Origin of the sequence: Flavobacterium beibuense, assembly GCF_004151245.1 — a bacterium.
GTDB lineage: Bacteria > Bacteroidota > Bacteroidia > Flavobacteriales > Flavobacteriaceae > Flavobacterium > Flavobacterium beibuense_A.
In genome coordinates, this window is the sequence record NZ_JUIW01000006.1 from 115,344 (window position 1) to 230,215 (window position 114,872).

Here is a 114,872-nt window from a genome sequence, read left to right on the forward strand (position 1 = left end):
CTATCGTCCCAAGATGCTGGGCGGTGCCATGATCGGCCCGCAGAGCGCCTCGGTCAAGACGGACCTTGGCCCCCTTCTGAACGGTATTGTCAATTATGAGTATTGGGTTCCGGTGCCCAAAATGGAATTTACCGGTGTCAGGGAGCTTCTTGCGGAGTACCAGCGGCAGGCCATCAAAGAAAAAACGGATTTACTGGGCTATTACGTGGTACCCTTGGCCTATGCACAGCTGCAGGTGCTGGAGCAGGCCGTGAGAAACACCGGCAGTTTGGAGGATGAAAAATTATCCGAATACTGCAGGGGCAATGCCTTTGAGACTGTGATGGGCACCATCCGCTTTGCAAAGGGTGGTGAATGGGAACAGGCGCGTGTGGTTCAGGTTCAGTTTCAGAATATAACAAACAAAAGTATTGAAACCTTTAAAGACGACGCAACGCAGGTTATCGTAGCGCCCCGATCGTATGCTTCCGGAAGCTTTATATATCCTTATTCCCCGGATAATTAAGGGGAAACTAAATCAGTATCACAATTTTTTTAAATAAATCTTTACTCAAAATCATTACAATTATGAACAAAATGCCAAAAATCGGACTTGAGGGGCTATTGCGACCTGAAGACAGTATCGTAGTGCTGATCGATCATCAGCCTTACCAATTTACCAATCTGAACAGTCATGAACCCACGATGGTCATCAACAATGTTGTCGGGCTTGCCAAGGCGGCAAAAGTTTTCAATGTGCCGACCCTACTGACTACCGTTATTGAAGAGCGCGGGGGGTACATTATCAAAGGGCTTCAGGATGTATTTCCGGAGCAAAAACCCATCAACAGGACTTTTATCAATACATGGGAAGACCCGAAGATAACCGACATTGTCAAAGAAAGTGGCCGCAAGCAGCTTATAATTGCGGGCTTATGGACAGAGATATGTGTGGCCATGCCTGCCATTCAGGCAATAGGGGAAGGTTATGACGTATTTGTGGTTACCGACGCCAGCGGTTCAACCTCTGCCGAGGCGCATGATATGGCGGTACGCCGTATGGCCCAGGTAGGTATAGTGCCCATTAACTGGATTGCGGTGGTCTCAGAATGGCAACGTGACTGGGCGCGCACCGAAACAGCTGCGGCGCTTTCCCAGGTGGTCCTGGAACATATGGGGGCAAGCGGTATTGCCCTGGCCTGGGAGTTACAGCTTTTAGCAACTCCTGTGCCGAAAGAGAATCAATAATAGGTTTGCCGTTCCTGGCCAGGTTCAGGAACGGCTTTTTTAACTAAATAAAACAGTTATGGATAATACAACATTGGCTTCGGTCATGGAAAAGAATCTGGAACAGGTCTGGAACCAGCGTAACAGCGGGATCAGGCTAAAGGCAATTGAAAGCCTTTATGAGCAGGACTGTGATCTGTTTCATGTCAATCACCAGGTAAAAGGATACGATGCTATCAATGAGAGCGTAAGTGGTGTTCTGGCTCAGATGCCGGAGGATTTTACCTTTACCAGACTCAGCCCCGTTATCATTAATAATGATCTTGGCAGGCTGATCTGGGGTGTGGGCCCGAAGGGAAAAGCACCGGTGCAGACCGGAATGGACATTGTGGTTTTTGAGCAGGGAAGGATCAGGTCCCTGTATGTGTTCCTTGATTAATTTAAAGCTTTTTATATGAAAAAGAAAACAAGTTTTTCAACAAGGGGGCAAAGGGCAGATATCGGGGAACTGATCATCTACAGGCTTCTGGCCAACAGGTATAGTGATGCGGTAGGGCCTTTTGTGTTTTTGGACCATATCATCCCTAAGGTCCGGTCCTCAGCAGGTAACAGCGGGACCGGTGCGCATCCCCACAGGGGCATCGCTACCCTAAGCTATATCATGGAAGGTGAGGATGAGCATTTTGACAGCGCAGGAAATTATGCAAAAGTATATTCAGGAGGTATCCAGTGGATGAAGGCCGGCAATGGGATCATTCATGATGAGACCCTTAATACCGATTCGCAAAATGGTGGTGACCGTACCCATGCCTTCCAGTTCTGGATTAATCTCCCTGAGGCGAATAAGGCCGAAAAGCCGGAATACCTGGCCATCCAAAGCGGCGAGGTTCCCCAAAAAGCATTACCGGGAGGCCATGGCAGCATAAAGGTAATTGTCGGGAATTATGAAGAGCTGCACTCGAGAATACCGACGTACTTACAGGAGTTTCTGTATCATATAGAACTGGGTCCGACCGGTGATTTCACCCTTTCCTTTGATCAGGATATCGAGGTAGCCGCTGTGCTGCCTACCGGTACCATGCGTCTTAATGGTGTGGAATATAAGGCAGGTGAATTTGTGGAATTTGACCGAAATGCCGGTGAGATCATACTGGAGAACACCGCAGGGGAAAACGCCGATGTGCTGCTCTTTGGCGGAGAGCGCTACAGGGAGCCGATTGTGGCCGAGGGGCCCTTTGTGATGAACAGTGCTGCCGGGATAGCGGAAGCATACCGTGACTATTATGCCGGTAAGTATGGACGGATAAGGCGGCCTGAATCGGGAGATCCTGAAAAGCGTAGCCGTTAGCCCTTTCCTGAACAGGCTGTTGATCAACGACCATAACCGCAATTACTGATCGTAAAAAAATAAATTTTTAATCATTATAAAAATACAATGAACAATAAAGAAATCGTACTGAAAGCAATGAATGAATTGTTTCACCAAAAGGACAGCAGTGCCATAGAACGCTATTGGCAGGAATCCTACCTGCAGCACAATCCCTCAATGATAAACGGACACAAGGGGCTGAGAGACCTGCTGCCCTTTCTTGATAAGGATTTTAAGTGGCAGCCCGGTATCATAGTGGAGCAGGGTGATATCGTGATCACCCACAGTCTTGTCCGTGGCTGGGGGCCGACCCCGGTTATCGTAGTGGATATCTTCCGACTGGAAGACGGTAAGATCGCAGAACATTGGGATGTAGTACAGCAAGAGACCCCGGCCTCAGAATCGGCCAGCGGTAATGCCATGACATCATTTAATATCGCAGGCTATGGCAAATAAACTAACAGGCAAAAGGTACCTTATGGATGTAGGTGTCCTGAAAACGGAACTGCATTTCGAATCGGAAAGCAGTATGGTATTTACGGTCCTGGAGGGTGGAGGCCTTACTGAGAAAGGTCATTCGGAAAGAGTGGCTATCACCCTGGCGGAAATACGGCCCGATGTGTATATGATCGCATGGAAGGAAGCTTCCGGAGCGACAGTTACCCATGTGGAAGATCATCAAAACGGCGTGATCTACAGCAATGCCACCCTGCCCGACGGTAGTTTTTATACCATGAGGGGCACAGTAAAGCCCTTATAGGAACAGGTACGCTTTAGCAAATACAAATAGTTAAACCCATAAAAAGAAAGCAGGAATAATGGAAATCGGAATAGATAGTTTTGCCTCGGCACGATATGGCAGCAATACACTCAGCAGTGTAGCAGCTATGGAACAGTTACTGGATAGGATCGCCGCCGCCGACCGGGCGGGGCTGGATGTATTTGGCATAGGAGAACACCATAAGAAGGAATTTCTGGATTCCGCACCGGCAATAATCCTTGCTGCGGCCGCAGCAAGGACCACACGTATCCGTCTTACCAGCGCGGTAACGGTATTGAGTACTTCCGATCCGGTACGCGTATACCAGAATTTTGCGACGATCGACCTTATTTCCAAAGGGCGTGCCGAATTGGTGGTGGGGCGTGGTTCGGCAACGGAGGCGTATCCGCTGTTCGGCTTTGACCTTCGTGATTATGATGCGCTCTTTAAGGAAAAGCTGGACTTGCTCTTGCAGCTCCGCAATGAGGAGTTTGTCTCCTGGAAGGGACAGTTCCGCCCGGCGCTGGACAACCAGCCCGTTTACCCGAGGGCGCTACAGGAAAAATTACCGGTATGGCTGGGGGTAGGGGGTACACCGGAATCGTTTGTACGGGCAGGTATGCTCGGGCTTCCTCTGATGGTCGCGGTTATTGGGGGCGAAACGGAGCGTTTCCGTCCCCTTGTTGACCTTTACCGGGAGGCCGGGGCAAAAGCGGGATTCTCACCGCAGGACCTGCGCGTAGGACTGCATTCACCGGGCTATGTAGCCCGCAGTGATGAGAAGGCTATAGCAGATTACTATCCCGGTTACGCCGAGCAGTGGACCAAATTGGGTAGGGAACGGGGCTGGCCGGCTGTGACCAGGGCCGGCTTTGATGCCATGACCGCACCTCAGGGTGTCCTTGTGGTGGGTGGCCCCGAGCAGGTTGCCGAGAAGCTGATACGACACAGCAAGGCGCTCGGGGGCGTGGACCGGTTTACCTTTCAGATGGATAATGCCGGCTTATCGCACGGACAGTTGCTGGAATCCATCGGATTGATAGGTTCAGAGGTTATACCACTGATAAAAGGACAGCTGTAAAAGATATGAAATGCAAAACTAAAACAACCTCCGGAATCTTATCGGTTCAGTACTGTAGGGATAAGGTCTTACTGTACTGAACCCTTATAAACAAAAGTATGTAATGACCCGCCTTCTCTTTTTATTTTCCCTATGTGTCTGCTGTTGTGCAGCGGCACAGCAGTCCACGACGCTTGGGCGGCAACATAAGGATACCCTCACGCTTGGGGATTCAGCACCGGATGGGTACAAAAGCCTGAAACGGATTCCGATAGGTAAAGATGGGTATGCCGGTTTTGGTGGCAGCTGCAGGTTTCAGTACCTTCTCCTGGATCATGAGGGCTGGGATCCCGCCTCAAGGGACCCTGACGGCTACCTGCTAAGCAGATGGCTTTTTCACACCGAGCTGCAATTCGGTAACCGGTTTCGCCTGTTTGCGGAACTGCAGAGCGCCCTGGCCGGGAGCAGGATAGCTCCGGTGCCTGTGGAGGAAAACGCACTGCAGGCCCATCAGCTTTTTATGGAACTTCAGCCCCTTGAGAGTGTACCTCTATCTATCCGCCTTGGCAGGCAGGAGGTGAGTTTCGGGTCGCAGCGCCTGATCTCCCTCAGGGATGCCCCCAACAGCCGCAGATCTTTTGACGGGGTGCAGGGAATTTATGCCGGGGAGAAGTTCCAGGCCAGCATGTTTTACCTGCATGCGGTCCAGGATAAGCTTGGCATTTTTGACGACCGCTCTTCCCCTGATCTAAAAGTGTGGGGGGTGTTTTTGGACCGTACCACTTCCGGATCATTGCCGAACCTGAATTTCTATTATTTGGGATTTTACAACCGCTATGCCCTTTTTTATGACGGGCCGGGTATGGAAAAAAGACATACCCTTGCTGCGCGTGTATTCAGTAAGGACAGCAGATGGAACTATGACCTGGAAGGGGGGTACCAGTTCGGATCGATTGGCCCTCGCGGCATATCAGCCTGGAGTATCGCCTTTTCGACAACCTATGGTTTTCCTGATCTGAAATTCGCTCCCGAGCTGGGATGTAAAGCCGATATTATCAGTGGTGACGGCAATCCGCATGACCGCAATCAGCAGACTCTCAACACTATGTTCGGTCCCGGAGCCTACTTCGGCATGGCAGCTCCTATCGCGCCAAGCAACCTTATGGATATTCACCCCAGTGTAAAACTCCACCTTACCGGAAAGATAACTTTTTCCTGTGACTATGCATTTTTATGGCGTTACAGTAAAAAAGACGGTTTGTACAGGCCCAATATGCTTCCTTTTTTTGCCTCGAATACTGCAACTTCCAGTTACATAGGGAGTCAGATCTCCGGTGCCTTCACTTATCAGGCTACCCCGGATGTCCTGCTTCTTCTGGGAGGCAGCTGGTTCAATTCAGGGGACTACCTCGCCGATATGGGTAGGGGCAAGGATATAGTCCTTGGATTTGCCGGTGCTCAGGTAAGGCTTTAGGATACGGAACCCGTAATGCAGGGATAGAGTCAAGCCCCAACAAATAATGGGTAGGAGTACTACGGATTTCAGGATATTAATTTCTCAAATAATAGAAATTTACGATAATTCAGAAATTATTTTCGGCTTATTATTTGTTAACATGATGATTTTCAGTTATTTAATTCTATGGCATGCGATTCGCATTATATCAGGGAACGTCGGAGTAACGGGGAGGTACAAAAGGCAGGTGGTTAAATTATCGGTTAACCGGTTAGTACTGTCGGAAAGGGCAAATACCAAGTACACATAAAAGAGGAGGTCGCCGTGAATTGCCATGGCGGCTTTCAGAAGGAATAGCTTAATTCTAAACTAAATTCAATTAAATGAGCGAAAATACAAGAACACTATGGAACCTTGACCAGGCGCATTCGGAGATCAGCTTTAAAGTAAAGCACATGATGATCACAACGGTGACCGGTCATTTTGACGAGTATAGCGCAAGAGCTGAAGCCACAAATGAGGGTTTCATTGATGCGGATTTTACTTTTGTGGCCAAGACGGCCTCTGTCAATACAAGAAACAAAGACAGGGACGAACATCTTAAATCACCTGATTTTTTCCATGCGGAACACTATCCTGAGATACGCTTCACCTCCACCTCCTTTGACGGGGAAACGATGTTGGGCGTGCTTACAATAAAAGGCATTACCAGAGAAATCGCTATCGATATGGATTTCAATGGCATTGCTATCGATCCCTATGGACAGACCAAAGCGGGATTTGAGGGAAATGTAACGGTGAACCGAAAGGATTTTAACCTTACCTGGAGTGCCCTGACCGAACAGGGGAACATCGTGGTAAGCGACAGTGTCAGAATAGGCATCGTCCTTCAGTTTGTAAAATCGTCCTGAAAAGGGCAGCAAGGATAAAGTGCTGTTTTCGGCAGCTTTTTTAAAGGATCTGGAAAGGCACCGTGCCATTTCTATCCTGTGGCAATAAACGTTACGAATAATACTATAAAAACCAATAATTATGGAAATACTACTACAGCAAGGCGATTCCAAGGGTCATGCCCTGGCAAGGGAGAATGAAAAACGGGCGGGGATGATGACCTATTCGATAGCCGGACCGGAGCTGATCATTATCGACCATACGGAAGTTGAACCGGCCTATAACGGAAAGGGTGTAGGGAAGCAGATGCTCTATAAGATTGTGGAGATGGCCAGGGAAAAGGAAGTGAAGATCATTCCCCTGTGTCCCTTTGCGGCAATGATGTTTAAAAAGTCGGAAGACATTAAGGACGTATTAAAATCATAAATCAGACTATTATGGCAACTATAAAAGAGTACAGAAAAGACAATCTGACAATAACTTGGGAACCTAAAAAGTGCATCCATGCCGGTATCTGCGTGAAGACCCTTCCGAAGGTCTACAATCCCAAAGGTTCGCCATGGATTACACCCGAGCATGCCCCGGCGCAGGCTATAAAAGACCAGATTAATGCCTGCCCTTCCGGGGCATTGGGTTACAAAGAATCGTAAAAATCCTGTCATGCAACATCATATACTTATAAATATTTGTGCCATTTTCGGCGTGGCTACAGCTGTCATCATTATCTGCCGTTTCCTTAAGATAAGGTATATCATCGGTTATCTCATTACCGGAATCCTGCTCAGCCCTAACACGTCAGCCTATTTTGCCAATATGCAGGAGGTTGAGGTCTATGCGGAGATAGGAATCATACTGTTATTGTTTACCATTGGCCTTGAATTTTCCTTTACCAACCTTAAGAAGATCCAGAAGTACGTTCTGGGGGGCGGGAGCGCACAGGTTTTATTCACCATTGCCTTGACGGCCGGTCTTATCTGGCTTGCGATGCGGCCCAGCTGGCAGGAGAGCGTCTTTTGGGGTTTCTTATATGCCTTAAGCAGTACGGCCATTGTGATCAAGACCCTCCAGGATTCCAACAAGATAGCCACGGCTCACGGGAAGTTCATTCTAGCGGTATTACTGTTTCAGGATGTAATGATTGTTCCGCTGATGCTCTTCACACCCCTTCTTGCCGGCGAGGGAGGGGACTCTCTGACAGCACTGGGATGGTTACTGGGCAAACTGGTTTTGATGGGCGGCATTGCCTATCTCCTGACACGCTATGTGATCCCATACTTCCTGAAAACAGTAATGAAGATCCAGAGCCAGGAGGTCTTTCTCATCGCCACCGTATTTATTGTAACGGGTATTGCCCTGATGACCGAACAGTTGGGGCTTTCTCTGGCACTGGGCGCTTTTGTGGCCGGCCTGATTATAGCCGAGACAGACTACAACCATATGGCCATTTCGTGTTTTCTGCCGTTCCGGTATGTTTTTATGAGTTTCTTTTTCATTTCGATGGGTATGCTTCTCAATTACCAGGTATTCCTGACCGATTTGGGATGGATCATATTCTGGACCCTGTTTGCCTTTTTTGTAAAGGCTATGGCGGGCATTATTGCCGTAAAGGTCATGGGGCTGGAGTGGAAGACGGCTTTTGCTGTTGGTTTCTCCATCGCACAGATCGGGGAATTCTCCTTTGTACTGGCACAGAGCGGACTGAGCCATGGACTGATCAGTGATAACAATTACCAGATATTTCTGGCGGTATCGATACTGCTGATGTCCCTTACGCCTTTTGTGGTATCCAATGCCGAGAGGATTTATCCGATTTTCAACAAACTGATCAAAAGACATGAATAAGCAGAAATTACAGCTCTACGGGACCGACTGGTGTCCCAAGTCCTCCGCCCTTCGTAATTACATGCAGGGCCGGTGGATCGAATTTGATGATTTCAATGTGGAGACCGATGATGCGGCAAATACCAGGATACGAAACCTGTATGAGGGTAAACTGAAGTTTCCGACAGTTGTCTTTGCAGATGATTTCATAAAGAACCCGACCATACCGCAGCTTAACGAGTTCCTAAATAAACACGGTATCGATTAGCCTTACAAAAAGCGGTATATCAGACGAAAAATATAACAACTAATAACTTTCCACTATGACCGATCCAAGATTTCCTGTTCTGACCCAGAAGCAGATTGCTACCCTCAGGGGATTTGCAGACCTGATTACATTTGAAGAAGAGACCGCAGTTTTCCGTGTCGGGGACAGCGCGTATGATTTTTATGTTGTGTTGCAGGGCGCCATACACATTAAGGATCCCTTTAATGAAAATCAGGTGCTTGCCACCCACGGTATCAATGAGTTTACCGGTGACAACAGTATGCTGTCCGAGCGCAGCATCCCTTTTGATGCCTATGCCTCAAAGGGGAGTACGGTCCTTCGTATTACCCCGACACGGCTTAAGGAGGTCATCGCAAAGCACAGTGATATCTGTGATGTGCTGCTGAGCGCCTTTATACAGCGCCAGGAAACGATGCTGAGGGATTTTAACGGGGGGATTCAGGTCATCGGTTCAGAAAAATCCAGGGATACCTACGCCCTGCGTGATTTTATGGAAAAGAACCATATCTGGCATACCTTCCACAATACCGATGCATCAGGGCATGCGCGCCAATTGCTGGAGAGTTTCAGTCTCAGCGATGATGATCTGCCCATTCTTATAAACATTACCGGTGAGATAGTAAAAAAGCCCACGATTGCCGAACTGGCCAGAGAGACCGGTGTACTATCCGATTTTGGCGACGAGATATATGATGTACTGGTGGTGGGGGCGGGGCCCTCAGGCCTTGCTGCCAGTGTATATGCGGCATCGGAAGGCCTCAGTGTGGTAACAATAGACGGCAACGCACCGGGGGGACAGGCCGGTAAAAGTTCGAAAATCGAAAACTACCTGGGCTTTCCCACAGGAATATCGGGTAACGATCTTGCCAACAAAGCCTACATACAGGCGCAGAAGTTTGGCTGTATCCTTTCGATTCCCCAGAAGGCCGAAAAGGTAGAGTATAACGGCGACCATTTCAGCGTATGTGTCTCCAATGGTAAAAACATTAATGCCAGGGCGGTCATTGCGGCCACCGGTGCAGAGTACAGGCGTCTGCCGATAAACACCATTGACCACTTTGAAGGCAGCGGGGTTTTTTACTCGGCCACGGCCATGAATGCCTCCGCCTGCAAAAATGAGCTTGTCGGGGTTGTGGGTGGTGGCAATTCGGCGGGCCAGGCAGCGCTGTTTCTGGCAGATCATGCCCATGAGGTCCATATTATTATCCGTGCGGAGGACCTGGGGGCTAAAATGAGCGACTACCTGGTCCAGCGTATTTATACAACGCCCAATATTATCGTTCACACCAAGAGCTCGGTCACTGCCCTTAACGGGATGCATCATCTGGAATCAGTGGTTTTGGATACGGCTGGGGAAAAGCAAAGGATAGGGATTTCCAATCTCTTCACATTCATAGGGGCAAAACCCTGCACTGACTGGCTCAGTTCGCTGATTGCCATGGATGATAAAGGTTTCATTTATACCGGTCCGGACGTCACTGACAACTTACAGGGACAGTGCGCACTTTACAGGCACAGGAAACCACAGTCCCTGGAGACCAGCATATCCGGTTTTTTCGCCGTAGGAGATGTCAGGAAGGGCTCTGTTAAAAGGGTCGCTTCCGCCGTTGGGGAGGGTTCCATGGCAATAAGCCAGATCCATCAGTACCTGGCCGAACTGAAAATAGCGAAACGACAGGCACCTTTCAGCACCAATATAACGGAACTCTAAAATAGTAGTAACCCCTTAAAACTTTTCACATTATGAAACATTCACGATTATCACTAACAGTATTATTTTTTATTTCAATCTTAATAAATTCAACTAGTATGGCACAGACAATTCCCGGAGAAAAAGATCCGAACATCTCAAAAGAGACCCGTATATTCCTGACAGCGCTTAACAGCGGTGACGGGCCACCACTGGAATCCCTGCCCCCTAAGGAGGCACGACAGGTCCTTGTAAATGCACAGCAATCCGTATCCTATGATTATAGCGATATTGAAGAGTCCGAAAGGAAGATAACTACGCATGACGGGCAGACCCTTACCATCCACATTGTAAAACCCAGGGGAGCCAAGGACGGACTTCCTGTATTTATGTTCTTCCATGGCGGGGGATGGGTATTGGGTGATTACCCTACCCACAGACGCCTGGTGAGGGATCTGGTTGTCAGCAGTGGGGCGGTAGCGGTATTTCCCGACTACACGCCAACACCCGATGCACAGTTCCCTGTTGCGATCAATCAAGGTTATGCCGCTACCAAATGGGTTTCCGAGCACGGCAGTGAAATTGGTGTGGACGGTTCCCGATTAGCAGTGGCCGGAAACAGTGTGGGCGGTAATATGTCGACGGTTGTTTCCCTAATGGCCAAAGAGAAGAACGGTCCCAAAATTGCCTTTCAGCTCCTGTTATGGCCGCTAGTTGATTCGGATACCAGCCGTCCCTCTTACAAAAAATACGGACAGGGCAGGTTTCTGACCACCCCGATCATGGAATGGATGTGGGACATGTATATCCCCAACCCGGAAGAGCGAAAACAGAAGTATGTCTCACCGATCAATGCTTCCCTGGAGGAACTGAAGGGGTTGCCTCCCGCATTGATTCAGGTAGCCGAAAATGATATTCTCTTTGATGAGGGTGTGGCTTACGGCCGCAAACTGGATGAGGCAGGGGTGCCGGTCACCGTTACGGTATACAACGGAATGATACACGATTACGGGATGCTTAACCCGCTCTCTGATATTGCCGGTGTACAGGAAGCTCTGACCCAGGCTGGCGCCGTACTGCGTGAGGCACTCTTTGGCAAGAAGTAATCCAATACTATTAAAGGACAGTGCCGGTAAAAGCCGGCGCTGTCCTTACAATACGATAAAACAGCAGCCTGATATACGCCCAGAGTGCTATACCGTCAAATTGGTACAACCTCAGAGGGAAGGGCTCACCAACACTTTTGTCAATGATGGAAAAAGAATATGAAATTCCTGCCGGGACCAGGATTGGCCATGTCCACCTTAAGGTCGCCGATATGAATCGTTCCTTAGATTTTTACTGCGGTCTGCTGGGATTCGGTATCACCCTGCGGTATGGCGATCAGGCTGCTTTTCTGGCAGCCGGGGGGTATCACCACCATATCGGCCTGAATACCTGGTACAGTAAGGACAGCCCCCGTGCAGATCAGCACAGCGTGGGACTGTTCCATACCGCTATTGCCTATCCGCAGAAGAAGGACCTGGCAGCGGTATACAAAAGACTCAAGGAGGCGCAGTATCCCCTGACGGGGCTCTCCGACCACGGCGTATCCCTTGCCCTCTACCTTGATGACCCGGACGGAAACGGGGTGGAGCTCTACTGGGACAGGCCAATGGAACAGTGGCCCAAAAAACCGGACGGTTCTCTGGAGATGTATTCACGCCCCTTACATACAGGCGACCTCCTGGAGGATTAAAAATAAAAACGGACGATACTTGTTTGAAAGTAGCGACAATACATATACAATATGAAACCAATATTTGAAGATATCCAACTGGTAAAGAATGTGGATAGAAAACGCTTTGAGATAGCGATCGATGGCAGCTATGCCTTTATAAATTACGGTGAATTCGTGAACCAGATTGCTCTGGTACACACCGAAACCGAACCGGAACTGGCAGGTAAGGGGGCAGCGACTGCCGTAATTGAGAAAACCCTTCACTATCTGGAGGAGCACAAGATAAAATTGTTACCGTTTTGCCCTTTTGTATTTGCCTATATTAAGAGAAACCCAGAGTGGAAACGTATCGTAAGTAAAAAATTTAAGGGCTATGACCAATTTTAAAAGAAATCCTGAGGCGAGATCGTACGACAACCTGATTGAAGCTCTGAATGACCTGAAGCAATTGGGATATACAGAAGACTTAAGCCTGAAGGGAAACTGCATTGCGTGCAGTAATGGAATCTACAATATGCTCCCCGATGAATTTGAGATAGACGGCTATTTCAGGCTTGATGAGGAAGACTCCAGTGCAGAGAGTGCTTCTATAATATATGCGATAAGCTCCAAAAAATATTCAGTGAGAGGGACACTGATCAATTCCTTCAGTATCTATTCGGACGATATTACCGATGCGATGATCAGCAAACTTAAATTCAACAGCTAATGTCAAATACACAACTCATAATAGAGGAAAGAGCTGCCGATATCGGCAACTTTATGGTGGGGCGGCTGCTTCCGTTCCGTAAAAAGCGGATGGTAGGCCCTTTTATATTTATTGACCATATGGGACCTGTAGCGTTAGGCACGGATGAGAATATCGATATTGATATGCATCCGCATATCGGTCTTTCCACGCTAACTTTCTTATTTGAAGGAAACGTGTTTCACCTTGACAGCCTCGGTACGGCCAGGGAAGTAAAGCCTGGTGAGGTAAACTGGATGACAGCGGGCAGGGGTGTGGTACATACCGAGCGCACCCCCGATTACCTGAGAGGTAGGGAAAAAGGCCTTCACGGGCTGCAGATCTGGGTAGCCCTGCCCAAAGAGTGGGAGCAGTGCGATCCCTCCTTTGCCCATATTGGGGCGGATGAGATACCCGTTTGGGAGGAAGAAGGGATACATTTTAAGCTTATTGCGGGGGAAGTGGCCGGAAAGAGATCACCGGTTCCGGTCTACAGTCCGCTTTATTTTATGGAGATCAAATCGGGAGAGCGCAAAACGGTACGTCTGGGAGCGGACCTCTTTGGGGAAAGTGCATTGTACATCCTGGAAGGAACCGTAATCTCAGAAGGGCACAGCTACGGACCCAAACAGATTTTAGTTGCTAAAGACAGCAGTTTGTGCGACTTTGAGATCGAAGCGGGAACAACAGTATACATTTTTGGAGGAGCGCCCTTCCCGGAGGAACGCTTCATAGAATGGAATTTTGTGGCCACAAGCCGGGATCTTATTGAACAGGCAAAAGAGAACTGGAGACAGGGCCGGTTTGCCGGAGTACCCAATGAGACAGCCAAAGTACCCTTACCGGAACCTAAACTTAAAAAATAACGAACTATCAGAATATGAAAACTACTGTTGCCAGAATAGGAAAGCAAAAATATAAAACCGAAATACAGGCGAAAAACCATATTATTAGCGCCGACGAGCCTCTTGAGGTGGGCGGAGAGGACCTGGGTTTTACCCCCACCGAATTACTGGAGGCTTCACTGGCAGCCTGTTCAGTGATGACCATTAGGATGTATGCTGACCGTAAGGGTTGGGATCTCAAGGGTGTCGAGATTAAGGTGGGCTTCAAAAGGAACCTCACCACGCATCAGGTGACCTTTATAAAGGAAGTACGCCTTGAGGGTAACCTTGACAGCGAACAGCGACAGAAACTACTGGATATAGGAGGGAAATGTCCTATTGAAAAGATCATTTCGGGGCCTGTTTCGGTAGTCTCCGAGCTCCTGTAGAGGGCAGTTCAGGTTTTGTACTATTTAATAAAGCAAAACAAATGACAAAAGGAATGAATACGCTTATAAAGCTTGAGGAACTCGGACAGTTTTTGCTGTCCGTTGCCTTCTTTGCCTATCTAGACTACAGCTGGTGGGTCTTTCCTGCCTGTCTTCTCTTACCTGACCTTTCAATGATCGGTTACCTGGCGGGGACAAAGGCAGGTGCCCGGCTTTATAATGTTTTCCACCACAAGCTGGTGGCCGTCCTGGTTCTGCTTTTAGGTTGCAGTTTTGGCCTTCAGTGGGTTATGCTGACAGGGGTAATCCTTTTCGGCCACTCGGCAATGGACCGGTTCTTTGGTTTCGGGCTGAAGTTTGATGATAGTTTCCGTACTACCCACCTGGGTCGGATCGGAAAGAAAGACGGTAGGAGGGGGTAAAAAGATGACAGTACAAGAGGAAAGCGGAGTCTGCTATTGAGAAAGGTCCGCTGCTATCATGCATTCGGTGGACTGCAATCTTATAGTAGCGCATGTAACAGTATGGGATATTTCTATGTAAAGGGCATAATACGTACCGATAAGCAGCGCCGAAACGGCACATGTCCGCTCTATGTAAGAGTATCGGTAAAGGGGAAAATCATTAAAATACCTTTAGGTATCTGCGGCAGCGTAGCGAAGTGGGATCCGCTATCGGTGAAGACAGGTTCAGGCCATCGCTGTAGCTGTACGACCAGGTATTGTACAGACCACAAATCAGTCATTTAGTCAAGTAAAAAAATATCAAATGAATACCAACAGGCTGCTTATAAGTGTGTAAAGCCATGGATATGATAGACATAAATCTACAACGGTTACTTTAATTGATAGTATATATACTACAGGTAGAAGACACCATTATGTAATTTAGAGTAGGAAGAAGAATTATCCGCAGCTCTAGCCATCCAAATCGAAAATACTAGTAAAAAAAATAAGCTTATGACACCAAAAAATAGCAAGATTAGATTCATTCTTTTTGTACTTTTAACAATCTGCTCTTACGCACAAGAAGAACCTTTCATGGACTATGTACTCAGGTGGGATGGACAGTCATCAGTACTAAGAGTTGAACTCACGTATTCTGCACATCAGAAAGATAGTACTGTCTTTATATTTGGAGACCCAAATTGGGGAGGGCAGGCCGATATATTTAAAGTCATCAGAAATATCACGTCCTCAGAGCCGGAAGTAGTCAGGGTAGATGAAGTGAACAGACAGATCTCCGTATACCACAACGGAGCCAATAAACACACAATTAGTTATGAAATAGACGGTTCCCTTCCACCTGATCTACCCACTCGGGCATCTCAAACCGAACTGTTCAGACCTGTCATCAGTGAAGGAGTATTAACCCTTGTAAACAAGCAGTTTGCCTTGACAGTAACCGATAAAAGCAATCCACGGGTATCTTTCAGATGGCACAGTTACCCAAAAAACTTCAGCTATTTTAATTCCATAGATCCATCTCAGAAAAGTCCTTCAGAAAAGCTTTCGGTTTATTATGAGGACCTTTCCAATGCAGTGTGCTTTGTTATGGGAAATAATATTAGTGTTATGGAATACAGCGTTTTGGGTGTCCCATACTTTAGTGTAACTACAAAAGAAGATAGGTATGGTAATGATTTGCAGGGAAGTCTCATACCCTTTTTTAAAAGCTATTTCCCAAGCATTCACAGGTTCTGGAACGATACCGATTTTCCGTTTTATTTTCTGTCCGTAACGGCACTGCAAAACAACCAAACAGAAATTGGGGCAGGCGGTTTCGGGATAAACAACGGCTTTATAATGAAATTGGGAAGGAAATTTGGAACATGAGAAATTTACGTTACCGCACACGAAACTGCCCATACCTGGATAGGAATAAAAATCATGCTCGGTACAGACAGCTTTGACCACCAATGGTTTGGTGAAGGATTTAACGATTATACCGCACTCATTAATCTGGCAAATAGTAAACTTTATGATGAGGAAGAATTTCTGAATTACCTTAATGAAGATAATTTCAAACAGCATTACCAGAGTGAGATAAAAGGCGTACATAATGATTCAATCGCTGCAAAATACTGGACCGATTACGCTACTTATGGAAAACTTCCCTACAGACGAGGCTTGATTTACGCTTTTTACCTCGATAACCAAATCAGAGTAGTATCAAACGGAAAATTTACCCTCAGGAATATGTTACTGGACTTGTACGCGATAAGAAAAGAAAAAAATAATAATGAAATCCTATCCGTTGATGATTTTATTACCGTAGGAGCAGCCTATTTAGACAAACGAGAGCTTACTGATCAAATAGCACGTTATATGATAGAAGGACAGCCTATTGATTTTAAAACAGTAGAACTTATTCCCGAATTCAAAGTCGAAATCAAAAACAATATACCTAAGGTAAGCTTATCTGAGAATGCCAACCTTTTAGAAATATATAAGTGGTAACGATAACCCAGATAAAATGGCAAACTGTGAGAAATATCTTCGTTTCATTTTTTTGACTAATGTATTATTTGGATTACTTCGTAAGATAAAAGAATACTACTTTATGCACAAACAAACGGAACGCCATCGGCTTTAACCTTAGTAATGAATCCTGCTGGCTGAAACGCAGCTTGTTGACACTTTCAGTAGTAATACAGAGGTATCTAGGCGACTAAAGCCGTTTTTTGACAGTACGAAAGTATCAGAAAAGGCCGTATTTGTCGAAAAAGCATACCTTTTTTTTCGATATGGTGGTGTTTTTCTATCTGTCAGGGCCCGTAAATAGTGGGAATAGCGTATTTCACAAAAAAAAGATGTATTTATATTTGTAGGTAATTAGGTAATTTCCTAAATTTGTACTCATGGAATTATTAGAAATACTAAAGTCACTCTCCAACGAGACACGTTTAAATATTCTTACTTGGTTAAAGGATCCCTTAGCCCACTTCCCTGAAGAGGAACTGAGTGACGAAACGCCCCAATTGGGTGTGTGCGTATCCGATATTGCCAAAAAAGCTGGAATGTCGGTACCTACTGTATCCGACTATCTGAAAACCATGTCGGCAGCAAAGATCCTTCTTGCTACCCGGAAGGGCCAATGGACCTACTATAAAAGGAACGAGCAGTTACTTCAGGATCTGGCCAACCATATAAAATATAAACTTTAAATTTTTTAAATAACATTTAGGTTTTTACCTAATTTACTAATTCACTAATTAATATGAAAGCAGCAGTTATAAAAGAGTTTGGCTCTGTAGAGAATTTCGAAATTTTGGATATACCAACCCCAAAACCCGGCTTCAAGGAAGTCCTTGTAAGGGTACGAGCCACTTCCATAAATCCTCTGGATTACCAGGTGCGCAGGGGTGATTACCGAAACGAACTGGTATTGCCGGTTACAACAGGACATGACGTCTCCGGTGAGATTGTCGAACTGGGACCGGGAGTGGAGAATTTTAAAGTCGGGGACGAGGTCTATTATACCCCTGAAATTTTTAAAGGCCAGGGAAGTTATGCCCAATACCATTGTGCACATGAATCTATCATTGGTATAAAACCAAAAAACATCAGCCATTTGGAGGCTGCATCACTTCCCCTTGCTGCCGGTACAGCCTGGGAGATGCTCGTTACAAGGGCACAGCTGAAAATCAATCAGACCATTCTTATTCACGGCGGGGCAGGTGGTGTAGGTATACCTACCATTCAGATTGCAAAGGCAATGGGCGCCATCGTTTACACTACGGCACGCAAAGTCCATCATGAATTCCTAACCGGATTGGGAGCCGATTATGTGATTGATTATGAAAATGAGGATTATATTGCCGCCATTCAGCGCCTGACCGATAACAAAGGGGTTGATATCATTATCGATACCATCGGGGGCAATACCCTGTCTGATAGCGGAAAGATTCTAAGCCAGTTAGGCCAGGTAGTGACCTTGGTGGATATAGAGATCCCGCAGAACCTTATTCACGCATGGGGTAAAAATGCCACCTACCATTTTGTTTTTACCCGACAGAACAGGAACAAACTCGATGAGCTGACACGACTGGTCGAGACCGGAAAGCTAAAACCGATAGTCAACAAGGTGTTCTCGCTGACGGAGATAGGTAAAGCCCATAGCCTGCTGGAATACAAAAAGGGTGATGAGAACTTTTATGGTAAAATTGCCATAGATACCGAATGATTCCAGTCATGACTGTAAATCACGGAATACTCCTCTGGGGTATGTCTCAGGCGAATAAGAACGATACAAAAAGCCATTGGAACCCGATGGCTTTTTTGTATCTGATCAAGACTCCGCTTCCCCGGACTGTTTAAAAGTATAAATAGGCTGTTATGATTCTGTCGCATCTACACATATATTTTACCTTTGGTCTTTAAAATCTTTATTTCATGAATATCAAAGGTCATTGCTATCCGAAATCTATAATTCTTCAGGCAGTATATTTTAAGCTTAGGTTTACTTTGAGCTACCGCAATGTTGAAGAGATAATGAAGATTCACGGCGTTTAGGTTGACCATGCTGCAAACTGGCAGCATAAAGTTATAGTACTCGAATTTCTTGGATTTTAACAAACAGATGCGACAGAACCGCTTATCTTAATTATAAATATATTTTTAAAAAAAAATTTATAGACTCTCAATTTGATTGAGGTAACAATCAGCTTTCTCCAGTATAGCTGCTTTTTCTTTTGGAGCCATTTTATCCCATAACCGATATACCATAGCCAGCCTTGGATTGTTTCCCAACTGTGCACGGTTTCGGTCATGAAAATTCCAGTAAAGGCTATTGAACGGACACGCATTCTCGGATGTTTTTTCCTTGTAGTTATAAGAGCAACCATCACAATAGTTACTCATTTTATGGATATAATTGGCACTGGCTGTATAGGGTTTGGTAGCGATAGCACCCCCATCAGCATATTGGCTCATACCACGGGTATTTGTTATTTCAACCCATTGTATGGCATCAATATAAATGCCCAGGTACCAGGCGTCAACATCATTGGGGTGTACTCCGGCCAGTAAGGCAAAATTCCCTGTGATCATCAACCTCTGGATGTGGTGGGCATACGCATAATCCAACGATTGCTTTATGGATTGTTTCAGACAGTTCATTTTAGTTTCCCCTGTCCAATACCAACCGGGTAGGGGATTTTTATGACTGAAAAAGTTTACTTTTTCAAATTCCGGCATTTTAAGCCAGTAGACCCCCCTCATGTATTCCCTCCAGCCGATTATCTGCCTGATAAAGCCTTCGGTCTGGTTTAAGGATATCGTATCAGGATTGTCTCTCCAGGCCTTTATCACAGCCTGTGTTACTTCCTGAGGGGATATCATTTTCGAATTGAGCGAGAAAGAGAGCCTGGAGTGATAAAGGGACCACTGTGAGGATTGCATGGCATCCTGAAATGTACCAAAAAACATGAGGCAGTTATCGGTAAAATGCTTAAGCAGCTCCAGCGACTGCTCCCGGTTAACGGGCCATACCAGTTGTTCAGGGTTTATTCTGCCTATGGTCTTTATTTTCGCTTTTGTGATTCTGCTGTGTTGATCAGTAACGTCATTATGGAAAACATAAGGAGGTATTGCGTTGTGACTTTTAGGGATTTTTTTTCGGTTCTCACTATCAAAATTCCACTGACCTCCCTCGGGCTCACCTGCGCTGATGAGTACGTTGTGCTTTTTTCTCATTTCCCTGTAAAAGCTTTCCATGAGAAGTGTTTTTTTATCCTGAAAGAAATTTGCCAGTTCTTCCCGGGTAGTATAAAAGTGTTCGGTATCAAAGGATTTGTAACTAATGTCAAGTTTAGTGCAAAAATCAGAAAGCTCCTTATCCACACGGTATTCATCCGGATATTGGTATTCAAAGTTCCTGATGTTGTATTTTTTAATCAGAGCGCTGCAATTACCTGAAAAAGTATTTTGGTTATCAGTATCATCCAGCCTGATATAGACAATGTTATGGTTCTGTTTCTTAAGCTCGAGGTAAAAGTTTTCCATCGCAGCAAAAAAAGCAGTAACCTTTTGAATGTGATGCCATACATAATCGGTTTCGGAACGAACTTCCATTAGTACATACAAAACGGTATCATCAGTGGTTTTAAACCATGAGTGATTTATATTTAACTGATCGCCAAGTATAAGGCGTAAGGTATGATAGTTTTTTTTCATCATTTGTTTTTGCTGCACCTTTTACTGCAATACTTCACCTCGTCCCAGTTCTTTTCCCATTTTTTTCTCCAGGTAAAAGGACGGTTGCACACCGTACATGTTTTAACGGGCAGATTCTGTTTTTTTACTTTTTTCAACGCTTTGAAATTTTATTGCCGGTCAACCTTTGTGGGGTACATTTAAAACGGTTAATACCGCTGCTGCGTTTTGCCGCATGCTTGGTTTTGCAGTTTTCAACCCTTTTTCGCCATAGCCTGTAGCTGGAGAACTTCAGGTGGGTTTTCATAAAGCTTTTCACTTCATCTTCCCTCAGGCCGAACTGATGGTAAATCGCCTCAAAAGGCGTTCGGTCTTCCCAGGCCATCTCTATTATTCTGTCGGTATCCTCTTCTGAAAACTTGTTTTTCATCCTTAATAATCCGTTTACTTGTTTTATTTTATAATGGTTCCCATTCCTCCGTTAATCCCGAAAACCTGTCCGGTTATCCAGGTAGACTGTGTAAGGAGATGATTTGCAAACAGTGCGATTTCCTGTGGTGAGCCAATATTTTTTAACGGGTGCCTCTGTTTGTTAGCTTCAACTTTTGTTTCGTTGTTCAGTAATGCCTGTGCCATTGGAGTATCGGTAAGGGAAGGGGCTATGGCATTTACCCTGACATTTGGGGATAACTCCGCTGCCAGAGCGCGTGTCAGCCCTTCTATAGCCCCTTTAGCCATAGCGATACTGGCATGATAGGGTAGTCCTGTTTGTACGGCAACGCTGCTAAATAACAGTATTCCTGCATTTGGAGTGCTTCTTATATTTTTTATATAACTTTTTATAAAAGTAAATGCCCCTTTTGCATTAATAGCGAAATCACCATCTATATCGGCAGTAGAGATTCTTTCGATTGGTTTGAGGTTAATACTCCCGGGACAATATATTAAACCTCGGGCCCGCTCTCTTATTTCCGGTAATTCTTCATCTGATAAAAAATCCACGGGCAAGTGCCTGTAATTGGGATTATTTTTTAACTCTCCTTTTGTACGGTTCAATCCATATACTATATTGTCTTTTACTAACAGTTTGGCAAGCTCCAGGCCAATACCGCTACTGGCGCCCGCAATTATATAGGTGTTAAGCGAAGTATCCATGATAAAGTTTTTTTACTGTTTTAAGGTATTTTGAATAAGAGCCAAAGCTTTCCGTCACATCATCAGCTAACCATTCCCTTTGTTCTGTCACGGCATCTTTGTAATTGAATAACGGATGCTCTTTTGTGATAAATGTGTTGTTGTACTTTTCTTTCAGGTCATTATATTCACCAACATAGACCTGTATGTTTTTTATGTTACCGGAGAGCTGTAAAATAAAGTTCAGTACTTTTTCACTTACCGGGTATTTTTTAAAATGCGAAGGTTCCAGCAGTAGAATGCGGTTTACCTCTTTATCAGAATGCCAGGTCGGATCCAGGTTATAGGAATTGTAAATGAGTATCGGGGAATCACTAATATTTAAATCCTGATTTTCAGGGAGCAGGGTAGTAAAGCTTACATTGCTGCTTTCAGAGAGTGCTTTTATGCTGTTTACTTTTTCAAGCTCCTGATACGAGTAATCTAAAAAAGTATCTTTTTGCGATGTTCCGCAAAACCTGTTAATATTTTCCTGGTTAGCGATGTATTTTTTCCGGTTGCGCAAACCGTAAACCCATTGCCAGCTGTAATAATTACTTGCCACATCCCCGTCCAGCAGGTGATAGTACATCCACTGTGCCGGTGCGTAGTAGTAATAGCCCGCCATGTTGCAAACAGCAGCCGTATACATCCGTACATGATTGTGCATATAACCTGTTTTGTAAAGTTCTGCAATACTAAAATCTATTGCAATTATACCGGTTGATGCCTGCATTAGTGCGTTAGGCAGTACCTGCTCAGAGTTTGAGGGGAGGGACAGAGGGCTGAAAACGTCTTTATTATTTTGCAATAATCTTTGAAAGTACTCCCTCCATAAGAGCTCTTTTAAAAATGTTTCGGATTCCTTAGCACTATATTTATTCCGTATGACGGCATAAATAAATTTTGTGCTTACCACACCTCGCGAAATATAGGGCGAGAGTAGTGAAACAGCGCCATTAGTATAATTTCTCGTTTGGGAATATACTACAGGATTTATTGCAGCTATTCGATTTACTATTTCGTTATATTTTTGGGAGAATACCACCATAGTAGTAAAAAGAGTACCATACCTCTAGAAGTACGGTACTCAAGGTTCAGAATTAAAGTGTACTACCTTTTAACTATTATTTTTTGTTCACTGGTTGTGCTTCCGTTTGTTGACTTAACTATATAAATACCTTCAGAAAGCCCTGATACATCTATAGTGTTACCTGTTGTGTTTACTACCTGTCTTCCAAAAGCGTCGTATACGCGGTGAGTAAGGTTTGCAGTAAAGTCATATCCTGTTATGGTAATGTTATCTGCAGCGGGGTTTGGATATACACTGATTCTTTTTGTCTCAAACTCATTAGTATTTAAGGTTGTAAGTGGTAACTCAAGCATGGCTCCTCCTGCACTGGTGGCTGCCCATAAGCCAAAAGACGGACCATCACTGTTTGCCGAAGGGTCTAAAAAACCGCTTGCCAATACCGTCAGGGATTGTCCTTCTAAATCCAATGTGCTTAATGGCGCCTGATAGGAGGCCACAATTGTTTCACCGTCTGCTGTTGCTATGCTAATTATGTAATCGGCTGTAGGCAGCTCTAAATAATCATTAAAGTTGCTGTACTGTAAATCATCCACAATGGTACCTGCACCAACAGCCTGCACATCAACAGTAGGGGCATCGGTTGCTCCATGGAATACTAATATATCGGTGTTTGTTTCCATAGTTGCCGTCTCCCTTGCCATAGGGTAGACAAACAGGCCAAAAGGTTGAGAAGGGCTGTATCCTGAATCGCTTACAATTCCGTTTGCTACCACGATATATTTCTCATTTGCTTCCAGGGTAACATTTACGGAAAATATGTTGTCTTCAACCGAATTACTAGTTGAGGGTGCAATACTTAAAGTTATTTCTTCACCTGCCGGTGCATCAACAAAAGGAGATGCTGTCCTGAATGCAAAATCATCCAGCAGGAGAGTTTCGTTAAGGTAAACATCTACAGTTTGAGCGGCAAGGTCGGCAGCATTGTGAAGCACCTGAACACGCGCTGTCTGATTGGCAAGGGGAAGTTCAATCAGGTCCCCGCCTTCAGCAGTAGCTACCCATAGTCCAAAGGCCGGGCCCTCACTGTTCATAGAAGGATCAAGAAAACCACTGGCCAAGACAGTAAGTGCTGCACCTTCAAGATTTAGGCTTGCTAAAGGCACCTGGTAAGAGGCTACCACCGTCATCCCTGTCTGGTCGGTTACATCAAGAGTATAGTCAGCGGTAGCCAATTCAAGATAACCGGAACTGAATGAGGGGTAGGAAAGGTCGTTAACAACGGTGCCGGCCGGAACACTGGTTTCAACAGCATCCACAGCAGGAGCATCCGTAGCCCCGTGATTTACCAGTATATCGGTTCCGGCAGAGAGGGCCGTTTCACGGGCACCGCTGAAAACAGAAAGTTCAAAGGGCTGGTTTGGACTGTAACCGGTACTACTGACAATACCATTAGCCACCAAGATGTAGGTTTCGTTTTCGGTTAGTGTAGTGTTTAGTGTGTAAATACCATCAGCAGCAGAAGAACTGTCACCAGGCGCCACCACTATGGATATTGCCTCACTTGCAGGGGCATCAACAAAAGGTGTTGCGGTCCTGAAGGCAAAGTCATCAAGAAGTATAGTACCATTCAGGTATACATCAACGGTCTGTGCGGCAAGATCAGCACAATTATGAATTACCTGTACACGGGCTGTCTGTGCCGTCACACAATTGAGTACTAACAAAAGGAATGCTGTTAGAAAATGAGTAGTCTTTTTCATGACATATAGGTTTTTGTTTAATTATTTTCAAATTTAGTTAAACAAAATTTTTCTAAAATAGATGTTAACATTTAAAAGCTAATAATTAACTATTGTTTAATCAGCGGATTATGTCTTTTTAATAGGAGTGGATTGAAACATGATGTTCAGGCGCTTCCGATGTCTGCTCATCGCTATATGTTGTAATACCATTGCCGCTTTGAGGATCCATCACCAGCAAACTGATCCATTCATTCCTAATAAGGGTATTCAGTTTTTCATTTCTTTCCAGAACTTTCCGTATGGACGCGGCAGGGGCCTGAATCACTACGCAGAGGCGCAAGGGAGCATGATAGATTTCACTATCCGAGCTGTTTACCGACTGTAACGGCAGTCCGCCTTTAAGGTCACCTCCGTTACCCTGTACCACACCGAATTTTCCCGTAACATTGTGCGTAATTTTAGTGCCCCCTCCAAATTTTTCATTGTCTACCGTGGCAAAGTAGTAATGATTGTTAATCCATTGCGTTACCACCATCGGTCCCTGCATGATTGCTTCCAGAGCTGTAGCATCAGGGTCTGACTTCCAGTGGTAGGAGTGAAGGAAACACTGACTCTCAAGATTTATATTCCTTGTCAGCGCTCTTGGACCGATTATAAAACCGGCGTTTTTGGCCAGTCCCCATTCCGGCCTAGTTTGCGACCAGTCCCTGGCATTCAGCAATGCCATGTTACTGCTGTGTTTACCATGGCCCAGCCTTTCGGCAGTTGCCTGTAAACGGGCTCTTTTTAAATCGGCTTTTAGCTTAGCGAGATGTGTGCTTTGGCCGATAGTCAGCGGGGTGTCAAAGAGCGTAATTTCATCGGTGACGGTATTGTGCTCTCCCGCGATAAACACAGTGCTGTCGGGGATTGTGACATTATGGTCCTGCTGCAGAATTTTCCTTACCGTTGGCAGGTTAGCCAGCTGCGCAAGCATGCGGGCATTATGCCTGCCCGGGCTGGCTGCGCATGCTCCGCAATCAAGACTGGAAGCGAAGGGGTTATTGGAAGAGTGGCTCCCATGGCCTATAAACAGCACCAGAGGCGAAAACGTTGTCCACCCCATGAGATCAAAGGCTGTTTTTACCATTATGGATTGCTCTTCTAAGGAGATTTCCCCCGTGCCTGCGGGTTTAGCAGGCAGCAGTGCAGGGGTACAGCAATGTTCTACTGCGTCCTGCTTCCTTTTTGACCGGAGGCTTACCCCTTTGAATAAACTTCTCACAAGCAACAGTAGACCATAAGCTAACCCTGATGTCTCAACAAAACCGAAAGCTGAGGGGAGCAGGTTCTTCATTCTTTTAAGAAAATACTTTTTGAAAAGGTTCCTTTCTGCATTGTTTTGAAACGTGTGAAAGTCTGCTACGCTTTCATGGGCAGGCACTTCCGTTACGTTATAGGCTGAATTTAGTATTGGCGGACATGATTTGCTGACAATGCCGGTTGTCGGCTCTGTATAGTCCATTGCTATCCCGAAAAAACCAGCATATCCAAAGGTTTCATAATTGCCCGTGGCTTCAATATGCCGCCTTATTAATTCGGAGCGGGTATCAATGCAAAAAACCATTTGCGCATCGGGCAATGCCTGTTTTTCAGCCTCAGCAGGTTCCTGAAGTGATAATTTGCTGATTAGTCTGTCCTGCCATGATTTCTCCCAGGCCTGCAGCCAGAGGTATTGGATAGTGTAGGAGGATTTGATTGCAGCGATCTCATTTTCTGCAGGTTTTATTTTTGCTCCTGTATGTACCGCTGTCCATAACCGCACCGCAAGATACTCCCCGAGCGTTATGGGGTAGTGTTGCTGCCAAGGTGAATCGTTTTCTGTCCTGAACTTGATATATCCGGCCCAACCCGGTAAGGCATTAAGCTGATATTCGATAATTGCCTCATGTTCCTCTTCAGGGTAGGCAGCAAGCGCAATAGTTATTGCCTCTTCAGGGCTGTGCGGAATGGTCCCGTTTTTATGGCAGCCCGTTTCTTTATCATACACAGCGAGCTTGCGCCATGCGTTGTAAAACCCTTCCTTTTTAAAGGGCATTTCCCATTCCGCAAGACCTTCGTCCATAAAGGCCATCAGGTACTTACATACTACCCTGTCCAGGGTTGCATTTTCGTTAACGTGATATTTATCATGATCGCTAAATGATTCAAGTATTTCTCCGGCAGGCCAATCGATACCATGCTCAGCAAGTAACCCTGATATCTTGTCCTGATCTATTTCTCCCTGTTCAAAAGCCCTGCGAAGTATTGCGGGATTGGGCAGAAGATCGCCGCCCGATAGCATTTTAGACTTCATAACCGCATCAAAAAAATGCAGATCTTCATGTCCTGCCAGGGGATTGGAAGTTACAAAAGAGTACAATGGCCATGTAGTCCTGATACTTTTTGCGGCATTGCCAATTGACTGTGAAATAGTTTTGTTCTTCATGTTAGCTTTTTTTGTTGATTACGATTGTTTTTTTGTAGGGTTGGGTTGCGTTCAGTAGTTGTATGTACAGCCAGGGAACTTTACGATAAAGTTCCAGCTTCATTGCAAAATACCCTGCGATAAACAACAGTCCGAAAACCATATGGGCAGCCCCGAGAGGCTGCGGAACCGCGGCCATTGCCATCTCAGACATAACGGCCGTTACGCCGTTGTAAACCAATGCATAGAGTGAAATTCCCGAAACAAGCAGGAGCAGGGGTAAAGTAAACTGCAGCCACCTGGAAAGGCTGGCTTCTTTTACGATATTGTAAGAAGCCTGACTTACTGTAATTGCGACAATCATGGTAAGGAAAATACTACTGTCTGCAAGTGCGGTTTTATGGGTAAGTAAGCCGAATAAAAGAGCACCGGCAACTCCGGTAAGTATAATGTAGCATCCCTGCAAGGGGGAAATTCTTGCCGAAAGCTGCTTTTTAGGGATTCCTCTCTCTATTTCTTCTCCAGAGGAAAGGAACAGATAAGCCTTGTAAAACCCGTGCAGTATCAGGTGTGCTACTGCAGCGTTAAAGAACCCCAGGCCGCACTGCATGATCATGAAGCCCATCTGTGCTATAGTAGAACAGGCGAGTTTCTGTTTTATATTTACCTGGATCAGTTTTGCGAACTGTGCTGTTACCGCCGTGATACCTCCCAGAATAAAGAGGAGCGAAAGCATGTCAGCGGCTAAGAAAAGCGGGGCCAGTAGCGCTAGTAAAATTCCGGTGCCGTTGACAAAACCGGCATGCATCAGTGCGGAAGCCGGTGTAGGTGCTGTCATTGCGCTTAACAGCCAGCGGTGAAAAGGATAGACGGCAGACTGTATGCCGGCCGCTGCAAAAATCAACAGCCCTGATAACCACAAAGCATATTTGGGAATTGCCATAACCCGGCCCATCGCACCGCTGATGGTAGCTTCAAGGGTGTTAAGGTATATAATTAAAAGCCCCAGTCCCAGAAGTGCCGTTCCCAGCATAAAGAACCGCAAGGCATAGTGCCCGGCCTGTTGCGCTTCGCGCCATGTGCTGTCACTACCTATTAATCCTGCCATAAAGATGCCCATACACAGCCAGGAGAGAAGCAGGAGTAAGAAATGGTCCGATGCTACAAAAAACAGCACGGAAAACACAAAACCGAGGCTCATTGCCGAGAACCCCCCCTGGTTTTTAAATCCTTTGAGGTAGTTTTGCGCAAAGGAGCTGACTATAGCCCCGAACAGGGTTACTATGCACCATAACAAAAGCGTAAAGGCTGAAATATGAATGCCGACTGCCCAGTTCCATTCGGGCCGTTCTTTGAGATAGTAAACCAGCGCTGATGCACTAAAGAGAAACAGCAACCATAAAAGTGGGGATACTGTTTTTGAAATTAGCGGCACGCCTGAATTTTTTGCCCCATAGTTGTGAAGGCTTCTTTCAACTGTTTTTAAAACCATAATTAGCATATTTTAATTATGGTGCAAAGTTTTAAAAATTAAAACATATATTTTTATTTATGTTTGTAATGAAATGCATAAAATAATTTTATATATAAACTACCTTATCATTTAGTATTGTTCGTACCAACCAAACTTTTCTGTTATGATACGCTGTTTGTCTTCCTTTAAAAATTCAAGATAGGCTGAGGCAGCGGGAGAATGATTTTTACCCTTCATCCAAATCAGTGTCCACTGCGTAGTAATAGGCAACCCTTTTACGGGAATAATCTGAAGCTCATTATTTAGTAGTTCATTTCGGATACCTATCAGTGGCATAATTGAGTAGCCCATTCCAGAAAGTACAGCCTGTTTAACAGCTTCATTGGATTTCAGTTCCATTTTTTTCAGAAAGCGAATCTCATTCCGGTTAAGATAATTCATCATAGTTTGCAGAGTACCGGACCCTTCTTCCCGGAATATGAGCGGAAGTTCATTAAATATTTCAGTAGTATTATCCTTATGGAATGACCGTTCTGTATTACCAACCAGATAAAGTTTATTTTTAAGTAATTCCATCTTTTCTGTTTCAAGTTTAGGCGGCAGCACCGATACGAGCGAAAAATCGACTTCATTCCTGCTCAAGCTTTCCACCACCTCGCGTTTATTGGTTACATCCATAACCAGTTCCACTTCGGGATGAAGTTTAAGGAAATCGGAAAGAAAATAGGGCATAACATATTTACCGGTGGATACAACGGAAATTTTTATTCCTCCTGTCAGGAGCCCTTTATAAGCAGCTGTTTTATAGTTAATGGCATATACCTGTTCAATTATTCGTTCGGCTGACGCCGCTATTTCTTTTCCGAAATCAGTAATATAAATTTTTCTTCCCACCACTTCTGTCAGGGGCATGGCAAACTGCGCCTGGAAATTTTTCAGCTGAATGGAAACTGCCGGTTGGGTAAGGTGGAGCTCTTCAGCCGCTTTGGTAATACTCAGGGTTTGGGCAATTTTAAGGAAGATCTGTAATTGGTTAAGGGTATAGTTCATAAAATTATTTAATGATAACTATATCAAATATAAATAAAAACTTATGAATTACGCGAATTAGTTTTGTACCGTATAACAAGTAATTCATAAGCAATGATCAAGAAAAAAATCACTGTAGCCAAAGGCGATGGTATCGGTCCGGAGATTATGGAAGCCACATTACGTATTCTGGAGGCTGCCGGTGCGCAGATAGAGACCGAAGAAATTGAGGTGGGCGAACAGGTATACCTTTCCGGTAATACCTCGGGAATCAGCAGAGCATCCTGGGATGTGGTACGAAAGAACAAAATTTTCCTCAAGGGGCCCATCACCACTCCTCAGGGCGGAGGCTATAAAAGCCTTAACGTCTCTACAAGAAAATTCCTGGGTTTATTTGCTAATGTTCGGCCATGTAGGAGTTTTGCCCCTTTTGTCAGGACCAGGCATCCTAACCTTGACTTGGTAGTTATACGTGAAAATGAGGAAGACCTCTATGCGGGAATTGAGCATCAGCAGACCGATGAGGTAGTGCAATGTCTTAAACTCATAAGCAGGCCGGGATGTGAAAAAATAGTACGCTATGCCTTTGAATATGCCAGACAAAACGGTCGCAGGAAGGTAAGTTGTTTTACTAAAGACAATATTATGAAACAGACCGACGGGTTGTTCCGAACGGTCTTTAACGAAATTGCCGGTCAATATCCGGAAATTCAAAGTGAGCATATGATTGTTGATATCGGTACAGCTAAGGTAGCCGATACCCCGGAGGATTTTGATGTGATTGTTCTGCCGAACCTCTATGGGGACATCCTCTCTGATATTACAGCCCAGATTGCAGGCTCAGTGGGGCTTGGGGGCTCTTCCAATGTCGGTGAGGAATGTGCGATGTTTGAGGCTATACATGGGTCAGCGCCCGGGCTTGCCGGCAAGGATATCGCTAACCCTTCGGGGCTGCTTCACGGGGCTATTATGATGCTTACCCATATCGGCCAGCCCGATGTGGCACAAAAGATCTATAATGCATGGCTGCGTACCATCGAACAGGGCGTCCATACCTATGATCTTTATCACGAAGACACCAGCACACATTTGGCGGGTACTCAGGAATTTGCCCAGGCCATTATTGCCAATCTTGGCAAGGAACCCTTAACTGTACAACCCGTTCGGTTCCATGAAGCGGGGCCTATCGTTTTACCGCGTTATATTCGTGTTCCTGCCCGTCAAAAAGAGCTGATAGGGGTTGATGTTTTCCTTCACTGGCGGGGCAGGGATCCCGAAGAGCTGGCAAAGGAATTACAGGAAATCAGGCAGCAGGCCGTGTTTCTGTCGATGGTGACCAACCGGGGAATTAAAGTATGGCCGGATGGTTTTAAGGAAACATTCTGTACCGATCACTGGCGTTGCCGTTTTCAGGTAAGTGAAGGGGCTACGATGGTAAAACAACATATCGTTGATTTGCTTCGAGGCGCGGACGAACAGGGACTGGATGTAATAAAAACGGAAAACCTTTACAGTTTTGACGGTGTACCGGCCTATTCACTGGGTCAGGGACAGTAAAAAAATAGGAATGGAACATATACAGCCAATTATTTCGGATCACTACCTCGCTGCGATGATCCAAATGGCCACACCGGCTCTCCTGATTATTGGGCTGTGTATGGCCACAGCACGTATTCTTTTAAAAATCAACAATAAAAATAATTTAAAATGCAAAACGAAAAAACACCGCAAAAATTTGTACTGATTGACGGGACCTTTACTCCCGAGGAAGCAAAAGAGGTTATTACCAACCTGCTGGAATTCAAAGTGCAGTTTCATAACAGGGAAAATTTCAGCAGTGAAATCAGACAGGGTAAAGGGAATGAAAAATCGGTACAGCGCAGGGACCAGTTACTGAAAACAAAAGATAATTTTACTGATTTTATCGCCGGAATTCCGTCTGGCCAGCCCTTACATATCCAGTCTGTAATACATATCGAGTTGGATGTCTGCAGCGCTATTTGAGAACCGGAAGCTTCTCATTGTTACAAAGCATGGCAAAGAAGCCGTACTGGCTCCCAAGCTTGAGAAAGCCTTAGGGGTAAGGTGCATTGCCGCATCTTCTTTTGATACCGATACCCTGGGCACCTTTTCAGGGGAAACGGAACGCCCGGGTGATGCGCTAACAGTACTGAGGACGAAATGCAGGAGCGGAATGCAGCTGGAGGGATATGATCTTGCCCTTGCCAGTGAAGGATCCTTTGGCGCGCACCCCACCATCTTCTTTGCTACTGCCGATGAGGAACTGCTGATGCTGATCGACACCAAAAATAACCTAGAGATAACCAGCCGGGTTATTTCACTGGAAACTAATTTTAATGCTACTGTGATCCATAACCGTTCGGAGCTTGAGAAATTTCTGGAGCTGTGCAAGTTTCCTTCCCATGCGGTACTTCTTAAAAAATCGCCGTATGATTGTACGGATATGGTAAAAGGAATACACGACCACAGCACGCTTTATGAGGTGTACGAAAGGCTTAAAGATAAAGAAGGGGCCGTATATATTGAGACAGACATGAGGGCTATTCATAATCCCAGCCGGATGCACGTAATCGGGCAGGCTGCCGATAAGCTGATAGAAAAGATAGCGAGCTGCTGTCCCGAATGCGCCTGTCCGGGTTTCGGAATGACTTCAGCCACAGCCGGGTTGCCCTGCGCCGCCTGCGGCCATCCTACTAAGTCCACCCTGTATCACACCTATTGCTGCCAGAAGTGCTTGCACGCTGAAAAAAAATGGTATCCCAGAGGAATCATAAAAGAGGAACCCGAATATTGCGACCTCTGTAACCCCTAAATTTACTATATGCCTGAAATTATAACAGATACTGCCCTCGCCCGGGAAGCCCTTAATAAAGGACAGCTCGTAGCGATACCCACAGAAACCGTCTATGGCCTGGCAGGTAATGCCCTGAGTGAAAATGCTGTTAATTCTATTTTTGCAGCTAAGGGGCGACCGGCTTTCAACCCTCTTATTGTACATGTAAGCGGTATTGATGCTGTCGGGGAGATCGCACAAGGGATCCCCGCGACGGCCACCCTGCTTGCCAAAACGTTTTGGCCCGGTCCCCTGACCCTTGTACTGGATAAAAAGGCCGGGGTTCCGATGGCGACAACAGGAGGTCTAACCACAGTCGCGGTGCGGGTACCTGACCACAGGCTGACGCTCAGCCTGCTTGAAAAGCTGGATTACCCGCTTGCCGCTCCCAGCGCCAATCCTTCAGGGCGTACAAGCCCAACCTGCGCGGTACATGTCAAGGATTATTTTGACACGGAATTCCCTTATATCCTTGATGGGGGCCGATGCCGCAGCGGCGTAGAGTCTACTATAATAGGTTTTGATAAAGGACAGGCGGTACTCTACCGGCATGGTGCTATACCTGCTGAGGCTATCAGTAGCGTAACCGGAAGATTAATGGTTAACTATCCTGAAAAAAAGGAAAAAAATCCCTGTGCCCCGGGTATGCTTTCACGCCATTATGCCACAACAAAGCCTTTATTGCTATCGGGAGATCCGCTTGCGCTGGCCACTTACCTGGCTCCTAAAAAGGCAGGAATTCTTTTTTTTAGGGACAGTGTACAAAAGAACGTCTGTGCCGTCAGCAGGACCCTTTCTCCCTCGGGCAGTCTCTCAGAAGCCTGCCATAACCTTTATGCCTTCCTTCACGAACTGGACCGGCAACCCGTTGATCTGATCATTGCGGAGGAGATACCGTATCGAGGCCTTGGAACTACTATTAATGACCGGTTGCGCAGGGCAGCTAAAAAATAAAAAATGAAGCTATGAATACCGTTATCCGAAATATTACTGTAGTCAATGAGGGGAGGGAAGAAGTGAATGATGTTCTTATAGAGGGAGAGAGGATTGGAAAAATTGCTCCCGCAATTACTGTTCCTAACGATACAATCTGCAAAGAAATTAGGGGAGATGGCCTTTTTCTCCTGCCTGGTATGATAGATGCCCAGGTTCATTTCAGAGAACCGGGTCTTACCTGGAAAGGAACTATTTATTCGGAATCAAAAGCAGCCCTCGCCGGCGGGATCACTTCATTTATGGAGATGCCCAATACCCGTCCTGCTACGATGTCCCTTGAGCTTCTCGAAGAAAAATTTACTCTTGCATCCAACTATTCCTGGGGTAATTATTCTTTTTTTATGGGACTGACCAAGGAAAATGCAGATCAGGCGTTACGGATAAATAACGCCACGGTCTGTGGGGTCTCTGACGACGGACTGTATTTTGATTCCCTAAATAGCCTTATGGCCGATCATCCCGATTATCTGGAGCGCTTTCTCAGACGCAGCGGCTCCCTGGTAGCACTGCACAGTGAGAAGAGCGGTATTATACATAAAAATGCGGCCTACTACAAAAGTTTGCAGTCTTCAGGGGAAGATGCCAGCCTGCACAGCAGGATCCACAGTACGGAAGGCTGTGTCGCCGCAACAAAAGACATTCTTAACGTTGCCTACAGTACCCGGGCACGGGTACATTTGCTTCACATCTCTACAGGGCAGGAATCGGCATTATTTGATAATGACATACCGCTCCCGGAAAAAAGGATAACAGCGGAAGCCTGCCTGCCACATCTGTACTTTAGCCAGGACGATTATCCATCATTGGGGCACCGCATCAAATGGAATCCTTCGGTTAAAACCCCTGCCGATAGGCAGGCACTTTTCATGGGCCTGCATAGCAGCAGGCTGGATTTTATTGCAACAGACCATGCGCCGCACCTGTTAAGTGAGAAACAGGGTGACTGCTTTACCGCCCTTTCGGGAGGCCCACTGGTACAGCATGCCCTTCCAGCACTGGTGGATCTTATGCATCAGGGAAAAATTTCCATCAGGGATATTGCCAGGTTCACAGCCCATAATGTTGCCGAGGCGTACCGGGTCCAAGAGCGGGGTTATATCAGAGAGGGATATTATGCGGACCTAATCCTAGTGGATGCCCTACAACTGACAAAGGTCGGTAAGGACAACCTCTTGTATAAGTGCGGATGGTCACCTTTTGAAGGTAAATCATTACGAGGCGCTGTCGTCGGAACATTTGTAAACGGTAACCTGATGTTCTGTAAAGGGAAGCATAGTCAGTTCCGCGCCGGTCACCGGTTGGCGTTTTCTAAAATAAGACATTAAGAATATTTGACTACTAAGACAAAAGCTTTCTTTCTGGGATTTTGATATGAGGGAGGCCCCTGCCGAATTAAAGGATTCTTCCAGTGTAGTGGATCGGGTGACCAGTTCGATAAGCTTATTCCTTTTAGTGATACAGACAGGAATCCGGACTGTAGTACAGAAGCCAGGCCCTGATGTCATTAATGGTTTCAGCACTATCGACAGTAACAAAATATATTTGTATCACTTCGTTATTACTATTTTATAGCAAATCATCCATAGCGACCGGAACCGAATTGACAATTACACAATCTAATTATGATGAAGAAAAGGCTAAGCACTCTTCTGAAAGCTGGGCCGTTGTGATAGAGAGACTTAAGAAAATAGTAGAAGAAACTAAGTAGAGGAATAATTACACCAAATATAAAGAACAGCATAAAGAGTAATCTCGAAAAAAATACTTTAACTGTGAGCTTGAAATAGTCAAAACCATGAACTGGGGATGGAAATGTATGTAGTGTCTGATACCATAGAGGTTAAGGGAATACGTCCTAAAAGAAAAATATCAAACGTAGCCCTTTGGTCTCGTACTTTATACCATCCCCGCGGACCGCAATGGCATCGAAGAAGGTTAACGCATCGGCATTCCGCACGATTCTTCAGTCCTTATCCACCGTACGTAAAACGGCATTGTTGTCGCAGTGTCACGTATTGGTTGGGTGCGGCAAAATCAGGCCCTTCCGCACCAGTCTTAGAAAAAAGCGGTGCCTTTCCCACCTGGTAGTCCAGTCCCGCGAAAGCGATTGCCTCCCTTGAGATCGGGTAGCCCTTTATCACTTTGCCCGAGGCTGTGCTATACAGGCTGCCTACTGCTGAAAAAGGAATATTTTCCTGTGTTCTGGTTGTAATTGATATTATGTGCCATGATTCACTGTTTTAAATGAATGATTGATTAAAAAGGAAGGTCGTCGTGTTCGCTTTCCTGTCTGTTATTCTTCTCCTGAGGACTTACCACTACGGGCTGGTGCACCTCGATATCTTCAGTGTCCCGCCTGCTGCTAGCAGCTTTAGCATGGACCTTTATTCGTGAGGCAATATAACTTAAGCCTGCCTTCGGCTGTCCTTCCTTGTCCGTCCAAGCCCTTGCGCTTACCCTGCCCGTAAGTTCTACCAGTGTTCCTTTTGTCAACATTGTTGCTACCTTCGGGCTTATAAAGTAGCTGCAGTCAAAAAAGGTGGTCTGCTCGATGTATTCGCCCTGCCTGTTGCGGTAACCGTCGTTGGCAGCTACTGAGAAATTCACTACCTGCTTTTCATTGTTCAGGGCACGCACCTCGGCGTCCCTTGTCACTCTTCCGATAATGTTCATAATTCATACTTTTTAAATGATACCTGTCTTATCTTCTGCCCGTCGCTCCATCGGTAACAGTCCTGCCTCGCTTCGCTCCGCGTAACTTTTTCCAAAAGAAAAACCGGAAAAAAGAAAGCAGATAAACAAGCCGCGCAGGGAGGGAGAGCAAAAGGAAACGGAATAAGTCCCGCAGGGTGGGTCTGGTGAACGGTAGGGAGCAAGGCCATTATGCCGTAGTCTTTTGTTTTACCGTTAATCCCTGTGCGGCATATATTAGCTGCCTTTTTATCGGTTTCGTACTTGGAAAAGTTCTTTCATTGTCATCAGCAGACCGGGTTGGTATATCCGGTCGCGCAAGCATACAAATGTCAAATCCTTTTTTTGGGATTAATGAGCCGGTCTATCCCTGATTTAGATAGAAATTCAGAAAGATATGCGGTAAAAAACGAGCTTAATCACCGCATTTTTGCGGTAATTAACAATTTTTATCGCCGCATTTTTTTGCGGATGCGGCAAATAAAGTTTATTTTTACCGCAAAAATGCGTCGATATGTATATTCATCAGAAAAAGGACTGGCCCAAATTTATCTGGGATGCGGATGTAATTACTCCACTGATTGGTAAGGTCAGGCACGAACAGGGAAAGATCCTTGGGATGATGCAAGGGTTGGGGTTCCGCCTACAGGAGGAAACACTACTCAAGACACTGACTTTGGATGTGATCAAGTCCAGTGAGATTGAGGGAGAACAGCTTGATCACAATCAGGTGCGCTCTTCCATTGCAAGGCGTTTGGGGATTGAGATAGCTGGGGCAGTGCGTGCCGAACGTGATGTGGAAGGCGTGGTTGAGATGCTTCTGGATGCTACGCAGCATTACGAAAGGCCGTTGGATGAGGACCGCCTCTTTGGATGGCATGCAGCCCTCTTCCCGACGGGGCGAAGCGGAATGTATAAGATAAGGACTGCGGACTGGAGGGATGATGTCATGCAGGTAACTTCAGGGCCGATGGGGAGGGAAATAATACATTTTGAAGCACCGGATGCTGCAAAAGTCCCGGAAGAAATGAGATCTTTTCTGGAATGGTTCAATACAGAGGTGGATCTTGAGCCTGTACTGAAGGCTGCTGTTGCCCACCTCTGGTTTGTAACAATCCACCCTTTTGAGGATGGGAACGGACGTATTACCCGCGCGATAACCGACATGCAGCTCGCGCGTGCCGATCAAAGTAAAAAACGATTTTATTCTATGTCCGCACAAATTCAGACTGAGCGTAAAAAGTATTACGATATACTGGAAAGCACGCAAAGAGGAGACCTGAATATTACGGGATGGATACAATGGTTTCTTGAATGCTTACTGCGGTCCATGGAACAGACTGACGCAACGATTTCGTTAATACTGAAAAGGGTTCGCTTCTGGGAAAATCATAAGGATATTGATTTCAATGCACGCCAGCAGAAAATACTCCAATTACTGTTGGATGATTTTTTTGGAAAGCTTACGGCTTTAAAATATGCAAAGATCACAAAGGTTTCCACAGATACTGCCCTTAGGGATATTCAGGATCTGATCGGTAAAGGTATCATGGAGCAGCAGGGAAGCGGAAGGGGAACTTCATATAATCTGTTAGCAGACTGATAATATACTTATTTTTACCTGCTTCCCGATGCCATTCTTATGATACTATATTTCAAACGGAATCGTTCATGGCCAGTAATACGGTCAAATAATTCCATGAGATGACAAGAGCCGTTAAATTAGAACGCTCTCTGTAAACCACCATAACTTACTCTCATGTCAAATTAAATGAGAGGTTATGGATTTTGAAAAGGACTATAATGCATCCAAGCTTACGCCAAAGAGGGCTATGGCTATGTTAAGGGAGGAAGGGTTGGATGTCAGCCTGGAGCAGGCTTCTGAGATATTATATATACTTCGAAAATTAGCTACTATAGCTATGATTAATCACTTAAAGTAATTTAAATGAACAAGATTGCTGATTTATATGTTAGGGTAAGCACGGATGAGCAGGCGGAAAAGGGGTATTCCCAACGCAATCAGGAAGAGCTTCTAAGAAAGTATTGCGGTATACATAACATTCAGATCAGAAACGTAATCTATGAGGACCATTCCGCTAAGACCTTTAACAGGCCGCAATGGAAAAAACTCCTTCTGAATCTGAAGAAGAACAAAAATAAGACCGATCTGGTACTCTTTCTGAAATGGGACCGTTTTAGCCGTAATGCAGGTGATGCCTATCAAATGATTAATCTTCTGCGAAAGCTCGGTGTGGAGCCGCAGGCCATCGAGCAGCCACTTGATCTAAGTGTACCCGAGAATAAGATGATGCTTGCCTTTTACCTGGCTGCTCCCGAGGTTGAGAATGACCGGCGTGCCCTGAATACTTTTCATGGCATACGCAGGGCCAGGAAGGAGGGACGGTACATGGGAATGGCGCCTTATGGCTATACCAATAAGGTGGCAGAAGATGGCAAAAAATATATCGCTCCCGAACCGGACGCAGCTTCCCTTGTGGTTTGGATTTTCGAACAGGTAGCTAAAGATACCTTTAGTACCGAATCTATTTTCCAGATGGCCAGAGACCGTGGTTTCCGGGTTACCAAGAGTAATTATTGGGTCATGCTGCGTAATCCGCTGTATGCAGGTAAAATAGTGGTGCCTAAGTATAAGGACGAGGATGAGGTTTGGGTAGAAGGCCAACATGAGGCAATCATCAGTGAGGGGCTTTTTTATAGGGTACAGGACGTGCTGGAGGGAAAAAAGCGCACCTACAGGCCTAAAGCACAGACAACGGAAAACTTTCCACTGCGTGGTTTCTTTATGTGTCCCCAATGCGGAAATAAACTTACCGGCAGCAAATGCAAAGGCCGTCATAAGTATTATTACTATTACCACTGTGATAAGGTATGCAAGTACCGGATCAATTCGGAACTTGCCAATCGTTTATTCAAAGAACAGCTAAACAATTATAAACCCATTGCGGCAGTAAAAAAACTTTACACGGCTGTGCTCCTTGAGGCCTACCGTGAGCACACAGGTTATGTATCAGGAGAAAAAAGAAAGACCCTTGAGCAAATAGCCGAATATGAGAAAAAACTTTCTTCTGCGAGAAATTTATTGGTGAGTGAAAAGATTGATGTGGAGGATTACAATCTCATAAAAAAGGAATACGGTACAATTATCCAAAAACTCGAAAGGCAGCTTGCTGAGGTAAGTGACGACAGGGGGAGTATCGAACAGCTTATGAATAAAGGGATTGACAATCTTTTGAAGCTGGGAAATGCTATCGAAAACACCTCGCTTTCGGAAGCCCGTGAACTGATTGGTTTAATTTTTCCCGAAAATTTCACATTTCGCGGAAACGATTTCCAAACCGCAAGGATCAATGAAGTTGTGAGGTGTATCTATTTGGTAAACAGTAAATTACAGGCAAAAAAAAACGGGACAAAAGACGATTTTTTCGCTTTGTCCCGAGTAGTGACCTCGACAGGATTCAAACCTGTAACCTTCTGAGCCGTAATCAGATGCGCTATTCAGTTGCGCCACGAGGCCTTTTTTGCTTAAAGGCTGTCTGAAATCAGGTGATTGACTAACCTTGTTTGCGGGTGCAAATATAGGGAATATTGATTAACTTGCAAACTCAAACCAATATAAAATTGAAAAAAAATGGCATTGGAGAACTATATACGTGACATTCAGGATTTTCCGAAACCGGGAATAGGTTTTAAAGATATTACACCCCTTTTAGGTAGTGCCGAGGCGGTAAAAGAATGTATGGGTTTGTTACTTAGTAATTTAAAGGATAAAAATATAGATAAAGTGGTAGGAGTAGAGAGCAGGGGCTTCTTTTTTGCCACTTTATTGGCCTATGAGCTTAATGCAGGATTTGTTCCGGTAAGGAAGCCCAATAAGCTGCCTTATGAAACTATTTCTTCTTCTTACGAACTGGAATATGGAATAGATACTTTAGAGGTGCATATAGATGGTATACAAAAAGGTGACAGGGTTTTAATACACGATGATGTATTGGCTACCGGCGGAACGGCAGCAGCAGTATGTGAGCTGGTAGAAAAGTTGGGTGGTGTAATCGTTCAGTGTAATTTCCTTATGCAGCTGTCTTTTCTAAATGGTAAAGATAAGATAAGCAAATATGATATTTATTCGCCATTAATATATTAATCCAGTGCGTGGGTAGTAACATAATACTTCCAGGCAATTATGGCTTTTTGCAGCTTTGAGGCCTTACTTAGGTCAAGTTGTTGTTTAGTATAATTTGGCAACAGCCATTTATTGAGCTTGGCTAGTATTTTAAACATGGCATAACTGGTTTTGGTTGTATCAAAGATAAAAAAAGACTGTCTTGATTGACAGTCTTTTAAGTAAATTATAAGAGGTGTAGTCTTAAGGGGCAGAAGTTGCCCTTAATTTTCCGTTAAGTCTTCCTATATAAATATCCGATATAGGTTTGCCTTCATCAATATCATACCATGTGCCTGATACTTTATAACTTCCGTCAGCTTCTTTTAGGGTAATCGTAATATATGTAATCTCTCCGTCAGCATTTCTTTTTAAACCTTTCCAGGTCATTATTATTCCGGTTTTTTTAAGTTCTGCTGCATAGGCCTGTAAATCGTAATCATTATTCTCTTTATGTATTATGAATGAAGTATTGTTACTGTATTCATATTTTGTTTCGGTAGGTTTACCATCCTTAGAGTTTACCCATACATGCTCTTCAATAGTATTATCAGGTTTCGTTGTAACCAATATAACGCCTTTTCGCGCTTTTTCACCATACTTTGCTACGTTATCTTTCGTTACCTTGCTAACATCTATTTTCGCAATATTATCTTGGTTAAGACTTTTAATCATTGCCAGAGAAGCCTCCTTACCGTCAATAAGTATTAGGGCTTCATTAGCATTAACTTCGTTACTATTAATCCCGGTTTCTTTTACAATAGTATATTTTCTTATACGTCCTGTTGTATTATCGGTTACCCTTTGTGATATGGATTTATTTATATCATCTGTTGATTTGTAAAGCACGGTATCAACACTATTACTAAAGGTATAAAATTTCCTGTTGTTTGTGTCTGGCTTAGCGTTACTACCCTCTGTGGACGACGGTTTTTCGGCAACATTTTTAGTTTTAATGACCGCATTTTTTTCTCCTGTTACGGGGTCTTCATGCGTATCAAAAATAACTTCGGATGTGGCGGTATATTTAAACTTTTCGTCCTCTATAGAGATTTCACTTTTTCCTTCGGCGGTTTGCTCTATTATTATAAAAAATGATTCAATACCTGTTTTAGCATATTCTTCACGACTCCAGCTTTTCAGGTCAGTCGGTTTATCAGCTGTAATTTTTAGTTTATATATTTCTCCCTTATCGTTGCGTTCTATATTCTCAAATTTTAAATTGAAATCATATTGTTTGTTAATAAAATCAGCTTCTTTGTGTAAGGCCTCGTCACTAAAATTATTTTTAATTTCTATGGCAAGTATTTCACCTTTAAATTCAGGTGTTTCATTTTGAGGGACTGTATCCTTACGAGTTGTTTTTTCCTGAGCAACAGTCCTGATCTGGAAAAACATGATAAAAGCTGTTAGGGCAGGCAATATTAAGGTATACTTAATAAAGTTCCTCCTTTGGATTTAGGTGTGTTAAGCATAACGATTCGTTTTTTAATTAATGATTGATAAAAATGATTGGTGATTGCAATACAATCCTGTTGCACGGTAAATTTCAATAAGGTTTTTTGGTAGGCTTTGGTATCGCTTACCAGTTTAGATGTTTCACTGTCTGCAATAAACTCAAGATTTTGTGAAATTACTTTTTTGTATAACCATGCTAATGGATTAAACCAGAAGATAATACAAAACAGTTGGCCCAAAAGCATGTCTGCTGAATGTTTTTGCCTGCTGTGTACTTTTTCATGTTCCAGTATATTTTCCAGCTCTGCAGGCTTTAGAACAGATGTGTTAAGCACTATATAATTGAAAAACGAAAACGGAAGTTGTATGGAAGAGTTATCTATAACTTTATATTGCCCCTCTTTTAGCATAGGTCTCCCTTTAACGATACGCTTTATTTTATAAAGGTCCCAAAATAATTTTATTAGTAATAACAGGACTCCGCACAGATAAACGGTTAAGGCGACATAGTACCAGTTTATGGTAAAAGCCTGTTCCTGCTGAGGTATAATAATTGGTGTAACCTCAGATTGTGGTACAGAATTAGTTATTGCCTGATATACTATAGGTGTACGCTCTATAATAACTGTTTTTGTATAGAACGCCAGCGGTAGCAGTGCAGCAGTAAACAATCCGGAAAGTAAAAACCATCTGTTAGCAGTAAAAAAGGTTTCTTTTTTTAGGAGTAACAGGTATGCTATGTAAAACAGACCTGTTAGGGCAGATGCTTTTAATGCGTAGATGGTAATGTTTTCCATATGTTTATTTTATTTTTGAGAATGCGGTAATTACCGCATTCTCAACATTGTTATTAACTAACTAACTTTAACAATAACAACTTATTCTTTTTCGCTTCTTATTTTTTTAAGCTCTTTTTCTATCTCCTTACGACTTTCCATAATCTCTTTACGTGCTTCCTCCATTTCCTTTCTCATTTCCTCCATTTGTTTACGGGCCTCATCTCTTTCTTTAGCTCTGTCAGTATTTCTTTCCTGCCTTTCTTCAACCCTTCTTTCAAAACGTATTTTTCGTTCCTCCATTCTTTGTTGATCACGTTGAATCTGATCTTCACCACGCTTAATGTTTTCAAGACCTCTTTGTAAATCCTGTTGCATCCTGTCTTCCGATATCCATTGTAAATTTTCGGCATTACGCTGCATTTCTTCTGCAACTCTTGCATTGACTTCAGCAAAAACCTGTGGATCAATCATGTTTTCCATGTTGAATTCAAAATCTTTCATAGCATTCAAGTCAAAAATTATAGGTGAAGAAGTGAAAGTTAACTGTCCGCCTTCCTGGGTCGTAATTTCAAGAGCACCTTCTTTAGCTTCTTTACCATATTTCTTTTTGGCATCCTTACTGCTAAGAATATTTAAAGATACAATGGTTTGTCCGTTAGGTATGGTAACTGCAGCTCCTTTTTGCTGTTTTTTACCGTTAATAATAACAAGTATATCATTATTGGCGCTGTTAATTATATGTAGCCCGTTTTGCATGCCTGGTTGCATAAAACCTAATGTAGGAGGTGCCGGTGGAGCCGGTGGAGCTACTGATGATCTTGGAGCCATAGGAACTATTGGAGCCGGAGGAGCAATAGGATCTTCTCCGTCCTCAAAGTATTCCATGTTGTCAGCATACATTTTATATTCATTACTTACAGGTAATGCTGCAAAAGCTACAGTGCTGGCGTTGTTATCTGTTTTTTCCATTTCTATCCGGAAAGGATTAATAGCGTTAGTGCCTTTGGTTTGGAAAATCTTTGGTTCGCTGCCGTTATTTATTGTTACTTTAATACCTGTAATTTCGCTATCGCTATTGCGGGTAACATCGCTAAAGGTTACAGTAGCATTAAACTCCTTTTGACTAAGCTCTTTAATTTTTTCAAAGTCTTTTTCGTTTGAATTTTTGTTGATTTCAAAAGCCATTTTAAATTTTTCCTGACTTACCTCTTCTACAGCCTTAGAGTTATCCCTTTCCTGTGCAACCACTTTTATCTGGAAAAGATAAATAAAAGCAGTAAGGGCAGGTAATACAAGTGCATACTTCCAGGAATTAAGTTTTCCTGATTGTTTTTTGTTTAACATAACGATTCGTTTTTTGATTAGTGATTGATAAAAATGATTAGTGATTGTAATATATTCCGGCTGAAGAGTAATCTTCAACATAGTTTTCTGATAGGCTGTTGTATCGCTGATTTGTTTAGCAGCGTAAGCATCGGCAATAAACTCCAAATTCTGAGAGATTGATTTTTTATACAGCCAGGCAAACGGATTGAACCAGAAGAAAATAGTAAGCAGTTGGCTAAGCAGCATGTCTGCCGAATGTTTCTGGACGCTGTGCACCTTTTCATGACAAAGTATACTTTCCAGTTCATGAGGTAGTAAAATAGCCGAGTTGTATACTATATAATTAAAGAATGAAAAAGGAGCCTGTATCTTTTGGGTATCAATAAAGCTGAAACCATCCTGTTTTATGGCTTTTACATCTTTTAATATACGCCTTAGTGATATAAAAGTAATTATAAGTTTTAGGGTAAGGAACAGTACTCCGGCTATATAAATACCCAGCACAATATTGGGCCAGCTTAAAGCAACTGTAGCATCGGCTATACTGGTATCCTGCTGCATTAAAAGTAACTGGCTTACATCTATAACATGTACTTCCTGTATAGGTTGCGGATCTATCCATACAATCTTTGTAAATACGATGATGGGTAACAGTAACGAAGTAACAATACCAGCAAGTAAAAACCATCTGTTTGATACAAAAAATGTTTCCTTTTTAAGGAATACATAATAGGCAATAAAAAATACAGCTATTAGTCCGGATGCTTTTACCATATAGATGAAGAACTGTTCCATACTATTTCTTTTTTTCTATCATATCCAGTATTTCACGCAATTCATCGGCACTTATTTTTTCTTCCTTCGCAAAGAACGATATCATACTCTTATAAGAGTTATTAAAATAACTCTCTATAGCATTGCTCATAAAACCTTTTCGGTATTCTTCTTTAGTTACAACAGGGTAGTACTGGTGTGTGTTGCCATAAGCATTGTGGCCTACATATCCTTTCTCTTCCAGATTGCGAATCATTGTGGATACCGTATTGTAGTGAGGCTTATTTTCCTTAACCTCTTTCAGCACATCCTTTACAAAAGCTTTTTCCAGCTTCCATAAAATGTGCATTACTTCTTCCTCCTTGTTCGTTAATTTTTGCATGGCATCTTTAATTATTAATCCAAAGCTAAAACTAATTCTTTAGTTTACCAACTATTTTTATAGTTAAATAACTAAAAAGTTAGTTTTTTATTGTACAGAGGTGCAAAAAAAATGATTGAAATTTATGCAGTTTCGTTTTTTAAACGGTTTTTAACCCATAAAGTAGCCGCGGCTGCAAGCAATGCCGCACAGCCCATAAAAAACCAGTTAACATTATATCCGCCATGCTCATGAGAAATTATTGTCATACCGGTTTTGGCACTTAATATATGTGCCATGCTGAATGTCATGGTGTAAAGTGCCATGTATTTTCCTTCCTGGCCGCGGGGAGCACGGCTAAGGGCAAAGGAGTTGGCAAAAGGAAAACAAAACATTTCGCCAAACGTAAGGAATACCACACTTAACAAAAGTATACCTATCCATACATTGATTAATAACACAAAAAAGCTGGCAGCAAAAAGTAACGATCCCCAAATTATGATTTTTATTTTAGGGAAATTCTTTCTTTCAAAATAGCCTACAATAGGCATTTCCATAAAAAATACCATAAGCCCGTTAAAAGACATTATAAGCCCGGTATGGAGTTCGGTTAGCCCATAAGCTTCTCTATGATATAAAGGCAGAGTAGTAAACAACTGGAAGAAAACCATAGCTGTTGTAAAACTTGTAAAAAGGAAGATTATAAATGTTGCATCATTCCATACATATCTCTTTTTTAACGGTTCGTCCGAAAAAGTTTCCGGTTCTTTACTTTTCTTTTTCTCCTTTACAAGGATATAGAAAATAAGAATGGATATAATACATGATGCACCATCGGCCCAAAATAATCCTTTATAGCCGATACCAATAATAATTAGTCCGCCTAATGCTGGTCCTGCCGCAAACCCTAAATTTACTGCAAGTCTTACTAATGTAAGGGCACGTGTACGGTTTTCGGGTTTGGCATAAGCTCCAAGGGACACAAACATTGCGGGGCGAAACATATCGGCAATAACCATAATGCCAAACATGGCAAAACATAGCCCTTCAAATGAAGTAACAAACTGCAGCCCGAAAAATAATATTCCCGTTGAAAAAAGGCTAAAGACCATTACCTTATAAAATCCTATTTTATCGGACAGTTTTCCGCCAATCCATGAACCTGCCATGGAGCCAAATCCAAAGCTTACTAATATCCATCCTACCTGATCGTAGCTAAAGTGCAGGTCTTCCTTTAAGTATTTAGACAGGAAGGGTAGTACCATTGTGCCGGCACGGTTAATAAAGGTAATAAGGGTAAGTATCCATATCTCCCTGGAGAAGCCCCTGAAGTTATTGATATAGCGCGTGAATGCCTGAGAAAACATTTTAAAAGGATGGTTTACAGCAAAGATACGAAGGAAGAGGGGCTTAATATTAACTACCGGTAAAAAATATTTTAACGAATTGGTTACTTTTGCATGAACCTTAAAATAATTAAATGAAAAACATACTTACGGCAGGTATTTTACTATTGTCTATTATGGCAGGGGCACAGGAATGCTCTAAAGAAAGCAGCCTTGCCTATCAAAAGGAACTTAACAGCCAATATGCCAATCCGGAGGAATCGCCATTAAAGAAGGAAGATTTAAAAACGTTTAAGGCTCTCGATTTTTATCCGGTAGACCTGGAGTATTGCGTAACCGCCAAGCTGATAAGGACACCTGATGAGAAACCATTTTATATGGCTACCACAACGAGCAGAAAGCCACGTTACAGAAAATTTGGTGAGCTTGTTTTTACCCTTAAAGGAAAGGAATACAAACTGGATGTTTTTCAGAGTGTTGATATGATGAAGATAGAAGAGTATAAAAACAGTCTGTTTTTACCTTTTACCGATCTTACATCAGGCAACGGAAGTTACGGGGGAGGAAGATATATTGACCTTAAAATCCCTGCAGGTAATACCATACAAATAGATTTTAATACGGCTTATAATCCTTATTGTGCCTACAATCACGATTATTCATGCCCTATACCACCAGAGCAGAATGATATACTTGTAGAGATTAAAGCAGGGGTTAAAGAATATAAAAAGCATTAAAAAACAAAAGCCGCATCATAATAGATACGGCTTTCAACCTAAACATAATCAGACCAAACTAATTAAGCTAAAATTAAAGATTCATGTACAGCAGTTTCTTTTTCTTTTTCAATGTTTAATAGTATAAAAGACCTTTCGCCTTTGTTTTGGCTTTGCAGGGTCTTTAGGTTTTCCAGGGAAATGTTACCTGTTATATAACCAGACTCATTATTTACATACGATTCCTCTATTGTGTCAAAATATTCTTTAAGGCTTTCGGCCTCTTCTTTTGTGTGGCGCAGGAATACTTTTAGGGTTACCTGATTAGTAAGCACCAAATCTTCCTGCTGGTATATTTTTTTGTATTCATAACGGTAGTCATAACTTAAGGCGGATATATCCGATAGTACTGCCGAAGCTGTAGGATGCGCACCCGCACCCCGGCCTACAAAAAAGTGAGTATCGGCAAAGCTTGTTTTTGTAATAATTCCGTTAAATACGTCATCTACGGTAAAGAGGCGGTCTTCGTTACCCACAAACTTAGGGATAACAAAAGCGGATAGGTTTCCGTTAGCTCCTTTAAAGGCCTGTGCTACCAGTTTAATTTTTAGTCCTTTTTCACGGGCATACTTAAGCTCCAGTCCGCCTATGTTGTCAATTCCTATATTAAAGATATCTGTGGGATTGGCAATGTAACCAAAAGAGTGTGCTAATAATATTAGCAGCTTATATTTGGCATCAAAACCACCAGTGTCAAGAATAGGGTTACTTTCGGCAAAACCTTTATCCTGTGCCTGCTTTAGGGCTTCCTCATAAGAAAGGTTCTCGGCAAAGGTTTTGGTAAGTATATAATTGGTAGAGCCATTTACAATACCTTCTATAGATTCTAAAAGGTCGTTGTCATAATACTCTTCCAGATTACGGATTATGGGCATACTGGCACAACATGCTGCTTCATATAACAATGGTACATTATATTCACGCTGTAGTTCCAGCAATTCGGTAAAATGCTCGGCAACCATCTTTTTGTTGGCAGAAACTACTGCTTTCCCTTTTTTAAGGGCAGCCGATACAATTTCAAATGCAGCATCGGCATCATCAATAAGTTCTACAACAACATTTATATCATCGTCGTTAAGGATATCGTTTTTATCAAACGTAAAGTTTTCGGCACCTATTTCGCGTGCTTTATTTTTATCCTTAACACAAATGTTTTTAATGTTTGCCTTTAGTCCGGGAGTTTTATCAAGTACTTCATATAATCCGAAGCCTACACACCCAAAACCGAATAATCCTATATTTAATTTTTTTCTTGACATTTTTATACTCTTCTTTTTTCTGGTTTAATTAAGCCGTTACAGCAGTTTTATCAGCATTTGCCTTTACAGCAGCCTCAATGGCCTGTTTTAGGTCGGCAATAAGGTCATCAGCATCTTCAAGTCCAACAGACAGGCGAATTAAGCTATCGGTTACACCCGAACCGTATCTTTTTTCGGCAGGGATAGATTTGTGAGTCATTTCACAAGGCAGGCAGCAAAGGCTTTTTACTCCTCCAAGGCTTTCTGCCAGTTTGAAAAGTTTAGTGCCCGAAACAATTTGTGAAGCCAGTTCCTTATCGTCAATTACAAGATCAAAAGCTATAACTCCACCAAAGTATTTTTGCTGGCTTTTAGCAATCTCATGATTGTGGTGAGATGGTAGGCCAGGGTAATAAACATTTTTAACCAGTTTTTCTTCCAATAGGTATTCGGCAATTTTTTGAGCATTTTCAGCATGTTGTTTAACCCTAAGGTTTAATGTTTCTATACCACGGATAACCAACCAGCTGTCAAAAGGGCCTAATATAGCTCCAGAGGCATTTTGGATAAATTTGATTTTTTCGCTTAGTTCAGGAGTTGAGGTTACTACAAGGCCGGCAATAAGATCGCTGTGTCCTGCAATGTATTTTGTAGCACTGTGGACGATAATATCAGCTCCAAAATCTATAGGCTTTTGAGAAACCGGAGAAGCAAAAGTGTTGTCTACGCAAAGAATTATGTTATGTTGGCGGGCGGTTTTTGCAATAGTACGGATATCGGATACTTTAAGGGTCGGGTTAGTAGGCGATTCAATCCATATAAGTTTTGTCTTGTCGGTTACTGCATCTGCAACGTTTTGTGAGTTAGTAGAGTCTACATAGTTTATTTTAATACCAAACTTTTGGTAAACGTGTGTAAATAAACGGAAAGCACCACCGTAAATATCATCCACTGCAATAATCTCATCACCTGCTTCAAGTAGTTTAATTACGGCATCAATAGCTGCAAGTCCGCTGGCAAAAGCAAAACCTGCATGTCCGTTTTCAAGTTTGGCAATACAGTCTTCAAGTACTTTACGGGTTGGGTTGTTACTGCGGGAGTAATCAAAACCTTTGTGCACACCCGGTGCATCCTGTACAAAAGTTGATGTTTGGTAAATAGGGGTAGAGATAGAACCTGTTAGCGGATCAATTGGTAAGCTGTTAAGAATTAGAGTCTGCTCTTTCATTTTTTTTTGATGTTTAGAATATTTGACATTTTTTCAGATTCTGTAAAAAACATTCTAAACCAGTCTATCGGAAAGTGCATAAAACAAAAATGCCTTTCCGATAAGTCAGAAAGGCACATAATATATTTGAAGTATTATCTACGTATTTCTAAACTTATCTTTCCATGCCATGCATGGTTGAATGTGGCACCTTATTCAGTTTTACCTGAACAGGTTGCCAAGACGTCATAGGGTCAAATCCCTCGGTCTTTCTGGATAAGAATTATTTTCTAAAGAACTTGCAGCAAAGTTAATGGACAAACTTTCTAATTTCCAAATAAAATTTTATTTATTTTTTAAAGTGTTGTTTTTCAATGTTTTGAAGGTTATGTTCTATAACCTTTAAGACTGTTGCATTTGCGAAAGAGTGATAAAAACGATAGCACAAAGTGCCAAAAAAAGCCCAAGATAATTTAATCGGGTCATTTTTTCCTTAAAGACAAATATACCTGCAAGCGATCCTAAAACAATAACTCCCATGTTCATTCCTGCAAAAACGGTAGATGGGTTTTTGGCAAATTCTTTGTGTGCATAAAGGTAAAAAAGAATATTACAGAAGTTAAAAATACCCACCAATGCACCAAAGGCAAAATTGAAGAGACAGAACTTTTCTTTTTTAACAATCAGTTCATAAATAACATATAGCCATGCTATTACCAGTGCCCCGCAAAAAATTACAAAAAGAGAAGTGGTAAAAGGTAATGACGTTTGCAATGCAATATTTTTAAATAGTACATCTACGGTACCAAAGCCAAAAAGCACTATAGCAGGATATAGCCATTTGTTTTCGGTATTACTGTCCTTTTTTGAAAGGATTAATGCAATAGCAGGAAAGCCTATAACTAGGCCTATTATTTTATAAACAGAAAAAGATTCCTTAAACAGGAAATAGGCAGCAATAACCGGTATGAATAAAGACAGGCGCTGTGCCGCATCGGTCTTTACAATGCCCATATGCTTAATGGATAAAGCAAGAAATACAAACACCGAAGGTAAAAGGATGGACAATGGGATGTAAAGTTCCCAGGGCGCATCGTTGTTTATAGTTTGCAGGTCGGGCTTAAAAAACAGATAGCACAATACAATGGCAAAAATATAGTTCCAGGCTACTATCTGGCTTATGTTTGCAGTATACTTTTTAGATGTTTTAAAAATAACACCTACAGTAACACTGCATATAATACTTAAAATAAGGTATAACATTATAAAACCGGTTTGCGCAAAAGTAATATCTTTTAGTTACTTGCAGGCATCTTTTGTATATTTGATTCCTTCTAGGTAATGGAGGTGTAAATAAACCAAAAATGCCTATAAGGCGTATTTTTAGTTACAGGTCAATAAAAAAAATAAAATGAAAAAGCAGTTATTTATATTGTTCCTTATATTATCAGCAAACTGCTATGCACAGGAGGATGCCTGGGTTTACTTTAATGATAAACCCGATGCCGAGTATTATCTGGCAAATCCGCTTGAAATGCTGTCACAACGTGCTTTAGACAGAAGGAATAATCAGGGCATTGCACTTGATGAGCTTGATGTGCCTGTTCATGAGGATTATCTTTCTCAAACCGATGCTGCTACAGGTATTACCGTTATGGCAAAATCCAAATGGCTCAATGCGGTACATGTGCGCGGAACGATTGAGGATATTTCGGCACTGACTTCACTTAGCTTTGTACAAAATATTGAATTTGCAGATAAAACCATAAATACTCCCGGAAGGCCTGCTGTTTCGGCAAGCACAAGTACTGTAAATAACAAACTGGACGTTCAGGAGAATTATGATTATGGCATGAGTACTTCCCAAATAGACATGCTTAACGGACAGGTACTGCACCAGCAGGACTATACTGGGGAAGGAATGATAATAGCTGTTATGGACTCCGGATTCCCTGGGGTAGATACGGCACAACCATTTCAAAACCTTTTTGATAACAACCTTATTTTGGGCGGCTATAATTTTGTAGCAGGCAGTAACGATATTTATACAGCTGATAATCATGGTACTTATGTGCTATCCACTATGGGGGGCTATGTAGAGGGAGCTCTTGTAGGCACTGCGCCTAATGCTTCTTACTACCTGTTTATTACTGAGGATACCAGTAGTGAAAACCCTGTAGAGGAGTCATATTGGGTTGAGGCAGCCGAAGTAGCCGATAGCCTTGGGGTAGATGTAATAAATACATCCTTAGGCTACTATAACTATGATAATCCTAATTACAACTATCCGTATGAATCGGTAAACGGGCAAACCGCATTTATGACACGTGGTGCAGACATAGCCTTTAGCCGTGGTATGATAGTGGTGATTTCGGCAGGAAACAACGGTAACAATGCCGACCCGTATATAGAAATACCTGCCGATGCCTTTAATGTACTTACGGTAGGTTCTGTAAGCTATGATGAGGCACGTTCTTATTTCAGTAGTATAGGCCCAACAGGTGACGGGCGTATAAAACCCGATGTTATGGCACAGGGATCGGCGGCTATTTTTGCCAAGCCAGACGGTACTATAACCTTTGGTAACGGTACATCTTTTTCCAGCCCTATAACTGCCGGACTGGTAACATGCCTGTGGCAGGCATTTCCTGAAAAGACAAATACTGAAATTATGGCTTTGGTAAAGGGCTCGGCCGACAGGTTTACAAATCCTGATTTTGAATACGGTTATGGTATTCCGGACTTTGCCTTTGCTTTAAATGAGCTTACCGTTAAGGAGGTAGCCAAAACAGATTTTATTTTATACCCTAATCCTGCAAATGAGGTTATAAATATTGCTTTTCCGGATGATTTCGGGCAGGCATCAATAACTATTTATAACAGTTTAGGGCAGGTTGTTTTAAAACAGAAAGTGATCGCTAATCAGGCAATATCGCTAAGTAATTTATCGTTTGGAGTATATAACTACGTGTTATCATCTTCCGATAAATCGAGAAGCGGAAGGCTGATAAAACAATAAATATTTACTTATGCGACACACCTTACTATTCGTACTTGTACTTTTATTAGTTTCCTGTCAAAAAGAAAAGCCATTAACACCTCAGGAGATGATTTTGGGTAGTTGGAAGGCTGTTGATACTACAACAAGTGAAGATTATAGACACCGATATGGTGATTTAAGAGGATTTGATTTTTTAAATGATAGTGTTTGTGATTATAAATTAGGATATTTTTATTTTGATTTAAAAGAATATCATAATTATAAGGTTGATGAGAATTATAAACAACCTAATGATTTTGTAAAGTATTTAGGTACCCGAACGAGCTATTCCATCTCAAAAGATACTTTTAAAATATTTGATAAAGGGGAGGAGAAAAAAGAACTCATTTATCATGTATTAAAATTTACAAAAGACACCCTTATTCTTGAAGATTATGATAGTGAAGATAAAGACATATTAACTTTAGTGAAACAAAACTATGAGATTAATAAACAACATCAGTTTGATGGTGTAATAGTATCCGGCTCTCATTGTTTTGGTTCTTGTCCTATTAGTAATATCTTAATAGAGGCTACGGGTGATGTAAAGTATTTGGGAATTGATTATGTTGGTGCAAAAGGTTTTAAAACCTCAAAAATAACTAGGGAACAATTTAATGAAATTGCAACCCTATTTTATAAGGCAGATTATTTTAACATGAAAAATTATTACTATACAGAAGTGACAGATAATCAAACTGTTTCTATAGCTTTTCTGAAAGACGGGAAAATAATTAAATCTATCAGGGATTATGCTTCTTCTGCACCGACAGAATTGATATGGGCCTATAGACCTGTACAATTTTTAAATCAGCAGTTGAAGTTTACAGAATGGAAAGTGCCGGATTATATGACATTCAAATACTTTTTATACGCTACTTTAAGTGATAAGCGAAATAACCGCTTGTACCTTACAAGTGCCGAGTCTTTCTATTTAATAAGCACTTTAATTGAAGGGAAAGAGGTTGATAAGGTTTTTGAAGAAAAGTATAGGTTTGACTTTGGTAATAAGGATATTCAAAATATATTTACAGATGGACGCTTTTTTAAGTTTAAATTTAAAAATAAGGATACAAAGATCATAGATATTGGCTTTAATTTTTTAGAAAGCAGTAATCTGGTTGATACTTTTGAAAAAACAAAATAATGAACAGAATAACTCAATTATTTAATATACAATACCCTGTAATACAGGCGGGAATGATTTGGGCCAGCGGATATAAACTGGCAAGTGCAGTAAGTAATGCAGGTGGGCTTGGCCTTTTAGGGGCGGGGTCTATGTATCCGGAAGTGCTGCGCGAACACATACAAAAATGTAAAAAGGCAACCGATAAGCCTTTTGGTGTTAACGTACCAATGCTGTATCCAAACATTGAAGAAATAATGAACATTATTGTGGATGAAGGCGTGAAGATTGTTTTTACCTCTGCCGGGAATCCAAAAACATGGACAGCATGGCTTAAAGAAAGAGGAATAACCGTTGTGCATGTTGTGAGCAGTGTAAAGTTTGCCTTAAAGGCTCAGGAAGCAGGAGTTGATGCTGTTGTAGCCGAAGGTTTTGAAGCAGGAGGACATAACGGTAGGGAAGAGACCACTACCTTTACACTTATACCGATGGTAAAGGAAAAATTACAGATTCCGCTTATAGCAGCAGGGGGGATTGCTACAGGCAGGGGAATGCTTGCAGCCATGATACTTGGTGCCGATGCAGTACAGGTAGGAAGCCGATTTGCAGCTTCGGTAGAATCGTCTTCACATGATAACTTTAAACAGGCAATAGTAAACGCCCAGGATGGCGATACGCACCTTACCTTAAAAGAGCTTGCTCCTGTAAGGCTTATCAAAAACAAATTCTTTCATGATGTAGCCGATTTGTATACCAAATCGCCATCTGTAGACGATCTTAAGGCATTACTGGGCAGGGCACGTGCCAAAAAGGGTATGTTTGAAGGAGATCTTGACGAAGGAGAACTTGAAATAGGACAGATAGCAGGGCTTATACATGAAATTAAACCTGCTGCCGAAATACTAACAGAGATTATTACCGATTTTGAAAAAGCCAAACAGGAAGCTGTTACCCTTTAAGTATAAAATCATTTATGCAGGATTGTCATTTTGAGCGAAACGGAGTGGAGTCGAAAAATCTCCTTTTCTGCCAGAATAATATAGAAGCAAAAGCCCGGCTATTATAGTCGGGTTTTTACTTTTTTATGCTTTAATTTTATTTAGATGTTACTGTGTATAACAAATTGCTGTTAAACAATGCCGCCGGAGAAACTACCTTTTCCTCCATTGGAATATTATTACGGTAGCGTTCGTGTAACTTCTGTTTTACAGCATTGTTAGTAAGGTCAAAATCCTTTAACTGCTGAGTAGGGCAAAGTTCGGCCCCTGCTTTGTGATATAGTTTCCAAACCAGTTCAGAGCAGTATATTTTATCGTCTCCCCATCCAAAATACAGGTCATAATCCTTACCGGCCATTTCTTTTCCGGCTTCTTTCATTTCTCTTATCTGCCAGTCTTTTAAGCCGTCTTTGGCTGCTTTAAGTCTTTTGACTACATAATGAGCGTCCTTACCTCTGGCAATCCATTTTTCTAAAGGCGTTTTTGTAACAGGCTGTATGGCTTCAAAAACATAATATTTATCTGCTTCCTTGTAGATAACTCCACAATGGGAGTAAACCGATTTTGTAGCCATCTGTATAGCCTGACTTTGTGAGGATAGCGATGTTTGGAAAATGATATCACCATCGTGCAGAGCAGAAAATTCAGGATTCTCCTTTACATCGGGTTTTACTTCTTCAGTTTTCTTTTTGCAGCTTATAAAAAGCGATAAGGTTAGTAATAAGAGTATTCTTTTCATTTATAGCAGTTTTTTTACAACGCAATATATAAAAAAAGGTGCCATTGAGGCACCTTGATATAATAGGATTGTAAAGTTTTAGAACTTATTTTCAACCTCTGCGGCTTCCAGCATAAGGTAATGAAGATCTGTGTTTTTTACAAACGGTTTAAGCAGTTGACTACCCGGACCAAACATTGCCAGTTCCACATAGTCTGCAGAGTGGTTCATACTTATCCATCCCACTGAGTTGTTTTCTTTTTGCATTTCTGCAAATGCCTTAAAAGGGAGGTGCTTGTAATTATAAAGCCCTCCTTCTTTTTCAAGTCCGCTATAATAGCTTAATATGGTTTTTGCCTCATCTTGAGATATTGTCCTTCCGTTAGCATGAGCAATTATTTCCCTTACCTGTGCAGCAGTAGAATCACCTTTAATACTGTTTAGGATCCACTCGTTAGTTTGTGTATATTTTTGAATACTATCGAAGTTACTGTTGGCTTCCTGACCGTATATTACACCTGGGTTGGCATTACCGTGATCGGTAGTGATAACAACAAGGGTATTACCGTCTTTTTCGGCAAAATCAATAACCGTCTTAATAGCTTCGTCAAAAGCAGTCTGATCATAAAGCAGTGCTGCAATATCATTAGCATGTGCACCCCAGTCTACCTTACCGGCCTCAATTTGAAGTACAAAACCATTTTTATGTCCTTTCATACGGTCTATAGCCTTTTGAGCCATTTCTGCAAGGGTAGGAGTAGCCTCGGTAAGTTCTTTGCTGCTTCTGCGGTCTATAGTATATGGTAATCCGTCGTCAGCAAAAACACCCAGTATTGGTTTATCGTTACTTGCTGCCATCATTTCACTGCGGGTACGGGCAACCTGCCATCCTTTAGCCTTATAATCGGCATAAACGTCTTTTTTATCTTTTCTTTTATCTGCGCTAAAGTAGTTGTTACCTCCGCCCATCATTACGTCAAAACCTTGTTTAAGGTATTCTTCTGCAATTTCAGGCTGAGCGTTACGGCTGTCGCTGTTTACACAAAAACCGGCTGGAGTAGCGTGGGTAATAGGTACAGTAGTAACACATCCTGCCATTTTACCTGCTTTTTTAAACTTTTGCCATATAGGCATGTTCCTTTCTCCGTTAGGGCCTACGTTAAGCGAACCGTTGTTAACCCTTGCTCCACCACCCCATGAAGAACTGGCAGCAGCCGAGTCGGTAACAATAGAACTTGCAGAAGCCGTATCCATAAGTGCCCTGCTAATGCGTTGGTCTTTATAAAGCTGTAACCAGTTAGAACCTTTTCCGGTTTTACGGCTAAGGTATAAATCGGCCATGTTTAATGTTCCGGTACTCATACCGTCGCTAACCATAAATATAATGTTCTTAGCTTTTTTGTTTTTGTCTAAGTTGTTAAGGTCAAGTACCTGTGCAGTACCTTCAAAAGGATTAAGGACAGCTGCGCCTATGGTGAAAAGCGAACCGTTCCTGAAAAATTTTCTCCTGTTCATTTTTAAGTTTTGTTTGTAGTAAAAAGGAATCCGCCAAATTTACGCAACTGCGCCAACACAGGGTTTACGCGCAGTGTTATTTAAACTTTAAGGAAAACGGAATTTAACTTTAAATAATTGTAAAACAAGGCAAATGTAAGGAACTTTTAAACCTGCTGCCCGGGTTTAACATTTGCACTAATTGAGGTTAATAATCTTTTCTGTTTTTACTAAAGCACCATTTGCTATAAAGTTGCTGCCTTTACTTATTTCTAGGGTATATGTGATTTGCGGCTTTGTTATAGGTTTAATTTCAGTTATTTGCAAATATTCGCCGGATTCAGGAATATAGATATAATCGTTAAGTTCAATTTGTTTTACAGGAGCGTCCTGTATGTAATCAGTGTTTGATTTTGCAGGGTTTAATGAAGCCCAACCTTTGTTTTTTATAAAGAAAGGATGGTCGTTAGTAGTTATTATGCTTTGATTTCCAAATTGAATCTTTATAAGATTGTTATGGTAAACTTTTACTACTTGTGTAACTTCTGTTTCTTCAAGCGACTGGTTATTTTCATTATACGTTAATATACTTTCTCCTTTTATAATCTCTTCAATGTTTTTAGTTTTATTTTCCGGCAGAGATATTTTTGTTCCAGCCGCAAAACAATGTACATCCAGTCCGTCAAAATTTATTTCGCTAATGGCTACATCATCATATTTTGATCCTTTGTAAACTTCAATAATCTCAAATGTTATTATACTTTCCCTGTTTTCTACTTTAGAATTTAAAGGCTCAAATTTAAAGCTTTGTTCAGCAGTGGTATCCTGTAGTTCTAAAATAGCAATGGGTTTATTGTTTACATATAGTTTAAGCTTTTTAACCCTTGCATTCTTTTTCCATAAATCATGTTTTTTTATGTAACCATTATAGATTTTTATTTGTGTAACCCTGGGAGAGAAAGGTTTAAAATAGAAATTAATTTTGGCTCCTATAACCTCTTGTTTAGTATCGGGAACCCATGCGGTAAGTAAATTAAAGTCGTGTATATTATCGGATACATATAGGCTATCATTACTAGGTAGAATACTTGAAGCAGTGATTTCATAGGGCCCTCCACCACAATACCAACTGCAACCTACACCTTGTGTATAAGGCCCTTCAATCATTTCAAGTTTGTCAATCATTTCCTTTTCCTCGTTATTCAGGGACTCATAATCTTCATTGTAATATTTGTCAAATAACTTTTCCCATGTTTTATATTCTGAATCATTGTAAATATGTTTACCGCTTGATACAGTAGCTTTAATGGTTTTTATTTCCTGTGCATTAATAGTTGTAAGTGATGTAACGATACAAAAAAGAAGCTTGATAAATGATTTCATTAGGTGTGTTTATGCTTTATAGTATTTTTCTATAAAAATAGTGAGTTCCGGTAATTAATATCCAGATAATTAAACAATCTAGTACCTAAACATTAAAATATTCTTTATACCAGTCAATCTCGTGATGGTCTTTTACATCAGTTTTGATCTTATGGGCTGAGTCAATTTTAGAATATACTATCTCAAGGCTGGCATAATCCCTTTGGCTTATGACTTTAAATCCGTTTCGCACAAGCTGGGCAGCACAAACTCCCATACCTATCTGGTATATTTTATTTTCTGCAAAGCGATTACCGTCATAAATAACCTGGCTTCCACAGGCAGCACTTACATCCATTAATATAGCAAGTTCTATAGCTTCGGCTTTGGCTATTTCGAGCATTTTTTCTGAAGCTGCAATCATTCCTTCCGTCCAGTCTATTCCGCTATCGGTTAGTACTTTTGCTTTACCGTTAAGTACATCCATTCCGGTTCCGCCATGTATATCACACATTTCACGCGGAGAACCAAAAGAATATTCTTCAGGACAAAACGAAGTTACTTTTACGGTGTCATATTGCAGTACTTTTAATGCACTGGGATATTCGCCATTTGCAGTGCCGTCATACCCACATTTTATACCTTTAAGGCACGCACTCATAAGTATACGAAGCGGATTTTCTGTTGTAGGAACCCTAAGTGATTTTATATAGTTTAGATCTGTCATGGTAAAGCGGTTAATTAATTCAAATATAATGAATTAAGTGTTTTTGAAAAACATGTATTAGAATAAAAGAAAAGCCGAAGCATAGCTCCGGCTTAAACACAAAAAAAACAAATTAACCAAACAATTTAGTTGTGTGCGGGTTCATAAATAAGCCTTAAAAAAGTGCTGAATCTTTCGTTTTCACGGTTTATAGGAATGCCGGTTACAATACCTATAAGAATATTATCTGTAACACCTACACGCATTTGAGGCCTTACTGTCATGTCAAAATCATGTTTTTGGGCTTCCTTATTAAATTCAATACCAATAAAATTCCGCGTACCGGGTATCATATAATGCACGTTTGTATTGATTTGCCAAACGGTATGGGTATTGTTATCCTCAAAATGATGAAACACCTGCGGGCCTGTATAGAGTAGTGTATGGAAATTTTGACCCCAGCGTTTTGCCGCAATAAAAAACGGATTATAAACATTGCCTGTAAACAGCGGAGAGCTGCTATACTGATTAAAATCGGTAAGTTCAAATTCCTGTATGTAACCAATAGCCATAGATGTCTTTAGTTTTTCGGAAACGAAAAAAGAGTATTGGGCTGCCATTTTCAGACTGTTTAATTTACTGCCTGGGGCATTGGTGTTGCCGTTTACAGGATAGTAAAATGAAAAAGGAAGTTCCACTTCAAGCCCCAATCTGTTTACCGGGGCCCATTCATACTCTACAAGGGCGATATATTCATCATGGGTGTTTTTGTCGGTTAGCCCCATGCCTACATTCCATTCCCTTTCTCCTTTGCGGGCACCAAGATCCCTTATCAGGTCAATATACAAAGGCTCAGCATGCAATATTTTCACGGGTTGTGCATAATCCTGTACCTCTGCTATATAGAGGCTGTCGGCTATGTTATTGGGAATTTCATCATTGGTTTGGGCAAAGCCGTTAAGCGCTCCTAAACAGGTAAGTAAGGCAGCTGATCCTGCCTTTAATAAAGTATTCATTTTTAATTTATTAGCAATTAGACAAAAGCCTATGCCTCATGCCGTTTGACATAAGATAGGTTTAGATTGTTATATCTTGTAATAAACTAAACTTCCGGAGGGGGGGAGGTTATTTCAAAAAAGGGAGTTTGTATGTCCTGCTCTTTGGCAGTAAGATTTTCCCTTTTTATAAAAATGTGGTTTTGTTTTTTTGATACTGCACAAGGCTGACTCATAAAAAAATCAAGGCTTATCTTTTTTACCGAGTTGGAATCGGTATCGGTATCGTCATATTCTGCAACAGCATTATCAAAACCCAGTAGTTTTTCTATAATAAGTTCCAGTAAGCTCTCCTGTTTGTTTATGGTAAGGTCTTCGTGAGTATTAGCGGCACCGGGTACATCTATACAGCAGTTTAGTATGTATAAGGACATAAATCCCCATATATACTTAATAAAAATGCTGTTTTTAAATGTGCAGTGCATTTTGCAAATATATCATAATAGGTTAAACAGTCATGTTAAATAAACAGGAAAGCCGGAGCTATACAGCTCCGGCCCTGAAACAATAACAAGTATATATAACCTAACTAAACCGTAATAGGTTCGTCTTTAAAATCCATAACAACCTGGTTACGGATAATATCTTCAAAGGTTTCTCTTTGTCTTATTAAATGTCCTTTACCCTGGAACCAAAGTACTTCTGCCGGGCGTACCCTTGAGTTGTAGTTTGATGCCATAGAGAAACAGTAAGCTCCCGAGTTTCTGAAACACAGTATATCTCCCTCGTTTATTTCAGCAATTTTTCTGTTGCTGGCAAAAGTATCAGTCTCGCAAATGTATCCTACAACCGAGTAGAAACGGTCTTTTCCTTTAGGATTGCTGATGTTTTCTATATGATGGTGAGAGCCATAGAACATAGGGCGTATAAGGTGGTTAAAACCAGTGTCTATACCTGCAAATACGGTAGATGTGGTTTGTTTAACCACATTTACTTTTGCAAGAAAATAACCTGCCTCGCTTACAAGGAATTTACCCGGCTCAAAAGCAAGGGTAAGGTCGCGCCCATATTCTTCGCAAAAAGCATTAAATCTTTTGCTTAGTTTTTTACCCAGTTCCTCAACATTGGTCTGGATGTCATCTTTTTTATAAGGTACTTTAAATCCGCTTCCAAAGTCAACAAACTCCAGCTCTTTAAAATTTAGGGCGGCCTTAAATAATATCTCGGCAGCATAAAGGAACACTTCGATATCCAGTATGTCCGACCCAGTATGCATATGGATACCGTTGATGTGCATTCCGGTATTTTCCACTATTCGCAACAAATGTGGCATCTGATGGATAGAAATACCGAATTTGCTGTCTATATGCCCCACGGAAATATTACTATTGCCGCCCGCCATAACATGTGGATTTATGCGGATACATACAGGGGTAGTAGGATGCTTTGCACCAAACTGTTCCAGTATTGAAAGATTGTCTATATTAATTTGTACGCCAAGTGCCGCTACTTCTTCAATTTCTTCCATAGATACACCGTTTGGTGTATAGATGATGCTTTCGGGCGTAAAGCCGGCCAATATACCGAGTTGCACTTCCTGTATGGAAACGGTATCCAGGCCGGAGCCCATTTGTTTAAGCAGTTTTAGTATTGATATGTTTGACAGCGCCTTACAAGCGTAGTTTATTCTTAAATTTTTTACCTTTGAAAAAGCATTTTCAAGGCGGTAGTATTGTGATTGTATTTTAGCCGCATCATACACATATAAAGGGCTTCCAAACTCTTCGGCTAATCTTAATAATTCTTTTGCTTCCATTCTTTTTATAGATATACTTGTTTCGGGTACAAAATTATTTATGAATTATATACCAGACAATTAAATAAAGTATATTAACAAAATATAACAAAAAGTTATAAATGTAACTTATATTTACAGCTACATCGATTTAAATAACTCAGGAAAACAAAAAACCGGGCTATTCCTTTGGCTGCAGTGACGAAATAACGGCCTTAGGTTTTGCCCGGAACTGGGTAACAATTAAAATGTAATACGATTTATGTTAACCGCTCAAATTAATTCTTTTTAAATGTAAGTAAGAAACCATCGGCTTCAGCCATGGAAAGTGTCATGTCGTTGCCTGTTATGGCCATACACCCAAAATTAGATGTTGTTTCTGCATCACCCGGCCCCTGTGCTTCAAATGATTCTGCACAGATAGTAGTTATGTCATTAGGAACAAAATCGTAAGTGTATTCGCCTGTGCCAAGTCCGTCGTAAACATCGGCAGGGTTATTATTTACAACAACAATTGTTTCGTTTTGCGAATTAAATGTCCATGTAATAATACCTTCTTCAAAGTCGTGGTCAACTCCGCCAAATCCACCACTTACATTTATAAGTTTCCATGTCCCTTCAAACTCCTGATTTGAAGGCTGGTTGTTGTCGTCATCATTATTGCAGCTAAAGGCAACAGGGATGTACAGTAATAAAAGCATTAATTTTAAAGTTTTCATAGTTATGGTTTTTACAGTAAGATGCTTAAACCTGAAAACGGTTGCGTAAGGCTGTAGTATGAGTAGGAGAAAAAATTAAAAATACTTTCGGTCATTGGATTGAATTTTCTATTTTTGTTCCACTTTTAATAAGATAAATGCATTAATTATGAATTTACACGAATATCAGGGAAAAGAAATACTGGCAAGTCACGGCGTACGTGTACAGCGCGGTATTGTTGCTAACAATGCTGTGGAGGCTGTTGCTGCCGCTAAAGAATTAACTGCCGAGACCGGTACACAGTGGTATGTGGTAAAAGCACAGATACACGCAGGTGGCCGCGGTAAAGGTGGTGGTGTTAAGCTTGCAAAAAACCTTCAGCAGGTTGAAGAGATTGCAGGACAGATTATAGGTATGGATCTTATAACGCCTCAAACTCCTCCAACAGGTAAAAAAGTTCACAAAGTACTTATCGCTGAGGATGTTTACTACCCTGGTGAAAGTGAAGTTTCTGAGTTCTATATGTCTGTTTTATTAAACAGAGGTAAAGGCCGTAACATGATTATGTATTCTACTGAAGGAGGTATGGATATCGAAGAGGTTGCAGAAAAAACTCCTCACCTTATCTTTACTGAAGAAATTGATCCTGCAGTAGGTTTACAGGGCTTCCAGGCAAGAAGGATTGCATTTAACCTTGGCCTGTCTGGTAATGCTTTTAAAGAAATGGTGAAATTTGTTGACTCTCTTTATACTGCTTATGTACAAAGCGATTCTTCACTATTTGAAATTAACCCTGTATTAAAAACTTCTGACGATAAAATCTTAGCAGTAGATGCTAAAGTTGTTCTTGATGACAACGCTCTTTACAGACAAAAGAAATATGCAGATATGCGTGACGTTCGTGAAGAGAACCCAATTGAGGTTGAGGCTAAAGAAGTAGGTCTTAATTATGTGGATCTTGACGGTACAGTAGGTTGTATGGTAAATGGTGCAGGTCTTGCAATGGCTACTATGGACCTTATTAAGTATGCAGGTTTTGAGCCGGCTAACTTCCTTGACGTAGGTGGTACTGCAGATGCTAAGCGTGTTGAAACTGCTTTCCGTATTATCCTTCGTGATCCAAACGTAAAAGCTATCCTTATCAACATCTTTGGAGGTATCGTTCGTTGTGACCGTGTTGCTCAGGGTGTTGTAGATGCTTACAAAAACATGGGTGACTCTATTAAAGTGCCTATCATTGTACGTTTACAGGGTACTAATGCAGATATCGCTAAAGAACTTATCGATAACTCAGGTATGCCAATCCTTTCTGCTACTCTGTTCCAGGAAGCTGCAGATCAGGTTAAAGCTGCTTTAAGCTAATAAAAATAAAATAGGTTATATATAAAAAGCCCTCGCTGTTGCGAGGGCTTTTTAGTTTTGTATGTAATGATGTGATTATTTCTTCTTTTTAAGTTCCATAATCCTTTTTACTTCTTTAACCAATAGAGGGAAGGCAGGCTCGGTCATGTTATGGCCGTAACCTTCCAGTTCATACAGTCGGGTATCTTTATGCCCTGCAATTTTCATCATACGTTCCAAATAAGCGTTTTCTTCATAACGGCCTAACATTTCCATTTCCCTGTCTCCTGTAATTAGCAAAAGGGGAGGAGCATCGGCCCTTACATGAAATAAAGGGGCATATTCGTCTACTATTGGCTGGGTATCTTTAATACCTTTTTCCTGTCTTATGGTAAAATGAGTAATACACTGCCCGCTAAAAGGTATAAGCCCCGCAATATTGTTAGCATCTATATTATGTTTGGCAAGGTATTTTTTATCAAGCCCTACCATACTGATAAGATATCCTCCGGCAGAATGCCCTGAAAGAAATATAGATGAGGTATCGCCGCCATATTTACTGATGTTATTAAACACCCAGGCTACTGCAGCTGCACTATCTTCTATATAAGCAGGTGCCTTTACGTTAGGGCTAAGCCTGTAGTTAACACCTACAACACAAAAGCCTTTGTTTTTAAGGTATTCGGGAATTTCTTTGCTTCCCTGTGTAATTCCGCCACCGTGAAACCATACAATGGTAGCAAAGTTTTTGGTGTTTTTAGGGTAATAGATGTCCAATACACAACGCTCATTTATATAGGAGTCTGACTTATTAGTTGCCTGATCATAATACTGGATGTTTGTTTGGGTTACATACTCCGTTTGTGCCTTACTGATAGTTGCCGTAAGAACAAACAGAAAAAGGAAAAACTGTTTTTTCATTAAACTGGTATTAATTATTATTAAAGATGGGTATACCAAATATAAAAAATCCCGACGTATAGCCGGGATTAAAAAGATATGTTTTTATATTTATTTCATTACATTACAATGTGTAAGTTCTCCTAAAAAACTTAATACTTCCTCCACCGATTGTACCCTGTATTTAGCAGCAGTATTACCCGGGCCTACCTTAACAGTATGTTCATTGGTGCCGGTAAGCATTTCAAATAAATCTTCATCTGTCTTATCATCGCCAAAAGAAAGAACAAAGTCATAATCAGGATTTAGGATATTGTTCTTACAGGTGGTACCTTTGTGTGCCAAAAAGTGTTTTACTTCTATAACCTTATTACCGTCTATAATTTGTGTAGGCATGTTATACAACTGGTTTTTAAGTAACGATAACAATTCCCTAGAAGCAAGGAAACCCTGTCTTTGTTCTACATTCCTGTAATGCCAGGCCACACCAAATTCTTTTATTTCCACAAAACTTTCGGCATTAGTATCTACATAATCATGCATTATTTCTATAACACGACCTTTCCATTCCGGAGTACCGTTTATTACCGATTCCCATTTATCACGTTTTATATATCCGCCATGTTCTGCAACAAGACCAATAGGGAGTTCGCCTAACCACTCTTCTAAAAATTCGTGATTTCTGCCGCTAATTATCCATACGTCATTTTTCTCATCGCTTGCCAGTGTGTTTAGCAGTTTTATAAGTTTGTCATCGGGTACGGCCATTTCCGGCTTTGGCTGAAGGTTTACAAGAGTACCGTCAAAATCCAGAAGAATAAGCCTCTTTTTGGCCTTATCAAATTTTTCAAGAACTGTTTCTTTTGTTTTATCAGCCAGGGCTACAGGTTTTGTATCCCTACTGTGTATTTCCTCAGTCTCGTTAAGAAAATCGGTAGCCCATCTAAAAACATCATGCTTTTTAAGGTAGCGCTGCATTCTTTCTATACGTCGTTCCTGTTCTTCCTCGCTCATTGTAAGGGCGTAGTTAAGCTTAAGGGCAATCTGTTCGTCATCAAAGGGGTTAATAGTAAGCGATTCCTGAAGTTCTTTTGCTGCCCCTGCCATTACACTTAATATAAGGGCTCCTCTTAAATCTTTACGGGCAGCTATGTATTCTTTTGCTACAAGGTTCATACCGTCCCTTACAGGAGATATAAGTGCTGCATCGGCACTGGTATATAATGCTATTAATTTATCAAAATCTACCGACTGGTACTGATATACCACAGGCGACCATTTATAATTACCCAAGGTACCGTTTATACGGGCTATATTGAGTTCAATCATTTTTTTACGTTCCCCATATTTCCTAATCTCCTCACGGGAAGGTACAATCACCAGCAGAAAAACAACCTTTTCTCTCCATTGGGGATAGTTTATTAAAAAGTTTTCAAAGGCATTAAGCCTGTTGGTTATTCCTTTTGTATAGTCAAGCCTGTCTACCGAGAAGATTATTTTTTTGTCTTCATATAAGTGCTTAATCTCCTCCCGCAGTTTTATTACCTCAGGTTTGTCATAAGCATTATTAAACTTGTCAAAATCGATACTGATAGGGAAGGAACCCACTCTTGTGCGGTGTGTATCCTGGCTAAAGATGAAGTTTTTATGCGAATGCCCCAGCATTTTCTCGACACACTCTGTAAAGTGAATGGCATTGTCCCAGGTATGGAATCCTACTAAATTACTACCCAATACACCTTCAAGCAAATAGCGCCTTACTTTATTTGGCAGCACCCTAAAGATTTCAAAATTTGGAAAAGGTATATGAAGGAAGTAGCCAATTTTTGCATCAGGATGTTTCTCCCTTATTATTTTGGCCAGCCCCATAAAATGATAATCGTGTATCCAAACAATATCTCCGGGTTCATAAATACTGTTTACCTTTTCGGCGACAATTTCATTTGCTGCCTTATAAGCCTCAAACCCTTCATGATTATATTCTATATAAGAAGGGAAATAGTGAAACAATGACCACAATACCGAATTACTGAATATATTATAGAAATTCCTGTTTAGTCTTTTTTCAAGATAAACGGGTTCAATATCAAAGTTACTCTCGTAATTGTTTTTATTGTTGTCCCAAAGCTCCTTGTCAAAATCGGCTACACCTACCCAGGTAAGGTTTTTTTTGCTCTTTTCAGAATAAGAAAGTATAGCTGTAGCAAGCCCTCCGGCACTTTGTGTAATTTTTACATTCTCCTTTTGCCTTTTGATAGATACAGGCAACCTGTAAGATACAGTAATTATTTTCATTATATAGCTGGCGTTTTGCCTGATGGAAGTAAAGTCCTGCCATGCAGGCGATTCATCCAAATTTACAAAACGATATCCGCTTAAAGGTTTAATATAATGTTACTTAACATATATTTATTAAACTTTTACGGGATTGATAAAATGAAAGAAAATAATTACGGAATTCTTAACTGAAATATAAGTCTTATTTAAGAGTCTGATTTCTTGCCTGACTTAAACTTAAACTTCTCAACAACAGGAGCCGGTTTTTTAGCCTTAAAGTTCTTAGCGGGCTTTTTATCGTCTGCTTTAGCAGTTTTAGGTTTATTGCTCTTAGGCCTGTCAGTTTTAGGTTTATCCTGTTTAACAGCAGAGAAACTTTTTTTGTTATTCTTTACTGCAGTTTTGTTTTTAGCCAGTACTTCCTGTGGATTTTTAGGCTCTTCCTTAGTACCGCGAAGATGAATAATAAGTCCGTTTAAAAAATTGCGAAGCACCTGGTCACCACAATCCATATAGTTAGGATGGTCGGCATTTCGGAAAAAAGCTCCCAATTCAGCTTTAGATACCCTAAAATCTACCAGTTCCATAATCTCTACAATCTGGTCATCACGAAGTTGAAGTGCTACCCTTAATTTTTTAAATACGTCGTTATTATTCATATCTTATTTTTTGCAAAGGTATGGCAATGTGTTGATATAACAATCTTTTTAGCCTCAATCATTAGCAGTAAGCCATAAATAAGCATCTTCAAACTCGTTAGTCCAAAGCGTTTCATTGTGTCTTCCGTTATGTACAATTTTTTTACGGAACTGTTTTTTGTCTTTTATCTTGTGTTTTACCAGTTCTTCCATTCGCTCTAAATCGGTAATGGTTTCGCTGCTTTCATGGTCGCCTGCCATAAAGTATATCCTGGCATCTATAGTCTCGGTATTATGTACAAGATCATACATATCTTCGCTAAACCAAAACGAAGGGGAGAATACTCCTGCCTTACCAAATACTTTTGGATACTTAAGTATAGCATAAAAGGATATTAACCCACCCAGAGAACTGCCAAAAATAGTTGTATTGCTTCTGTCAGTAAGTGTATGGTAGTTTTTATCTACATAAGGCTTAAGGGTGTTTACCAAAAAGTCAAGATATTTATCACCATCACCTCCGCCGTATTTTTCGTTTGTGTAGGGGGTAAGCTCATTAATACGTTTATCGCCTCCGTTTTCTATTCCTATTACTATAGATTCGGCTTTTAGGCTGTCCAGTACTTCATCAATGCGCCATTCTCCTGCAAAGGACGTAAAACTGTCAAACAGGTTTTGACCGTCGTGCATGTATATTACGGGAAACTTTTTATCGGCTTCCTTATAATTAAAAGGGAGATATATCCATATTTTTCTTTCACCGATAAGCTGTGGTGCATTGATAGTAAATGATGATACGTTTTGTGAAAAAGTATGGTCTTGAGATTTAGCTGTCATATACCATAAAGATAGGGCGATTAACAAAAAATTGCGAACCATAATTAAAAGTTTTGCAGTAAAAACAATATATTAGCTAAAAATACCACTTTCATGAGCACTTACGAAGAAAAATTAAGCTTATTGTCAGAAATGATTGCGTTTGCAAGAATAGACGGGCAGATACACGAGCGCGAATACCAGTTTCTGGTTATAGTAGCTTCTCAGCTTAAGGTTGAAAAGAGTGTTTTTGAAAGCCTTTTTGAACATGAGGCCAAAAAGGTCGTAATTAAATCGGAACACCAGCGTATACTTCAGTTTTATCGATTAGCCCTTTTAATGCATGCCGATGGGGTATTGCATGATAATGAGCAGGTTGCAATTCGCGAAATGGGAGTTAATATGGGGCTTAGCCCTTTTGCCATGAGAAGCGTGCTGCAGGAAATGCAGAAATCTCCAACCGGGCTTATTGATCCTGATGTTTTGCTGGCGCTTTTCAGGGCACAGCATAACTAATTCCCTGTTGCTGTATGCAGCACCCTTTGCGGGAATGGTATAGAAACACCATTCTTCCTGAATTTATCTAAAATGCGGTAACGCATCTGGCTTTTGGCATTTTCTACCCTAAATACGTCTTCTACCCAAAAGTAAACCGAGAAGTCCAATGATGACTCTCCAAAATTATTGAAACGTACAAACGGAGCAGGTTTTTGCAATACTCCCGGCTCTTCGGCAGCAGCCTCTTTTAATAAATTTGTTACCAGTTCCACATCCGATGAATAATCTACACCAACAGTTACCTCAAAACGGGAAGCTAAGGCGTTATGTGTCCAGTTAATAAGTTCGTTACGGGTAAGGTCTGAGTTAGGTATAATAATATACTTATCGTCACGGGTAAGTACTGTGGTGGTTCTTAATCTTATTTCCTCTACTGTTCCTACAATGTTGTTGACTTCTATAACATCTCCCATTTTTACTGATGCATCAACCAAAATAACAATACCTGATATATAGTCGCTAAACAGGTTTTGGATACCTAAACCCAAACCGACTAACAAGGCAGCGGATCCGGCCAGCAGTACCGAAAGGTTAAAGCCTACTATTTCCATTGATAATACTACAGCAATTACCAGCAGTATGTATTTAACCAATGTAAAAATGGAGTACTTTTTAGCCTGATCAAAACTGTGTATGCCATATATACTCTTCTTAATTATTTTTAAAATAAAGGTTACCACTACCCAAAACAGGATAAGTGTAATAATTGAGCTTACCTTTAGCTGGGTTTTGCCAATGGTTATAAGCGTTTCATTAAGCAACTCTTTAATTTCTTCCCACATGGTTATTATGCTTTAGTTTCGTTGTTGTCTTTATCCATTTTTACATTAAATGAAGGCGCTTTATAGTCCTTATCGAGGTAATTTTCCGGAATAGTGGTCATATTACCGTCGCGTGCGGCCCTGTAATGAGGTGATAATATTTCTATTCCCATTTCATTACAGCAATCCTGTATGTTTTTATGAAGTTCGCTGTATATACCTGCCTGTTTGTTGGCTTCCTTGGTGTAGGCATTAATCTGGTAGGCAACATAAAAGTCCTCAAGGCTGGTTTGTAGTACAAAAGGCTTAGGGTCTTTAAGCAGGAATTCCGTCCTGTCGGCAGCTTCAATAAGTGCCTGTTGTATGTCTTTCCAAGGTACATCATACCCAATGGTTACGGTTGTATGCAGTATAAGTCCTTTACTAACAGTATCACTACTGTAATTAATGGTATGGCTGCTCATTACCGTAGAATTAGGTATGGATATAATTTCATTTTTAGTGGTACGTATACGTGTTACCAGTAGCGATTTCTCTATAACATCGCCCACTACATCACCAATTTTTACACGGTCGTTAATCTTGAACAGACGCATATAAGTAAGTACAATTCCGGCAATGATATTAGAAAGCGATCCCATAGACCCGAAAGTGAAAAGAAATCCTAAGAAAACCGATACACCTTTAAATACGGCAGAGTCGCTTCCCGGTAAGTAAGGGAAAATAACTATCAGTAAGAATGCGAGTATAAGTACACGAACAATCTGGTAAGTAGGGTTGGCCCAGTCGGGGTAAAAGCCATCTATATGCAGGTTGCCTCTTGCAATCTCATTTTTAAGGAATCGCGCAAATTTAAGGATATACCTGAATATGATTATCAGTACAATAATTGTAATAAGGTTAGGGAGGTAGCCCCACAAGCCGAAAGCAACTTTTTTAACCGGACTTAGTATATAACCAAACAGCGTTTCGGCAAAGTTTTGTGTCCACGGGAAAATACCAAACAATACCGGTAGGGCTATGTAAATAAGCAACAGGATAAACAGCCACTTGATAAGTTTGTTTACCAATAGCAAAAGGTTAACCTGTCTGTCGGCATCAAAAAGCTCGTAGGATTTTATTTTAATACCGTGTATCCTTTTATCTTTCTGCTGTTTTATTTTCTCAGCAGTCCAGCTGAATAATTTTCCTGAAAGGTATATCAAGAGTACCAGTAAACCTATAACCAGTAGAGCAAGGGCAACTTCTTTAGCGAGAGTCTTAAAACTGGTTTCATTTTTATAGGCAGTAATCTCATCGGTAATAATCTTCTGATATGCTTTTGCAAGCAGCTCTTTTGAGGTGTTGTTCCATATGGCATCATTTTCAGATACACTTACAATTATCCTGTCGTGGTAAACTAAATCAGCTGTTGTTTCGTTGTTTGAAGTTTTAAGCGAATCCGGTTCAAACAGTATGTTGTCGCCAAGTTCTTCTATGCGCCTTGTTATGGCTTGAGCCCTTTCGGCAGCGGAGAAGCTGCCCAACTTACTGTAAATATTGAACAGGGTATCGTTAAAAAAGCCCCTAACCGGGCTGCCTTTTATTTTAGAACGCAGTTTGTCTATCTGTTCCCTTTTAGCAGCAAGCCTGGTCGCTTCACGGTTTTCAAGCTCTTCCAGTTCTTTTTGGAGTTCTTCTTTCTTAAGGTTGTCGGTAGTTTTAAGAGATTGCAGCTGCTGTTCCAGTTCAGACTTCTTAACAGAGTCTTTTAACCGCTGCTGCTCGATTTGAGCCAGCTTAATGTTGTATGCTTCAAGAGTAACCGCATTAACAGAATCAGTTGCTTTTGCAATGCTATCTTTTTGGGCATAAATATTCTGCGATAATGTGAAGATAATTAGCGCAAAGAGTAAGCTGTAAAGTTTTTTCATCCTCATCCTGTGTTACAACACATAAATATAGGAATTTTTTCGGCTGTTCAAATTGATAATTCCTTTAGAAGGCGTATTTGTTTAATTTATTTCTTTATTATGAAGACTTCTGGTGTGTTTATTCATGCTTGATTTTGAAGCTGTGATATTAACTTTACTAGACACATTATCTCTCAAGTTTTTTAAAACCTCATTTAAATCATTTTTTTGATTAAGATTGATGGTCAAATTGAGTGCAGTACCATCAATTTTTATATTAATTATCTTGTCTTCTTTTTCAGATTTAAATATTCCATTATTTCCACTAGCTATAAAAAAGCTGCCTCCATTTAAACATATATTACTCGTCATAAATAATCCATATCCAGAATTTGCCCATTCACCTTTTGGTTTACGTTTTTGACCAGCATAAACTTTTCCAGACACACCAGGTAATAGACTTTGTTGTATTGCCTCCAAATCTGTAGAAATGTTTAATTTAGGGTTATTAGAAATAGATTTTCTAATCCCTATTCCTCTATCTAAAACCGCAAAAGATACTTTATTAAGAGAGGGTAGATATTGTGCACAGAATCCAAATTTATCGGACTCACTATGTTCAACTATATTTCTTAAGATTTCTCGAACACAATATTTTAAAATTTCAAAAAGATTTTCATCTTTTCCTTGAGTCAAAACATTACTAATTTCTGCTGCAAAATCTTCTAATATTTCGCCAGGATTAACAAACATATCTCTGGCAACCTGCTTTATATCATTAGTTTTGTAGATTCTAATAGGGATATATCTATTGTTGTTTTTTGCTTCACCTGGAAACTTTCCATGATTTAAACCAAAAGACTGAAAGAATCCCATATGTGCAGGATAAGTACAATGAGTAAAGTTTTTCGCAATAAATTCACTTTCAGAATTAGCTTTTTTAAATAAATGGATTTCACTACTCAATAAAAGTAAAGAAATGGAATCAATTCTAATTAGATTTTTAAAATCAAATATATATTTTTTACTGTTTCTTAAATCTTTAAAAGAGTTTATGAATTCTATTGTGTCCTCAAAAAATAAATATTTAGGAACTAGGATTATAAGTTCTTTCATAACTGTAATTTAAATCTTCTCCTGCAACACCTTAATTTCATCCCTTAGCTTGGCAGCCTGCATAAAGTCAAGATCTTTAGCGGCTTTTTCCATAGCCTTACGTTTTTCACGTATAATCTTTTCAATTTCGCCCTTGGCCATATAAGTGGTATCGGGTTCGGCAGCCATTTTAGGTGCGTTGTCATAATGGTACGACGAGATAGGGCTTTTGGTAAGCGAACTTTCAATTTTCTTATTAAGCGCTTTAGGTTCCAGTCCGTGTGCCGTATTAAAGTTCATTTGCTTTTCACGGCGGTAGTTGGTTTCGTCTATGGTACGCTGCATACTGTCGGTTATCTTATCGGCATACATAATTGCCTTACCGTTTACGTTACGGGCAGCACGACCCACAGTTTGTACCAGCGAGCGCGTACTTCTTAAAAACCCTTCCTTATCGGCATCCAGTATAGCCACAAGCGATACTTCCGGCAGGTCAAGCCCTTCCCTTAAAAGGTTAACCCCAATAAGCACATCAAACAATCCTTTACGTAAATCCTGCATGATCTCCACACGCTCCAATGTATCGACTTCCGAGTGGATATAACGGCAGCGAATGGATACTTTGGTTAGGTACTTGGCAAGTTCTTCGGCCATACGCTTGGTCAGGGTAGTAACCAATACGCGTTCGTCGGCCTCTACACGCTGTTGTATCTCTTCTATAAGGTCGTCTATCTGGTTAAGGCTTGGGCGTACTTCAATTATAGGGTCTAATAGCCCGGTAGGGCGTATAACCTGTTCTACATACACACCGCCGCTTTTTTGAAGCTCATAATCGGCAGGGGTGGCACTTACATATACTACCTGGTTTTGCAGCGCTTCGAACTCCTCAAATTTGAGCGGACGGTTATCCATAGCCGCAGGCAGCCTAAAGCCGTATTCCACAAGGTTTTCCTTACGTGAACGGTCACCACCATACATAGCGTGTACCTGAGAAACCGTTACGTGGCTTTCGTCAATCACCATAAGAAAATCATCAGGGAAATAATCCAGAAGGCAGAAAGGCCTTGTACCCGGTAACCTTCGGTCAAGATAGCGCGAGTAGTTCTCGATACCTGAACAGTAACCAAGTTCACGAATCATTTCAAGGTCAAAATTGGTACGCTCCTCAAGGCGTTTAGCTTCGAGGTGCTTGCCTATTTCCTTAAAGTAATCTACCTGTTTTACCAAATCCTGCTGTATTTCCCATATAGCACCCTGTAGCACATCGGGAGAGGTTACAAACATATTGGCAGGATAAATATTAAGGCGGTCGTATTTTTCTATTACAAGTGCTGTTTTGGCATCAAAGGCTTCAATTTCCTCAATCTCATCCCCAAAGAAATGCACTCGGAAAGGATCATCAGCATAACTGGGGAAAATCTCTACCGTATCCCCCTTAATACGGAAAGTACCCGGGGTAAATTCGGCTTCGGTACGGGAGTAAAGGCTCTGTACCAGCCTGTGTAAAAGTTTGGTTCTCGATATAACCTGATCGCGCTCTATAGAGATTACGTTCTTTTGAAACTCAACAGGGTTACCTATACCATACAGGCAGGAAACCGATGCAACCACAAGTACGTCGCGCCTTCCCGAAAGTAGGGAAGATGTGGTGCTTAAACGCATTTTTTCCAGCTCCTCGTTTATGGAAAGGTCTTTTTCTATATATGTTCCCGTTACGGGTATATAAGCTTCGGGCTGGTAGTAGTCGTAGTAAGACACAAAGTATTCAACCGCATTGTTAGGAAAAAACTGCTTGAATTCGCTGTACAGCTGTGCTGCCAGTGTTTTGTTATGTGCCAGTACAAGGGTAGGTTTTTGTACCTCTTCCACAACGTTTGCCATGGTAAAGGTCTTACCCGAACCGGTAACCCCTAACAGAGTTTGAAAACGTTCCCCCGATTTTAATCCGTTACTGAGTTGTTTTATTGCTTCGGGCTGATCACCCATCGGCTTATAGTCTGATACTACCTTAAATTTCATTTCTTTTTCCTTGCTTTCCACAAAGATAGTGAAATAGATTTTTGGTTATTTGTTTATATGGTTATTCGGTTTGAAGTAATCAAATCAACGAATTAGCGTATAACCGACCTATATGTAAATCAATCAAAACATTCCATCATAAGGAGGTCACCTTCCTTATGCACTATGGTTACAATACCATCGTTTACGGTAGTATTGCTGCTGCCTGTGCGGTAACCAATAGTCAGTTCCTCATCATTAAGAGGGTACTTTAGGTTTTGTGTGCTTATACCCGATACTTTGCCTATAGGAATTAATGAAACAGGGGTACTGGCAGGGTACCATTTCTCAAACTTTTGTGGTAACAGGAAAATTTTAGAATGGTCGTCCAGTATCACTATTTTAATTAGGTTGCGGTAGCGCACTATATTGGTAATATTGGTAATGGTATGGTCGGCACGTTTACCGGTAGCCCAAATTACATTTACCGCGGGTATTTTACGTTCAATAAGGTAATCAAAGGCTTTTTCAAGATCTGTCTTTTCCTGATCCGGACTGTAAACAACCTCAAGCGGATACTGTAGGTCTTTGTATTTTTCGGAATCAAAATCGCCGTCAAAATCACCTAAAAGCACATCTATCTTAATGCCAAGTTCCATAACGCGTTCTATAGCATTATCCAGTACAATTACAAGTGGTGACCATTCCAGCAGCTGATCTGTTAACTCTCTTGAGCAGGCAGCGCCGTTAGCAATAATTAAAGCCGGTTCCTGGTCGTCCCTTACAATGTGGTGTGATGACATAGTTTTAATTTAGGCTGTAAAAATACAAACTTTACAGTACAATGCTATTCTACGGTGTAGGTTATAAAAGAACCTTCACTAAGCCTGAAATAACCCAGGGCATAATTGTCAGGATTAGTTTGGTTTACAATATTGCCCCTAACATTTATTGAAGGTGTTCTAAATGGATTTGTAACATTTTCTTCGTCTACAATGCTTAGCAGTTTAGACATATAATCAAAGTGTCTTGAAGAAATCCCGTAAAGGAAAGTTGTAATTTCATCTCCCGGCTTAAGGTCATCAAATATGGTTATGGTATAAGTGTAGTTGCCGTTTACAAAACGATCATCAAAAATAGCCACGCCGCCGCTGTATCCTTCACGGCCTATTTCCCTAAGGTAGTAGTTGGTTTCGGGAGGGTCTAGAAAGTAAGCTTTTAAGGACATGTCGTTAGGGTCAAAACCTTCATTAGTTAGTATCACTTCCTCAAGCTGAGGTACAGGCATTAGTGTTTCGGTAGCCGTAAATGTTTCTCCGTTAACTTCTACAAACAAAGTGTATGTTTCCCCGATTTCAGGATTAAAATTAATGCACGCGTATATACCCTGAAACCCTGATTTTTCTTCACTAAATTCAAACACATCATTTTTGCTGTTGGTAACATATACAGTAGCTCCGCTAACTATAGGAACGTCTGTATCATAAAACCCTGCGGTTGTGGTTAAACGTACTTCCTGATAATGTCCGGTAAATGTTTTCATCCAGTTAAAGGAGGCTTCTACAACCAGTCTGGGAGGAGCAGTGGGGAGGTCTAAATCAACAACGTCTTCACAGGCTGTGAAAAACAGTCCTGTGAAGACGAGTAATAAAGTGTATAGTTTTCTCATTCAGAAAGGTTTGCTGAAAACCTAACGCAAAAACTATGCTATTATTGAACTGTGTAATCAATTTTTACAGCCTGAGTTACACGAAAGTACCCCAAAGCATAATTATTGATGTCGTTTTGGTTAACCAGGTTACCTCTTACAGTAGACGGCGGAACCTGAAACGGACCACTACCTGCACCGCCTTCGGCAATTTCAATTAGCTGTCTCATATAGTTATAATACCTTTCAGAACTACTATGAAGACTTATATTTACAACCTGACCCGGTTCCAGATCTTCATCACTAAAAAAGTTGAACATTTCGTTCCCTTGGTTAAAGCGGTCTTCCATTGCATCATAATCAGGGTAAGGAATAACCGGGGCATCAAAGCGGCCTAGGTACCAGTTGTCTTCCTCTCCATTATCCTGAAAAAAGTATCTCACCTCTATTTCATCACCAAAAAAACCTCCTTCATTATTCTGTACTACCTCAGTAATATCAGGGCAGGCATAAAGTGTTTCGGTAGCTTTGAAGGTCTGTCCGCCTGAAACTACGGTAAGAACATATGTCTCACCAATTACAGGCTCAAAATTAATACAGTTATAAAGTCCTGTACCGGGATTTTCAACAAAATCGAATATTGTTCCGATTGAATTGGTTACAAATACTGTAGCACCCGATACAACAGGTACTTCAGGCTCATAATACCCTGCTGTAGTGGTTAGCCTTATGGTTTGTTCGCTACCATCGGTACCCTTAACCCAGTCAAGGGAAGCATCAACTACAAGGCGTGGTGGTGCAGTTTCAAGATCTACATCAACTACCTCTTCACAACTCGTGAATAAGGCTATGGTTACTATTGCTAATATGTATTTTATATTTTTCATGACGGTTCCTTAAAATTTAAAGTTATACGTAACGCTTGGTATAACACCAAAAATAGACAGCCTTACAGCCTCGTTGGCTCCTGTATCCTCATTTTGCCTGAATGTAATAGAAGCTGCATTCATCCTATTGTAAAGGTTGTAAATACTGAATACCCATTCTCCCTGCCATCCTTTTTTCTTTTCAGGTTTAGGAGTGTAAGTTGCCGATACATCCAGGTGATGGTAAGCAGGGTTTCTGTCCATGTTTCTTGCACCAAAACTAGGTACTACAACATCTCCGTACTGGTAATATCCGTTAGGGTACGTTACTGCCTGACCCGACTGTAGTGCGAATATCGCACCGAACGACCATTTAGGGTTAAGTTCATAACTTCCGGTAACAGAAAGATTATGTGTTTTGTCGTATCCTGCAAAATACCAGTCACCATTATTAATTCCCAGTTCATTTGGCGTTCTGCCCGGGGTTTGCTGTTCAGTACGGGATAGTGTGTAAGATATCCATCCTGTTAGCTTACCTGTATTTTTTCTAAACAATACTTCAAGTCCATAAGACCTTGCCCTTCCTGGTAGTACAACCTGTTCAATTGCTTCATTTGCAATAAGGTTAGCACCGTCAATATAGTCAAGCCTGTTTTTTATCTTTTTATAGTATACTTCTGTTTCAAGGCTGTAAGCCGCATCTTTAAAGTTTCTGAAGTATCCTACTGCATACTGGTCAAGCGTTTGCGGTTTCAGGTAATCATCACTTGGGGCCCAAACGTCTAACGGAGTAGGTGATGAGGTATTGGTTATAAGGTGAAGGTATTGTGCCATCCTGTTATAGGATGCCTTAACCGACTGCTCATCGTTTAATTTATAAGCAATACCTACACGAGGCTCAAGATTATTGAAGTCGGCTATAACATCACCGCTGCCATAATGTTTAGTATCTATTGGAGTAGCTTTTTCGTAGATTTTTAGCTCATCGTTAAAAACAACAGCCTGATTGTTGGTATAAATATTCATATCCTGTGCACCAAGCCTGTAGAACATACTATAGCGAAGGCCGTAGCTAACGGTAAGGTTTTCCGTAAGCTGCTGTTCTGCATCTATATAGATGGCAGGTTCAAAAGCATATTTTTTATCTAACTGGTCAGGGTTTATGTCGGAGTCTTCACCGCTTGGCTCAATTGTACCAGGGTTAAAGTCATAATAGATAGTATTAAGCCCGTAGTTTAATTTGAATTTATCTGACAGGTAATGTTTAAGGTCGTACTTGAAGTTGTAGTTTTTAATACCCGAATCCCAGTTTAAACCAACAAAATCAAGCTCTAAGCCATAGTAGTAATCGCTATAGATTAAAGACATGTTAGCAAATAGCTTCTCGCTGAAAAGGTGGTTCCAGCGAAGGTTTACCACAGCATTCCCGTATATGTTATTAAAGCTGTCGCTTATTTCTAATAAGTCACGCCCAAAATACCCTGATAAGTAAAGGTTATTGTTATCGTTAAGCTTGTAGCTTAGTTTAGTGTTAAGGTCATAAAAATAGGCACTGTTTTCTTCTCCTGCCAGTTTCATGAAAAGGTGTGCATAAGAAGCACGTCCTCCTATAAGGAAAGAACCTCTTTCTTTCACGATAGGACCCTCTGCCAGAATTCGGCTTGAAATGGCACCAATACCTCCAGTCATATGGAACTCGTTGCTGTTACCCTCTTTCTGGTAAATATCAAGTACCGAAGATAAACGTCCGCCATATCGTGCAGGGATACCACCTTTATAAAGCTTAAGGTCCTTAATAGCATCGGCATTAAAAACCGAGAAGAAACCGAAAAGGTGAGAGGAGTTGAATATGGTTGCCTCATCCAATAGTATAAGGTTTTGATCGGCAGCACCACCGCGTACGTTAAAGCCTGAAGCCCCTTCTCCCGCATTTGTAACACCCGGAAGTGTAAGGATTGATTTAAGTACATCAACCTCACCCATTACTACAGGCATCTTCTTGATTTCCTGAACCGATAGCTTATTAACGCTCATTTCGGGTGTGCGGATGTTTGCTTTTTGCTGATTGGCTGTAATTACTACTTCCTGTAACTCTTCACTGGATGAAGAGAGTTGAAAATTTTTCCTTACATTTTGATTAAGGGTAATGGTTTCGGTAATGGTACCAAAGCTTACATAGCTTATCTCTACCGTATAGGTTCCTGCCGGAAGTGAGATGGAAAAAAATCCGTACTGGTTTGTAGCGGCTACGGTTTCGGTTTCCTTAATGTAAACATTTGCTCCGATGAGAGTCTCATTACTGCTGTCATCTGATATGGTACCGCTTAGGGTAAACTTTTCCTGAGAAAAGACAACAGCCGTAAAGAACAATAGAAAGAATGCCGGGAGGCACCTTTGTTTAAAAGTGTTCATTTGTTGATTGATTGAAGTGATTAGTTTTTTTAGCAAATTCTTTGGAAAGCATAACTTTCCGGTATCGTAACGTCTTACAGACGAATTAAATTGTGTTGTGTTACATAATTGATGAATTTTTAATCGATTTACTCCTTTTTTTTGCGTGATTGTCACAATTTAAGTACATAAAAAAAAGCTGCCGGGTTAGGGCAGCTTTTAAAATATGATATGTTTGTTATTAAGCAAGTTTAGCTAATATGCTGTTAAGCGTTTCGCTTGGTCTCATAGCTTTATCAGTTTTAGCAAAATCAGGGTGGTAGTAACCACCTATTTCCTGTGGTTTGCCCTGAGCTCCAATTAACTCGTCGTTAATTTTAGCTTCATTAGCTGTAAGCTCTTGTGCAACAGGAGTGAATTTAGCTTTAAGTTCTGCATCCTTATTTTGAGCAGCAAGTGCCTGAGCCCAGTATAAAGCAAGGTAGAAATGGGAACCACGATTATCAATTTGTCCTACTTTACGTGCCGGAGACTTGTCGTTTTCAAGGAATTTCTCGTTAGCAGCATCTAAAGCTTCAGAAAGCACGATAGCTTTAGCGTTGTCCTGAGTTTGGCCTAGGTGCTCAAGAGAAACACCTAAAGCAAGGAACTCACCAAGAGAATCCCAACGAAGGTAACCTTCTTCCACAAACTGCTGAACGTGTTTAGGGGCAGAACCTCCCGCACCTGTTTCAAATAAACCACCACCATTCATTAACGGAACGATAGAAAGCATTTTTGCAGATGTACCAAGTTCAAGGATTGGGAATAAGTCTGTAAGATAATCACGTAATACATTACCTGTTACAGATATAGTGTCAAGACCTTTTCTTATTCTCTCTAAAGAGAATTTAGTAGCCTCGATAGGGTTCATGATATGGATTTCAAGACCGTTAGTATCGTGGTCTTTTAGATACGTTTTTACTTTTTCGATAATCTGAACATCGTGAGCTCTGTTTTCATCTAACCAAAATACAGCAGGAGTTGCAGATAATCTTGCACGATTTACGGCAAGTTTAACCCAGTCCTGGATAGGAGCATCCTTAGTCTGACACATTCTGAAGATATCACCAGCCTCAACATTCTGCTCCATATATACAGTACCGTTATTGTTGTCTGTAACCTTAACAACACCGTTTGCACTTAGTTGGAATGTTTTATCATGAGATCCATATTCTTCAGCTTTTTGAGCCATAAGGCCTACGTTTGGCACGCTACCCATAGTTGCAGGGTTAAATGCACCGTTAGCCTTACAGTCTTCTATTGTAGCTGTATATATGCCAGAGTAACTTCTGTCAGGGATAATGGCTAAAGTATCTTGTTGTTTTCCTGCAGCATTCCACATTTGTCCTGATGTACGAATCATAGCCGGCATAGAAGCATCTACAATAACGTCAGACGGAACGTGTAGGTTAGTAATACCCTGATCAGAGTTTACCATTGCAATAGCAGGACCGTTTTGGTACACCGCTTCGATAGCAGCTTTAACTTCTGCTTCCTGAGGAGTACCTGCAATTTTAGCATAAACATCACCTAATCCGTTTCTTGTATCAACACCAAGCTCGCTGAAAAGGGCTGCATATTTAGTAAATACATCTTTAAAGAACACTTCTACAATAGCACCGAAGATAATAGGATCTGAAACCTTCATCATGGTAGCTTTAAGGTGAACAGAGAATAATACACCCTGTTGTTTGGCAACTTCTACCTGCTCAGAAACAAAAGCCTTAAGTTTAGTAAGGTTAAGTGCAGAGCTGTCTATTATTTCTCCTGCCTTTAGCGGAGTACTTTGCTTAAGCACTGTTGTAGTACCGTCGTTAGCTGTGAATTCAATTCTTACATCAGTAGCTTCTTTTACAGTAACTGATTTCTCGCTACCATAAAAATCGCCTTCACTCATGCTTGCAACATGCGTTTTAGAGTCAGAAGACCATGCACCCATTGAGTGAGGGTGAGCTTTAGCGTAGTTCTTAACCGCTTTAGGTGCTCTACGGTCTGAGTTACCTTCACGTAAAACCGGGTTAACTGCAGAACCTAATACTTTAGCGTAACGAGCCTTGATTTCTTTTTCAGCGTCGTTTTTAGGCTCTTCAGGATATTCAGGAACATTATATCCCTGTGCTTTAAGTTCTTTTATGGCAGCTTTAAGCTGAGGAACAGAAGCAGATATATTTGGTAACTTGATAATGTTAGCTTCAGGGGTTTTAGCAAGTTCACCTAGTTCGCTTAACGCATCACCTATTTTTTGGTCTGCAGTAAGGTTTTCCGGGAAGTTTGCAAGTATTCTTCCTGCAAGTGAGATGTCTCTTGTTTCAAGCTGGATTCCGGCAGGAGCAGCAAACGACTGTACAATTGGAAGAAAAGAATGGGTAGCCAGCATAGGGGCTTCATCGGTTATTGTGTAAATAATCCTGGATGTTTTTGACATTTCTTTTACGTTTTTAAAGGCCCTTCCGGCCACACATCATGAAGCCAGCAGGTGTAATTATTAATGAGTTGTAATTTTGTTTGTGTGCTGTGCTTATAAGGGCTGTAGTAAATGGAGGTAGCCCAAGTAGTATCCCTAAAAAGCAGGCTTGCAAATATAGCAAAATCTAAATAAAAATCTTATTGGTAATTCTTTAAAAAAACGTTGTAGTAATTTAGGAATTCTCAATAAAAGGCATAAAAAAATCCCTATGCAATGCGTAGGGATTTTGTATAGTGCAATCAAAGAAATTATCTTCTTCTTTCTTTAATTTTTGCTTTTTTACCAGTAAGGTCTCTAAAGTAGAATATACGAGCTCTTCTAACTTTACCTCTTTGGTTAAGTTCAATTTTTTGTAATGCAGGCATGTTGATAGGGAAGATACGCTCTACACCTACTGAACCAGACATTTTACGAATGGTGAAAGTTTGAGTGATACCAGCACCTCTTTTTTGGATAACAACACCTTTAAAGAACTGAGTTCTTGTTTTTTCACCCTCTTTAATTTCGTAGTACACAGTAATTGTGTCTCCTGAGTTGAATTCAGGGAAATCTTTTTTCGCAACGAATTCGTCCTGAACGAATTTTACTAAATCAGACATGATTTTAAATTTATATAGTTTGAATCAGAACAACATTCACGGTTTTCGCCAGAGGTTGATCCGAAATTGGCTGCAAATATAGTTAATTTTTCTAAACGTCAAAACAAATTTAAGTGTAAAACAACTGTTTCTTAAATGTTAAGCTTCAGTTATTTAGCGTTATTTTGGTTTTATATATTACTCCAAAAGATCAGGCCTTCTGTTTTTTGTGTGTTCAAATGCTTTTTCTTCCCTCCATTTATCAATATTGGCAAAGTTTCCGCTTAAAAGCACATCAGGCACTTTCCATCCTTTATATTCCGCCGGGCGCGTGTAGATAGGAGGGGAAAGCAGATTGTCCTGAAAACTATCGGTAAGGGCAGAGGTTTCATTGCTTAATACTCCCGGTATAAGTCGTATTATGGAGTCGGCAACAACAGCTGCTGCAAGCTCACCTCCCGAAAGTACAAAATCTCCTATGGAAATCTCTTTGGTAATAAAATGATCGCGAACACGCTGATCAACACCTTTGTAATGTCCGCAAAGTATAATGATGTTTTTAAGTAACGACATTCGGTTAGCCATTCCCTGATTAAGGGTTTCTCCGTCCGGAGTCATATAGATAACCTCGTCATATTCCCTTTCGCTTTTAAGTTTGCTTATGCATGCGTCTATAGGTTCTATCATCATAACCATACCGGCACCTCCACCAAACTGGTAGTCGTCTACGTTTTTATGTTTGTTGGTGCTGTAATCCCTTAGGTTATGTAGATGTACTTCCACAAGGCCTTTGTCTATGGCGCGTTTAAGTATAGAGGCTTCAAACGGGCTTCTTAAAAGTTCGGGCAGTACAGTTATAATGTCTATGCGCATTTTTAAAGTTTCAGAGTTTTAAAGCGGCAAAGATACAAAGTTTAACGGCTAACCTGCAAAAGGGTTAGCCGTTGTTTATTATGATCCAAATTGTTTTAAATGGTGATCAAGGTGTTTGTACTGCAATGCGTCCCACTCTTCTATGTTCATTGTACCAAAGAATGGGTGTTTAAGGTTTTTTATACACTTGTGTCCATCTTTGGCAAAAACCTCTACAAGTTCTACAAGTTCATTTTTTGTGGTTTCAAAATCCGGCTCGTGTGATACCTTGAACTCTTTTGCGGTAGGCATGCCTTTACCAAAAGGCTGTGGCTGTAATAATTTCTTTTTGGCCGATTTGCCAAAAAAGAAAACAAGAAGCTTGTTTGGTTTTAATTCCAATGTCCCGTGGGCTACCTTAATAGGCTGCTGGCAGTGCAATAGCATTTGACTTACCGTCATTTTTCCCCATTGAGAAAGGGTAATTGGTGTAAGCTGATTAATTCTTTCTATAAGTTCTTTATTATCGGAGGGATTAAATATACTCGGCATAAGTTCGTTTTTTGAAAATTTCTCCCAAATTTAAGGATTATTCATCTAACTTTTTCACTGCTTTAAGCGCATAAACAAAAGGAATTTTGTTTTGCAAGTGAGGGATTCTAAAGTGTTTGCTTTCAAATTCTTCCATGTTGCTAAAGCAATTATAGGGAGAATAATCATACTCCTTAAAGGTCTTAATTTCAAGATTATTGGAAATCAGACTGGTAAAAACCTCGCTAAGGTCGTGGTTCCATGAAATGGTTTTGGCTTCCATGGGAGCTGCTTTATCTGCATAAGTTCCTGTTTCGGTTTCAATAATAGTTTCTACATTAAAATAGCTGTAGTCTATTTTTTGAAAACCACTGTCAAACATCCATACAAAAGGATGAAATTCGGCAAAAACAAAGCTGCCTCCCGGTTTTAAAAAATGGTTAATCACTTTTGCCCATTTATCAAGGTTGGGCAGCCAGCCAATAGTGCCGTAGCTGGTAAATACAATATCAAACTTTTCATTGAGATGATTGGGTAGGTTATACACATCACAACATATAAAATTGGCAGGTATTCCTGTGGTTACTGCAAGTTCTCGGGCTTTGTTAATGGCAACATCAGAAAGGTCTACTCCCGTAATCTGTGCGCCCATTCTTCCTAAAGACAAGGTGTCCTGACCGAAATGGCATTGCAGGTGCAGTATTTTTTTGCCTGTAATGTTGCCTAAAAGTTCAAGCTCAATGCTGTTTAGTGATGTTTCTCCGTTAAGAAACCCGGTCATGTTGTAGAAAGCGGAATCTATATGGAATTCTGTCTTTTTGTTCCAGGCTTCTTTGTTTATGTTTATGTAATTGCTTTCGTTTTCCATAGCTTTTGGGTTTGATATCCAAATTTACCTTTTTCTTATAATTCGTTATCAGGTTTAGTGGTAATTAATTTGTAAATTTGCGCCTCATAATAAAAAATAAAGACAGATGGAAAACGGAATTTACGCTAAATTCAATACCCCAAAAGGTTCTATTTTAGTAAAACTTACTCATGATAAAACGCCTGGTACTGTAGGTAACTTTGTAGGACTTGCCGAAGGTAATCTTGAAAACGATGCTAAGCCGCAAGGCAAACCATATTATAACGGACTTAAATTTCACAGGGTTATTCCTGATTTTATGATTCAGGGAGGATGCCCGGTAGGAACAGGTGTTGGTGGTCCTGGTTATCAGTTTGATGATGAGTTCCATCCGGAACTTAGACACGACAAGCCTGGAGTACTTTCTATGGCAAATGCAGGTCCCGGTACTAACGGATCTCAGTTCTTTATCACTCACGTAGAGACACCTTGGTTAGATAACAAACACACTGTTTTCGGACATGTGGTAGAAGGTCAGGATATTGTTGATGCTGTTGCTCAGGGAGATGCTATTGAAAGTATTGAGATTATCCGTGAAGGTGATGAGGCTAAAAATTGGAATGCGATTGAGGCTTTCAGAACTTTTGAAGGTTCACGAGAAAAACGTATTGCTGAGGAAAAAGAAAGAGCTGAAGCTGAAATGGAAAAGCTTGCTGCAGGTTTTGATAAAACAGACAGCGGACTTCGTTATAAAATAATCCAGAAAGGTAGCGGCAAGAAAGCTGAAAAAGGGAAAACTGTATCAGTTCACTACACAGGTTCTTTAGATAACGGACAGGTGTTTGATTCATCATACAAAAGAAAACAACCTATTGATTTTCCTCTAGGTATGGGGCATGTAATTGAAGGATGGGATGAAGGTATCGCTTTACTACAGGTTGGTGACAAAGCAAGATTTGTTATTCCTTCTCATCTGGGTTATGGTTCTCGTGGTGCAGGTGGTGTTATTCCGCCGGATGCTACACTTATTTTTGATGTGGAACTAATGGATGTAAAATAATAGTATTTAGTATTGAGATCTCAGAATTGAGATTTAAATACTTTTAAATATTCAAAGCGCTTCTTTTTGAGGCGCTTTTTTTATTGGAATACTTTTTGAATGTGATGTTTATATGGCTTATTTTTGTAAAATACATTACAGCGTTATGAAAAAGCTTTTATTCTTAGTTATAATATTGATAGGTTTTACCGCAAAAGCCCAATTGCCGGGTTCTACCATGCACTGCGGGTATGATTTTACATCATATTTGGTATTGCATGTACATGAGCAGGGTAAGGAGGAAAATGTAAAAAATCTTAAGATAACTGTTGTGGATAGCTTGGGGCGTGACCTTATTAATGTAAACAATATGTATAGCTGGAGTAATGCTAACAAACCGCTTCAATTTTCGCTTAACTATCTTATCGACGATAATAACAAAAGGCTGGAAGAAGGTGCTACTGCTACAAAAGAGCGTTGGTTTTTTCCTTTTGCCAAAGATAATTACCTGTTATCTGTAGCAAATACTTTTCCTGCTGATAGTTACAGTATAAAGGTTGAGGATACAACGGGAGCTTATAAACCTGTAATTATTCAGCTTTATGCTTACAATATGTATGTACTTTGCTCTAATGAAAGTAGAGACGCGGCTATGAAATTTGGGCGTAAAATGAATAAACCTTTGGAGATAGTACTTGAAAAGAAATAATTGTTAGTTTAGATAACTCTATTAATCTACCTCCATTTTATATTACACCCCATACTTGGTTTTTGAGGCTCAGGTATAGTACGGTTGTATAAAATGCCATCTATGGCATTACGCAGGTCGCTGCCGCTTACCGGTATATTATTGCCCGGACGGGAATCGTCAAGCTGCCCACGATATACCAGTCGGTTTTGAGAATCAAATAAGTAAAAATCAGGTGTACAGGCAGCATCGTATGCTTTCGCCACTTCCTGAGTTTCATCAAAAAGATAAGGGAAATCTATATCATTTTTAAAGGCAAACTCGGTCATACGGTCAGGGCCGTCCTGTGGGTATTTTACAGGATCGTTACTGCTAATGGCTACCATGCCTATTCCCTGTACGGTATAATCGTTGGCAATCATTACAATTTCCTCAAGAACATGTAATACAAAAGGGCAGTGGTTGCATATAAACATGACTAATGTGCCTTTTTCGCCTTTAATATCCTTAAATGAAAAACTGTTGCTGGAGTTGGTGTCTTTTAAATAGAACTCCGGTGCTATAGTACTTAACGGAAGCATGTTTGAGGGTGTGTTTGCCATTTCTTAGAAAAGATTTATTTTAGCAAATTACGATAAATTTTAAAATAAAATAAAAAAGAAAAAGCTATGTTAACATGGGAAGAATTTGAGAAAACCGAGATGCGGGTGGGTACTATAACAGCTGTAAATGATTTTCCGGAAGCCAGAAAGCCTGCCTATCAGCTTACTATAGATTTTGGTAATGAAATAGGAGTGAGGAAATCATCGGCACAAATTACAAAACGTTATACAAAGGAGCAGCTAACCGGAAGACAGATTGTTGCTGTGGTGAATTTTCCTAAAAAACAGATAGGAAAGTTTATGAGCGAATGCCTTGTCCTTGGTGCTATGGGTGCAGATAATGATATTGTACTGCTGGCACCCGATTTTAAAGTAGAAAACGGATTGCGTATAGGATAAAATAAAAAAACTGCCAATAGGCAGTTTTTTTATTAAATGTCGTCAAAGTTTACGTCTGTAAAGCTTTCGGTTGTAACAGTTTCCTCAGCTTTATCGGCAAACAGTTTTTTGAAATCTTTCTGGTGTCTTTCAGATATTACTTCTTCACCTTTATGTGCAAGTACATAATCGGTCATTTCATTAAGTATTTCTTTGAAAGCAGCGAAATCTTCCTTGTAAAGATAAATCTTGTGTTTTTTAAAGTGGAAAGAACCATCTTCTTCTGTAAACTTCTTGCTTTCAGTAACTGTTAGGTAGTAATCGTCAGCTTTAGTGGATCTCACATCAAAAAAATATGTCCTTCTTCCTGCCCTTAAAACTTTAGAAAAGATTTCTTCTTTTTCAAGCATGTCATTATCTCTCATAATCCTTCGTACTTTTTTAATTGGTTTATGTAGCTACCAAAAATCTAAAAAAAATCTTAATAATCCAACAATTTAATTTATTTCTTTTTCTGAAAGCTGTTTTAAATATAGCTCTTTGTAATATCCCGGCTCGTTTACAAGTTGATTGTGAGTTCCTTGCTGAATGATTTTTCCGTCCTCTAAAATAATGATCTTATCGGCATTCTTTGCAGAGGATACCCTGTGGCTTACAATAATAGTAGTCTTGTCTTTACAAAACTCCATAAGGTTGTTTAGTATAGCTTCCTCAGTTTCAGTGTCTACGGCAGAAAGCGAGTCGTCCAGTAACAGTACCGGTGCATTTTTAATCATGGCACGCGCAATAGAAACACGCTGTTTTTGCCCTCCCGAAAGTGTAATACCTCTTTCACCTAATATGGTTTCATATTCCTTGTTAAAAGCTATGATATTATTGTGTACCACCGCTTTTTTGGCAACGGAAACTACTTCTTCATCCGTAGCATATTCATCGCCAAATTTTATGTTATTCTTAATGGTGTCGGAGAAAAGAAATGCATCCTGAGGTACAAAGCCTACACTGTTTCTAAGATCATACAGATTGAGTTTTTTAATATCAGTACCATCAACTGTTATTTTTCCTTCCTGTATATCATACAGTCTGCTTATCAGGGAAAGGATAGTTGATTTACCGGATCCTGTTTTTCCTAAAATGGCCAGTGTTTTACCTTTATTAACATTAAATGATACATTTTTAAGTGCAGTAATGTTAGTGTCTTCGTAAGTGAAAGTAACATTGTTGAATGCTATATCACCTTCGATAACCGAGTGTTCCGGATTTGTGTTTTGTATTTCCGGCTCTGTTTTAAGGAACTCATTAATCCTTTTTTGTGAAGCCTCAGCTTCCTGAACCATACTGGATATCCATCCTAAAGAGGCAACAGGCCAGGTAAGCATATTTATATATAGTATGAATTGTGCAATGGTTCCTATTTCTGCAATGGTTCCGTCAATATACATTTTACCACCTACATATATTACAACAAGGTTACTAATACCTATTAGTAATATCATAAACGGACCAAATAAGGCACTTACCTTAGCAAGGCTCATGTTTTTGTCTTTACTATCTCTTGAAAGATCGGTAAAATCGTCCTGTTTTTGTTTTTCAAGTGCGTAGGCTTTTATTACCCTTATGCCTGAAAACATTTCCTGTGTAAATGTTGCAAGTTTAGACAGGTTTTCCTGATAGCGGGTGCTGCGTTTGTTTATTTCAACGCTTATCTTAAATATGCTATATGATAGTATAGGTAATGGCAGTAATGTGTAAAGAGTAAGTTTAGGCGATATAATTATCATGTGTGTGGTAATAACCGCAAAACGTATAATGGTGTTAAGGCTATACATTATGGCAGGGCCTACATAAGAACGTACTTTATTTACATCTTCGCTAATACGGTTCATAAGGTCACCTGTGCGGTTCTTTTTATAGAAGCTTTGTGAAAGCTTTTCATAATGCTCAAATATCTCGTTCTTTAAATCGAACTCAATATGCCTTGACATTACTATAATAGTCTGCCTCATAAAAAAGGTAAGTACACCGGCAAGCAGGGTAGTACCTATAATTATAAGGATACTGTGAAATATCTGTTGTTGAGCAACCGATGCTGTAATTTTACCCGAAGTTGCCTTTTCTATAGAGGTTAATATTGCCCCGGTATATTCCGGTGAAAATAAAGAGAATATATTGGCGATAATCGTGATAAAAATTCCTAAAAGAAATTGAAATTTATATTTTATAAAGTATTTGTTTAAATGCTGAAGTTCCTTCATGATAATATTGTTAAATCAGGATTTTTTTAGCTAAAATTGTTAAAATCAGATTATTGGTCAGGTAATTAGCCTATCAAAATTAATGTATTTTTATTATTGAAAACTTAAAAAAAAGGATTTATTTTGCCGTATCTTAAATTTAAATGTATTTTTGTACACTGTTTTTGAATAAATTTCAATTTAAAAAATATTATCATGATAACAGAAGTTGTTAAAGCTAACGAACTTACAAAAGTCGATCCGGTTTTTGGACAGGCTTCTTTCAATGACCACGAACAGATTGTTTTTTGTCATGACAAAGATACTGGTTTAAAAGCAATAATTGGTATTCATAATACAGTTTTAGGACCTGCACTTGGAGGTACAAGAATGTGGAAGTATGCAAACGAATGGGAAGCTTTAAACGACGTATTAAGGCTTTCAAGAGGTATGACATACAAATCGGCTATCTCAGGTCTTAACCTTGGTGGTGGTAAAGCTGTTATTATTGGTGATTCTAAATTAGATAAAACTCCTGAGCTTATTACAAGATTCGGTCAGTTTGTAAACTCTCTTAGCGGTAAATATATCACTGCAGAGGATGTGGGTACAACAACTCCAGATATGGACCTAATTCGTGATGTGACTCCTTATGTTACAGGTATCTCTGAAGAAAGAGGTGGTTCTGGTAACCCTTCTCCTGTAACTGCTTACGGTGTTTACATGGGTATGAAAGCTGCTGCTATGCACCAGTTTGGTTCTGCAAGCCTTGATGGTAAGAGAGTATTAGTACAGGGTACAGGTCACGTAGGTGAAACACTTATTGATTACCTTACTAAAGAAGGTGCTCTTGTACAGATATCTGATATCAACCAGGCAAGAATGGAAGAAGTAGGTGCTAAGTATGGTGCTAAAATATTTATGGGTGATGATATTTACAGTGCAGATGTAGATATTTATGCTCCTTGTGCTTTAGGTGCTACTGTAAACGATGAAACGATTGAAAGGCTAAAAGCTAAAGTTATTGCAGGTGCTGCAAATAACCAGCTTGCTAACGAAAATATTCACGGTAAGATGCTTCAGGAAAGAGGTATTCTTTATGCTCCTGACTTCTTGATCAATGCGGGTGGTATCATTAACGTTTATGCAGAGATTGCAGGTTATGATAAAGTAGAGGCAATGAAGAGAACAGAGAATATCTACAACACTACATTAGAGATATTCCATTTTGCAGAAGCTAACGGTGTAACTACACAGCAGGCTGCAATGTCTATCGCTCAAAAACGCATTGACGACAGAAAAAAAGAAATGGCTAAATAATAAGCCTTAAAAATAATATTACTATTTTTGCGAAGCGAAAGAAGACCTCTTTCGCTTCGTTAATTTTTAAAAGTTCTTACGTACGGATGTTAAACAGAAGACATATTCGTGTTAAAGTGATGCAGTCAATTTATGCGATGCATCAAAATGGTTCAGATAGCCTTGATAAGGAAGAGAAATTTCTTTTCCAGAGTATTGAAAACGTTCAGGACCTGTACCTGATTATGCTTTCTGCATTGGTAGAAATTCGTAACAGTGAAGAACTGTTTTTAGAGAGATCCAGCAAAAAGCACCTTGCTACCGCACTGGAACGCAATCCCAACAAAAAGTTTGTAAACAATATCGTACTTAAGCTTCTAAACGACAGCAATTCGTTAAGTATTGCTATGGAAGACAGGAAAATTACAAACTGGAAAAACAACGACGATTATATCCTTATTCTTCTTGAAGCTGTGAAAAGCAGCAAAGTATATGAAAAATATATGGAGACGAAGGAGAATAACTTTTTTGAAGACAGGGATTTTGTTGTAGACCTGTTTACAGAGGTAGTAGCGCCAAACGAAAAGCTGTATGAGTATCTTGAAGACCATAAATTAACATGGGTAGATGATATTCCGCTTGTTAATACAATGATCGTTAAGCAGCTTAAGCAGATAAAGAATGTTGAGGAGGATGTAGATGCCCTTTATATACCTAAGCTTTTTAAAGATATTGATGACAGGGAGTTTGTAAAAAGCCTGTTTAGAAAGACAGTACTTAATGAGTCTGAACTTTCTCAGGAGTTTATAGACAAAACCCCTAACTGGGATGCTGAGCGTATTGCTGAAATTGATTCTATTATCCTTAAAATGGCAATTTGCGAATTTTTAAAATTCCCGTCTATTCCTGTTAAGGTAACAATTAACGAATATCTTGAGATTGCGAAGGAGTATTCTACACCAAAAAGCAGTATCTTTATCAACGGTATTCTTGATAATTTGATTAAAGACTATCAAAACACCAATAAATTAGTAAAAACCGGAAGAGGTTTAATGTAGAACCAATTTAAAAAACTATTAGTTATGTTAAAAAAATCAGCTGCTATGCTGGCCATAGCATCTTTAGTACTTTCAGTTTCATGTAAGGAGAATGCAGCTCTTAAAATTGATGAAAACGCAGCAAAACAAGCAGAAATAGCTCATGCTGAAGCTGGAAAAATGCCAGTAATTAAATTTGAAACAACGGAACACGACTTTGGAACCATTAAACAAGGTGATAAAGTTGAGTATGTATATAAGTTTACAAACGAAGGTGCTGCAGATCTAGTAATCAGCCAGGTTAAGCCAAGCTGTGGATGTACTGCTCCTGAGTGGACTAAAACTCCTGTTGCACCGGGTGCGTCTGGTGAGATTAAAGTGGTTTTCGATTCTAACGGAAAATCAGGTAAACAAAGCAAAACTGTAAACGTACACTCTAATACTGAGTCAGGAACGGATGTGCTTAAGTTTACAGCAGAAATTAATGCTCCACAGGGAATAGGTGCAGCATCACACTAATATTTATAAAACAACATGGAAGCAATTCAACAGTTTGGTCCTTTAGTTTTAATTATTGCGGTATTTTATTTTTTAATGATTGTTCCGCAACAAAAGAGACAGAAAAAAGAAAAGGAATTTGAAAGTAATCTTAAGGTAGGTGATAAAATAGTTACTAAAAGCGGTATTCACGGTAAAATTGCTGAAATAGCAGAAACTACTGTAGTAATCGAAACTATGGCCGGTAAGCTTAAAATGGAGCGTTCGGCAATTTCATCTGAACTTTCTCAAAAGCTTCAGAACCAGAAATAAAAAAAATCCTCAGCAAACGCTGAGGATTTTTTATCTATACTTATCATTAAGCCCAATTCCGTTAAGGATCATGGGCTTAATTTTTTCCATTCTTGAAAGCCTTGTAGCGTCTCTCTTTGCAGTTTCAATAAATTCGGCATACTCACGTTGCTTAAAAGGGGTTAATTGCTCAAAAGCGGCTTTTAAGGCTGTAGAATTGTCCAGTTCTTCCTGAAGGTATTCGGGTATTACCGTTTCCCTTTTTTCTGGTTTAATTTCCAATCCGGCTTTCTCTACCTCAATAGCTTCGTTAATATACTTTAGCACTTCCTTTTCATTAACCTCTTCTGTTGAGGTAAAGCGCCATTGCCTTAACGACTTTGTATTTCCTTCGTTAGCGTTTACTAATACCCCTTTTTCATCTTTAAGAAAAACACCTTTAAAGAACCATATGGTAAAAAAGTTTTTGAAGCCGCCTATCCCTAAAACATTCTTGTCGTTATAGGTGTAAACAATACCTCCCCATTTGGTCGTTTCAGTTAACGGGGTTTTATTGATAATGCTTTTAAGCAGCTCAAGCTCTTCGGTCCACTGATTGTTCTTATTCCATGTTTTTCTTTCTTCCATGCCTATTTCTTTTCAGCTGTAAGCTCGGCAATCTTTACAATTACCTCTACAGCTTTTTGCATACTTTCTACAGGAACATACTCATATTTTCCGTGGAAGTTATGTCCACCCGCAAAAATATTAGGGCAAGGTAAGCCCATGTATGATAACTGAGAACCGTCTGTACCGCCTCTAATAGGTTTGATGATAGGTTTAATACCCAGTTCTTTCATTGCCTTTTCAGCGATTTCTACAATATGGAAAACAGGCTCAACCTTTTCTTTCATATTAAAGTACTGGTCTTTTATTTCAGCTACAGCTATATCACCGCCAAACTGCTTGGCATATTTTTCGTTGATACCTTCAGTAATCTTGGCAACAAGTTTTTTTCTTTTTTCAAATTTCTTTTTGTCGTGGTCACGGATAATAAGCTGAACCGTAGTTTCCTCAATACTTCCGCTAATTCCTGTTACGTGGAAGAATCCGTCATACCCTGAAGTTTTCTCAGGTACTTCTTCTTTAGGAAGTTTAGAGATAAACTTGTTAGCAAGTAACATAGAGTTTATCATTTTTCCTTTAGCATAACCAGGGTGCACACTTTTACCACTAAAAGTAATTTTAGCACCTGCTGCATTAAAGTTTTCGTATTCAAGTTCGCCTATCTGGCTGCCGTCCATAGTATAAGCCCACTCTGCACCAAATTTCTCTACGTCAAATTTATGAGCTCCACGGCCTATTTCTTCATCCGGAGTAAAACCTACACGTATTTTACCGTGCTTAATTTCAGGATGTTTAATAAGATACTCCATAGCAGTAACAATCTCTGTAATACCTGCTTTGTCGTCGGCTCCTAAAAGAGTCGTTCCATCGGTAGTAATAAGGGTTTGTCCTTTGTATTGTAAAAGGTCTTTAAAATAACCAGGAGACAGCACTATGTTTTGCTCTTTATTAAGTATTATGTCGCCACCATCATAGTTTTCTATAATTTGTGGTTTAACATTAGCTCCTGTAAAATCGGGAGTAGTATCAAAGTGAGAAACAAAGCCTATTACAGGTACTTCATGATCTACATTTGAGGGAAGGGTAGCCATAATATAAGCATGCTCATCTATGGTAACATCTTCCATGCCTATAGCCTTAAGTTCTTCTACAAGCTGGTTGGCAAGGTCCCATTGTTTTGCGGTACTGGGTGTAGTGTTAGAGTTTGGATCAGATTCTGTATCAACAGTGACATAGCTAATAAAGCGGTCAATAATATGCTGCATTTTTAATAAATTTTAAATGAAGCATCAAATTTACAATTTTGACCCGAAGTACAATAATTTTAAGCAGGTTAATAACCTAGTTTAAAGGTAGTGTAATGTTAAAAGTAGCCCCATTACCCGGTTGTGATTTTGCCGATATAGTTCCTCTGTGCTGTTCAACAATTTTTTTACAGATGCTAAGGCCTATTCCGGTACCGGCATAATCTCCTTTTCCATGAAGTCTTTGAAAGAGTTTAAATATCTGTTCGCTGTATTGCGCATCAAAACCAATACCGTTATCTGAGAAGATAAGATGGATTGTATTGGTTAAAGGGTTTATTTCGTGTGATATGGTAATAACCGGTTTTTCGCTGCTGTATTTTAATGAATTGCTTATAAGGTTAGAAAACAGCTGCTCCATTTGTAAGGGTATGGCCTTTATTGTAGGTAGCCAGCTTTTTTCAATTTTAGCTTTTTTCTCCTTTATTAAAAGCTCATAATCGGCAATAACATTATCAAGAATATCGTTGAGATTAACATCTACAAATTCTTTTTCTACAGATAGCCTGCTGTATACCAATACGTCTTTAATAAGCTGTGTCATACGTCCTGCAGAACTATGTATCTTTTTGATGTAGGGTTCTGCTTCTTCACGCGACATGTCCCTGTCCTTAATAAAGCTTATAAAGGTTTGTATTTTTCTTAGAGGCTCCTGTAAGTCATGACTGGCAATGTAGTTAAACGATTCCAGCTCCCTGTTGGAGTTTTCAAGCTGTATATTTTTTTGCTCCAGTAAAGAGTTCACTTTCTCTAACGATGCGGTTCTTTCTCTAACTTCTTCCTCAAGGCGGGAGTTAAACTCACTAAGTTCTTTTTGTACATTTTTACGGGCTGTAATATCGTTAAATATAACCGCTACTTTATTGTTGAGCTCTTCATTCAAAGGGAATGCAGAAACTTCATACCACCCGTTAATTAGCTCTTTAGCTTCCTGTTCAAAATATCGGGGTTTACCTGTTTTTGCAATTTCGCCATAAATTTCAAACCAGTGTTTTTCGTGATTGGGTTCTATTTCTTTCATGGTTTTGCCTATGGCGTCTTTTAATCCTGTTTGTTTTTCAAAAGCAGGATTGGTTTTTATGAACCGATAATCTGTAGCATTATTGTTTTCATCAAAAATTACCTCAATAATGCAAAACCCCTGGTCGACAGAGTTAAATAAAGAAAGGTACTTATCTTCAATCTGTTCTGCTAAAAGTGCATTTAGTTTTTTCTCAGCGACCTTCTGTTCGGTAATGTCTTCCCATACCCTAAAAACACCGTTACCTACCTTACTGTCAGATACTTTAAACCATTGTTGTTTTCCGTCAAGATTTTCATAATATCTAACCCAGTTTTGAGGCTCATTATCCAAAAAAGCTTTTTTAAGACTGCCTATCTGTGCTATCTGATCAGGCAATATTTCCATTAAAGTTTGTCCGGTTCGGTCTATGCCATTAAAAAAATCTATAGTACCACGACTTAGTAAAGTGAACCTGAAATCAATAATTTCTTTTTCTTCGTTATATACAGGAGTAAAGAATATACTACGATTATTAGGAGCATCAAATGCCATCTTCATAAGCTCAAAACTTATTGAGGCTGGTGCAGTATTTTCATTAATATCGTTCATGACAGTATATAGCTAGGTATGATTCAAATATAATGATTTAATAATGGTATTGATTTCAATGTTAGCTAAAGTTTGGTTAATTCTTTTCTTATGTTTTCTTTAGCATTACCCTCATATTTTTTCCTGAAAAATTCTGTTTTAAATATGTAATTCATGGAAAGAAAATGCTGTAAAACTTTTTTTCTCCCCGGTTTATACAAAATGTCCGGATAAAAGGAATATTCTTTTCTTACATTTTTTGAGTATTCATAATACATTTCCCAATCATATCCCAATATTGAAAGATCAGCATCAGTAAAGAGGTTCGTATCGGTGTCGCTAACGGGCAAGTGTGATTTAGTGGCTAAAATCAATTGTTTGCACTTTGCAATACTGTCTTCAGGGTAGTTTATAAGTTTTAAACGTTTTTCGGCAAGTAGAGCACTTTGCTCTTCGTTATCGTTTCTGGTTGACTTATAGATAATATCATGGTAGAACAAAGCAAAAAGAACTGTTTTCCAGTCTGTAATGAGCTCTTTACATAATAGCAACTCTTTATACATGTTTTCTAAATGTATAAGATTATGGTATTTGCGGTCTTTTCCGTTATAATGCTCGTTTATTTCAAGCCAAAATGTGTCGGCGGTTTCGTTTTTATATTGGCTTACCAGTTCTGTAAATACACTCTTAAGCATAGTGGTGATGTATAATTCCTTCAAAATTATGTATAACTTTTAAATTTTAAGGCTTATAAAGTTTATAATATTCTTCAGATAATCTTAAATTTGCACCCACAATAATTTAGCTATGTACAAATCTTTAATAAGGCCTGTATTATTCCGTTTCGATCCGGAAAAAATCCATCACTTTACATTTTCATCCATCAGATTTTTAAACAGTATACCGGGTATGCCATCGTTGCTTAAATCGATGTATGAGGTAAACGACCCGAAACTGGAGCGTGAAGTATTCGGACTAAAATTTAAGAATCCGGTAGGACTTGCTGCAGGACTTGATAAAGATGCAAAACTGTACAAAGAGCTAGGTAATCTGGGCTTCGGTTTTATTGAGATAGGTACACTTACTCCAAAGCCACAGGAAGGTAACCCTAAAAAAAGACTTTTCAGGCTTAAGGAAGATGGAGGGCTTATAAACCGCATGGGCTTTAACAATGGCGGAGTTGCTGCTGCGGTAGAACGCCTTAAAAAGAACCCGGCAGGTAAAGGCCACGTGCTTATAGGGGGTAACATCGGTAAAAACAAAGTAACCCCTAACGAAGATGCTGTAAGCGATTACGAAATATGCTTTGATGCCCTATATGATTATGTAGACTACTTTGTGGTAAATGTAAGTTCACCAAATACACCAAACCTTAGAGAGCTACAGGATAAAGAACCGCTTACTCAATTACTGCAAACACTACAGGATAAAAACCAGGCAAAACCGGTACAGAAACCGATATTGCTTAAAATAGCTCCTGATCTTACTGATAGCCAGTTGCTGGATATTATTGATATTGTAAAAACTACCAAAATAGCAGGTGTTATTGCTACCAACACTACCATTTCACGTGAAGGGCTAATATCTGAAAACCAAAAAGAAATGGGCGGACTTAGCGGTAAGCCTCTAACCAAAAGATCTACCGAGGTAATAAGATTCCTTTCTGAAAAGAGTGACAAGGCGTTTCCTATTATAGGGGTGGGAGGTATTCACTCTGCCGATGATGCCATAGAAAAGCTGGAAGCAGGTGCAAGCCTGGTACAGCTTTATACGGGCTTTATTTATGAAGGCCCCGGACTAATAAAAGCCATAAACAAAAGGCTGCTTGCTAAAAAGTAACCTTTAACTTTGTAAGGTTTTTTTAAGAGAAAACGATTTCGTTAAACCCGATTCTTTACTTATATTTGGGCCTCTATGAAACAGGTTAAGATTATCGAGTGTCCAAGAGATGCCATGCAGGGCATCAAAGCCTTTATACCAACAGATAAGAAAGTGGCTTATATACAGTCGCTTTTAAGGGTGGGGTTTGATACTATAGATTTTGGCAGTTTTGTATCGCCTAAAGCCATTCCTCAAATGCAGGATACTGCCGAGGTTTTGGCAAAGCTTGATTTGAGTGCTACAAAAAGTAAACTGTTAGCTATCATAGCTAATACCAAAGGGGCAGAGAATGCTTCGGTACACGGCGAAATACAATACTTAGGCTATCCGTTTTCCATATCGGAAAACTTCCAGATGCGTAATACGCATAAAACCATTGCCGAATCCATAATTACATTACAGGAAATACTGGATATTGCCGATAAAAGTAATAAGGAAGTGGTTGCTTACCTGTCTATGGGGTTTGGTAATCCTTATGGTGACCCATGGAATGTGGAAATAGTGGGGGAGTGGACCGAAAGGCTTGCCGGTATGGGAGTTAAAATCCTTTCACTGTCTGATACTATAGGCAGTTCGACTCCTGAAGTAATAGAGTATCTTTTCTCTAATCTTATCCCTAAATACCCTGAAATTGAATTTGGGGCACATTTGCACACTACTCCTGATAAATGGTTTGAAAAGGTAGATGCTGCGTACAAGGCGGGCTGTACACGTTTTGACGGGGCTATACAGGGCTTTGGCGGATGCCCTATGGCAAAAGACGACCTAACGGGTAATATGCCTACCGAAAAAATGCTTTCTTATTTTACAGCAGAGAAAGTTACAAGCAACCTAAACTCACTTAGTTTTGAGAGTGCCTACAACGAGGCTACCAAAATTTTTACTGAGTATCATTAATCAATACTACCCTTATTTGAAAATAAGCGCATGAAAAGGCTCCATCATTAAGTTTGAGTGGACGTCTACGTCATTACTCAAGTAGGTTATTATTACATCGGCTACATTTTCTTTATGTAAGAAAACCATCTGCCCATACTTATATCCTTTTCCGAATTCGCAATTAAACTCAAAAAAAGCAGATCCTCCTGCATCAGCATTAAATTCGCTTTTTACCGCCTCAGCAGGAAAAGGTCCTATTTCCGCTCCCTGTCCTGCGGTCATGTTGAGTACATTTGCCATTGTAGTTCCTTTGTAGATATTGTTAGGGTTTACCATTAAACAATTTTTGTCCAGTTTACATTTTTCATACTCTTCAATTTGCGGCTTAAGTGACCTTATGGTGTAGCGTATCTCAAAATCGGCATTCTTATTTTTTATAGCAAAGGAGTACCATAAATCCCTGTTTTTCTTTACAACGGTTTCTTTATAATTTTCCGGCATTACAAATTTAAGCCCAAGGGTGTCTGCTTCTTTTTGAAATTCTTCAACTTTTACGATTTTTTCCTGTTTATTTATAGTAAAAGCGCTTACTACTATTGCTAAAAGTAAAATTATGGTAATCTTTATTTTCATTATTGTATAGATGTCAGTTGGATGTTTACGAATATAATTATAAATACTCTCTATTTTATGATAAATTTATATTATTGAAACTCCTGTAGCACATTCAATAGAAATGTATTATATTTGCATGCAATTTAACGACAATTGCAACATGAAAGCACACACAACTAAAATCATCGGTGAAGGTCTAACTTACGATGATGTACTGCTGGTTCCAAATTATTCTGAGGTACTTCCGCGCGAAGTAAGTATCAAATCTAAATTCTCAAAAAACATAACATTAAACGTGCCTATCGTTTCGGCGGCTATGGACACGGTGACTGAAAGCGCTATGGCTATTGCTATGGCTCGTGAAGGTGGTATAGGTGTATTACATAAAAATATGACTATTGAGCACCAGGCTGCAGAGGTAAGAAAAGTGAAAAGGGCAGAGTCGGGTATGATTATAGATCCTGTTACGCTTCCTCTTAATGCAACTGTTGCTGATGCTAAAAATGCAATGCGTGAGTTTGGTATAGGTGGTATACCTGTAGTAGATGAAAACGGAATACTTAAAGGTATTGTTACTAATCGTGACCTTCGTTTTGAAAAAGACGGTTCACGCTCTATAGTTGAAGTAATGACTTCAGAAAACCTTGTAACGGCAGGTGAGGGTACAACCCTTGAGGTTGCCGAAGGTATTCTTCAGGAACATAAAATTGAAAAATTACCTGTTGTAAATGGTGACTACAAACTTGTAGGCCTTATTACATTTAGGGATATTACTAAACTTACACAAAAACCTATCGCTAACAAAGATACTTTCGGAAGACTGAGAGTAGCTGCTGCTTTAGGTGTTACTGCTGATGCTGTACAAAGGGCAGAAGCGCTTGTAAATGCCGGAGTTGATGCTGTTATTATTGATACGGCTCACGGACATACAAGAGGTGTTGTAAGTGTGTTGAAAGAAGTAAAAGCTAAATTCCCTCAGCTTGATGTTGTAGTAGGTAATATTGCTACTCCTGAAGCTGCTCTATACCTTGCAGAAAATGGTGCCGATGCTGTAAAAGTAGGTATTGGTCCCGGTTCAATATGTACTACACGTGTAGTTGCAGGTGTTGGTTTCCCTCAGTTCTCTGCGGTGCTTGAAGTAGCTGCTGCATTAAAAGGTACAGGTGTTCCTGTAATTGCAGATGGTGGTATCCGTTATACGGGTGATATTCCTAAGGCACTTGCTGCAGGGGCCGACTGCGTTATGCTTGGTTCGTTACTAGCAGGTACTAAAGAATCTCCTGGAGAGACAATCATATTTGAAGGAAGGAAGTTTAAATCTTATCGTGGTATGGGATCTGTTGAGGCTATGAAAGAAGGTTCTAAAGATCGTTACTTCCAGGATGTTGAGGATGATGTTAAGAAACTTGTTCCGGAAGGAATCGTTGGCCGAGTACCATACAAAGGAGAGCTTTTTGAAAGTATGCTTCAGTTTGTAGGAGGTCTTCGTGCAGGTATGGGTTACTGTGGTGCTAAAGATATCCCTACACTACAGGAAACAAGCCGTTTTGTACGTTTAACGTCAAGCGGTATATCTGAGAGCCATCCTCACAATGTGACTATCACTAAAGAGGCTCCAAACTATTCAAGATAAGACGGAAAGTCGAAAGACTTAAATCATAAAGAAAAAGCAGAAGTACTACTTCTGCTTTTTGTATTTATTGTATAGGCTCTTTTTATTTTTTGCTTTGTGAGTTTTCGAGGTTTTCTTTTCTCAGGTCTTCACTTTCCCAGGCATGATCATTAGCGCCAAGCTGTGCATAAAGGTCATTTTTAAGTAGTTGCTCCTGCATTTCAATCTCTTCTTTTGCAGTCATAAGAAAGGCTTTTTTATCATGGCGTTTTTGAGAAAGTCGTAATACGGCCTGCTCGTCATATTTTATGAAGCGTTGTCCCTGTCTGGTGGCAGTATAACGGCGATGGCCCAGTTCCACTAAGGCATCTACGCCTAAATGGACTGCACTATACAGGTTTTCACGATAAAACTGATTAATACCCATATCCACAAGCTCAAAAGCATTGCTGCGGTTTCTTGCCCTTGCCAATATCTTTAGGTGAGGGAAATGCTTGCGTATCATCTCTACAACGATAAGGTTTACTGCCGGGTTGTCTATCGCGGCAATAAAGAGCTTGGCATCTTCACAACCCGCTGCTTTAAGCAGTTCGAGTCTTGAGGCGTCTCCATAATATACCTTAAAGCCCATTTTACGCAGGGAATCTACCCTGTCAGAGTCCATATCCAATACCGTTGCCCCAATACCATTTGTTTTTAGTAAACGGCCTATGGTACTGCCAAAGTTCCCGAATCCGGCAATGATAACATCGTTCTTTTCATTTTCAATGTCATCATAATTTTTATTTGACTGTTTCTCTTTAACCCCAAAATAAGGGTCTATCCATTTTTCGTTTATCAGTAATAAAATGGGTGTACCCAGCATACTTAATGCTATTACTGCCATCATCTGGCTGGCGAGGTAAGTAGGCATAAGGTTAAGCTGTGTAGCAAAGCTCAGTATTACAAAACCAAACTCACCTCCCTGGCTCAATGCAAAGGAGAACAGTAGGTTTTGATCGGAACTCTTTTTATATATCTTACCAATGCCCAATAGGACAAAGAATTTTATAACGTTAAACAGCGTACAGAAAACAATGATAAACACAGGGTCTACCATTATAAGACTAAAGTTAATGGAAGCACCTACGCCAATAAAGAAAAGCCCTAAAAGTAATCCTTTAAAGGGGGCAATATCGCCTTCCAACTCGTGCCTGAACTCGCTGTTTGCCAATACCACACCCGCCATAAATGCACCAAGTGCGGGGCTTAGTCCGACTAACTGCATAATATAGGAAACGGCAAGTACTAATAAAAGGGCAGAGGCTGTAAAGAGTTCCTGTAGCCTTGTGTTGGCAATTACATGTAACAGCGGGACTATTATAAAACGTCCGGCAAGGTAAATAAGCCCTATAGTACCAAATACAATAAGGGTTTGCAGCCAGCCTTGTAAATTTGATATAAGCGATTCGTTTACGCCTGTATTTTGAACACCTTCAACAGCCAGCAATGGTAATATTGCCAGTATAGGTATTACGGCTATATCCTGAAACAATAAGACAGCAAATGCCGAACGGCCCATTGAGGTTTGTGATAATCCTTTCTCTTTAAGGGTTTGCAGTACAATAGCGGTTGAGGACAGTGTTAATGCCAGTGCAACAGCAAGTGTGGCCTGCCATTCCCAACGTAACACCAGTAAACAGGCTACAAAAAGGATAATACAGGTGCCGAATACCTGTAATGAACCCATGCCGACAATAAACCGTCGCATTTTCCAAAACTTATAAGGGTCGAGTTCCAGTCCGATAAGGAAAAGCATCATTACCACACCAAATTCGGCAAAGTGCATAATGTCTTCACCTTCCTGGCCAATAAGCCCCAATACAAACGGTCCTATTAGTATACCTGCAAAGAGGTAGCCTAATATGGAACTTAATCCAAATTTTTTGGCAATAGGTACGCATATAACGGCTGCAGCCAGATAAATTATCGACTCAAAGAAAAATCCGGTTTCCATAGTTTTTTAGCCTAGTTTAGTTGTGAACCAATCGTTAAAATACTGATAGTCGGATATTTCTTTAGGGTTTATGGGTTTATTAACCAGATACTCCAGTATCTGACCGTAAAGCTTTCCGTTCTCTTCATATCCTTCCGTGGTCATGGAGTGAGCGCCATGTACTATAAACGGAGGTAAATAGGTCAGGTTACAAACTTTAGCCGTTTGGTTAAACGGTTCCAGTAATTGTTGTATGGTATAACGATCGCGGCCTGTTTCGCTGTAGTTTTCCTTTCGGCCGCCGGTTGTAATAGTTTGTAGCAGCAGTTTGCCCTCAAGGGCTTTGCCGTCTTTTCCATAAGCCCAGCCGTGTTCCAGTACAATGTCTATCCACTGTTTTAAAAGTGGGGGACAGCTGTACCAGTACATAGGATGATGCCAGATGATGATGTCGTGAAGTAAAAGCAGCTCTTGTTCACGCTGCATATCAACATCAAATTCCGGATATTCCTGGTACAGGTCGTGAAACGTGATGTTAGGATTATCCGGAATGTGTTTTACAAGTACGTCATTAAGGTTCGATTTCTCGAATAGCGGGTGAGCGAAGAGAATAAGAACCCTGTTTGGCATACATTGTGTTTGTTGTTATGGTAATATACCTAAATAATTGGAAGGAGTAATTCTCATTAACTCCTCTTTAACGCTGTCTTTAACGTTAAGTGTTCCTATAAAGGCATGTATAGATTCCTTATTAATCACGTGGTTTGTCCTTGTAAGATCCTTAAGTGCCTCATACGGATTTGGATAACCTTCGCGACGTAGTATGGTTTGAATAGCCTCAGCCACTACAGCCCAGTTTCTCTCAAGATCTTCCTCAAATTTGTCAGCATTTAAAAGAAGCTTGTTAAGCCCTTTAAGTGTAGCTTCAAAAGCAATAATAGTGTGGCCAATAGGCACCCCTACATTTCTTAGTACCGTACTGTCTGTAAGGTCACGCTGTAATCTTGAAACCGGAAGCTTTGCAGCAAGGTGTTCAAAAATAGCGTTTGCTATACCCAGGTTACCTTCTGAGTTTTCAAAATCGATAGGGTTTACTTTATGTGGCATTGCAGAAGACCCAATCTCTCCGGCTTTAATTTTTTGCTTAAAGTAATCCATAGACACGTATGTCCATATATCCCTGTCAAGGTCTAGTATAATGTTGTTGATGCGTTTTAAGGCATCAAAAAAGGCTGCGAAATGGTCGTAGTGCTCAATTTGCGTAGTAGGGAATGAGTGTTTAAGCCCTAATGTACCTTCAACAAAATCATTACCGAATTTTCTCCAGTCGTTTTGCGGATAAGCGATAAAATGCGCATTAAAGTTACCTGTTGCACCACCAAACTTAGCTGCAAACGGTACGTTGAATAACAGTCGAAGCTGCTCTTCAAGCCTTTCAACAAATACAAGTATCTCTTTACCCAAGCGTGTAGGCGATGCCGGCTGGCCGTGAGTACGGGCAAGCATAGGTACATCTTTCCATTCAATGCTTAGTTCTTTAAGTTTAGAGATAACGCTTATCAGCGTTGGCATGTATACGTTTTCAAACGCTTCTTTTGTAGAAAGCGGAATAGCTGTGTTGTTAATATCCTGAGAAGTTAGTCCAAAGTGGATAAACTCTTTGTACTGCTCAAGCTTAAGCTTATCAAAAGCCGATTTTATAAAGTACTCAACCGCTTTTACATCGTGGTTGGTTGTTTTTTCAATTTCTTTTATCTGAAGTGCATCTTCTGAAGTGAAGTTTCTGTAAATATCGCGCAGCGGCTCAAAAACAGATTTGTCAACTCCCGCAAGCTGTGGTAACGGAAGTTCGCATAAGGCGATAAAATATTCAATCTCTACAAGCACCCTGTACTTAATAAGTGCTTCTTCAGAAAAATACCCTGATAATGATACGGTTTTATTTCTATATCTCCCGTCTATTGGGGAAATGGCATTCAGTTCAGATAAACTTTGCATTGTCTTTTGTTTAAAATAACGTATTTGCGCAAAGATAAACTTTTACAGGCAATTAAAGAAACCGCAAAGTCAATTAAATTGCCTTTATTTAATACTAAAACGGCTACATAGCAGTTAATAAAAGAAACCAAAACCACACTTGCCATGAAAAGACTTTTTTTGCTTTCCCTGTTTTTTGTAATCCTTACTTCATTTAAACCCAATAGCAATTCTTTTGACACTTTTGTAGCCGAAAACAAAGGCAAAGTAATACTTGTTGACTTTTGGGCAAGCTGGTGCGGGCCTTGCCGACAGGAACTGAATAAATTACCTAAGTTTAAAAGAAAGTTTGAAGGTAAGGGTGTAGTGTATGTCTATATCTCAATGGATATTGAAGAAGATAAATGGAAAAAGGCGATTGAGGAAGAAGGTCTTAGTAACGATACCCATTTTTTAGGTAAGTCTATTAAAGAATCGAAGGTGTTAAAAGGTCAGTCGGTTAGGGCTATCCCGAGGTATATGATAATCAATAAAAAGGGAGAGCTTGTAAATGCCGATGCCCCGCGTTACGGAAAAGATCTGGCAAAAGAAATTAAAAAATATCTGGAGGAATAACATGATAAAAATGATTTTTAAACACATCTTACTTTACACTATATTGATATCTGTATTTATTTCCTGTGGTAATAAAAATGAGGAAATAAAGGAACTCAATAAAATTAATCAAAATCATGTAGTGTTGATATTTGAAAAGAATGACGAAAAGCTAAAAAGTCTTTATTTATCAAAGGGTAAAGTATCCTATTGTCCTTTTGATGATTATGAAGCTAGATATTTTACTCCCCACCTGACTGGCGATACTATTACTATTAAAATGGATAAGCCTGCGTTATATTTAACCCATTTGTATAAAGAGGCTGAAACAGCAAATTATTTATTTAAAAAAGGAGATACAGTTGTTTTTACCTATAAGGAAGGAGTTCCGTCGGTAAAAGTAAAAAACAGGGTTTCTCTTAAATACGACACTGATTTTTCTGTTTCCTTTGAATCTAAAAAGCCTTTGGGATATGTTGAGTTTTTTGTTATAAACAAAAAATGGCGTACTGAGGAAGAAAAAGAAAAATATAAAAAAGAAGAGGCACTCTATTTTTCAAATACTGTTAAGAGTTTAGATTCCTTATTAGTTAAGGGGGAAATATCTAAAGAAGTATATGCTGCGCATAAAGCTAATAACAAATATTATAAGATAAATACAGAAAAATTGGTTTTTGATTTTGAAGGATTAATTAAACAAGAGGTTCAGTATGACGAATTTTTGTTTTTAGGAAGTTATAGGTATTTCTTAGAAAACTATGTTTATTATAAATATGGAATTTCACTATTGGATGATATTGACCCTTTTAGTTATGATATGAAGGCTGCTTTTGATTCTGTTTATAGTTCACAAGATTTTTCACCTAAGTGTAAAGAATTCCTTTTGACTGAGTTCTTTACAGAGATGGCTAAAACAGGTATTTCGACTAAAAATGACTTTGAAAAATTACAGGAAACCGTAAAGAATAAAGAGCTCATTAAAAGTTTGAAAAGAGATTATCTTCTGGATTTAGAAGAGGTAAGGAAAAAATCAGATAGTGTATATCTTATGAGCCACGATAAAAAGATTATTTCCCTTAATCAGCTTTTAAAAGAAAATGAAGGGCATGTTATTTATATAGATTTTTGGGCAAGTTGGTGTGCGCCTTGCATAAAAAATCTGCCTGAATCTTTAGAACTTAAAAAGGAGTATGAAAAGCAGGGAGTGAAGTTTTTATATCTTTCTATAGATAAAAATTTAGAGGAATGGCAAAAATCAATTAGAGATGAAAAACTACCTTATACTGACTGCTTTCTGGCTGTAAATTATCCGTCATCTAATTTTTATAAAAAGATGAAATTAAACAGTATTCCCAGATATATGCTTGTTAATAAAAAAGGAGAGTTCATAAATACGGACGCTCCGCGTTACAGAAAAGATCTGGCAAAAGAAATTGAAAAATATCTGGAGGAGTAATGAGTATTATAAGAAAAATCATATATTTTATAGTAATGTTTAGTAGTGCTGCTTATGCACAACAAAAACAAATTTGCTTTTTAGATATTATTTCTAATAAAGCTATAGATGATATTATTCTTAGAGAAAAAGAAAAGTTTTTAGGTACTACAGGTGCAGAAGGAAAAATTATTATAGCTAATGAGGTAAAGGAGATTTATGCAAGCCACATTAATTATAAAGACACTTTGTTTACAGCTATTAAAGACACACTTTTTTTAGAGCCTTTTCAAAACGGATTGAAGGAAGTTGTAATTAATGTTAGTGATTGTGATCATTATAAAAAGTATGGTTTTGTAATAAATTTTATAGATAATAATTTACACCTAAATCCTTTCGGCAATTTTGCACATAATACCCAGGCGGCTACTTTTATTCCTGCAGATGAAAATGTTGGTAAGGACATTAAAATACTTAAATACTGGCCTATCAATTTTTCAGGAGTTAAAAACCTAAAATATTTACCATTTAAAGCATTGCTTTATACTGTGGATACTGTTACAGGGATGCCAAAAGAAAAAATGTATGAAAGCGAAATTATAAAAAAGGAAAACAGAAAAAGATGGGTTGAGAAAAACATATTGCAAGAACATATCGTTATGCCTGAAGAGGGGATTTTTATTGTATTTGAAGTATTAGGCTGGAAAGATTATAAGCAGGAGTTTGTTCAGGCTAAATGTGGTACAATAGAAGCTGTACCTACTTTAAGTGCTAAATATCATGATGAAAACAATCCTCGTAAATCATATTACAGATACAAAGACAATGTATGGGAGTTTGTTTGCCATCATTTTATGATGGATATTGAGATGGACAAGTAGAGTGAAGTAAAGGAAAGTAATTTAATCAAACATTTCCAACAATCTCTCTTTAACCCTTTCCATACCTTCTGAGCCCATAAGTGGAAAAACTTCCAGTTTATTTCTCAAATTAGGTATTTGGGCAGGGTTGGGGTCTATGTAATAAATAGTAGTATTTGGTCTTGCAAAATCAATAAGTCCGGCTGCTGGATATACCTGTAACGAAGTACCTATTACAATAAGGTAATCGGCCTGATCTACAATAGTAATTGCGGGTTCTATTGCAGGGACTGCCTCACCAAACCATACAATGTGCGGTCGTAGCTGATGCCCGTCGGTATGCAGGTCACCTTCGTTAATATCTTTAGTCCATTCTATTATGTCATTAAGGTTATTAACACTGCGGGCCTTAAGTAGTTCGCCATGCAGGTGTAAAACGTTGGTGCTTCCGGCACGTTCGTGCAGGTCGTCAACGTTTTGTGTAATAACGGTAACATCAAAATGGTTTTCCAGTTCGGCAATAATGTGGTGTGCCTTGTTAGGAACAACTTCAAAAAGCTGTTGCCTTCGTTTGTTGTAAAAATCGAGTACCAGCGAAGGGTTTTTGCGCCAACCCTCGGGAGAAGCCACTTCCATCACGTCATGGCCCTCCCAAAGGCCGCCGGCATCACGAAATGTTTTTATTCCGCTTTCGGCGCTAACACCGGCACCCGATAATACAACAAGTTTCTTTTTCATTTATGTATTATACTTTACCTAAAGTATATAGTTGTTCAAGAGTAGGTGAAGGGCTACCGCCTGCAGGCTCAAGAGTAATACCAAAAGCCTCGGCACCTTCAAAATTGTCTACAGCATAGATACCTTTGTTTTCTGCCCTTTGTTCGTCGTCAAGTACACCTATGCTCGTTGGGGTAAGCTGCGGAGTAAGCTTTAAAGCCCATACCTGGTATACTTTACCCTGAGGGGGTTCCGGTAATCCGGCTATATCGACATAAATTTTATTGTCTTCGCTGTTTAAATACACTTTAGCAAATGCATCCGGAGCAACCTGTTGTCCCTCTAGCGGAATAACATCGTTGTTCTTCGCACGGATGATGGCAAGTGCTTTCTCGTTTTGCGTATTCTCTTCACTTACACTGGCAAGCATCTGCTCAAATTTATCTCTTTGTTTAGCTGCAGCCTGTACCTCTTCGGTAGCCTGGTTGTACTTATAGTACTGGAAGCCCAATCCGAATAAAAGGATAACAGCCGCTGCCCACCCGATAAAAGATGAAGTACTACTGCGTGGCATTTGCACAACACCATCATGTTTTTCGATAAGTTGCTGGCGAATTTTTTCATACACCTCTGCCGAAAGATATGGCGATACACTGTATGAAAGATCTATGATAGCCTTTTCTATAGATAGTATTTCGGCTCTCACATCCTCATTATTATCAGCCATTTCCTTTACCTGAAGATTCTCTTCTTCCGAAAGGAGGCCGAAAATATATAACTCTAAAATACCTGATTCAATATACTCTGTGTTCATTATACCTCTAATATAGTTCTTAAATCTCTAATACAATTTCTGTTTTGCGTTTTAACTGTACCCAGTGGTATGGCAAGTTCTTCCGATGCTTCCTGTTGGGTGTATCCCCTAAAGAAAAGCAGGTCGATGATGCGCACACATACCGGTTTCAGCTTCTTAACAAACTCACGTATACCTATGGCATCAATCCTGTTGGTAACTGTTGAATTGTTGTCAAGAATATGTACGAAATTGTCGGTAGAAAGGTTTTTTAAACTGTTATTATGGCTTTTAGATCTTAACTTGTCTATAGCTGTATTACGGGCTATGTTAAGAATCCATGTAAAAAAACGTCCTTTACTTTCGTTATAAGAGTCGATATTTTTCCAGATTTTTACAAAAACTTCCTGTAAAACATCTTCCGATTCTTCCTTGTCCTTTATAAGGTTGTAAATAACTCCGTAAAGGCTTTTGGAGTACATGTCATACAGCGTAGTGAATGCTTTGCTGTCTTTTTTGTAGATTTGTTCGAGTAATTCTTCCTGTGTCATATAATAATTGTGGTTTTGGCACTCCTAAGTTAGTAAAAGATTCTTAACATTTACCTTTATAATGAAAAATACCTGTGATAAAGCCTATCTTGATTATTTAGAAACGTTTATTACTGAAAGCAGAAAAGAGAACTTTATTAAGATATTGCAAAATCGCACCAAACATTTTGCCATAGCTATAGAAGATGTTTTTCAGCTACATAACACTAGTGCTGTAATGAGAACCTGTGAGGTTTTTGGGGTGCAGCAGCTTAATGTGGTAGAGGAGAAGTACGGTAAGCGTATTGATAAGGAAATTGCACTGGGAGCCCAAAAATGGGTAGATGTAAACCGATTTGCCACAACAACAAACTGTATAGATGATTTAAAAGCTAAAGGTTACAGGATTATTGCCACAACACCACACGAGGAGTCGTGTATGCTTGATGATTTTGATATTTCTCAGCCTGCAGCCATATTTTTCGGGACTGAGAAGATGGGACTTTCCGAAGAGGTTATGGAAAGGGCAGACGGCTTTTTAAAGATACCTATGGTTGGCTTTACAGAGAGTCTTAATATTTCATCCTCTGCAGCGATAGTGATACAAAATATTACCAGCCGATTGAGAAAGTCGGATATTGAATGGCAGTTAACTGAAGAGGAGATTCTTGAAAAAAGGATAGACTGGACTCGTAAATCGATAAAGGATATAGATTTTATAACTAAGAAATACCTGGAGCAGGAAGTTTAGTTTTTATCCCTGTTAAGGGCTTTGTACTCTTCATAACAACTGCTTATGGCATCCATAATCTGTAAGTCGTTAGCAGTTCTTATAAACTCTTCTGAATAGTTGCAGTTTTCAAGTATTTCTGCAATGTCTTCCGGCATAACGCCTAAAAGTGCAGCAAGTGTTTCACGGTCAAACTTAGTAGCTAACAGGTTTCTTACCGTATCATCTTTTTTCATTTCCCTTAACCTGCGCATTTCCTTTGGTTTTTTGCCAAATACATTATGCAGGAAATCGGCAGGGTTGAATACAGAGCTGATAATCTTTTTGAATGAGGAAGGCGATTTAGGGCCTCCTTCATAACCGTAATTAAGTCCGGAAATACTATATCGATGGTTTTCCTTAACAGGTACAAGCTTGGAGTCTACCTGAAGGTAGCCGGTAAGTCCGTATTTATTAATTACCACTTCTTCCAGGGCATAAGCCTTTTCTGTAAGCGGAATTTTTGTTGAGGTAGTATTTTTAATCCAGTCGTTAGTAACGCGAACCTTAATGGGCTGAAAACCTATAAGTGTTATGTGTATTGTATCGTTTACCTTAGCGTTGAGAGTGAAATACCCCTTACTGTCGGTAACTACCCCTTTTACGGAGTTAACATTAATAACCGTTGCGTTTTCAAGTGGCAGCATGTTTGAATTGTTTACAATAGTACCACTAACACTGGTTGAGTCTTCCTGCTTCTTTTCCTGTGCAAAAGAAGGGAACGACAGTGTTAAAAATAAAATAACTACAAAATATCTCATTGTTCGCTTTAGTAAGGTAAAAGTAATAAACAAACGCGATATTTTGTAGTTAGTATACAATTTATCTAAATAAATTAATTGCTTCTTCTGGGTTTTCTGTCTCGAGAGCCACTGTTGCTGTCCTTTCTTCTGGGAGCACCGCCATCTCTTCCGTCTCTTCTTGGTGGTCTTCCGCCTCCGAAAGAATCGCTTCTACGTTCACCTCTCGCGCCTCTGTTAGAGTTACCGCCGCTGCTTCTGCCGTTGTGGTCTCTGCGTCGGCTGTTAGAACCGCCATCATTCTTAGAAATTTCCACATTTATTTTTCTGCCCTCTAGGTGCATGCTGTTAAATGTATCCATTACTGTTTCGGCATGTTCTGCTTCTGTATTAAAGAAAGAGAAACCTTCTTTTACATCCACTTTAAAGATGTCATCACGACCCAGTCCAAGTGTATCACGAAGGAAATCTTTAAGGCTCATCCAGTCGAAATCATCTCTTGACCCTATGTTGATAAAGAAACGAACCGCACCGCTACCGGCACTGAAATCGCGTCTTTCTTCTCCGCCTTTTTGTGCAGAAAGGTCTTTATTCTTTTTGTAGTAGTTGATAAACCTGTTAAACTCTACCGATACCATTTTCTTGATAAGCTCCTCTTTAGTAAGGTCTTTCATAACCTCATAAATTGCAGGAAGGTAAGAGTCTATTTCGTGGTCTATTTCAACGTCTTTAATTCTGTTTGCTAAGTGGAAAAGCTGTATTTCGCAAATTTCGATACCTGAAGGGATAGATTTCTCCTCAAACTTTTGTTTAATAGTCCTTTCAATAGCATTAATCTTACGAAGCTCGCTCTTAGTGATAATAACGATTGATGTACCTAGCTTACCTGCACGACCTGTACGTCCGCTACGGTGGTTATAGGTTTCAATATCATCAGGAAGCTGGTAGTTAATTACGTGAGTTACGTTATCAACATCAATACCCCTTGCAGCTACGTCGGTAGCAACAAGCATTTGTATCTGCCTGTTTCTGAATGATTTCATTACCGCGTCACGTTGAGCCTGAGAAAGGTCTCCGTGTAATGCGGCGGCGTTATATCCGTTTTCTATAAGTTTTTCGGCAACAGCCTGAGTGTCTCTTTTTGTACGGCAGAAAACAACCGAGAAAATATCAGGGTTAGCATCTGCAAGACGTTTTAATGCTTCATAACGATCGCGTGCATTAACAAGGTAAAACTCGTGTGAAACCGTAGATGAACCTGAGTTTTTGTGTCCTACCGTAATTTCAAGTGGTTTTCTCATAAACTCACGTGCAATCCTTGCAACCTCCTGTGGCATTGTAGCCGAGAAAAGCCATGTGCTTTTGTCTGTAGGTGAAGTAGAAAGAATAGAAACGATATCATCATAGAATCCCATGTTAAGCATTTCATCTGCCTCATCAAGTACACAGTAATCTATTTGAGTAATATTAACCAATCCGCGGTTAATCATATCCTGCATTCTACCCGGTGTTGCCACAATAATTTGTGCACCTCTCCTAATTTCTTTTGCCTGCTCTGTAATACTGGCCCCGCCATAAACAGCAACAGTGTGTAGTCCCTTAACGTATTTAGAGTACAATTTTATCTCGTTAGTAATCTGTAAGCAAAGCTCACGTGTAGGAGATAAAATTAAAGCCTGAGTATTCTTATTTTCGGCATCTATCTTTTGAATTAGCGGGAAACCAAAGGCAGCAGTTTTACCTGTACCCGTTTGTGCTAATGCTACGATGTCTGTGTCTTTTTCCAATAATAGGGGAATCGCCTTTTCCTGTACCTCCGACGGATTTTCAAATCCTAGATCGTTTATCGCCCTCAGCAGCGATTCATTCAATCCTAATTGTTCAAATTTATTCATATATAATTTTAAAATAGCTGCAAAGGTACTGTTTATTAGCGAGATAAACTAATGGCTGAAGCAGTTTTATTTATATTAAAATTATTGAAAATCAACAAGTTAATTTTTTAAAAAGGCGATGAGTTGTTGTACGGCCCTGCCGCGATGGCTTAGTTTAGCTTTTTGGTCCATAGAAATTTGCGCAAATGTAAGGTTTAATCCTACAGGCTTAAATACCGGATCATAGCCAAAACCTTTATCTCCTGCCTTTTCGGTAGTGATTTCACCATTTACAATTCCTGTAAACAGGTGTTGCTCTCCGTTAAGGTTTAGGGCAATTACGGTTTTAAAAAACGCTTTTCTGTTTTCTTTGCCTTTAAGATTGGATAAAAGCTTATCCATATTATCGTTTGCATCTTTTTGTTCTCCGGCATAACGTGCTGAGTATACACCGGGTTCACCATTTAGCGCCTCTACTTCAAGTCCGGTATCATCAGCAAAACAATTATAGCCGTATTTTTCGGTAACGTAATTTGCTTTCAGGATGGCGTTGCCTTCTATGGTATAGGCTGTTTCGGGAATATCCTCAAAACATCCTATGTCTGCAAGGCTTAAAAGTTCTATGTCTGTTGGAAGTTGGTGTCTTATTTCCTGTATTTTATTTTTATTGTTTGAAGCAAAAACAAGTTTCATAATTATATGTTGTAAATATCTCTTTTTTCCTTTGAACAAAGGCGGTCAGTTATATTGGCGATTAATAACCAACGCACGTTATGCCCTTTTCTTACTCTGGCTGCGGTGTATATTACAGCGAAGAATTCAAAGGTATTAAAAAGAATTATAAACGACATGTAAATGATGTAAGGGGTTGTTAGGGCGTTAAACAGCGAGAAGAAGTGTTGATTATCGTCATAACTATGTTCAAAAACTTCTAACTTTATAAATATACCGATGCTCCATGCCCATGCCAAACTGTTAAAAGGGACCAATACTAATTGTGCAAGTACCGCCTGTATGGCATGCCATCTTATAAAATTAGAAGCCTTTCGTTTGGCAAGATAATAACCAAAGGAAGCAATAAGGTTTATTATGGGTAAAGGTAATCCACCCATTACGGCAACGACAGCCATTAAGTAGCCGTTAGAAGCCTGTTCATATTCATTTGGGTGTATGGCCTGCGGTTGTATTGTGTTATTCATAATCCTTTGCAAATATTCCAGCCCCAATTGGCTATGGTTAACAGTATTAAAATTATAGCTACCCATTTTATGCGAAGTGTTTTTTCAAACCTGAGGTAGCTTTTGTAAAGAGAATCTTTTT

The 114,872-nt window shown here is 40.3% G+C and carries 119 protein-coding genes, 1 tRNA gene, 1 pseudogene and 1 riboswitch (2 of these 122 cut by a window edge); of the genes and pseudogenes, 56 read left to right on the forward strand and 65 right to left on the reverse strand.

All coding sequences use genetic code 11. The annotated features are described in order from the left end of the window. The 26 genes from NU09_RS09460 to NU09_RS09585 all read left to right on the forward strand — a co-directional run. Positions 1-505, forward strand: partial view of an amino acid ABC transporter substrate-binding protein gene (locus tag NU09_RS09460; protein ID WP_129751039.1) — the 3' end only. It extends 674 nt beyond the left edge of the window; the window shows 505 of its 1,179 coding nt (coding positions 675-1,179); its start codon lies off the left edge, out of view; it ends in the stop codon at positions 503-505. Positions 506-576: 71 nt separating this feature from the next. After that, positions 577-1,227, forward strand: coding sequence for a hydrolase (locus tag NU09_RS09465; RefSeq protein ID WP_242501854.1), 651 nt, complete (start codon positions 577-579; stop codon positions 1,225-1,227). Positions 1,228-1,285: 58 nt separating this feature from the next. Next, positions 1,286-1,645, forward strand: coding sequence for a nuclear transport factor 2 family protein (locus NU09_RS09470; protein WP_129751041.1), 360 nt, complete (start codon positions 1,286-1,288; stop codon positions 1,643-1,645). A gap of 15 nt (positions 1,646-1,660) precedes the next feature. Next, complete coding sequence (locus NU09_RS09475) at positions 1,661-2,554, forward strand: pirin family protein (RefSeq protein WP_129751042.1); 894 nt, start codon at positions 1,661-1,663, stop codon at positions 2,552-2,554. Positions 2,555-2,641: 87 nt separating this feature from the next. Then, complete coding sequence (locus NU09_RS09480) at positions 2,642-3,031, forward strand: nuclear transport factor 2 family protein (RefSeq protein ID WP_129751043.1); 390 nt, start codon at positions 2,642-2,644, stop codon at positions 3,029-3,031. Next, positions 3,021-3,335, forward strand: coding sequence for a MoaF-related domain-containing protein (locus tag NU09_RS17290; RefSeq protein ID WP_129751044.1), 315 nt, complete (start codon positions 3,021-3,023; stop codon positions 3,333-3,335). The genes NU09_RS09480 and NU09_RS17290 overlap by 11 nt, the downstream gene beginning before the upstream one ends. A 58-nt stretch (positions 3,336-3,393) precedes the next feature. Continuing rightward, positions 3,394-4,416, forward strand: a complete 1,023-nt coding sequence (locus tag NU09_RS09490; RefSeq protein WP_129751045.1) for an Atu2307/SP_0267 family LLM class monooxygenase — start codon at positions 3,394-3,396, stop codon at positions 4,414-4,416. A 103-nt stretch (positions 4,417-4,519) separates the two neighbouring features. Further along, entirely contained in the window at positions 4,520-5,869 is a 1,350-nt protein-coding gene (locus NU09_RS09495; RefSeq protein WP_129751046.1) for an alginate export family protein, read from the forward strand. A gap of 365 nt (positions 5,870-6,234) precedes the next feature. Further along, positions 6,235-6,762 carry a YceI family protein gene (locus NU09_RS09500; RefSeq protein ID WP_129751047.1) on the forward strand — a complete coding sequence of 176 codons (528 nt, stop codon included), beginning with the start codon at positions 6,235-6,237 and terminating at the stop codon, positions 6,760-6,762. Between the two features lie 121 nt (positions 6,763-6,883). Then, positions 6,884-7,168, forward strand: coding sequence for a GNAT family N-acetyltransferase (locus tag NU09_RS09505; protein WP_129751048.1), 285 nt, complete (start codon positions 6,884-6,886; stop codon positions 7,166-7,168). An 11-nt stretch (positions 7,169-7,179) separates the two neighbouring features. Beyond that, entirely contained in the window at positions 7,180-7,392 is a 213-nt protein-coding gene (locus tag NU09_RS09510; protein ID WP_129751049.1) for a (4Fe-4S)-binding protein, read from the forward strand. Positions 7,393-7,402: 10 nt separating this feature from the next. Further along, positions 7,403-8,584: a cation:proton antiporter gene (locus NU09_RS09515; RefSeq protein ID WP_165357682.1), complete on the forward strand. Its 1,182-nt coding sequence runs from the start codon at positions 7,403-7,405 to the stop codon at positions 8,582-8,584. Further along, the gene (locus NU09_RS09520) at positions 8,577-8,831 is read left to right on the forward strand and encodes a glutaredoxin family protein (RefSeq protein ID WP_129751051.1); all 255 of its coding nucleotides are present in this window, start codon (positions 8,577-8,579) and stop codon (positions 8,829-8,831) included. Before NU09_RS09515 ends, NU09_RS09520 begins: the two co-directional genes overlap by 8 nt. Before the next feature lie 55 nt (positions 8,832-8,886). Beyond that, a complete protein-coding gene (locus NU09_RS09525; RefSeq protein ID WP_129751052.1) occupies positions 8,887-10,563 on the forward strand; it encodes an FAD-dependent oxidoreductase in 1,677 nt (558 codons plus the stop codon). A 98-nt stretch (positions 10,564-10,661) separates the two neighbouring features. Next, the gene (locus NU09_RS09530; RefSeq protein WP_129751053.1) at positions 10,662-11,648 is read left to right on the forward strand and encodes an alpha/beta hydrolase; all 987 of its coding nucleotides are present in this window, start codon (positions 10,662-10,664) and stop codon (positions 11,646-11,648) included. A gap of 143 nt (positions 11,649-11,791) precedes the next feature. Continuing rightward, entirely contained in the window at positions 11,792-12,280 is a 489-nt protein-coding gene (locus NU09_RS09535; protein WP_240732451.1) for a VOC family protein, read from the forward strand. Between the two features lie 51 nt (positions 12,281-12,331). Next, complete coding sequence (locus NU09_RS09540; protein ID WP_129751054.1) at positions 12,332-12,649, forward strand: GNAT family N-acetyltransferase; 318 nt, start codon at positions 12,332-12,334, stop codon at positions 12,647-12,649. Positions 12,650-12,776: 127 nt separating this feature from the next. Continuing rightward, a complete protein-coding gene (locus NU09_RS09545) occupies positions 12,777-12,971 on the forward strand; it encodes a hypothetical protein (RefSeq protein ID WP_129751055.1) in 195 nt (64 codons plus the stop codon). Next, positions 12,971-13,855: a pirin family protein gene (locus tag NU09_RS09550; RefSeq protein ID WP_129751056.1), complete on the forward strand. Its 885-nt coding sequence runs from the start codon at positions 12,971-12,973 to the stop codon at positions 13,853-13,855. Before NU09_RS09545 ends, NU09_RS09550 begins: the two co-directional genes overlap by 1 nt. 14 nt (positions 13,856-13,869) lie before the next feature. After that, positions 13,870-14,262, forward strand: coding sequence for an OsmC family protein (locus tag NU09_RS09555; protein ID WP_129751057.1), 393 nt, complete (start codon positions 13,870-13,872; stop codon positions 14,260-14,262). Between the two features lie 53 nt (positions 14,263-14,315). Further along, complete coding sequence (locus NU09_RS09560; RefSeq protein WP_129751058.1) at positions 14,316-14,684, forward strand: DUF4260 domain-containing protein; 369 nt, start codon at positions 14,316-14,318, stop codon at positions 14,682-14,684. Positions 14,685-14,786: 102 nt separating this feature from the next. After that, the gene (locus NU09_RS09565; protein WP_129751059.1) at positions 14,787-15,011 is read left to right on the forward strand and encodes an Arm DNA-binding domain-containing protein; all 225 of its coding nucleotides are present in this window, start codon (positions 14,787-14,789) and stop codon (positions 15,009-15,011) included. A gap of 210 nt (positions 15,012-15,221) precedes the next feature. Then, on the forward strand, positions 15,222-16,097 hold the full coding sequence (locus NU09_RS09570; protein WP_129751060.1) for a hypothetical protein: 876 nt from the start codon (positions 15,222-15,224) through the stop codon (positions 16,095-16,097). Between the two features lie 54 nt (positions 16,098-16,151). After that, on the forward strand, positions 16,152-16,721 hold the full coding sequence (locus NU09_RS09575; protein WP_129751061.1) for a hypothetical protein: 570 nt from the start codon (positions 16,152-16,154) through the stop codon (positions 16,719-16,721). A 401-nt stretch (positions 16,722-17,122) separates the two neighbouring features. Next, positions 17,123-17,428: an ArsR/SmtB family transcription factor gene (locus NU09_RS09580; protein WP_129751062.1), complete on the forward strand. Its 306-nt coding sequence runs from the start codon at positions 17,123-17,125 to the stop codon at positions 17,426-17,428. Positions 17,429-17,481: 53 nt separating this feature from the next. After that, entirely contained in the window at positions 17,482-18,447 is a 966-nt protein-coding gene (locus tag NU09_RS09585) for a zinc-dependent alcohol dehydrogenase family protein (RefSeq protein ID WP_129751063.1), read from the forward strand. Between the two features lie 446 nt (positions 18,448-18,893). On the opposite strand, the gene NU09_RS09590 is transcribed toward NU09_RS09585, so the two are convergent. The 9 genes from NU09_RS09590 to NU09_RS09630 form a co-directional block, all read right to left on the reverse strand. Then, entirely contained in the window at positions 18,894-20,441 is a 1,548-nt protein-coding gene (locus tag NU09_RS09590; RefSeq protein WP_317125771.1) for a cryptochrome/photolyase family protein, read from the reverse strand. Continuing rightward, on the reverse strand, positions 20,438-20,575 hold the full coding sequence (locus NU09_RS09595) for a DUF2256 domain-containing protein (RefSeq protein ID WP_129751064.1): 138 nt from the start codon (positions 20,573-20,575) through the stop codon (positions 20,438-20,440). Before NU09_RS09595 ends, NU09_RS09590 begins: the two co-directional genes overlap by 4 nt. Beyond that, positions 20,572-20,847, reverse strand: coding sequence for a TIGR03643 family protein (locus NU09_RS09600; protein ID WP_129751065.1), 276 nt, complete (start codon positions 20,845-20,847; stop codon positions 20,572-20,574). Before NU09_RS09600 ends, NU09_RS09595 begins: the two co-directional genes overlap by 4 nt. 23 nt (positions 20,848-20,870) lie before the next feature. After that, on the reverse strand, positions 20,871-21,572 hold the full coding sequence (locus tag NU09_RS09605; RefSeq protein WP_129751066.1) for an SDR family NAD(P)-dependent oxidoreductase: 702 nt from the start codon (positions 21,570-21,572) through the stop codon (positions 20,871-20,873). After that, a complete protein-coding gene (locus NU09_RS09610) occupies positions 21,556-22,641 on the reverse strand; it encodes an FAD-binding domain-containing protein (RefSeq protein WP_129751067.1) in 1,086 nt (361 codons plus the stop codon). Before NU09_RS09610 ends, NU09_RS09605 begins: the two co-directional genes overlap by 17 nt. Positions 22,642-22,703: 62 nt before the next feature. Then, positions 22,704-24,383 carry a DUF4397 domain-containing protein gene (locus NU09_RS09615; RefSeq protein ID WP_129751068.1) on the reverse strand — a complete coding sequence of 560 codons (1,680 nt, stop codon included), beginning with the start codon at positions 24,381-24,383 and terminating at the stop codon, positions 22,704-22,706. Between the two features lie 118 nt (positions 24,384-24,501). After that, positions 24,502-26,832: a DUF2309 domain-containing protein gene (locus tag NU09_RS09620; protein WP_129751069.1), complete on the reverse strand. Its 2,331-nt coding sequence runs from the start codon at positions 26,830-26,832 to the stop codon at positions 24,502-24,504. Between the two features lies 1 nt (position 26,833). Then, positions 26,834-28,303: a proton-conducting transporter membrane subunit gene (locus NU09_RS09625; RefSeq protein ID WP_129751070.1), complete on the reverse strand. Its 1,470-nt coding sequence runs from the start codon at positions 28,301-28,303 to the stop codon at positions 26,834-26,836. 111 nt (positions 28,304-28,414) lie between these two features. Further along, positions 28,415-29,335 (reverse strand): LysR family transcriptional regulator, encoded by a 921-nt coding sequence (locus NU09_RS09630; protein WP_129751071.1) that lies wholly within the window; start codon positions 29,333-29,335, stop codon positions 28,415-28,417. Positions 29,336-29,428: 93 nt separating this feature from the next. On the opposite strand from NU09_RS09630, the gene NU09_RS09635 reads away from it, so the two are divergent. The 5 genes from NU09_RS09635 to NU09_RS09655 all read left to right on the forward strand — a co-directional run bounded on the left by NU09_RS09635 (position 29,429) and on the right by NU09_RS09655 (position 34,489). Then, entirely contained in the window at positions 29,429-30,871 is a 1,443-nt protein-coding gene (locus NU09_RS09635) for an NADP-dependent isocitrate dehydrogenase (protein WP_129751072.1), read from the forward strand. A 150-nt stretch (positions 30,872-31,021) separates the two neighbouring features. Beyond that, positions 31,022-31,318: a hypothetical protein gene (locus NU09_RS09640; RefSeq protein WP_129751073.1), complete on the forward strand. Its 297-nt coding sequence runs from the start codon at positions 31,022-31,024 to the stop codon at positions 31,316-31,318. Beyond that, positions 31,299-32,147, forward strand: coding sequence for a DUF6671 family protein (locus NU09_RS09645; protein ID WP_129751074.1), 849 nt, complete (start codon positions 31,299-31,301; stop codon positions 32,145-32,147). The genes NU09_RS09640 and NU09_RS09645 overlap by 20 nt, the downstream gene beginning before the upstream one ends. Before the next feature lie 9 nt (positions 32,148-32,156). Further along, the gene (locus NU09_RS09650) at positions 32,157-33,122 is read left to right on the forward strand and encodes an L-threonylcarbamoyladenylate synthase (RefSeq protein WP_129751075.1); all 966 of its coding nucleotides are present in this window, start codon (positions 32,157-32,159) and stop codon (positions 33,120-33,122) included. Positions 33,123-33,133: 11 nt separating this feature from the next. Then, positions 33,134-34,489 carry an amidohydrolase family protein gene (locus NU09_RS09655; protein WP_129751076.1) on the forward strand — a complete coding sequence of 452 codons (1,356 nt, stop codon included), beginning with the start codon at positions 33,134-33,136 and terminating at the stop codon, positions 34,487-34,489. A 931-nt stretch (positions 34,490-35,420) separates the two neighbouring features. Here the strand turns inward: NU09_RS09655 and NU09_RS09660 are convergent. Then, positions 35,421-35,837 (reverse strand): single-stranded DNA-binding protein, encoded by a 417-nt coding sequence (locus NU09_RS09660; RefSeq protein WP_129751077.1) that lies wholly within the window; start codon positions 35,835-35,837, stop codon positions 35,421-35,423. A 208-nt stretch (positions 35,838-36,045) separates the two neighbouring features. Then, positions 36,046-36,180 carry a hypothetical protein gene (locus NU09_RS17245; protein ID WP_262708021.1) on the reverse strand — a complete coding sequence of 45 codons (135 nt, stop codon included), beginning with the start codon at positions 36,178-36,180 and terminating at the stop codon, positions 36,046-36,048. 189 nt (positions 36,181-36,369) lie between these two features. On the opposite strand from NU09_RS17245, the pseudogene NU09_RS17195 reads away from it, so the two are divergent. From NU09_RS17195 to NU09_RS09670, 4 genes and pseudogenes are all read left to right on the forward strand, one after another. Next, positions 36,370-36,606, forward strand: a pseudogene (locus tag NU09_RS17195) (DUF4172 domain-containing protein); the annotation flags it as partial. A 27-nt stretch (positions 36,607-36,633) separates the two neighbouring features. After that, entirely contained in the window at positions 36,634-37,458 is an 825-nt protein-coding gene (locus NU09_RS09665) for a Fic family protein (protein ID WP_242501855.1), read from the forward strand. 178 nt (positions 37,459-37,636) lie between these two features. Further along, positions 37,637-37,798 carry a hypothetical protein gene (locus NU09_RS17075; protein WP_165357683.1) on the forward strand — a complete coding sequence of 54 codons (162 nt, stop codon included), beginning with the start codon at positions 37,637-37,639 and terminating at the stop codon, positions 37,796-37,798. 5 nt (positions 37,799-37,803) lie between these two features. Further along, positions 37,804-39,354 (forward strand): recombinase family protein, encoded by a 1,551-nt coding sequence (locus NU09_RS09670; protein ID WP_129751079.1) that lies wholly within the window; start codon positions 37,804-37,806, stop codon positions 39,352-39,354. Here the strand turns inward: NU09_RS09670 and NU09_RS09675 are convergent. Further along, a tRNA-Arg gene (locus NU09_RS09675) sits at positions 39,320-39,393 on the reverse strand. The two genes, NU09_RS09670 and NU09_RS09675, sit on opposite strands and share 35 nt — an antisense overlap. Positions 39,394-39,507: 114 nt before the next feature. Here NU09_RS09675 and NU09_RS09680 point away from each other — a divergent pair. After that, on the forward strand, positions 39,508-40,020 hold the full coding sequence (locus tag NU09_RS09680) for an adenine phosphoribosyltransferase (RefSeq protein ID WP_129751080.1): 513 nt from the start codon (positions 39,508-39,510) through the stop codon (positions 40,018-40,020). On the opposite strand, the gene NU09_RS09685 is transcribed toward NU09_RS09680, so the two are convergent. From NU09_RS09685 to NU09_RS09710, 6 genes are all read right to left on the reverse strand, one after another. Continuing rightward, positions 40,017-40,157: an SsrA-binding protein gene (locus tag NU09_RS09685; protein WP_129751081.1), complete on the reverse strand. Its 141-nt coding sequence runs from the start codon at positions 40,155-40,157 to the stop codon at positions 40,017-40,019. The genes NU09_RS09680 and NU09_RS09685 overlap by 4 nt on opposite strands. 85 nt (positions 40,158-40,242) lie before the next feature. Continuing rightward, entirely contained in the window at positions 40,243-41,436 is a 1,194-nt protein-coding gene (locus tag NU09_RS09690; RefSeq protein ID WP_129751082.1) for a hypothetical protein, read from the reverse strand. Positions 41,437-41,462: 26 nt separating this feature from the next. Beyond that, complete coding sequence (locus NU09_RS09695; RefSeq protein ID WP_129751083.1) at positions 41,463-42,293, reverse strand: M56 family metallopeptidase; 831 nt, start codon at positions 42,291-42,293, stop codon at positions 41,463-41,465. An 81-nt stretch (positions 42,294-42,374) separates the two neighbouring features. Then, a complete protein-coding gene (locus NU09_RS09700) occupies positions 42,375-44,396 on the reverse strand; it encodes a M56 family metallopeptidase (RefSeq protein ID WP_129751084.1) in 2,022 nt (673 codons plus the stop codon). Between the two features lies 1 nt (position 44,397). Continuing rightward, positions 44,398-44,757, reverse strand: a complete 360-nt coding sequence (locus NU09_RS09705; RefSeq protein ID WP_129751085.1) for a BlaI/MecI/CopY family transcriptional regulator — start codon at positions 44,755-44,757, stop codon at positions 44,398-44,400. 122 nt (positions 44,758-44,879) lie between these two features. Continuing rightward, complete coding sequence (locus NU09_RS09710; RefSeq protein ID WP_129751086.1) at positions 44,880-46,103, reverse strand: MFS transporter; 1,224 nt, start codon at positions 46,101-46,103, stop codon at positions 44,880-44,882. Between the two features lie 113 nt (positions 46,104-46,216). On the opposite strand from NU09_RS09710, the gene NU09_RS09715 reads away from it, so the two are divergent. Beyond that, on the forward strand, positions 46,217-46,819 hold the full coding sequence (locus NU09_RS09715; protein ID WP_129751087.1) for a DUF1684 domain-containing protein: 603 nt from the start codon (positions 46,217-46,219) through the stop codon (positions 46,817-46,819). 62 nt (positions 46,820-46,881) lie between these two features. Here the strand turns inward: NU09_RS09715 and NU09_RS09720 are convergent, their stop codons facing one another. The 3 genes from NU09_RS09720 to NU09_RS09730 all read right to left on the reverse strand — a co-directional run bounded on the left by NU09_RS09720 (position 46,882) and on the right by NU09_RS09730 (position 50,566). Continuing rightward, positions 46,882-48,117 (reverse strand): homoserine dehydrogenase, encoded by a 1,236-nt coding sequence (locus NU09_RS09720; protein WP_129751088.1) that lies wholly within the window; start codon positions 48,115-48,117, stop codon positions 46,882-46,884. Positions 48,118-48,145: 28 nt separating this feature from the next. After that, positions 48,146-49,324: a trans-sulfuration enzyme family protein gene (locus NU09_RS09725; protein ID WP_129751089.1), complete on the reverse strand. Its 1,179-nt coding sequence runs from the start codon at positions 49,322-49,324 to the stop codon at positions 48,146-48,148. A gap of 151 nt (positions 49,325-49,475) precedes the next feature. Continuing rightward, a riboswitch (SAM riboswitch) is annotated at positions 49,476-49,586 on the reverse strand. A gap of 119 nt (positions 49,587-49,705) precedes the next feature. After that, the gene (locus NU09_RS09730) at positions 49,706-50,566 is read right to left on the reverse strand and encodes an EamA family transporter (RefSeq protein ID WP_129751090.1); all 861 of its coding nucleotides are present in this window, start codon (positions 50,564-50,566) and stop codon (positions 49,706-49,708) included. Between the two features lie 148 nt (positions 50,567-50,714). Between NU09_RS09730 and NU09_RS09735 the strand changes: the two genes are divergently transcribed. Genes NU09_RS09735 through NU09_RS09745 form a run of 3 tightly spaced genes read left to right on the forward strand, consistent with a single transcriptional unit; the run spans position 50,715 to position 54,428 of the window. Further along, positions 50,715-52,322 (forward strand): S8 family serine peptidase, encoded by a 1,608-nt coding sequence (locus tag NU09_RS09735; RefSeq protein ID WP_129751091.1) that lies wholly within the window; start codon positions 50,715-50,717, stop codon positions 52,320-52,322. 10 nt (positions 52,323-52,332) lie between these two features. Then, positions 52,333-53,490 carry a DUF6438 domain-containing protein gene (locus NU09_RS09740; RefSeq protein WP_129751092.1) on the forward strand — a complete coding sequence of 386 codons (1,158 nt, stop codon included), beginning with the start codon at positions 52,333-52,335 and terminating at the stop codon, positions 53,488-53,490. Beyond that, on the forward strand, positions 53,490-54,428 hold the full coding sequence (locus NU09_RS09745; protein ID WP_129751093.1) for an NAD(P)H-dependent flavin oxidoreductase: 939 nt from the start codon (positions 53,490-53,492) through the stop codon (positions 54,426-54,428). Before NU09_RS09740 ends, NU09_RS09745 begins: the two co-directional genes overlap by 1 nt. 136 nt (positions 54,429-54,564) lie before the next feature. On the opposite strand, the gene NU09_RS09750 is transcribed toward NU09_RS09745, so the two are convergent. The 8 genes from NU09_RS09750 to NU09_RS09785 form a co-directional block, all read right to left on the reverse strand. Next, the gene (locus NU09_RS09750) at positions 54,565-55,206 is read right to left on the reverse strand and encodes a YiiX family permuted papain-like enzyme (protein WP_129751094.1); all 642 of its coding nucleotides are present in this window, start codon (positions 55,204-55,206) and stop codon (positions 54,565-54,567) included. Between the two features lie 78 nt (positions 55,207-55,284). Beyond that, positions 55,285-56,700: an alkaline phosphatase gene (locus NU09_RS09755; RefSeq protein WP_129751095.1), complete on the reverse strand. Its 1,416-nt coding sequence runs from the start codon at positions 56,698-56,700 to the stop codon at positions 55,285-55,287. A 177-nt stretch (positions 56,701-56,877) separates the two neighbouring features. Further along, positions 56,878-58,062: a Hint domain-containing protein gene (locus NU09_RS09760; protein ID WP_129751096.1), complete on the reverse strand. Its 1,185-nt coding sequence runs from the start codon at positions 58,060-58,062 to the stop codon at positions 56,878-56,880. A gap of 85 nt (positions 58,063-58,147) precedes the next feature. Then, entirely contained in the window at positions 58,148-58,768 is a 621-nt protein-coding gene (locus NU09_RS09765) for a DUF523 domain-containing protein (RefSeq protein WP_129751097.1), read from the reverse strand. 125 nt (positions 58,769-58,893) lie between these two features. Continuing rightward, a complete protein-coding gene (locus NU09_RS09770) occupies positions 58,894-59,763 on the reverse strand; it encodes an HAEPLYID family protein (RefSeq protein ID WP_129751098.1) in 870 nt (289 codons plus the stop codon). A gap of 86 nt (positions 59,764-59,849) precedes the next feature. Then, positions 59,850-60,176, reverse strand: a complete 327-nt coding sequence (locus tag NU09_RS09775) for a hypothetical protein (protein WP_129751099.1) — start codon at positions 60,174-60,176, stop codon at positions 59,850-59,852. 155 nt (positions 60,177-60,331) lie between these two features. Beyond that, complete coding sequence (gene lysA, locus NU09_RS09780; protein WP_129751100.1) at positions 60,332-61,558, reverse strand: diaminopimelate decarboxylase; 1,227 nt, start codon at positions 61,556-61,558, stop codon at positions 60,332-60,334. 257 nt (positions 61,559-61,815) lie between these two features. Next, on the reverse strand, positions 61,816-62,256 hold the full coding sequence (locus tag NU09_RS09785; protein ID WP_129751101.1) for a hypothetical protein: 441 nt from the start codon (positions 62,254-62,256) through the stop codon (positions 61,816-61,818). 148 nt (positions 62,257-62,404) lie between these two features. Between NU09_RS09785 and sucC the strand changes: the two genes are divergently transcribed. After that, on the forward strand, positions 62,405-63,598 hold the full coding sequence (sucC, locus tag NU09_RS09790; RefSeq protein WP_129751102.1) for an ADP-forming succinate--CoA ligase subunit beta: 1,194 nt from the start codon (positions 62,405-62,407) through the stop codon (positions 63,596-63,598). A gap of 75 nt (positions 63,599-63,673) precedes the next feature. Here the strand turns inward: sucC and NU09_RS09795 are convergent, their stop codons facing one another. From NU09_RS09795 to NU09_RS09810, 4 genes are all read right to left on the reverse strand, one after another. Beyond that, positions 63,674-64,498, reverse strand: a complete 825-nt coding sequence (locus NU09_RS09795; protein WP_129751103.1) for an alpha/beta hydrolase — start codon at positions 64,496-64,498, stop codon at positions 63,674-63,676. 90 nt (positions 64,499-64,588) lie between these two features. Next, positions 64,589-66,772, reverse strand: coding sequence for a bifunctional alpha,alpha-trehalose-phosphate synthase (UDP-forming)/trehalose-phosphatase (locus NU09_RS09800; protein ID WP_129751104.1), 2,184 nt, complete (start codon positions 66,770-66,772; stop codon positions 64,589-64,591). Positions 66,773-66,960: 188 nt separating this feature from the next. Beyond that, on the reverse strand, positions 66,961-67,413 hold the full coding sequence (locus NU09_RS09805) for a DUF1456 family protein (RefSeq protein ID WP_129751105.1): 453 nt from the start codon (positions 67,411-67,413) through the stop codon (positions 66,961-66,963). A 54-nt stretch (positions 67,414-67,467) separates the two neighbouring features. Then, positions 67,468-68,229, reverse strand: coding sequence for an alpha/beta hydrolase (locus tag NU09_RS09810; RefSeq protein WP_242501850.1), 762 nt, complete (start codon positions 68,227-68,229; stop codon positions 67,468-67,470). Positions 68,230-68,322: 93 nt separating this feature from the next. Between NU09_RS09810 and NU09_RS09815 the strand changes: the two genes are divergently transcribed. Continuing rightward, a complete protein-coding gene (locus tag NU09_RS09815; protein ID WP_129751107.1) occupies positions 68,323-68,724 on the forward strand; it encodes an excinuclease ABC subunit B in 402 nt (133 codons plus the stop codon). Here the strand turns inward: NU09_RS09815 and NU09_RS09820 are convergent. The 13 genes from NU09_RS09820 to NU09_RS09880 all read right to left on the reverse strand — a co-directional run bounded on the left by NU09_RS09820 (position 68,721) and on the right by NU09_RS09880 (position 84,755). Beyond that, positions 68,721-69,548 carry a mechanosensitive ion channel family protein gene (locus NU09_RS09820; protein WP_129751108.1) on the reverse strand — a complete coding sequence of 276 codons (828 nt, stop codon included), beginning with the start codon at positions 69,546-69,548 and terminating at the stop codon, positions 68,721-68,723. The genes NU09_RS09815 and NU09_RS09820 overlap by 4 nt on opposite strands. 5 nt (positions 69,549-69,553) lie before the next feature. Further along, positions 69,554-71,440 carry a mechanosensitive ion channel family protein gene (locus NU09_RS09825; protein ID WP_129751109.1) on the reverse strand — a complete coding sequence of 629 codons (1,887 nt, stop codon included), beginning with the start codon at positions 71,438-71,440 and terminating at the stop codon, positions 69,554-69,556. Between the two features lie 81 nt (positions 71,441-71,521). Continuing rightward, positions 71,522-72,535 (reverse strand): hypothetical protein, encoded by a 1,014-nt coding sequence (locus tag NU09_RS09830; RefSeq protein WP_129751110.1) that lies wholly within the window; start codon positions 72,533-72,535, stop codon positions 71,522-71,524. A 9-nt stretch (positions 72,536-72,544) separates the two neighbouring features. Then, on the reverse strand, positions 72,545-74,533 hold the full coding sequence (gene uvrB, locus NU09_RS09835) for an excinuclease ABC subunit UvrB (RefSeq protein WP_129751111.1): 1,989 nt from the start codon (positions 74,531-74,533) through the stop codon (positions 72,545-72,547). A 119-nt stretch (positions 74,534-74,652) separates the two neighbouring features. Further along, on the reverse strand, positions 74,653-75,315 hold the full coding sequence (locus tag NU09_RS09840) for a thiamine diphosphokinase (protein WP_129751112.1): 663 nt from the start codon (positions 75,313-75,315) through the stop codon (positions 74,653-74,655). Positions 75,316-75,359: 44 nt separating this feature from the next. Next, positions 75,360-76,181, reverse strand: coding sequence for a DUF4249 family protein (locus NU09_RS09845; RefSeq protein ID WP_129751113.1), 822 nt, complete (start codon positions 76,179-76,181; stop codon positions 75,360-75,362). Between the two features lie 41 nt (positions 76,182-76,222). After that, entirely contained in the window at positions 76,223-77,047 is an 825-nt protein-coding gene (locus NU09_RS09850) for a DUF4249 domain-containing protein (protein WP_129751114.1), read from the reverse strand. 9 nt (positions 77,048-77,056) lie between these two features. After that, the gene (locus NU09_RS09855; RefSeq protein ID WP_129751115.1) at positions 77,057-79,438 is read right to left on the reverse strand and encodes a TonB-dependent receptor; all 2,382 of its coding nucleotides are present in this window, start codon (positions 79,436-79,438) and stop codon (positions 77,057-77,059) included. 220 nt (positions 79,439-79,658) lie between these two features. Beyond that, a complete protein-coding gene (locus tag NU09_RS09860; RefSeq protein WP_129751116.1) occupies positions 79,659-81,884 on the reverse strand; it encodes an NADP-dependent isocitrate dehydrogenase in 2,226 nt (741 codons plus the stop codon). A 290-nt stretch (positions 81,885-82,174) separates the two neighbouring features. Beyond that, positions 82,175-82,525 (reverse strand): 50S ribosomal protein L19, encoded by a 351-nt coding sequence (rplS, locus tag NU09_RS09865; RefSeq protein ID WP_129751117.1) that lies wholly within the window; start codon positions 82,523-82,525, stop codon positions 82,175-82,177. A gap of 177 nt (positions 82,526-82,702) precedes the next feature. Further along, positions 82,703-83,377, reverse strand: a complete 675-nt coding sequence (gene trmD / locus NU09_RS09870; protein ID WP_129751118.1) for a tRNA (guanosine(37)-N1)-methyltransferase TrmD — start codon at positions 83,375-83,377, stop codon at positions 82,703-82,705. Positions 83,378-83,455: 78 nt separating this feature from the next. Next, a complete protein-coding gene (locus NU09_RS09875; RefSeq protein WP_129751119.1) occupies positions 83,456-83,908 on the reverse strand; it encodes a DUF1569 domain-containing protein in 453 nt (150 codons plus the stop codon). Between the two features lie 37 nt (positions 83,909-83,945). After that, entirely contained in the window at positions 83,946-84,755 is an 810-nt protein-coding gene (locus tag NU09_RS09880) for a class I SAM-dependent methyltransferase (protein ID WP_129751120.1), read from the reverse strand. Positions 84,756-84,861: 106 nt separating this feature from the next. Between NU09_RS09880 and NU09_RS09885 the strand changes: the two genes are divergently transcribed. Together NU09_RS09885 and NU09_RS09890 are read left to right on the forward strand one after the other, a co-directional pair. Then, positions 84,862-85,794 (forward strand): peptidylprolyl isomerase, encoded by a 933-nt coding sequence (locus NU09_RS09885; RefSeq protein WP_129751121.1) that lies wholly within the window; start codon positions 84,862-84,864, stop codon positions 85,792-85,794. A 145-nt stretch (positions 85,795-85,939) separates the two neighbouring features. Further along, positions 85,940-86,482: a hypothetical protein gene (locus NU09_RS09890; RefSeq protein ID WP_129751122.1), complete on the forward strand. Its 543-nt coding sequence runs from the start codon at positions 85,940-85,942 to the stop codon at positions 86,480-86,482. A 26-nt stretch (positions 86,483-86,508) separates the two neighbouring features. On the opposite strand, the gene NU09_RS09895 is transcribed toward NU09_RS09890, so the two are convergent. Next, complete coding sequence (locus NU09_RS09895) at positions 86,509-87,063, reverse strand: thioredoxin family protein (RefSeq protein WP_129751123.1); 555 nt, start codon at positions 87,061-87,063, stop codon at positions 86,509-86,511. A gap of 66 nt (positions 87,064-87,129) precedes the next feature. On the opposite strand from NU09_RS09895, the gene NU09_RS09900 reads away from it, so the two are divergent. Next, entirely contained in the window at positions 87,130-87,462 is a 333-nt protein-coding gene (locus NU09_RS09900) for a tRNA-binding protein (RefSeq protein ID WP_129751124.1), read from the forward strand. A gap of 32 nt (positions 87,463-87,494) precedes the next feature. On the opposite strand, the gene NU09_RS09905 is transcribed toward NU09_RS09900, so the two are convergent. Both NU09_RS09905 and NU09_RS09910 read right to left on the reverse strand, forming a co-directional pair. Further along, positions 87,495-87,866 carry a PUR family DNA/RNA-binding protein gene (locus tag NU09_RS09905; protein ID WP_129751125.1) on the reverse strand — a complete coding sequence of 124 codons (372 nt, stop codon included), beginning with the start codon at positions 87,864-87,866 and terminating at the stop codon, positions 87,495-87,497. A 72-nt stretch (positions 87,867-87,938) separates the two neighbouring features. Continuing rightward, complete coding sequence (locus NU09_RS09910) at positions 87,939-89,696, reverse strand: ABC transporter ATP-binding protein (protein WP_129751126.1); 1,758 nt, start codon at positions 89,694-89,696, stop codon at positions 87,939-87,941. Positions 89,697-89,891: 195 nt separating this feature from the next. On the opposite strand from NU09_RS09910, the gene NU09_RS09915 reads away from it, so the two are divergent. The 4 genes from NU09_RS09915 (at position 89,892) to yajC (ending at position 92,821) form a co-directional block, all read left to right on the forward strand. Next, positions 89,892-90,995, forward strand: a complete 1,104-nt coding sequence (locus NU09_RS09915) for a Glu/Leu/Phe/Val dehydrogenase dimerization domain-containing protein (protein WP_129751127.1) — start codon at positions 89,892-89,894, stop codon at positions 90,993-90,995. A gap of 86 nt (positions 90,996-91,081) precedes the next feature. Beyond that, positions 91,082-92,032, forward strand: a complete 951-nt coding sequence (nusB, locus tag NU09_RS09920) for a transcription antitermination factor NusB (protein WP_207209771.1) — start codon at positions 91,082-91,084, stop codon at positions 92,030-92,032. 24 nt (positions 92,033-92,056) lie between these two features. Further along, entirely contained in the window at positions 92,057-92,530 is a 474-nt protein-coding gene (locus NU09_RS09925) for a DUF1573 domain-containing protein (protein ID WP_129751128.1), read from the forward strand. 15 nt (positions 92,531-92,545) lie between these two features. Further along, positions 92,546-92,821: a preprotein translocase subunit YajC gene (gene yajC / locus NU09_RS09930; protein ID WP_129751129.1), complete on the forward strand. Its 276-nt coding sequence runs from the start codon at positions 92,546-92,548 to the stop codon at positions 92,819-92,821. Positions 92,822-92,851: 30 nt separating this feature from the next. Here yajC and NU09_RS09935 read toward each other — a convergent pair whose 3' ends face one another. The 4 genes from NU09_RS09935 to NU09_RS09950 all read right to left on the reverse strand — a co-directional run bounded on the left by NU09_RS09935 (position 92,852) and on the right by NU09_RS09950 (position 96,996). Further along, positions 92,852-93,427: a YdeI/OmpD-associated family protein gene (locus NU09_RS09935; protein ID WP_129751130.1), complete on the reverse strand. Its 576-nt coding sequence runs from the start codon at positions 93,425-93,427 to the stop codon at positions 92,852-92,854. A 2-nt stretch (positions 93,428-93,429) separates the two neighbouring features. Next, positions 93,430-94,671, reverse strand: coding sequence for a peptidase T (gene pepT / locus NU09_RS09940; RefSeq protein ID WP_129751131.1), 1,242 nt, complete (start codon positions 94,669-94,671; stop codon positions 93,430-93,432). 76 nt (positions 94,672-94,747) lie between these two features. Further along, positions 94,748-96,322, reverse strand: a complete 1,575-nt coding sequence (locus NU09_RS09945) for an ATP-binding protein (protein ID WP_129751132.1) — start codon at positions 96,320-96,322, stop codon at positions 94,748-94,750. A gap of 65 nt (positions 96,323-96,387) precedes the next feature. After that, positions 96,388-96,996, reverse strand: coding sequence for a hypothetical protein (locus NU09_RS09950; RefSeq protein WP_129751133.1), 609 nt, complete (start codon positions 96,994-96,996; stop codon positions 96,388-96,390). 112 nt (positions 96,997-97,108) lie between these two features. Here NU09_RS09950 and NU09_RS09955 point away from each other — a divergent pair, with 112 nt between their 5' ends. Both NU09_RS09955 and NU09_RS09960 read left to right on the forward strand, forming a co-directional pair. Continuing rightward, entirely contained in the window at positions 97,109-98,140 is a 1,032-nt protein-coding gene (locus tag NU09_RS09955) for a quinone-dependent dihydroorotate dehydrogenase (RefSeq protein WP_129751134.1), read from the forward strand. Positions 98,141-98,215: 75 nt separating this feature from the next. Further along, on the forward strand, positions 98,216-99,079 hold the full coding sequence (locus NU09_RS09960; protein WP_129751135.1) for a hydroxymethylglutaryl-CoA lyase: 864 nt from the start codon (positions 98,216-98,218) through the stop codon (positions 99,077-99,079). Positions 99,080-99,091: 12 nt separating this feature from the next. Here NU09_RS09960 and NU09_RS09965 read toward each other — a convergent pair whose 3' ends face one another. Next, entirely contained in the window at positions 99,092-99,694 is a 603-nt protein-coding gene (locus NU09_RS09965) for a hypothetical protein (RefSeq protein WP_129751136.1), read from the reverse strand. 142 nt (positions 99,695-99,836) lie between these two features. Here NU09_RS09965 and guaB point away from each other — a divergent pair, with 142 nt between their 5' ends. Then, entirely contained in the window at positions 99,837-101,309 is a 1,473-nt protein-coding gene (gene guaB / locus NU09_RS09970) for an IMP dehydrogenase (protein WP_129751137.1), read from the forward strand. A gap of 82 nt (positions 101,310-101,391) precedes the next feature. On the opposite strand, the gene NU09_RS09975 is transcribed toward guaB, so the two are convergent. Genes NU09_RS09975 through purB form a run of 3 tightly spaced genes read right to left on the reverse strand, consistent with a single transcriptional unit; the run spans position 101,392 to position 105,261 of the window. Beyond that, entirely contained in the window at positions 101,392-103,284 is a 1,893-nt protein-coding gene (locus NU09_RS09975) for a monovalent cation:proton antiporter-2 (CPA2) family protein (protein ID WP_129751138.1), read from the reverse strand. Positions 103,285-103,290: 6 nt separating this feature from the next. Then, positions 103,291-103,893, reverse strand: coding sequence for an NAD(P)H-dependent oxidoreductase (locus NU09_RS09980; protein WP_129751139.1), 603 nt, complete (start codon positions 103,891-103,893; stop codon positions 103,291-103,293). Between the two features lie 15 nt (positions 103,894-103,908). Next, the gene (gene purB, locus NU09_RS09985; RefSeq protein ID WP_129751140.1) at positions 103,909-105,261 is read right to left on the reverse strand and encodes an adenylosuccinate lyase; all 1,353 of its coding nucleotides are present in this window, start codon (positions 105,259-105,261) and stop codon (positions 103,909-103,911) included. A 144-nt stretch (positions 105,262-105,405) separates the two neighbouring features. Here purB and NU09_RS09990 point away from each other — a divergent pair, with 144 nt between their 5' ends. From NU09_RS09990 to NU09_RS10000, 3 genes are read left to right on the forward strand one after another with little or no spacing between them, the layout of a single operon-like run. Further along, on the forward strand, positions 105,406-105,855 hold the full coding sequence (locus NU09_RS09990; protein ID WP_129751141.1) for a TlpA family protein disulfide reductase: 450 nt from the start codon (positions 105,406-105,408) through the stop codon (positions 105,853-105,855). A gap of 10 nt (positions 105,856-105,865) precedes the next feature. Then, positions 105,866-107,290, forward strand: coding sequence for a TlpA family protein disulfide reductase (locus tag NU09_RS09995; RefSeq protein ID WP_165357684.1), 1,425 nt, complete (start codon positions 105,866-105,868; stop codon positions 107,288-107,290). Next, positions 107,290-108,150 (forward strand): hypothetical protein, encoded by an 861-nt coding sequence (locus tag NU09_RS10000; protein WP_129751143.1) that lies wholly within the window; start codon positions 107,290-107,292, stop codon positions 108,148-108,150. The genes NU09_RS09995 and NU09_RS10000 overlap by 1 nt, the downstream gene beginning before the upstream one ends. 21 nt (positions 108,151-108,171) lie before the next feature. Here NU09_RS10000 and NU09_RS10005 read toward each other — a convergent pair whose 3' ends face one another. Genes NU09_RS10005 through NU09_RS10015 form a run of 3 tightly spaced genes read right to left on the reverse strand, consistent with a single transcriptional unit; the run spans position 108,172 to position 110,190 of the window. After that, on the reverse strand, positions 108,172-108,867 hold the full coding sequence (locus NU09_RS10005) for an SIR2 family NAD-dependent protein deacylase (protein ID WP_129751144.1): 696 nt from the start codon (positions 108,865-108,867) through the stop codon (positions 108,172-108,174). Between the two features lie 7 nt (positions 108,868-108,874). After that, the gene (locus NU09_RS10010; protein WP_242501851.1) at positions 108,875-109,660 is read right to left on the reverse strand and encodes an anti-sigma factor domain-containing protein; all 786 of its coding nucleotides are present in this window, start codon (positions 109,658-109,660) and stop codon (positions 108,875-108,877) included. Further along, a complete protein-coding gene (locus NU09_RS10015) occupies positions 109,660-110,190 on the reverse strand; it encodes an RNA polymerase sigma factor (protein WP_129751146.1) in 531 nt (176 codons plus the stop codon). Before NU09_RS10015 ends, NU09_RS10010 begins: the two co-directional genes overlap by 1 nt. A 61-nt stretch (positions 110,191-110,251) precedes the next feature. On the opposite strand from NU09_RS10015, the gene NU09_RS10020 reads away from it, so the two are divergent. Further along, entirely contained in the window at positions 110,252-110,920 is a 669-nt protein-coding gene (locus NU09_RS10020; protein WP_129751147.1) for a TrmH family RNA methyltransferase, read from the forward strand. Here NU09_RS10020 and NU09_RS10025 read toward each other — a convergent pair. The 5 genes from NU09_RS10025 to NU09_RS10045 form a co-directional block, all read right to left on the reverse strand. Next, on the reverse strand, positions 110,917-111,699 hold the full coding sequence (locus NU09_RS10025) for a carboxypeptidase-like regulatory domain-containing protein (protein WP_129751148.1): 783 nt from the start codon (positions 111,697-111,699) through the stop codon (positions 110,917-110,919). The two genes, NU09_RS10020 and NU09_RS10025, sit on opposite strands and share 4 nt — an antisense overlap. Positions 111,700-111,773: 74 nt before the next feature. Then, a complete protein-coding gene (locus NU09_RS10030) occupies positions 111,774-113,573 on the reverse strand; it encodes a DEAD/DEAH box helicase (protein ID WP_129751149.1) in 1,800 nt (599 codons plus the stop codon). Between the two features lie 99 nt (positions 113,574-113,672). Then, positions 113,673-114,245: a non-canonical purine NTP diphosphatase gene (locus NU09_RS10035; RefSeq protein ID WP_129751150.1), complete on the reverse strand. Its 573-nt coding sequence runs from the start codon at positions 114,243-114,245 to the stop codon at positions 113,673-113,675. A gap of 2 nt (positions 114,246-114,247) precedes the next feature. After that, entirely contained in the window at positions 114,248-114,751 is a 504-nt protein-coding gene (locus NU09_RS10040) for a DUF4870 domain-containing protein (protein ID WP_129751151.1), read from the reverse strand. Next, positions 114,748-114,872 carry the end of a DUF2752 domain-containing protein gene (locus NU09_RS10045; RefSeq protein ID WP_129751152.1) on the reverse strand. It continues 283 nt past the right edge of the window, so the window shows 125 of its 408 coding nt (coding positions 284-408); its start codon lies off the right edge, out of view — the gene reads right to left on this strand; the stop codon is at positions 114,748-114,750. The genes NU09_RS10040 and NU09_RS10045 overlap by 4 nt, the downstream gene beginning before the upstream one ends.

Coding starts and splice junctions, on each gene's coding strand:
- NU09_RS09995 (WP_165357684.1), top strand. CDS start 105,866: ATGATTTTTAAACACATCTTACTTTACACTATATTGATATCTGTATTT.
- NU09_RS09495 (WP_129751046.1), top strand. CDS start 4,520: ATGACCCGCCTTCTCTTTTTATTTTCCCTATGTGTCTGCTGTTGTGCA.
- NU09_RS09545 (WP_129751055.1), top strand. CDS start 12,777: ATGCTCCCCGATGAATTTGAGATAGACGGCTATTTCAGGCTTGATGAG.
- NU09_RS10040 (WP_129751151.1), bottom strand. CDS start 114,751: ATGAATAACACAATACAACCGCAGGCCATACACCCAAATGAATATGAA.
- uvrB (WP_129751111.1), bottom strand. CDS start 74,533: ATGAAATTTAAGGTAGTATCAGACTATAAGCCGATGGGTGATCAGCCC.
- NU09_RS09505 (WP_129751048.1), top strand. CDS start 6,884: ATGGAAATACTACTACAGCAAGGCGATTCCAAGGGTCATGCCCTGGCA.
- NU09_RS09515 (WP_165357682.1), top strand. CDS start 7,403: ATGCAACATCATATACTTATAAATATTTGTGCCATTTTCGGCGTGGCT.
- NU09_RS10020 (WP_129751147.1), top strand. CDS start 110,252: ATGAAAAATACCTGTGATAAAGCCTATCTTGATTATTTAGAAACGTTT.
- NU09_RS09795 (WP_129751103.1), bottom strand. CDS start 64,498: ATGAAAAAACAGTTTTTCCTTTTTCTGTTTGTTCTTACGGCAACTATC.
- NU09_RS09690 (WP_129751082.1), bottom strand. CDS start 41,436: ATGTTTTTCCAGATCAGGACTGTTGCTCAGGAAAAAACAACTCGTAAG.
- NU09_RS09670 (WP_129751079.1), top strand. CDS start 37,804: ATGAACAAGATTGCTGATTTATATGTTAGGGTAAGCACGGATGAGCAG.
- NU09_RS09470 (WP_129751041.1), top strand. CDS start 1,286: ATGGATAATACAACATTGGCTTCGGTCATGGAAAAGAATCTGGAACAG.
- NU09_RS10035 (WP_129751150.1), bottom strand. CDS start 114,245: ATGAAACTTGTTTTTGCTTCAAACAATAAAAATAAAATACAGGAAATA.
- NU09_RS09975 (WP_129751138.1), bottom strand. CDS start 103,284: ATGGAAACCGGATTTTTCTTTGAGTCGATAATTTATCTGGCTGCAGCC.
- NU09_RS09845 (WP_129751113.1), bottom strand. CDS start 76,181: ATGAGAAAACTATACACTTTATTACTCGTCTTCACAGGACTGTTTTTC.
- NU09_RS09555 (WP_129751057.1), top strand. CDS start 13,870: ATGAAAACTACTGTTGCCAGAATAGGAAAGCAAAAATATAAAACCGAA.
- NU09_RS09925 (WP_129751128.1), top strand. CDS start 92,057: ATGTTAAAAAAATCAGCTGCTATGCTGGCCATAGCATCTTTAGTACTT.
- NU09_RS09490 (WP_129751045.1), top strand. CDS start 3,394: ATGGAAATCGGAATAGATAGTTTTGCCTCGGCACGATATGGCAGCAAT.
- NU09_RS09535 (WP_240732451.1), top strand. CDS start 11,792: ATGATGGAAAAAGAATATGAAATTCCTGCCGGGACCAGGATTGGCCAT.
- NU09_RS10030 (WP_129751149.1), bottom strand. CDS start 113,573: ATGAATAAATTTGAACAATTAGGATTGAATGAATCGCTGCTGAGGGCG.
- NU09_RS09885 (WP_129751121.1), top strand. CDS start 84,862: ATGGAAAACGGAATTTACGCTAAATTCAATACCCCAAAAGGTTCTATT.
- NU09_RS09905 (WP_129751125.1), bottom strand. CDS start 87,866: ATGAGAGATAATGACATGCTTGAAAAAGAAGAAATCTTTTCTAAAGTT.
- NU09_RS09875 (WP_129751119.1), bottom strand. CDS start 83,908: ATGCCGAGTATATTTAATCCCTCCGATAATAAAGAACTTATAGAAAGA.
- NU09_RS09615 (WP_129751068.1), bottom strand. CDS start 24,383: ATGAAAAAGACTACTCATTTTCTAACAGCATTCCTTTTGTTAGTACTC.
- NU09_RS09700 (WP_129751084.1), bottom strand. CDS start 44,396: ATGGAACAGTTCTTCATCTATATGGTAAAAGCATCCGGACTAATAGCT.
- NU09_RS09660 (WP_129751077.1), bottom strand. CDS start 35,837: ATGAACATTATCGGAAGAGTGACAAGGGACGCCGAGGTGCGTGCCCTG.
- NU09_RS10015 (WP_129751146.1), bottom strand. CDS start 110,190: ATGACACAGGAAGAATTACTCGAACAAATCTACAAAAAAGACAGCAAA.
- NU09_RS17290 (WP_129751044.1), top strand. CDS start 3,021: ATGGCAAATAAACTAACAGGCAAAAGGTACCTTATGGATGTAGGTGTC.
- NU09_RS09475 (WP_129751042.1), top strand. CDS start 1,661: ATGAAAAAGAAAACAAGTTTTTCAACAAGGGGGCAAAGGGCAGATATC.
- NU09_RS09825 (WP_129751109.1), bottom strand. CDS start 71,440: ATGAAAAAACTTTACAGCTTACTCTTTGCGCTAATTATCTTCACATTA.
- guaB (WP_129751137.1), top strand. CDS start 99,837: ATGAAAGCACACACAACTAAAATCATCGGTGAAGGTCTAACTTACGAT.
- NU09_RS09685 (WP_129751081.1), bottom strand. CDS start 40,157: ATGTTTAAAATACTAGCCAAGCTCAATAAATGGCTGTTGCCAAATTAT.
- NU09_RS10000 (WP_129751143.1), top strand. CDS start 107,290: ATGAGTATTATAAGAAAAATCATATATTTTATAGTAATGTTTAGTAGT.
- rplS (WP_129751117.1), bottom strand. CDS start 82,525: ATGTCTGATTTAGTAAAATTCGTTCAGGACGAATTCGTTGCGAAAAAA.
- NU09_RS09655 (WP_129751076.1), top strand. CDS start 33,134: ATGAATACCGTTATCCGAAATATTACTGTAGTCAATGAGGGGAGGGAA.
- NU09_RS09860 (WP_129751116.1), bottom strand. CDS start 81,884: ATGTCAAAAACATCCAGGATTATTTACACAATAACCGATGAAGCCCCT.
- NU09_RS09525 (WP_129751052.1), top strand. CDS start 8,887: ATGACCGATCCAAGATTTCCTGTTCTGACCCAGAAGCAGATTGCTACC.
- NU09_RS09590 (WP_317125771.1), bottom strand. CDS start 20,441: ATGATGAAAAAAAACTATCATACCTTACGCCTTATACTTGGCGATCAG.
- NU09_RS09820 (WP_129751108.1), bottom strand. CDS start 69,548: ATGTGGGAAGAAATTAAAGAGTTGCTTAATGAAACGCTTATAACCATT.
- NU09_RS09955 (WP_129751134.1), top strand. CDS start 97,109: ATGTACAAATCTTTAATAAGGCCTGTATTATTCCGTTTCGATCCGGAA.
- NU09_RS09715 (WP_129751087.1), top strand. CDS start 46,217: ATGAAAAACATACTTACGGCAGGTATTTTACTATTGTCTATTATGGCA.
- NU09_RS09800 (WP_129751104.1), bottom strand. CDS start 66,772: ATGAAAATAATTACTGTATCTTACAGGTTGCCTGTATCTATCAAAAGG.
- NU09_RS09510 (WP_129751049.1), top strand. CDS start 7,180: ATGGCAACTATAAAAGAGTACAGAAAAGACAATCTGACAATAACTTGG.
- NU09_RS10005 (WP_129751144.1), bottom strand. CDS start 108,867: ATGAAAAAGAAACTTGTTGTATTATCGGGTGCCGGTGTTAGCGCCGAA.
- NU09_RS09705 (WP_129751085.1), bottom strand. CDS start 44,757: ATGCAAAAATTAACGAACAAGGAGGAAGAAGTAATGCACATTTTATGG.
- NU09_RS09880 (WP_129751120.1), bottom strand. CDS start 84,755: ATGGAAAACGAAAGCAATTACATAAACATAAACAAAGAAGCCTGGAAC.
- NU09_RS09625 (WP_129751070.1), bottom strand. CDS start 28,303: ATGGTTTTAAAAACAGTTGAAAGAAGCCTTCACAACTATGGGGCAAAA.
- NU09_RS09620 (WP_129751069.1), bottom strand. CDS start 26,832: ATGAAGAACAAAACTATTTCACAGTCAATTGGCAATGCCGCAAAAAGT.
- NU09_RS09695 (WP_129751083.1), bottom strand. CDS start 42,293: ATGGAAAACATTACCATCTACGCATTAAAAGCATCTGCCCTAACAGGT.
- NU09_RS17245 (WP_262708021.1), bottom strand. CDS start 36,180: ATGCTTGCGCGACCGGATATACCAACCCGGTCTGCTGATGACAATGAA.
- NU09_RS09725 (WP_129751089.1), bottom strand. CDS start 49,324: ATGAAAGAGCAGACTCTAATTCTTAACAGCTTACCAATTGATCCGCTA.
- NU09_RS09560 (WP_129751058.1), top strand. CDS start 14,316: ATGAATACGCTTATAAAGCTTGAGGAACTCGGACAGTTTTTGCTGTCC.
- NU09_RS17075 (WP_165357683.1), top strand. CDS start 37,637: ATGGATTTTGAAAAGGACTATAATGCATCCAAGCTTACGCCAAAGAGG.
- NU09_RS09960 (WP_129751135.1), top strand. CDS start 98,216: ATGAAACAGGTTAAGATTATCGAGTGTCCAAGAGATGCCATGCAGGGC.
- NU09_RS09980 (WP_129751139.1), bottom strand. CDS start 103,893: ATGCCAAACAGGGTTCTTATTCTCTTCGCTCACCCGCTATTCGAGAAA.
- NU09_RS09785 (WP_129751101.1), bottom strand. CDS start 62,256: ATGAAAACTTTAAAATTAATGCTTTTATTACTGTACATCCCTGTTGCC.
- NU09_RS09890 (WP_129751122.1), top strand. CDS start 85,940: ATGAAAAAGCTTTTATTCTTAGTTATAATATTGATAGGTTTTACCGCA.
- purB (WP_129751140.1), bottom strand. CDS start 105,261: ATGCAAAGTTTATCTGAACTGAATGCCATTTCCCCAATAGACGGGAGA.
- NU09_RS09770 (WP_129751098.1), bottom strand. CDS start 59,763: ATGAATACTTTATTAAAGGCAGGATCAGCTGCCTTACTTACCTGTTTA.
- NU09_RS09840 (WP_129751112.1), bottom strand. CDS start 75,315: ATGTCATCACACCACATTGTAAGGGACGACCAGGAACCGGCTTTAATT.
- NU09_RS09775 (WP_129751099.1), bottom strand. CDS start 60,176: ATGTCCTTATACATACTAAACTGCTGTATAGATGTACCCGGTGCCGCT.
- NU09_RS09635 (WP_129751072.1), top strand. CDS start 29,429: ATGATCAAGAAAAAAATCACTGTAGCCAAAGGCGATGGTATCGGTCCG.
- NU09_RS09500 (WP_129751047.1), top strand. CDS start 6,235: ATGAGCGAAAATACAAGAACACTATGGAACCTTGACCAGGCGCATTCG.
- NU09_RS09855 (WP_129751115.1), bottom strand. CDS start 79,438: ATGAACACTTTTAAACAAAGGTGCCTCCCGGCATTCTTTCTATTGTTC.
- NU09_RS09640 (WP_129751073.1), top strand. CDS start 31,022: ATGCAAAACGAAAAAACACCGCAAAAATTTGTACTGATTGACGGGACC.
- NU09_RS09815 (WP_129751107.1), top strand. CDS start 68,323: ATGAGCACTTACGAAGAAAAATTAAGCTTATTGTCAGAAATGATTGCG.
- NU09_RS10010 (WP_242501851.1), bottom strand. CDS start 109,660: ATGAACACAGAGTATATTGAATCAGGTATTTTAGAGTTATATATTTTC.
- lysA (WP_129751100.1), bottom strand. CDS start 61,558: ATGGAAGCAAAAGAATTATTAAGATTAGCCGAAGAGTTTGGAAGCCCT.
- NU09_RS09540 (WP_129751054.1), top strand. CDS start 12,332: ATGAAACCAATATTTGAAGATATCCAACTGGTAAAGAATGTGGATAGA.
- NU09_RS09570 (WP_129751060.1), top strand. CDS start 15,222: ATGACACCAAAAAATAGCAAGATTAGATTCATTCTTTTTGTACTTTTA.
- trmD (WP_129751118.1), bottom strand. CDS start 83,377: ATGCGCATAGACATTATAACTGTACTGCCCGAACTTTTAAGAAGCCCG.
- NU09_RS09730 (WP_129751090.1), bottom strand. CDS start 50,566: ATGTTATACCTTATTTTAAGTATTATATGCAGTGTTACTGTAGGTGTT.
- NU09_RS09945 (WP_129751132.1), bottom strand. CDS start 96,322: ATGAACGATATTAATGAAAATACTGCACCAGCCTCAATAAGTTTTGAG.
- NU09_RS09530 (WP_129751053.1), top strand. CDS start 10,662: ATGGCACAGACAATTCCCGGAGAAAAAGATCCGAACATCTCAAAAGAG.
- sucC (WP_129751102.1), top strand. CDS start 62,405: ATGAATTTACACGAATATCAGGGAAAAGAAATACTGGCAAGTCACGGC.
- NU09_RS09900 (WP_129751124.1), top strand. CDS start 87,130: ATGTTAACATGGGAAGAATTTGAGAAAACCGAGATGCGGGTGGGTACT.
- NU09_RS09830 (WP_129751110.1), bottom strand. CDS start 72,535: ATGAAAGAACTTATAATCCTAGTTCCTAAATATTTATTTTTTGAGGAC.
- NU09_RS09550 (WP_129751056.1), top strand. CDS start 12,971: ATGTCAAATACACAACTCATAATAGAGGAAAGAGCTGCCGATATCGGC.
- NU09_RS09465 (WP_242501854.1), top strand. CDS start 577: ATGCCAAAAATCGGACTTGAGGGGCTATTGCGACCTGAAGACAGTATC.
- NU09_RS09745 (WP_129751093.1), top strand. CDS start 53,490: ATGAACAGAATAACTCAATTATTTAATATACAATACCCTGTAATACAG.
- NU09_RS09710 (WP_129751086.1), bottom strand. CDS start 46,103: ATGTTTTCTCAGGCATTCACGCGCTATATCAATAACTTCAGGGGCTTC.
- NU09_RS09950 (WP_129751133.1), bottom strand. CDS start 96,996: ATGCTTAAGAGTGTATTTACAGAACTGGTAAGCCAATATAAAAACGAA.
- NU09_RS09810 (WP_242501850.1), bottom strand. CDS start 68,229: ATGACAGCTAAATCTCAAGACCATACTTTTTCACAAAACGTATCATCA.
- NU09_RS09735 (WP_129751091.1), top strand. CDS start 50,715: ATGAAAAAGCAGTTATTTATATTGTTCCTTATATTATCAGCAAACTGC.
- NU09_RS09565 (WP_129751059.1), top strand. CDS start 14,787: ATGGGATATTTCTATGTAAAGGGCATAATACGTACCGATAAGCAGCGC.
- NU09_RS09760 (WP_129751096.1), bottom strand. CDS start 58,062: ATGAAATCATTTATCAAGCTTCTTTTTTGTATCGTTACATCACTTACA.
- NU09_RS09740 (WP_129751092.1), top strand. CDS start 52,333: ATGCGACACACCTTACTATTCGTACTTGTACTTTTATTAGTTTCCTGT.
- NU09_RS09610 (WP_129751067.1), bottom strand. CDS start 22,641: ATGGTGGTATTCTCCCAAAAATATAACGAAATAGTAAATCGAATAGCT.
- NU09_RS09935 (WP_129751130.1), bottom strand. CDS start 93,427: ATGGAAGAAAGAAAAACATGGAATAAGAACAATCAGTGGACCGAAGAG.
- NU09_RS09520 (WP_129751051.1), top strand. CDS start 8,577: ATGAATAAGCAGAAATTACAGCTCTACGGGACCGACTGGTGTCCCAAG.
- NU09_RS09765 (WP_129751097.1), bottom strand. CDS start 58,768: ATGACAGATCTAAACTATATAAAATCACTTAGGGTTCCTACAACAGAA.
- NU09_RS09750 (WP_129751094.1), bottom strand. CDS start 55,206: ATGAAAAGAATACTCTTATTACTAACCTTATCGCTTTTTATAAGCTGC.
- NU09_RS09645 (WP_129751074.1), top strand. CDS start 31,299: ATGTCTGCAGCGCTATTTGAGAACCGGAAGCTTCTCATTGTTACAAAG.
- NU09_RS09585 (WP_129751063.1), top strand. CDS start 17,482: ATGAAAGCAGCAGTTATAAAAGAGTTTGGCTCTGTAGAGAATTTCGAA.
- pepT (WP_129751131.1), bottom strand. CDS start 94,671: ATGCAGCATATTATTGACCGCTTTATTAGCTATGTCACTGTTGATACA.
- NU09_RS09720 (WP_129751088.1), bottom strand. CDS start 48,117: ATGTCAAGAAAAAAATTAAATATAGGATTATTCGGTTTTGGGTGTGTA.
- NU09_RS09805 (WP_129751105.1), bottom strand. CDS start 67,413: ATGAATAATAACGACGTATTTAAAAAATTAAGGGTAGCACTTCAACTT.
- NU09_RS09755 (WP_129751095.1), bottom strand. CDS start 56,700: ATGAACAGGAGAAAATTTTTCAGGAACGGTTCGCTTTTCACCATAGGC.
- nusB (WP_207209771.1), top strand. CDS start 91,082: ATGTTAAACAGAAGACATATTCGTGTTAAAGTGATGCAGTCAATTTAT.
- yajC (WP_129751129.1), top strand. CDS start 92,546: ATGGAAGCAATTCAACAGTTTGGTCCTTTAGTTTTAATTATTGCGGTA.
- NU09_RS09990 (WP_129751141.1), top strand. CDS start 105,406: ATGAAAAGACTTTTTTTGCTTTCCCTGTTTTTTGTAATCCTTACTTCA.
- NU09_RS09480 (WP_129751043.1), top strand. CDS start 2,642: ATGAACAATAAAGAAATCGTACTGAAAGCAATGAATGAATTGTTTCAC.
- NU09_RS09965 (WP_129751136.1), bottom strand. CDS start 99,694: ATGAAAATAAAGATTACCATAATTTTACTTTTAGCAATAGTAGTAAGC.
- NU09_RS10025 (WP_129751148.1), bottom strand. CDS start 111,699: ATGAGATATTTTGTAGTTATTTTATTTTTAACACTGTCGTTCCCTTCT.
- NU09_RS09575 (WP_129751061.1), top strand. CDS start 16,152: ATGCTCGGTACAGACAGCTTTGACCACCAATGGTTTGGTGAAGGATTT.
- NU09_RS09600 (WP_129751065.1), bottom strand. CDS start 20,847: ATGAAAAACAAGTTTTCAGAAGAGGATACCGACAGAATAATAGAGATG.
- NU09_RS09895 (WP_129751123.1), bottom strand. CDS start 87,063: ATGGCAAACACACCCTCAAACATGCTTCCGTTAAGTACTATAGCACCG.
- NU09_RS09605 (WP_129751066.1), bottom strand. CDS start 21,572: ATGGATACTTCGCTTAACACCTATATAATTGCGGGCGCCAGTAGCGGT.
- NU09_RS09630 (WP_129751071.1), bottom strand. CDS start 29,335: ATGAACTATACCCTTAACCAATTACAGATCTTCCTTAAAATTGCCCAA.
- NU09_RS09580 (WP_129751062.1), top strand. CDS start 17,123: ATGGAATTATTAGAAATACTAAAGTCACTCTCCAACGAGACACGTTTA.
- NU09_RS09850 (WP_129751114.1), bottom strand. CDS start 77,047: ATGAAAAATATAAAATACATATTAGCAATAGTAACCATAGCCTTATTC.
- NU09_RS09915 (WP_129751127.1), top strand. CDS start 89,892: ATGATAACAGAAGTTGTTAAAGCTAACGAACTTACAAAAGTCGATCCG.
- NU09_RS09650 (WP_129751075.1), top strand. CDS start 32,157: ATGCCTGAAATTATAACAGATACTGCCCTCGCCCGGGAAGCCCTTAAT.
- NU09_RS09910 (WP_129751126.1), bottom strand. CDS start 89,696: ATGAAGGAACTTCAGCATTTAAACAAATACTTTATAAAATATAAATTT.
- NU09_RS09680 (WP_129751080.1), top strand. CDS start 39,508: ATGGCATTGGAGAACTATATACGTGACATTCAGGATTTTCCGAAACCG.